The following is a 115,343-nucleotide window of genomic DNA, read 5'->3' as shown; positions in this document are numbered from 1 at the left end:
TGTTCTCGATGACCCCGGCGACGCGCTGTCCCGTCTGCGCGGCCATGGCACCGGCCCGTTCGGCGACATCGGCGGCGGCACTCTGCGGCGTCGTGACGACCAGGAGCTCGGAGGACGGCAGCAGCTGCGCAACGGAGATGGCGATGTCACCCGTCCCCGGGGGGAGGTCGAGGAACAGGGCGTCCAGGTCGCCGAAGTAGACGTCCGTGAGGAACTGCTCGAGTGCCCGGTGCAGCATGGGACCCCGCCAGGAGATGGGCTGGTTGCCCTCCACGAACATCCCGATGGAGATCACCTTCACGCCGTGGGCGACCGGCGGCAGGATGAGCTCGTCGACGCGCGTGGGCTGCTGCGTGATGCCCAGGAGGGCGGGGACGGAGAAGCCGTACACATCGGCGTCCACGATGCCCACCCGCAGTCCCTGCGCGGCCATGGCGACCGCCAGGTTCACCGTCACGCTGGATTTTCCGACACCGCCCTTGCCGCTCGCCACCGCATAGACGCGCGTGAGCGACGACGGGTCGTTGAAGGGGATGCCGCGGCGGCCGCCGGCGCCCCTCAGCTGCTCCTTCAGCGCGTCGCGCTGGGCCTGGTCCATGACGCCGAGCTCGACCTCGACGCGCTCCACGCCGTCGACGGCGGACAGGGCGGCTTCGGCGTCCTGCGTGATCGTGTCGCGCAGGGGGCAGCCGGCGATCGTCAGCAGGACCCGGATCCGCACCGTCCGTCCCGTGACGGACACGGACTCGAGCATGCCGAGTTCGGTGATGGGGCGGCGCAGTTCGGGGTCGATGACGGTGGTGAGGGCCGTCCGCACGGCCTCCTCGTCGGGCAGGGGGCTCACCGGACGGGTTTCCTCCCGGCGGGCTGGACCTTCGGCATCGCCACGGTGTTCTCCGACGGCTTCCGGGGCTTCCGTTTCTGCAGGGTCAGCTCCTGGCCGTCGGTCGTCTCGAGGAGTTCCTCGAGGATGGAGCGGAGCTCGGAGCGGACGTAGTCGCGTGTCGCCACCTCGCGCAGGGCGATGCGCAGCTCCGCGATCTCCCGCGTCAGGTACTCGGTGTCGGACAGGTTCCGCTCCGCCCGCTGGCGGTCCTCACGCATGGAGACGCGGTCGCGGTCGTCCTGGCGGTTCTGCGCGAGCAGCAGCAGGGGCGCGGCATAGGAGGCCTGCAGGGAGAGCATCAGGGTCAGTGCCGTGAACCCCAGTGCCGCGCTGTCGAAGCGCAGGTTCGCGGGAGCGACGGTGTTCCAGGTCAGCCAGACCGCGACGAAGACCGTCATGTAGAAGAGGAACTGCGGGGTACCCATGAAACGGGCGATATTCTCCGTGCCGCTGCCGAAGCGGTCCGGGTTCGGTCGCAGGCGCGGGAGGAGGCGTTTGCGCGCCTCCCGTGGCGTGTCGAGCCCACGTGAATTCGATCGGATCTTCTCAACCACGGCGGTCACCTCGTTTCGCTGCGGAGCTGTCGTCCTGTGCCCGCCAGTCGTCGGGCAGCAGGTGATCCAGCACGTCGTCGACGGTCACCGCCCCCACCAGCCTGCCGTCGGCGTTCACCACCGGCAGGGAGTTCAGGTTGTAGGTGGCGAGGATCCTCGATACCTCGCTCACGTTCGCCTGGTCGCCCACGGCCTCGAGGTCCGTGTCGATGATGTTGCCGAGCGGCTCCGGCGGCGGGTAGCGCAGCAGCTGCTGGATGTGCACCACGCCGAGGTAGCGCCCGGTCGGCGTCTCGAGCGGAGGCCGACACACGAAGATGGACGACGCGAGGGCCGGTGTCAGCTCCTCGCGCCGGACGTGCGCGAGGGCCTCGGCGACCGTCGCCTCGGGCGGGAGGATGACCGGCACGGTGGTCATGAGGGAGCCCGCCGTGTCCTCCTCGTACTCGAGCAGGCGGCGTACGTCCTCGGCGTCGTCGGGCTCCATGAGCTGGAGGAGTTCCTCCTTCTGCGCCTCGGGGAGCTCGTTGAGGAGGTCGGCCGCGTCGTCGGGGTCCATCTCCTCGAGGACGTCCGCCGCGCGCTCGCGCGTCAGGGACTGGAGGATCTGGACCTGGTCGTCGTCGGGCAGTTCCTGGAGGACGTCCGCGAGGCGGTCGTCCTGGAGTTCTCCGGCCACCTCGATGCGCCGCTTGTCGTTCATCTCGTGCAGCGCGTCGGCGAAGTCGGCGGGCTTGAGGTCGTCGTGCTGGGCGACGAACTGGGTGGCGCCCTGCGGTTCGTCCGTCGTCCCGTGGAAGGCGTCGAGCCAGCCGATGATGAGGCGCTCGCCGCCGCGCCGGAGACCGCGCAGGGGAGAGGTGGACCCGCCGCGTCGCACGAACAGCTGGGAGACGTGCCAGTCGCCTGCACGGTTGCGCTCCATCGCGATGTCCTCGACGACGGCGCTGCCACTGCCGTCGCGCAGGGTGAGGCGGCGGTCGAAGAGCTCGGCCACGACGAGCATCTCAGCGCCGCGCTGCTCGAAGCGGCGGAGGTTGACGAGACCGGTGCAGATGATCTGGGACGGGTCCATCGAGGTGATGCGGGTCATCGGCACGAAGACGCGTTTTTTGCCGGGGACCTCGACCACGAGGCCTACCACCTGCGGGGCCTTGGTCGGGCCGCGGTCGAGCACGACGGCGTCCCGCAGGCGGCCCAGGCGGTCGCCCAGCGGATCGAAGACATCGAGGCCCAGCAGTCGGGCGACGAAGACGCGGGTCGGGTTGGTAGTCACTGCTCTAGGCTATCCGGCGCGGCGCGCCGGGAGGGTATCGTCCCTGCGGAAGACGCACGACGGCGGCTGGTGGACCCATGCTTCCGGCGTCCTGCGGACGGGCATCCGGCGGCTCGGGAGTTCACCTCCGGCGTACCGCCTCCCATCGGCGGGAGCGGTACGGGAGAATGGACGCATGTCGACACCACCACTTGGAACCACTGCATCCCGCGACCAGGGCCGGGTGTTGCCCTCGGGCGAGACCATCGGCCGGTACACCGGCTACCTCGACGCGCAGAAAGCCGTGGACTACCTCGCCGACAACAAGTTCGCCGTGGAGCGCGTGGCCATCATCGGCAACGACCTGAAGACGGTGGAGCGCGTCACGGGTCGCCTCAGCTACCCGCGGGTGGCGCTCGCCAGTGCCGCGACGGGAGCCTGGTTCGGACTGTTCGTGGGACTGATCCTGAGTCTCTTCGCCGGCAGCGAGGCGGGCAGCACCATCTCCTCCTCGATCGCGCTGGGCGCCATCTTCTGGCTGCTCTTCGGCGTCATCACCTACGCGTTCCAGCGCGGCAAGCGCGACTTCACCTCCACGAGCCAGGTGATCGCGACGAGCTACGACGTCATCGTGGACCCGAGCCTTGCAGCGGATGCCCGTCGCCTGCTCCAGCAGCTCCCCATGAACGGGCAGGCGCAGCACCCCGGGGCGAATTCACAGCCGTGGGGCTCGGCCCCGGGCCGTGCTCCGCAGCAGGCGCCCGAGCGCCCGGCGTCGTGGAACGACCCCTACTCCGGACAGCAGCAGCAGCCGCAGCAGCCGCCGCAGCCGCAGCAGCCGCAGCAGCCCGGGACGGCGGAGGGTGAGACCGCCGGTCCCGGCACCGCTGGGCCCCGCAGGGGACAGTTCCCCGACCTTCCGGACGGACGGCCCCAGTACGGTGTGCGCGTCGAGGACTCTCCCGTCGGGCCGACGCCGGAGCCCGGTACACCGGCACCCGCTTCCCAGGACGCTGCGACCGACGGCCAGGGATCCGGCTCGCATGGCTCCTCAGCCGCCGGCGGACCGCGCTGACCCCAGCTGAGGATCGGACGGCACCGGCCGGACACCGGGCCGGGAACGGAAAAGGCAGGGACCCTCGGGTCCCTGCCTTTTCCATTCCGAGCCGTATCCGTTCCGGGCCGTCTCCAGCCCGGCGGCAGCCTACTCGTTGCCCCAGATGCCGGCCATCCAGTCCTCGACGTCGTCCGGAGTGCGGGGAAGGGCCGCGCTGAGGTTGACCGGGCCGTTCGCCGTCATCAGGATGTCGTCCTCGATGCGCACGCCGATCCCGCGGTACTCCTCCGGGACGGCGAGGTCCTCGGCCTTGAAGTAGAGGCCGGGTTCGATGGTGAACACCATGCCCTCCGTCAGGACGCCGTCCAGGTACAGGTCGCGCTTGGCCTGGGCGCAGTCGTGGACGTCCAGGCCGAGGTGGTGGCTCGTGCCGTGCGGCATCCAGCGGCGGTGGTGCTGGCCCTCCGGTGCCAGCGCCTCCTCGAGGGACACGGGCAGGAGGCCCCAGCGGTCCAGGTTCTCCGCCAGCACCGTGACGGCCGCGAGGTGGACCTCGCGGAACCTGCGGCCGGGTTGCGCGGCGGCGAACCCGGCGTCGGCGGCGTCGAGCACGGCCTGGTAGACCTTCCGCTGGACGTCCGAGTAGCGCCCGTTGACGGGCAGGGTCCGGGTGATGTCCGCGGTGTAGAGGCTCTCCGCCTCGACCCCGGCGTCGAGCAGGAGCAGCTCGCCGGCCCTGAGGGAGCCCGTGTTGCGGATCCAGTGCAGCGTGGTGGCGTTGTTCCCCGATGCGGCGATGGTGTCGTAGCCGAGATCGTTGCCCTCCTCGCGGGCCCGTGCGAAGAACGCGCCTTCGACCACGCGTTCGCCGCGCGGGTGGGTGATGGCACGGGGGAGGGTCCGGACGACCTCGTGGAACCCGTTGACGGTGGCCGCGACGGCGGCTTCCATCTGCTCGATCTCCCAGGCGTCCTTGATGAGCCTCAGTTCGGACAGGGCTTCGGCGAGCACCGCGTCGAGGGCGTCGGCCTTCTCGAGGTCCACGCCCGTGTTGATGCGGGAGGTGTCGACGAGCGCATCGGCGTTGAAGTCGACCTCGCGCAGCAGGCGGATGCTCACACCGCCGATCGCGGCGACACCGGCGTCCTTGGTGATGGCGACCTCGAGGTCGGCGAGGTCCGCCGTCTCGAGGGCGAGCTGTGCCCGGATCTGCGCCATCGAGAGGCGATCGCCGATCCAGAACCCGCCGTAGCGCGCGTTCGCGTAGAACTCCGCGCTGTCGCGGCCGGCCAGCTCCCGGAAGTACAGCGTGGCCGTGTGGTTGCCGCCGTCGTCGCCCGTTCCCGGATCGACGGGCTCGAGGACGAGGACGGCGTCGGGCTCGTGGTCGAGTCCGAGGCCGGTCAGGTGCGCGAAGCCGGAGTGCGGGCGGTACCGATAGTCGGTGTCGTTGGACCGGACCTTGAAGGGCCCGGCCGGAATGACGAGGCGCTCGCCGGGGAAGCGGTCGGAGATGGCACGACGACGGCGGGCGGCATGGGCGGCGACGGGCGCCGCGTCGGGGAGCTCGTCCGAGGCGGGCGCCCAGCTGCCGGCCATGAACGCCTTGAAGGCGTCGGAGTCGGGCCGCTGGGAGCGGTTGTCGTTGCGGTCTGACAGCGGCTGGCCCTCCGGCGAGTCGGTGGGATTTCGGGCTGCGGATGCGGTGTCGTCGGTGCTCACCCCGCCATCGTCTCACCGTCGCCGCGCAGCAGGAAAGTCCGTACCTCCCGCAGGGCGGGGCGCCGGTGCCGGACGGAGCGGGCGACGGCGCGTAGATTGGGTCCGGTGAGAATCGATCTGCACACGCACTCCAATGTCTCGGACGGTACCGAGGACCCCGACGTCCTGATCGCGTCCGCGGCGGCCGCAGGACTCGACGCCGTCGCACTCACCGACCACGACTCCACGGCCGGCTGGGAGCGCGCCGCCGCGGCGGCCGCGGCCCACGGCATCACCTTCGTCCCCGGCATGGAGGTCTCCTGCCGCACCGACACCGGCATCAGCGTGCACGTGCTGTCCTACCTGCACGATCCGGGGCACGCCGGCCTGCGGAAGGAGATCGCGAGATCCCGCACCGCGCGGCTCACGAGGGCCCGCCGCATGGTCGAGCTCATGTCCGCGGACTTCCCCATCACCTGGGACCTGGTCGAGGAGCATGTGACCGAGGGTGCGACCGTGGGGCGCCCGCACATCGCGGACGCGCTGATCGCGCTGGGAGTGGTGGCCACCCGTTCGGAAGCGTTCGAGCGCGTCCTGACGGCGCGCTCACCCTACTGGGTCAGCCACTACGCGCCGCACCCCGCGGAGGCGGTGTCCCTCATCCGGGAGGCGGGCGGTGTCCCCGTCTTCGCGCACCCGTCCGCGTTCAATCGCGGAGCCGTGGTGGGCGGCGCGGTCATCGACGAGATGATCGACGCCGGGCTGCTGGGCCTGGAGATCGATCACCGGGACAACCCGGAGGACGCCCGGGTGGAGCTGCGGAGGATCGCGCGCGACAACGGTCTCCTCGTCACGGGCTCCAGCGACTACCACGGCAGCGGGAAGCCGAACCTGCTCGGGGAGAACGTCACGAGCGGGCAGGCCCTCGAGGCCATCGTGTCCCTGGCGACGGGGACCCCGATCAGCTAGCCGTGCTGCCCGGGACCCGGATCCATGGGGCCAGGCGGGCGTGCATGACGTCGACGGCCTGGGGATTGCGGTCCACGCAGACGAAGCGGCGCCCGAGCTTGCCCGCGACCGCTCCGAGCGTCCCCGACCCGGCGAAGAAGTCCAGCACCCAGTCGCCCTCCCGGCTGCTCGCCGCGACGGCCCGCCGCAGCAGGCCCTCGGGCTTCTGCGTCGGATAGCCCGTCTTCTCGCGGCCGGTCGGGGACACGATGGTGTGCCACCAGACGTCGGTCGGCAGCTTGCCGAGCGCAGCCTTCTCGGCGGTCACGAGGCCGGGAGCCATGTAGGGTTCCCGGTCCACCTCGTCGCTGTTGAAGTAGTAGCCCGACGGGTTCTTCACGTACACGAGGATGTTGTCGTGCTTGGCGGGCCACTTGCGCTTGGCCCGTGCACCGTAGTCGTAGGCCCAGATGATCTCGTTGAGGAAGCAGTCGCGCCCGAACAGGGCGTCCAGCATGACCTTGGCGTAGTGCACCTCGCGGTAGTCGAGGTGCAGGTAGAGCGTGCCGTCGTCCGCGAGGAGCCGCCATGCCTCGGCGAGCCGTGGCGCGAGGAAGTCCCAGTAGTCCTCGAACGCGTCGTCGTAGCTCGCCAGCATGCCCTTGACGGTCGAGTAGGAGAGCCCCTTGAAGCCCACACGATCGCCCGTGCCTCCGGCCGCCCGGACCATGGTGGTCTGCTGGCGGCGCTGCACACGGCCGGTGTTGAAGGGCGGGTCCACGTAGATCATCGTGAACGCCGCGTCGGGGAGGGTGGCCAGGTATTCCGCGTTGTCCGCGTGCACCACGAGGTTGGCGCCGTCCGCACTCCAGCTGGGCAGTACGGACGGCGCAGGAAGCTCGGTCACCGAGGGCTAGTCCTCTGCGCCGCCGGCAGGCTTCGCGACGACCTCGCCGTTGCGTCGGCGGGTGCGGCTGCGGCGCTGGCGGTCGCCCGCCGGGGCCTCGCCGTCGCCGGCGGAGCGGCGACCCCGGCCACCCTCGACGCCATCGGCCGCAGGCGCTGCAGGGGCCTCGCTGGTGCGGCTGTCGCTGCGTCCACGGCCCCGCGAGCCGCGTGAGCCCTCGCCGGCGGCACCGTCGCGTCGCGGTCCGCGGTCACCGGAACGCCCGCGGCCGCCGTCGTTCCTGCCGGCGTCGCTCCTGGTTCCGTCGGAGTGCCCGCCGCCGCGCTTGCCGGTCTCGCCGAGGTCCTCGAGGACCTCCGCGTCGATGCCGGCGAGCTTGCGGTCCTTCCGGGGGAGGCGTCCCTTGGTGCCCTCGGGGATGTCCAGGTCCGTGTACAGGTGGGGCGACGAGGAGTAGGTCTCCACGGGCTCCGGGGTGTCGAGCCCGAGCGCCTTGTTGATCAGGCCCCAGCGGGGGACGTCGTCCCAGTCGACGAACGTGACCGCGGTACCCTTCTTGCCGGCGCGTCCCGTGCGGCCCACGCGGTGCAGGTAGGCCTTCTCGTCCTCGGGGCACTGGTAGTTGATGACGTGCGTGATGTCCTCGACGTCGATGCCGCGGGCCGCGACCTCCGTCGCCACGAGCACGTCGATCTTGTCACCGCGGAAGGCACGCAGTGCCTGCTCGCGCGCGCCCTGTCCGAGATCTCCATGGATGGCCCCGGCCGCGAAGCCGCGGTCGATGAGTTCCTCGGAGAGCTTCGCGGCGGTGCGCTTCGTCTTGCAGAAGATGATGGCGCGTCCGCGGTTCCGGGACTGCAGGATGCGGGCCACGACCTCGGCCTTGTCCAGGTTGTGGGCCCGGTAGATGACCTGGCGGATGTCCTTCTTGGTGATGCCCTCGTCCTCGGGGTCCGCGGCGCGGATGTGGGTGGGCTGCGTCATGTAGCGGCGCGCCATGGCGATGACGGGGCCGGGCATGGTCGCGGAGAACAGGAGGGTCTGGCGTACCGGCGGTGTCGCGGCGATCAGGGTCTCGACGTCGGGCAGGAAGCCGAGGTCCAGCATCTCGTCGGCCTCGTCCAGCACGACGATCTTCACGTTCTTGAGGACCAGCAGCTTCTGCCGGTACAGGTCGATCAGGCGGCCGGGCGTGCCCACCACGATCTCGACGCCCTTCTTGATGGCCTCGATCTGCGGCTCGTAGGCGCGGCCGCCGTAGATGGTGACGATGCGCGCGTTGCGCTTCCTGGCTGCCGTCGTGAGGTCGCTGGCGACCTGGACGGCGAGCTCGCGCGTCGGGACGACGACGAGGGCCTGCGGCGCGCCGGGAACCGGGAGCCGATCGTAGCCTTCGTCGTCGGGGCCGACGACACGCTGGATGGCGGGGATACCGAAGCCGAGGGTCTTGCCCGTTCCCGTCTTCGCCTGGCCGATGATGTCGTGGCCGCCGAGGGCGATCGACAGGGTCATCGCCTGGATGGGGAAGGGGTGGGTGATGCCGGCGTCCGCGAGGGACTCGACGATGTCCGGGCGGACATTGAAGTCCGCGAAGGTCTCGGCGACGGCCGCGTGCGGCTCCTCGGTGGTGACCAGGGTCTCCTCGACGTCGATGGCGTCGGAGGAGTTGTCGGCGACGAGGTGGTGCGTGTCCGCCGTGATGTCTGTGTTCGAATTGTGCACGTTCTACCGTTCATTCAGGCTCTGCGGCCGCTGAGGCTCGACGCCGGGATGGGGTGCATCCCGTGCGGAGCGTATCGGCGGGCGCAGGGCGTCCAGTGGAAGCCGATCGCGGGCTTGCAACTGCGTGCGGGCTGCGGAGGGAGACCTGCGCCTGCGGGAAGACTCGGGATCGAGTAGGTACTGCGGGTTATCGACGATAACGACCGGGCATCCATTACTACGCATTAAAGACTACCCTGCCCGCCCGTCTCCCGCGTCATTCCAGGCCCCCGTGGGGCGCGTCCGTCGGTTTGACCTCGAAGCGGAGGCGCCGGCGCACGATGTCGGCCTCCAGCAGCACCACCGTGACGCGCTCACCCGCAACGAGCTCGCCGTAGCACTTCGCCTCGAGCGGCGGTTTGGTGACCTGCACCGTCCCGGACAGGCGCGGCGCCTGCTTGCCGGGCGCGTCCTCGACCGCGGGCGGCGACCCCTGCAGGACGACGGCCGAGAACGCCTCGCCGATCCGGTTGCTCAGCAGCGCGGCCTGCACCGCATCCATGGCCCCGGAGTCCAGCCGGGATGCGATCTGGTTGGAGGACGCCATCAGCGCGTTGAGGTCCGGAAGGGCGGCCCGGACCCAGCCGGGCACCTCCTCGCCGGCGCACAGCGACGCGCAGGTGACGAGCACGAAGCGGTCCACGAGGCGGCGGAGGGGAGCGGTGGCGTGCGCGTAGGGCGCGGCGATGGCCGACTGCACGACGGCGTCCGGCACCTCGCCGTCGAACGCGGTGTAGCCGGCACCCCGGAAGAGCGAGGCCGCGGCGTGCATCAGGGCGAGCTGTCGCGGGTCGGCGACGTCGAGCGTCCGCAGGAAGGCGCCGTAGGGCATGTCCGCCGGCCATGGGTGCTCGAGCGCTTCGGACTGGCGGCGGAACTTGCCGAGCGCCCCCTCGTCGGGCTCGGGCATGGTGCGCAGGATGCCGATGCCGCCGTCGATCATCATGCGAGCCGCGGCCATCCCCGTCATCAGCGAGATCTGCGCGTTCCAGTCCTCGCACGGCAGGGCAGGCTCGGTGAGGATGCCGTAGGTCTCGCCGTCGTGCGTGATCTCCTGGCGCGGCAGGTTGAGGCTCGCTCCGCCCCGGTCGAGTTCCTGCTGAAGGCGCCGGATCCCGATCTCGCGGAGGAGGGTGAGCTGCTCGTCGGCGGTACCGGCATCGATGTCCGCCTGGACCTCCGCATAGGTGAGCTGGCGCCGGCTGCGCACCACGGCCCGGCGCACGGAGGCGGACCGGACGACGGCGTCGGCGTCCAGGTGGAAATGCCACACGAAGGCGGGGCGGTCCCGGCCGGGAAGCAGGCTCGCGGCGTCCTCGGAGATGACCTCGGGGTGGAGCGAGATGCGGCCGTCCGGCGCGTACATGGTCTGCCCCCGGAGCCGGGCCTCGCCGTCGATGGCACCGCCCGGGCGGACGAACAGCGGGACATCGGCGATGGCGTACCAGACCTCGTAGCCCGTATCGCCCCCTCCGCCGGACGCACTGCCGGCCGTACTGCCGCGCGCGAGGTGCACGGCCTGGTCCAGGTCCGTGGAGCCCGGCGGGTCGATCGTGAGGAACGGGACGTCCCGCAGGTCGGCGGACGGGAGCTGATGGGCCGCCACTGCGTCCGCAGCCTCCTGCAGGACGGCCTCCGGGAAGCCCTCGCGGATGTCGAGTTCCTCGCGCAGGGCCCGGAGCGACTCGGCGAGGCGCTGGTGGGACTCGCGGTCCCGAAGGTCCATATGCTGTGCTGGCACAGGCCTACGGTAATGCACGTCCCGGACGTCGGGCACGCTCCGCCGCGCGGGAGCCCGGACGTGCGGTCAGGGGGCGGATGTGCGGAGGGACTCGACGGCCTTCACGACCCGCCGCTGCCGGGTGTCCGCGCCCTTCGCCTGCAGGATGGGCAGCACGAGAGCCTTCTTGCGGCTGACGGACAGCGCGTCGAACGCACCCGCCAGCGCCGGATCACCGGACAGGGCGACGGCGAGGTCCTCGGGCACGTCCACGGTGCGCTCCTCGGTGTCGGGTTCGAGGCGCACCACCACCGTCTGCCCGGCCTCGATCCCGGCGGCCTCGCGGTGCTCCGCGCTGACCGGGATCATCGGCCGCCCGTTCACGGACCCGATCGTGGTGCGGTACGTATAGCTGCCGACGGTGATCCGCACGGCAGGGCGACGACCTCCGCCGAGCGCGGCCAGGACGTCCTCCGGCACTTCGAGACCGGTGGCCGTGCGGCCGGAGAGTTCGAGGACGGCGGAGAAGTCCATGGGTGCTGCCTTCCTGCTGCGGCCGGAACTGCGATCCGACCTGCGATCCGACCTGCGATCCGATCTGCGATCCGAGCGCGGAACCCCCGCCGCCCGGACCGCGAGCATAGACCGCGGACGGCGTCCCGCAACAGACCCGGACGCCGTGCTGCAGGTTGCCCCGGGCCTTCGATTGCGTACTCTTGCAGAATGAACAACGGCTCCTCCGACAGCACGGCCCTCTCCGCCACCGAGCCGTACCGCACCGCGTCCTTCGGCTCGCCGGGAGCGCCTGCGCCGACGGGCGCCGAGCCGGATGCTGCCGCACCGGGTGCTGCTGGGCCTGCTCCTGCTGAACCTGCTCCTGCTGCCGAGTCGGCCGCGGCTGACTCGGCTGCCGGCGGATCTGCTCCTGCCGGGGTTGCCGGGGACCCCCTCGCCGACCCCCGCTACGCGCGTTTCGTCGCCGATCTGCTCGGCGTCATCGCCTACGGCGAACTGTCGGGCTTCGAGCGGCTCTCGTCGGATGCGCGGTTCTCACCCAGCCTCGCGGACCGGGCCAACCTCGCGCGCCTCGCGGTGCAGGAATTCGAGCACTTCGAACTGGTGGGCCGCTTCCTCGCGCAGCTCGGCGTCGCGGTGGAGGATGCCATGGGGCCGTTCCAGGCGTCCCTCGACGCCTTCCATGAGCGCACCCGCCCGGGAGACTGGTACGAGTCGCTCATGAAGGCCTACGTCCTGGACGCCTTCTCCGGAGATTTCTACCGGGCCCTGGCTGACAGCCTGGACCCGCGCACCCGCGAGCTCATCAGTACGATCAGTTCGGGTGAGGGTGCCGCGCACCTGCAGCGGCGCCTGAAGGAAGCCCTCTCCGAGGACCCGCGGCTGGCCTCGCGGCTGGCGCTCTGGGGGCGCAGGCTCGTGGGCGAGGCGCTCACGCAGGCGCAACGGGTGGGCATCGAGCGCGAGTACCTCGCAGGCCTGCTGTTCGAGGACGAGGCGCACACCACGCAGCACACGACGGCCCTCTTCTCGCAGCTGACCCGCAACCACTCCCGCCGCATGAGCGCACTGGGGCTCACCGCTTAGAGCGGGCAGGTGCAGGGCAGGCAGGTGTAGGGCAGGCAAGAAAAAAACCCGCGGCGGCGGCATACGCCGTCCACCGCGGGTCTCCTCGGGACTAGAGCGCGCCGAAGCCGACGCGTCGGGTCTCCTCCGCACCGATCTCGACGTAGCCGAGGACGGACGTCGGGACGATGACCTGGCGGCCCTTGGCGTCCTGGAGGCGCAGCTCGGAACCGCTGCTCATCGCCTGGGACACCAGCTCGGCAATCGCATCCGCGCTCTCGGAGGACTCGAGGATGATCTCCCGGTTGACGTTCTGGATACCGATCTTGACTTCCACGGCGCATGCCTCCTGTGTAGTGAACCTGTGATTCGTACCGAAACCTACCCTAGATCTCCTTGGGGAAGCGGCTGATTCCGCGCCAAGCTAAACGGTAGATCAGCTCCGCCGCGGCATCGATGTCGAGGCTGCCGTCGGTCTCCAGCCAGTAGCGCGCACTGATCTGTGCCATGCCCGCGAGGCCGCGTCCCAGCAGCGTCGCCTCCACCATGGACAGCTGGGTGTCACCGGCGATCACCCCGGCGATCGCGTTGGCGAAGTGCGCATTGAACTCCTCGAGCCGGCGGCTGACGTCGGGTTCGTTGCTGATGTCCGATTCGAAGACGAGCCGGTGTGCCTTGCTGTCCTGCGCGATGAACTGGAAGTAGGCCCGCATGGTCGCGTGCACGCGCAGCTTGTTGTCGTCCGTCGAGCGGATCGCGTCGACGAGCAGCTGCGTGAGCTCCGCGAGATGACTGTCGAGCAGCGCGAGGTAGAGGTCGCGCTTGCCGGGGAAGTGCTGGTAGAGCACGGGCTTGCTGACCCTGGCCGCCACGGCGATGTCGTCCATGGCCGCACCGTGGTACCCGTTGCCCACGAAGACCTCCTGCGCAGCCGCCAGGAGCTGGCGCCGGCGTTCGTCTCGCGGCAGCCGGGGGGCTTTGCCTGCGGCGGTCGGTTCATCACTCACGTGGGGAAATCCTCGGTTCAAAGGTCAGGGACGTCCGCCCAGTTTACCCACCGACCCCTGGACGGCATCGGCCCTCCGCGTGCCGGACACAGCCGTCGGACGGCGGCTGCGGCGACTGCGGCGACCACTGTGGGCGGCCACCGCCGACGCCGGGCGGCCTCGTGGATGGGCCTGCGCTGGCCCGCCCGCCGTCCTGCGGAATACCCTTGGGCATGACCGCTTTCCCGTCCTCTCCGGCCCTCGCGAATGCCGGCGCCTCCGCCACGGAGAGCCCCGAGGTCCCGCCGTCGCTGTCCGGACCGGGCGGATTGCCGCCGCTCGTGGACGCGAGCGGGACCCTGACCCAGGACGAGACGCTGCGCTACTCGCGGCACCTCATCATCCCCGGCTTCGGCGTCGACGCGCAGCTGCGCCTCCGGAATGCACGCGTGCTCGTGATCGGCGCGGGCGGGCTCGGTTCGCCGGCGCTGCTCTACCTCGCTGCTGCGGGAGTGGGCACGCTCGGCATCGTGGACGACGACGTCGTCGAGCTCTCGAACCTGCAGCGCCAGGTGATCCACGGCATGCCGGACCTCGGTCGGTCGAAGGCGGAGTCCGCGCGGGACAGCATCCGGGATCTCAATCCGCTGGTCGAGGTAATCCTGCACCGGGAACGGCTCGACCGGTCGAACGCGCTGGCGCTGTTCGGCGGGTACGACCTGATCGTGGACGGCACGGACAATTTCGCCACGCGCTACCTCGTGAACGACGCCGCATCGATCCTCGGCAAGCCCTACGTGTGGGGTTCCATCCTCCGCTTCGACGGGCAGGTGAGCGTCTTCTGGCAGGACCACGGCCCCACCTACCGCGACCTCTACCCGGAAGCGCCGCCGCCCGGGTCCGTGCCGTCCTGTGCGGAGGGCGGGGTGCTCGGCGTCCTGTGCGCTCAGATCGGGTCCGTCATGGTCAACGAGGCGATCAAGCTGATCACCGGAGTGGGGACCACGCTGCTCGGCAGGGTGCTGGTGTTCAACGCCCTGGACATGAGCTGGCGGGAGCTGCGGGTGCGGCCTGATCCGACGGCCACCCGGATCACGGAGCTCATCGACTACGAGCAGTTCTGCGGCATGCCCGCCGCCGGCGCTGCGGACGCGGTTCCGGCCGACGAGCCGGTCCCGACCGTGTCGGTGGACGAGCTCGCCGAACTCCTCGCAGCACGGGCGGCAGGGGACGCCGACTTCGACCTGCTGGATGTCCGCAATCCCGAGGAGTACGCGATCGTGAGCATCGACGGCGCGGTGCTGGTCCCGAAGAACTCCATCCTCGACGGTGACGCGGCGGTCGACAGCAGCCGGACGGTCCTCGTCCACTGCAAGTCGGGTATCCGCTCCGCCGACGTCGTCCGGTTCCTCCGCGCGCAGGGCCACCCGGACGTGCGGTCCGTGGACGGCGGGATCCTCGAGTGGGTCCGCAGGATCGAACCGGAGAAACTGACCTACTAGTCCCGTCCCGGTCCCGTCGTGCAGGGAACTGCGGGGGAGTGCGGGGCGGGCGCTAGGCGCTCTCGACGGGCCGTTCGTGGTCCACGGGACAGGCGGCGCCGTCGGCGTGCGAGCCGTGCGCGTGGACGTGCTGGGCGTGGGGCGCAGCCAGGACGACGGCGTCGGACCGGGAGGCCGGCCCCGAGCCGGTTGCTGGTGAACCGGTTGCTGCCGGAGGCTGCTCGGCGGGTGCCTTCCCGGCGGGTGCGACGTCGATCCCGTAGAGGGCCTCGAGGGCTGCTGTGTAGTCGTCCTGGCGCCCCTCGGCCGCGAGCTCGCGTGCGCGGACGGTCGGCACGTGCAGGAGCTGGCGGACCATGCGCCGCAGGGCGAACTCCACTTCCTCGGCAGCGGCGGTGCATCCGTGCTGGGCCCGGACGCGTTCCATCTCGGAGTCGAGGACGGCCTGGGTGTGCCGGCGCAGCGCGACGATCGCCGCGTTCATGGCGCGGGTGTTCTGCTGCTCCTGGAAGGAACGCGCGGCCTCCCGCACCAGATCGCTGGCCTGGGTGAGCGCGTCGGCCTGTTCCTCGGGGGCGGCGGCCCGGACGGATTCGAGGGTGATGAGCTCCACGCCCTCGAGGGTGCCGACGGCGGGGTCGAAGTCGTGGCTGAGGGCGAGGTCGATGATGACGAGCGGGCGGTTGCTGCCGGCGCGGATGCGTTCGATGTCCGCGGCGTCGATGCGTGCGTCACTGCCGCTGCAGCCGATGACCACGTCGGCGCGCGCCATGGCGCCGGGCAGGTCCGCGGCGGCCACCGCTGTCCCGCCGCGGGTCGCGACGAAGGCCTCGGCGCGTCCGGAGGAGGAGAAGACGGAGATGTCCGTGCAGCCCCTCTCCCTGAGGGCGGCCATCGTGGCACCCGCGTAGGCACCGGTACCGAACACGACGACGGTCTTGGAGGACCAGTCGGCGTCCTCGGAGATGTCCCCGGCCAGTTCCAGGGCCACGGAGACGATCGAGCGGCCCCGGCTGCCGAGCGCCGTCTGGGCTCCGACGTCCTTGGCGGTCTTCGATGCGGCCTGGAAGAGTCGTACGAGGCCGCCGCTGGCAGCACCGGAGCCCTGGGCGTCGATGAGTGCGCGGCGGACCTGGCCGGCGATCTCGCGTTCGCCGATGACGGCCGAGTCGAGTCCGGCGCCGACGGCGAACAGGTGCTCGGCGACGTCCTGGCCGGTGTGGGTCTCGAAGGATGAGGACACGGACTGCTCGGGGATGCCGGAGTACTCGCTGATGGTCGAGACGATCGCGGACCGGGCGGCCTCCACGTCGTCGTCGGAGGGGGCCTCGGCGTAGATCTCGAAGCGGTTGCACGTCGCCAGGACGACGGCGCCGGAGACGGCCCTGTCGTCGGCGAGCACGGCGGAAGGGACCTGGGGTGCCCCGACGCTGAGCCGGGCGACCGTTTCCAGGTCCACGTTCGAGTGTGTCGCTACAAGTGAAAGAAGTACCACAACCCTGCAATCATACCGAGAACAGGGCCTCCGCACCGGACAGGCAATCCTTACCCGGGCTTGCAATCCGCGGATTCCTGCGGGATTCTGCCCCTCCCCGGAAGGAGTGATGTTAGCCACGCCCGCCGTCGCGCACCGACCGCCGGTTAACCATCCGCGGCGATCTTCGGCACAATCGGCGGTATGGACCTTGGAGCATCGCACCCGCTGGTCGACGGACGCACGTCCGACTCGGCACTCATCTCGGCCTACCGGGGACGGACACCGCACCGCCGCCCTGTGTGGTTCATGCGGCAGGCGGGCCGGTCCCTCCCCGAGTACCGCGCGCTCCGCGAGGGCACCAACATGCTCGAGTCGTGCCTGGATCCGGAGCTGGCGTCCGAGATCACCCTCCAGCCCGTGCGCCGGCACGACGTCGACGCGGGCATCTTCTTCTCCGACATCGTGATCCCGCTCAAGCTCGCCGGGGTCGATGTGGACATCGTCCCGGGCGTGGGCCCCGTCCTCGGCGCGCCCATCCGTTCCGCGGCCGACGTCGCCGCCCTTCCAACGCTGACGGACGAGGCGCTCGAACCCATCCGCCAGGCCGTCGCGCTCACCGTCGCCCAGCTCGGCTCCACGCCGCTGATCGGGTTCGCGGGGGCGCCGTTCACCCTGGCCGCCTACATGGTCGAGGGCAGGCCGTCCCGCGACCACCTCGGCCCCCGCACCATGATGCATGCCGACCCCGGGACCTGGCGTGCCCTCACCGACTGGGCGGCGGACGCCTCCGGCATGTTCCTCCGCGCGCAGCTGGAGGCCGGGGCCAGTGCGGCACAGCTGTTCGACTCCTGGGCCGGCTCGCTGGGACTGGCCGACTACCGCCGCCACGTGGCGCCGGCGTCGCGCCGCGCACTGGACCACGTACGAGGGTTCGGCGCACCCCTGATCCACTTCGGCACGGGCACCTCCGAACTGCTCGTGGCCATGCACGAGGTGGGGGTGGACGTGATCGGCGTCGACTACCGCCTGCCCCTCGACGAGGCCAGCCGTCGCCTCGGGGGCGGCGTGCCGCTCCAGGGCAACATCGACCCGGCGCTGCTGACCGCTCCCTGGCCCGTCCTGGAACAGCACGTCCGGGACGTCCTCGCCGCCGGCGCATCGGCTCCGGGACATGTGGTGAACCTGGGCCACGGCGTACCGCCGGACACGGATCCGGCGGTTCTCACGCGCGTCGTCGAGCTCATCCACTCGGTGGAGCCGTAGGCGTGGCCCGCGGCACCGGGAGCGAGGGCCCGCAGGCGGAGCCGCACGGGGACGCCGCGGCTTTGGAGCGGGCGGGGCGCCGCACCGCGGTGGTGGTCGGCGGAGGTATCTCGGGCCTGGTCGCCGCGCGCACGCTCCTGCAGCGGGGAGTCTCCGTCACCCTGCTCGAGCGGTCCGGCCGGTTCGGCGGCACGGTGGACGGACGCGTGCTCGGGGGCCTGCAGCTCGACAGCGGCGCCGAGTCCTTCTCGACGCGGTCCGCCACCGTCCCGGCGCTCGCGGACGAACTGGGGCTGGGCGGCCGCATCGTGTCTCCCGACGCCGGCGGTGCCTGGGTGCAGCTCCCCGGCAAGGACCTCGGGGCATCCGCGCAGCCCCTGCCCACGTCGGGCGTGCTCGGCATCCCCGCGGACCCCTCCGATCCCGCGATCATCGCCGTGATCGGCCGCGCCGGAGCCCTGCGGGCATCCCTCGACCGGGTCCTGCCGGTGGGGCCTCTCGCGACCCGCAGCAGGGTCAGCCTCGGTGAACTCGTGCGGACCCGCATGGGGGACGAGGTCCTCCACCGGCTCGTGGCGCCCGTCGCGGGCGGCGTCTTCTCCGCCGACCCCGACGACCTCGACGTCGATTCCGTGGCGCCCGGCCTGCGTGCCACCATGGCACGCCTCGGGTCGCTGGGGGCGGCAGCCGGGGCGCTCCGGACGGCGGCTCCTGCCGGTGCCGCGGTCGGCGGCCTCGTCGGAGGCATGGCCCAGCTCCGGGACGCCCTCGTGCAGGAGCTCCGCGCGAGCGGCGCCGACCTGCGCATCGGCGAGCAGGTCAGGGCGATATCCTCCTCCGGCGCGGGCTGGACCGTGACGACGGAGCACTCGACGCTGACGCGGCACATCCGGGCGGACGGCGTCCTCGTCGCCACGGAGGGCCGGGCCGCCGTCGACCTCCTCGCCCCGGTCATCCCCGCCATGGCCACCGAGCGGCCCGACCCGGTACCCGGCGTCGCGCTCGTCACCCTGATCGTCGACGTCCCGGAACTCGACGCCCGCCCCCGCGGCACCGGCGTCCTCGTGGCCCGCGGCGTCCAGGGTGTCGCCGCCAAGGCCCTGACCCACGCCACCGCCAAGTGGGCGTGGCTGCGCGACGAGGCCGGCCCCGGCTCGCACGTCCTGCGCTTGTCGTTCGGCCGGGTGGGGGACACGCCCGCCGACGTCGGACTGGCCACGCCCGACGACGTCCTCTACCGGCACGCGCTCGCCGACGCCTCGACCCTCCTCGGCGTCGCCATCCGGGACGCGGACGTACTCGACTGGGACGTCGTGCGCTGGGCCGGGGCCCTGCCCCACGCCTCCGTCGGCCACCGGGAGCGGGTCGGCCGGATCCGGGCGCTCGTCGCCGGCCGGTCGGCCTCCCTCGCCGTGACCGGCGGATGGCTCGCCGGCACCGGCCTGGTGTCCGTCATCGACGATGCCCGTGCAAGGGCAGAGGCCCTCGCCGATGCCCTCGCCCATGCCCTCGCCGACGCCCCCATCGGGACCCCCACCGACGAAGGATCCCCCGGTCAGGTGTGACGTTCCTCTCTTCTACGCTTTGTAGAACTGGAGGATTTCGGTTCGCCTCCGGGCAGGGGGCAAACTAGTGCCATGACTGAGCTCACCGGTATCAACCCCGCCCACGCTCCACAGCAGACCGGAGAGGGCGCCGAAGCCCCCGGTGAGCTGTTCTACACACTCTGGACCGTCTTCCAGCGGGGAACCGCACCGACGGACTCCGGCACCGCGCTCGACGACGTCGTCGCCTCCTTCGCCGAGGACGGCGTCGTGCTCCGCGGCTTCTACGACGTCTCGGCGATGCGTGCCGACGCCGACGTCCTGGTCTGGCTGCACGGTCCCCGCCCCGAGGACCTCCAGTCCGCGGTCCGCGCACTGCGCCGCACCGGGATGTTCGCCGGCACCACCATGGTGTGGTCGGCGATGGGCGTCCACCGCGACGCCGAGTTCTCGAAGTCCCACAGCCCGGCGTTCTCCCGGGGTGTGGCCCCCGCCGAATGGGTCTGCGTGTACCCGTTCGTCCGGTCCTACGACTGGTACATCCTGCCCACCGACGAGCGCCGCCAGATGCTCACGGACCACGGACTGAAGGGCCGCAAGTACCCCCAGGTCATCTCGAACACGGTCTCGTCCTTCGCACTCAACGACTACGAGTGGATCCTCGCACTCGAGGCTCCCGAGCTCGTGGACCTCGTGGACCTCATGCGCTACCTCCGGGAGACCGAGGCGCGCCGCCACGTCCGTGAGGAAGTCCCCTTCTACACCGGTCGTCGGATCGAGCCCAGCGAGATCGCCGAGGTGCTCCGATGACCGCACAGGCATTCGACCCCCTCGAGGGCGTGGACGAGTCCGGCAGGATGGCGCCGAAGGCCTACGACGCCATCGTGCTCGCCTCCTTCGGCGGACCCGAGGGGCAGGACGACGTCATCCCCTTCCTGCGCAACGTGACGCGCGGGCGCGGCATCCCCGACGAGCGGCTCGAGGCCGTCTCGCACCACTACCGTGCCTTCGGCGGCGTGAGCCCCATCAACGGGCAGAACCGGGCGCTCCGCGCGGCCATGGAGGCCGAACTGCGCCGCCGCGGCATCGACCTGCCGGTCTACTGGGGCAACCGCAACTGGGAGCCCTTCATCGCCGACACCCTGCAGGAGGCGTACGACGCCGGCCACCGCCGGGTGCTGGCCGTCACTACGAGTGCCTACTCCTGCTATTCGAGCTGCCGCCAGTACCGTGAGGACCTCGGCATGGCGCTCGTGAAGACCGGCCTCGAGGGCCGGCTCGAGGTGGACAAGGTCCGCCAGTACTTCGACCACCCGGGCTTCGTCGAGCCCTTCGTCGAAGGCGTGACCGAGGGCCTCGCCAAGGTCCGCGCCGGCCTCGCCGGGCAGGGCACGCCGGACGCCCCCGTCCACATCATGTTCTCCACCCACTCGATCCCGATGGGCGACGCCGAGGCCGCGGGACCGCGGAACGGCGAGGGCGGCCCCGTCCACGAGGAGGGGGCCTACGTGGCGCAGCACCTCGCGACGGCGCAGGCCGTGCTCGACCGGATCCCGGAGGCCGCAGGCGTCGAGTGGTCCCTCGTGTACCAGTCCCGGTCCGGCGCGCCGCACATCCCGTGGCTCGAGCCGGACATCAGCGACGCACTCCGCGACCGCTACGAGGACGGCACGCGCGGCGTCGTCATCGTCCCGCTCGGTTTCGTCTCCGACCACATGGAGGTGGCCTGGGACCTCGACACGGAGGCGCTGGAGACCTGCGGCGAACTCGGTATCGTCGCCGACCGCGTCCCCACCCCCGGAACCCACCGGAAGTTCGTCGAGGGCCTGATCGACCTCATCCTCGAGCGCACCATCGACCATCACATCGCCGACCGCCCGGCCGCCACGGCCCTCGGCCCCTGGTACGACGTCTGCCGGCCGAACTGCTGCGCCAACCGGCGCGGTGAGAAGCCGACGATCGCGGCCGTCGATTCGACCGTGGGGACGCCGCGTCCCAACCCGGAGATGTGATGGCTGCAGGTATCCGGGTCGGAACGCGGGGCAGTGCCCTCGCGATGACGCAGACGACGACGGTGGCGGAGAAGGTCTCCGGCCTCGCCGGCCTTCCCTACGAACTCGTGCGGGTCCGGACCGAGGGAGACGTCTCGAAGGGATCGCTCTCGCAGATCGGGGGCACCGGCGTCTTCGTCGCAGCCCTCCGCGATGCACTGCTCGAGGAGCGGTGCGACGTCGCCGTGCACTCGCTCAAGGACCTCCCCACCCTTCCGGCACCCGGGCTCACCGTGGCAGCGGTGCCCGAGCGTGAGGACGTCCGTGACGCCCTGTGCGCACGCGACGGGCTCACGCTGGCCACTCTCCCCGACGGTGCCCGCGTGGGCACCGGGTCACCGCGCCGCGCCGCGCAGCTCCGTGCCGCAAGGCCGGGGCTCGACGTCGTCGACATCCGCGGGAACGTGGACACGCGCCTGGGGCGCGTCGCCGGACTCGTCCCCGGGGCGCCGGGCGACCTCGACGCCGTCGTCCTCGCCGCAGCGGGACTGCGGCGGCTGGGACGCCTCGACGTCATCACCGAACTGATCGATACCGACGTCATGCTGCCCGCGGCCGGGCAGGGCGCCCTCGCCGTCGAATGCCGCGAGACCGAGGCGACGCCGCGGGTACGCGAAGCCCTCGCCGCCTACGACCACCTGCCGACGCGGCTGGCGGTGACCGCGGAACGCGCGGTCCTGCTGCAGCTCGAGGCCGGATGTGCGGCGCCGATCGGAGCCCTCGCGCACCTGCGGGGGAACGAACTCGCACTCGAGGCCGTGGTCTGCAGCCCGGACGGCCGCTCGATCCTCCGGAGGACCCGCTCCGCGCCCGCCACCGATGCCGTCGCCGCCGCGCAGCTGGGGCTCTACCTCGCCGAGGACCTGCTCGCCGCAGGTGCTGCCGCCATAGCACCGCTGAACAGCTAGGGAGCGCGTGGCGAAGGATCGGGACACGGTGATCGTCCTCCGGCATCCCGCGCGGGCCGTCCGCATCGCCGCCGCACTCTCCGCCGCAGGGATGGCGACCTACGCACTGCCCCTGACGGACACCGAGCTGCCCGCCGACGTGGACGCCGTGACCACCGAACTGGAGGCCCTCGGCAGGGGCAGGTACCGGTGGCTCGTGGTGACCAGCGGCAACGCCGTCCAGGCACTCGGCATGGTCGCCGCTTCCCGCGGCACGGTGCTCGCCGACCTGGTCCGCTCCGGGGGGGTGCGCGTCGCCGCCGTCGGCTCCACCACCGCGCACCTGCTCGCGGACGCCGGCATCCCGGTGCAGCTGGTGCCCCAGGACGCCTCGGCAGCCGGTCTCCTGCGCGGATTCCCGCACGGGGACGGCGCCGTGCTCGTCCCGCAGGCCGATCTCGCTCCCGACGACCTTCGCGCAGGCCTCGCCGACCGCGGGTGGTCCGTCCGCAGAGTCGAGGCGTATCGCACCGTGCCCTACCCCGCGCATCCCGGACGACGTGTCCCCGGCGTCGAGGAGCCCGGCGCGAGGCCACCGCTGATGACCTGGGCGGAGCTCGCGGCGCTCGCGGCGGCCGGTGTCCAGCCCGCCGTCGTGTTCACCGCACCGAGCGCCGTCCGGCAGTTTCATGAAAGGCTGGACGCCGGGCCGCTGGCCTTCCTTCCGGTCGCCATAGGGCGCACGACGGCCGCTGCCCTGCGGACGCAGGGCTGGGAGCCGGAAGCGACGGCAGCGGACCCGACACCGCAGGGAATCGCCCTGGCCGTCCGCGAAGCCTTCTCGCGGCACCGACCCGGGCCCGCACCCGCACCACTGAACGGAGATCAGCCATGAGTTTTCCCCAGCACCGGCCACGGAGGCTGCGTTCGACACCTGCCCTGCGGCGCATGGTGGCCGAGTACCGGGTCCACCCGTCCGAGCTCATCCTGCCGGCGTTCATCCGGGAGGGCCTCAGCGAGCCCTCACCCATCCTGTCCATGCCGGGCGTCGTGCAGCACACGACGGACTCGCTCAAGCGGGCGGCGGCGGAGGCGGTGGAGCGCGGGGTAGGCGGCATCATGCTCTTCGGCATCCCGGAACACCGGGACGCGACCGGCAGCGCCGGCATCGACCCCGACGGCGTCCTCAACAGGGCCATCGCCGACGTCCGTGCCGAGGTGGGGAACGACCTCGTCGTGATGAGCGACGTCTGCCTCGACGAGTTCACCGACCACGGCCACTGCGGGGTGCTGGCCGACGACGGTTCCGTGGACAACGACGCGACGCTGGCGCTCTACGCGCAGATGGCCGTCGAGCAGGCGAGGGCCGGCGCCCACGTCCTGGGACCGTCCGGCATGATGGACGGCCAGGTCGCCGTCATCCGGCAGGCGCTGGACGGAGCCGGACACCAGGACACCGTGGTGCTGGCCTACGCCGCGAAGTACGCCTCGGCCTTCTACGGGCCGTTCCGGGAGGCCGTGGACTCCCAGCTCACCGGCGACCGCCGGACCTACCAGATGGACGCGGCGAACCGCCGGGAAGCGATCCTCGAGGTGGAGCTGGACATCGAGGAGGGCGCCGACATGGTGATGGTCAAGCCCGCGATGAGCTACCTCGACATCCTGGCCGACGTCGCCGCCATGTCGCCCGTTCCCGTCGCGGCGTACCAGATCTCGGGGGAGTACGCGATGATCGAGGCCGCTGCCGCGAACGGGTGGATCGACCGGCGGCGTGCCATCGAGGAGTCGGTCCTCGGCATCAAGCGCGCCGGCGCACAGATGATCCTCACCTACTGGGCCTCGGAGCTTGCGCTCTGGCTCGGCGAGACCAACCACTAGAACCAGAACCGCAGCCAAGGGACCCACCATGACCACCTCTGAGAACCTGTACGAACGCGCCCGCGCCCTCATGCCCGGCGGCGTCAACTCGCCGGTGCGTGCCTTCGGCTCGGTCGGCGGGACCCCCCGCTTCCTCGTCGACGCGCACGGAGCGTACGTCACCGACGCCGACGGCCAGGAGTACGTCGACCTCGTCTGCTCGTGGGGGCCCGCCCTGCTCGGCCACTCCCATCCCGACGTGATCGCCGCGGTCCACCGCGCCGTCGACCACGGGCTCACCTTCGGTGCCTCGACCCCCGCCGAGGCGGACCTGGCCCAGCTCGTGAAGGAGCGTGTGCCCGCCGTCGAACTCCTCCGCATGGTCTCCACCGGCACCGAGGCCACCATGACCGCGGTGCGCCTGGCCCGCGGCTTCACGTCGCGCAACCTCATCGTGAAGTTCGCCGGGTGCTACCACGGGCACGTGGACAGCCTCCTGGCGTCGGCCGGGTCGGGCGTCGCGACCCTTGCCCTGCCCGGATCCGCAGGGGTCACGGAGGCCACGACGGCGGAGACGCTCGTGCTGCCGTACAACGACGTCGAGGCCGTCGAGGAGGCCTTCCGTACGCACGGCGAGCACATCGCCGCCGTCATCACGGAGGCCGCCCCCGCGAACATGGGCGTGGTGACGCCGGCGCCCGGGTTCAACGCCTTCCTGAGCCGCATCACCTCCGAGCACGGCGCACTGTTCATCGTGGACGAGGTCATGACCGGCTTCCGGACGCACGCGGGCGGGTACTGGAAGCTCACCGGCGGCGCCGACGACGCGGAGTACCCCTGGACGCCGGACCTGCTGACCTTCGGCAAGGTCATCGGCGGCGGCATCCCGGCGGCCGCGCTCGGTGGCCGCGCCGACGTCATGAACTACCTCGCACCGATCGGACCCGTGTACCAGGCGGGCACCCTGTCGGGGAACCCGCTCGCCATGGCCGCAGGCGTCGCCACCCTCACCGCAGCCACGGAGGACGTCTACCGCCACGTCGATGCACGCTCGCTGGAGGTCAGCGAGGCGTTGTCCGCGGAGCTTTCCAGGGCCGGCGTCGATCACTCCATCCAGCGGGCCGGGAACCTCTTCAGCGTCGCGTTCGGCACCGCGGAGCACGGTGTCCGGAACTACGCCGACGCGCAGGGCCAGGAGGCCTTCCGCTACGGGCCCTTCTTCCACTCCATGCTCGACTCCGGCGTCTACCTGCCGCCGTCGGTGTACGAGGCGTGGTTCCTCTCGGCAGCGCACGACGACGCCGCGATGGAGCGCGTCCACGCGGCGCTTCCTGCAGCGGCCCGGGCGGCAGCGGCAGCGGTACCGGTCGACTAGGCAGGTCGGGCAGCGGGCCCGGCGGCCGTCGCGGCGGTCGGGGCCGATTCGCCCTGCGGCACGCCGGAGGGTCCGGTGACCGGCTCGCAGCCGGACGCGTGGGCGGGTTCGATGACAGGCCAGGCACGCTCGATCACGGCGTCGGGTTCCGTCCTCCGGAGGTACTCCTCGAAGCTCGCCGCCTGACGGTCCGCCCAGACGACCAGCGACGCGTGCAGGTCCGCGGCGGGCCGCCGCAGGAACGCGTACTGCTCCGCGAGGACCCGCCCCACCTGAAGCGTCGCGAGCGCGTCGGCGGCGGAGGTGTGTGCATGCTCGAAGCGGATGCCGTAGTGCTCACAGAGCGCGGTCAGCGTCCGCTTGCCGCGCCGGTAGCGGTCCGCCTGCTTGTCCATGATGAACGGGTCGACGACGGGCGACGGCCGGGGCGTCTCCACGCCGTGACGGCGGCCCTCCTGCGCGAGCACCGTGAAGTCGTACCGCGCGTTGTAGGCGAGCACGGGTACGCCGGCCGTGAAGAGCCTCGCGAGGACCGCCGAGATGCCGCGGACCACGTCGACGGCGGGCAGCCCGTGGGATCGCGCATGCTCCGTCGTGACGCCGTGGATGGCGGCGGCACCGTCCGGGATGTCGATACCCGGATCGGCCAGCCATTCGTGGTGTTCCAGTACCCCGCCGTCGCCGTCGACGAGGATGATGGTCGCGGTGACGATGCGCGCGGTCAGCGGCTCCCGTCCGGTCGTCTCCAGGTCGAAGGCGGCGTGTGGACCCTCGTGCCAGCTCGTCATGGCATCACGGTATCGGCAGGGTCCGACCAATTGATGCTGCCCCCCGGCCCGTGCCGGCGGGCTAGGGTTGGCCCATGCATCCACGAGCCGGCGGTCAGGGGTTCCTCAGGGGCGCTGTCGACGCCGGCCCTGCGGGCGCCGCTCCTCTCGATCCGCACCCCGGCTACGCCCTGCGCCCCGTGCGTGCCGCCCGTATCGATTCCGAGGCCTATGCCGAGGCCGTCCTGGCCGTCGCGGAGCTGGTTCCCGGCGGCAGGGTCCTGACCTACGGTGACGTGGCGGAACTCCTCGAATGCGGCGGACCGCGCCAGGTGGGACGGGCCCTGTCCCGGAGCACGCGGGACGTCCCCTGGTGGCGCATCCTGCGGGCCGGCGGTCATCCTCCCCGGGGGCTGGCACTGCCCGCCCGGCACCGCTATGACGAGGAGGGGACCCCGTTGTCCCTCCCGTCGGGCCCGGCGGACCCGGAGGATTACCGGGTCGACCTGTCCAGCGCCCGGTGGTGGCCCGCGCCCGGGGACCAGGGACGGATCGCCGACCTCGGCGCGTCCCTCCGCCGCGCCGGACTGTAGCGCGCGACACCCGTTGCGTGTCCTTCGTTTGTCCGTGGGATGTGATGGGCTGGGTACATGACCAGCATTCTCCACGACGCTCCGGCGCCGCTCTCCGGCGACGTTCCGGGCGGGCCCCCCGATCCCTCGACGGGCTACCGGGCCGTCCTCGAATCGCTGGTGCACGTCCCTGGCCAGGTGCTGGTCCTCGGTGCTCCCGGGAGCGGGAAGTCCTCCCTGCTCACGGACCTCGCGGTGCGCCGGATCGGGGCGGGGACCGTCGAGCCCGAGGGGCTGCTCGTCCTCGGTCCCACGCGGGCGGCGGCGACGCGGCTGCGCGACGAACTCACCGCGAAACTCGACCGCAGCATCAGTACCGCCCCTGCCCGCACCTGGGCCTCCTATGCCTTCGACCTCATCCGGCGGGCCAAGGCCGAGGGGCGGACCCCCGGCATCCTGCGTGCACCCCGCCTGCTGTCGGGGGCGGAGCAGGATCTCATCATCAAGGAACTCCTGTCCGGACACGGTCGCAACGGTGCTCCCGGACTCGAGTGGCCCGCGAGCCTGGCCCTCGCCCTGCCGACGCGGGGCTTCCGGCAGGAGATCCGTGATCTGTTCGACCGCGTGAGCGAGTACGGTGTACCCGCCGACGACCTGGCGGCCTGGGGCGAGCGTTTCGACCGGCCGGACTGGGTGGCGGCAGCCGCCCTCTACCGCGAGTACCGCGACGTCCTCGATCTCCGCATGCCCGAGGCCTTCGACCCCGCCGGGATCCTCACGGCCGCGCGTGAGATCCTCGAGACCGACCGCGATTTCCTCGACCAGGAGCGGACACGCCTGCAGCTCATCCTCGTGGACGACTACCAGGAGGCGAACCCCGCCGTCCACGCACTGCTGGGACTGATCGGAACAGGCAAGGACGTCGTCGTCACCTCCTGCCCCGATACCGTGGCGCAGGGCTTCCGCGGTGCCCGTCCGGAACTCACGGGGCGCCTGGACACCCTGTTCCGGCGGCGCGCCCTGACGACCGTGACCCTGCCCGCATCACTGACCCTGCAGGGCCGCCTGGCCGCGGCGTGGGGCAACGTCGCCGCCCGTATCGCGACCACCGGCGTGAGCACCGCCTACCGGTCGCAGCCGGGCGGCCCCCTCGAGGACACGGAGGGGGATCCGGCGCGGGAGGAGGCAACGGTGTCCGCGCACGTGCTCGACAGCGCCTTCCACGAGCAGCGTTTCATCACGCAGCGGGTGCTCGAGGCGCATCTGTTCGGCGGGCGCAGCCTGGATGACATCGCCGTGATCGTGCGGAACGGTGCGCAGGTGTCCGCGGTCCAGCGCTTCCTGACCGCGCAGGGCATCGCCGTCAACGTGCCGGCCGCCGAGACCGCGATCCGCGAGGAACCGGCCGTCCGTCCGCTGCTGGACCTGTACGCGGTGGTCGTGGGACGAGCGGACCTGGACACCGAACTGTGCATCTCCCTGCTCACGTCGCGGATCGGCGGCGCCGGCAGCCTCGAGCTCCGCCGGCTGCGCCAGATCCTGCGCCGGCACGAACTGCAGCAGGGCGGGGGCCGCACGAGCGACGAACTGCTGACCGCCCTGTTCGCCGCGCCCGAGGAGATCGCCGCCCTGCCCTCCGAGGGGGCGCCGGTCCGGCGGCTCCACCGGATGCTCGAGGCCGGGAAGGCGGCCGTCGACGATCCCGGGGGCGACCCGGAGACCGTCCTGTGGGCGCTCTGGTCCGCGTCCGGCCTGGCGCAGCAGTGGTCCGGGGCCGCCCTGTCCGAGGGGCCCTCGTCCGCCCGTGCCGATCGCGACCTCGACGCCATGATGGCCCTGTTCCACACGGCGGAGCGCTTCGTCGAGCAGATGCCGGGGGCGGACCCTGAGCTGTTCCTCGACTACATCCTCAGCCAGGACATCCCGATGGACACCCTCACGCAGCGCACCACCCGCCAGGCGTCGGTGTCGGTGCTCACGCCCGCGAGTGCCGCGGGCCGGCACTGGCCGCTGGTGATCGTCGCGGGAGTGCAGGACGGCGTCTGGCCGAACCTGAGACTGCGCGGCGAACTCCTCGGGTCGGGGGAGCTGCGGGCATTGCTCGACTTCGGTGAATCGTTCCGCAGCACCCGTGATCCCGTGTCGCTGCTGCAGGACATCCGTTTCGACGAGCTGCGCACGTTCTCCCTCGCCGTCTCCCGAGCCACCCAGGAGCTGGTGTGCTGCGCCGTCTCCTCCCAGGACGAGCAGCCCTCCCAGTTCCTCGACGTGCTCGACCCGCTCCCGGCCGGTACCGCCGAGAGGGCGCGTACCGAGGTACTGCGCCCGGTGACGCTGCGCGCTCTGGTCGCCGAGCTGCGCAAGTTCGCCCAGGACCCCTCCGCCGCCGCTGCGCTGTCCGGCGAGGCCGTGCGCCACCTCGGACACATGGCCTCGCTGCAGCCGCCGGTGCCGGGAGCCCATCCCGCACAGTGGTGGGGGGTCCTGGGGATGAGCAGCGATGAGCCCGTCGTCCCTCAGGACCAGCCCATCCCGGTGTCCCCCTCGAAGGTCGAGTCGGTGCTCACCTCGCCCCTGAGCTGGTTCGTCTCCGCGGCAGGGGGAGAACGGACCACCGACTTCGCCCGGTCGCTCGGCACCCTCGTCCACCAGATCGCGCAGGACATGCCGGAGGCCACCGGCAACGAGTACGTCCGGGAACTGGAACGGCGCTGGCCGCAGCTGGGCATCCGGGACACCTGGGAAGGCCGGGCCGACTTCCGACGCGCTGAGGGCATGGTGCGCAAGCTGGCAGCGTACGTGCTGTGGATGCGGCAGGCCGGACGGACCCTGAAGGCCACGGAGGTCGACTTCTCCGTGGACCTCGACGTGCGCATCGACGGCGCGGAGAGGATCGCCCGGTTGCGCGGCCAGATCGACCGGCTCGAGCTCGATGCGGACGGCCGCTTCGTCGTCGTCGACCTGAAGACAGGGAAGAGCTCGCCTGTGGCAGCCGAGATCGCGCGGCACCCGCAGCTCGCCGCTTACCAGACTGCCGTCGCCTCCGGCGCGCTCCTCGACGGGGCGGAGCCGGACGGCGGCGAGGCCGCAGCGGATGCTGCGGAGGACGGCGCGCCGGCGGTGCCGGGAGGGGCGTCGCTGGTCCAGCTGGGGACCACGTCCAAGGGCATCGCCGTGCAGGAGCAGCAGCCCGTGGGCCCGGAGGACACCTGGGCGAGGACCATGATCGAGGACGCCGCATCCCTCATGGCGGCCGCGACGTTCGACACGATCCATGACCCGAGGCGCTCAGGATTCGGTGGAAGCGGCTGCCGGCTGCCCGAGATCTGTCCGCTGTGCGAAGAAGGCAAGCAGGTGACCCAGTAGTGGGCAGTGTCCACCAGACCCCGACGTACTCCGCCCGACAGCTGGCGGAACTGCTGCACACCGATCCGGATGCTCCGGTGCAGTACCCCACGGAGGACCAGGCCCGCGTCATCGAGGCGCCCCTGGAACCCCTCCTGGTCATTGCCGGAGCGGGTTCGGGCAAGACCAAGACCATGGCGGACAGGGTCGTCTGGCTCGTCGCGAACGGCCTCGTGCGCCCCGAGCAGATCCTGGGGGTCACGTTCACCCGCAAGGCCGCCGGCGAGCTCGCATCGCGCGTCCGGCAGCGGCTGGCGCAGCTCTACGCCGCGCTGGGGGAGGAGGACGCCGCGTCGGGCGTCGATGCGCTCGACCGCCTCGACCCGGCCATCTCCACGTACCACTCCTTCGCGAACGGCATCGTCCAGGACTACGGCCTGCGCATCGGGGTCGAACGCGACTCCGTGATGCTCGGCACCGCCCAGTCCTGGCAGCTGGCCTCGTCCGTCGTCGAAGCCTACGACGGCGAGTGGGAGCACTTCACCGCCGCGAAGAGCACCCTGGTGAAGGCGGTGCTCGACATGGCGGGCGAGTGCGCCGAGCACCTTGTCAGCCCGTCCACCGTGCGGGACGAACTCCGCCGCCATATCGAGTACGTCCTCGCGCAGCCCTACGTCGCGGGTTCCACCCGGGCCGCGGCCCAGAAGGTGCACGACCTGATCAACAAGCTGCGCACGCGCATCACCGTCACCGAACTCGCGGAATGCTACGCCGCCGCCAAGCTCGCGCGCCGGCAGCTCGATTTCGGTGACCTGGTGTCCCTGGCGGCGCGGATCGCCCGCGACATCCCCGAGGCGGGGGAGATGGAACGCGAGAAGTACAGGGTGGTGCTGCTCGACGAGTTCCAGGACACGTCGCACGCCCAGATGGTGCTGTTCTCCAGGCTGTTCGCCGACGGGCGGTCCGTCACCGCGGTGGGCGATCCGCACCAGTCGATCTACGGGTTTCGGGGAGCCTCGGCGGGACAGCTCGCCACGTTCCGGACGGCCTTCCCGCGGGTGGCTCCGGATGGTCGCGCGCCGTCCGACGTAGCGCACCTCTCGGTCGCCTGGCGGAACTCGACCTCGATCCTCGAGGCGGCGAACACCGTCTCGGCGCCCCTCAACGTGCCGGCGCCCTGGCTCAGGAACACGGAGGTCCAGCAGGTCCCCGGGCTGGTGGCGCGCCCGAAGGCCCCCCTCGGCGAGGTCCTGCTCGGGCGTTTCCTCACCGATGCACCCGTGGCCGGCGGTCTCCGCGAGGAAGGCGCTCCGGCAGGGCCCGCTCCCTCCCTGAGTGAAGCCGAGGCCGTGGCGCGGGAGGTGCTGCGCCAGCGCCGGCGCAGTTTCGAGACCGACGACGACGGCACGCCCCTCCGGCCGACCATGGCCGTCCTCTGCAGGGGTCGCAAGCAGTTCGACCCGATCCGGCGGGAACTGGAACGTGCGGGGGTGCCCGTGCAGGTGGTGGGTCTCGGCGGACTGCTGCGCACACCGGAGATCGTCGACCTGCTGGCGACCCTGCGGGTGCTCGGCGACCCCGACAGGTCGGACTCGATGCTGAGGCTCCTCTCGGGGGCGCGCTGGCGGCTGGGACCGGCCGACCTGATGGCGCTGGGTGACTGGTCGAGGCAGCTCGCCCGCATGCGGGAGGCCATGTTCCGGCACGGCAGCGGAGCGGAGGAGGAGTTCGACGACGACCAGAGCCGCGACGCCGTCGTGGCTCCCGACCTGGCCGAGGCGGGCAGCCTGGTCGAAGCCGTGGATTACCTGCCCCCGGTGGGCTGGGTGTCGTCCGCGGGCCGGACCCTCAGCGATACGGCGCGTCAGCGCCTCGATGTCCTCCGGCACGAGCTGCGGAACCTCCGGGGCTTCGTCGGTGACGACCTCGGCAGCATGATCGGGGAAGTGGAGCGGACCATCCTGCTGGACATCGAGGTGGCGGCGAAACCGGGCGTGGGGATCCACGAGGCACGCCGGAACCTGGATGCCTTCACGGAGGCCGTCGCGGGCTTCGTGTCCACGGCGGAGAGGGTGGATCTTCCGGCGTTCCTCGCCTGGCTCGAGGCGGCGGACCAGGAGGAGGACGGCCTGCCCGTGACGCAGCTCGAAGCGAGCCGGGACGCGGTGCAGCTCCTGACCGTCCACGCCTCGAAGGGCCTGGAATGGGACGTGGTCTTCGTGCCGGGGCTCAACGACGGCTCGTTCCCGAGCGGCAAGGATTCCCGCTGGAGCAGCGGGGATTCGTCCATCCCCTGGCCGCTGCGGGGCGATGCTCCCGAGCTGCCGCAGTGGGACTGGGAACAGCAGGACCAGAAGGAGTGGCTCGCCAGCGAGAAGGACTTCACCGGCGAAGCCCGGGCGCACGCGGAGCGGGAGGAGCGCAGGCTGGCATACGTCGCGTTCACGCGGGCCAAGCACGCGCTGGTCTGCACGTCGTCGGCGTGGGGCGGCGGGCGGTCGCGGCCGTCGGGGCCCTCGTCCTACCTGGTGGAGCTCCTTGCCCTCGCGGAGTCGGGAACCGCCGGTTACACCGCGCCGTACTGGCTTCCGGAGAGCCACGAGGGCGACGCGAACCCGGCGAACGCCAGCCCCGAGAGGGCGACCTGGCCCTTCGATCCGCTCGGCACCCGGCGGGGTCCGATGGAGCGCGCCGCACAGGCCGTCCTCGAGCAGGCCGCCGCGCCGACCCCGCAGGGCGGTGTCGAGGCTGACGACGACGGGCGCTGGGGGCGGGAGGTCCGCCTCGCGCTGGCCCGGCAGGCACGCGAACGCGAACGGATGCCGCTCACGCTGCCCTCACACATCTCCGCGTCGACGCTCGTGGAACTGCGCGAGGACCCGGACGCGGTCATGCAGCAGCTGCGGCGGCCGCTTCCGCGCAGGCCGGGATCGGCGGCGCGCAAGGGCACGGCGTTCCACGCCTGGATCGAGGAGTTCTACGGGGCCGGAGGGATGCTCGACCTCGGCGAGTACCCGGGCGGCGCCGATGCCTACGTCGACGAGACGCTCGGGCTCAACGACATGGCCGCGATCTTCGAGCAGTCCGAGTGGGCGCTGCGGGAACCGGCGGCGATCGAGGCCCCGATCGAGACGAAGATCGGCGGCATCGTGGTGCGTGGGCGGATCGACGCGGTCTTCCGGGATGCCGATGGCGGCTGGGACCTGATCGACTGGAAGACGGGCCGTCCTCCCGCCCCGGACCGGCGCGCTGCCAAGGCCGTGCAGCTGGCCGTGTACCGCCTGGCCTGGTCCCGGCTGAAGGACGTCCCCCTCGAGAAGGTGCGCGCAGCGTTCTTCTACGTGGCGGACAACCTGGTGGTGCGGCCTCACGACCTCGCCGACGCGGCGGAACTGGAGGCGATCATCACCGCCGCGGATGCCGCGGCGACGTCCTGATCAGCTGCCGAAGGACACGATGGGGAGGGCCGTGGTCGCGGTGTCGTCGGGAGAGCCCGCCCCGGGGTCGCTGCTCCTCAGCAGCGTGACCTTGGCGGAGGTGCCGAGGGTCCGCTGGCGTCCGGCGGTGAGGCGCGCGTAGGCGAGGGACGATCCCGACGGTGTCCCGTGGTCATCGCCCCCGCGGCCGGAACGGTCGGAGCGGTCATCCGGGTGGTCGTCGGCGTACGTGTCCGAATGGGCCTTAGTGTGAAGCGACGAGTGGTCCGCCGTGTGGCCGGCCGTGCGGTGCGGCGCATGGTCTGCAGCCGGATCGTAGGCCGAGCTGCCGGTCCTTCCGGGCTGGTCTCCGACGCGGCCGTCGCTGTCCTCGTGCCGGGCGATGTCGACGTCTGACCCGTCGTCGGCCGCACCCGTGAGTCCCCCGCGCGCGGGCGCATCACGGACCTCGCCACCGTCGATGGAATGGTGCCCGGAGTCGCCGTCGATGGCGGCCCCGAGTGCGGGGGAGGGGTGCCTCGACACCTCGTGGGCTCCGGACAGCTCCTCCCGCCCTGCGGGGTAGTGGTCGTCGGTTCCCAGTTCGTTGCCCCACTCGAGGCGCTCCTCGTGGGCCTGCCGTGCGCGCTCGGCGGCTTCGCGCTGTTCGTGCTCGATCGACTCGACGTCCTCCTCGAGGGTGGCGAGCATGTCCTCCGCCTCGTGGATCATCGCGGCGTCCTCGAGGGCGACCCCGCGCACGAGCCACTGCGCCAGAGCGAACTCGGCGGCAAGTGCGGCACGGCGGGACAGATGGGGGTCCACGGCGGTGGCCCGTGCCTCGGTGTATGCCGCGTAGACCGCGTCGACGAAGGCGGTGTCCTCGGCAGCGGCGAGCCACGCGAAGTCCTCGGCCGGATCACCGATGCACAGGTCGGTCCAACCGGTCACGGCGGACACCCGGCCTGCAGCGATGAGGAGGTGGTCCTCGTGCAGGTCGCCGTGCACCACCGTGGGGCTGAACCGCCACAGGGCCACGTCCTCGAGGGCGTGCTCCCACCGGCGCAGCAGGATGGAGGGGATCTTCCCGGTCGTGGCCGCCTGGTCGAGTTCGTTCAGCTTGCGCTGGCGGTACTCGTTCGCTTCGTAGCTGGGCAGGTCAGCGCGCTGCACCATGTCCTTCGGCAGCTCATGGATCGCGGCGATGACGCGCCCGAGTTCCTGAGCCATCCGGCGTCCGCCGGCGGTGAGCGCCTCCAGTGGACGCGTGGTCCCGGTGAGATGGGAGTAGACGAAGGTGCTGAGCTCGCCCTGGCGCACGCTTCCGGCCATGTGGGGGATCAGGAAGGGCAGTTCCGCTTTGACCGCGGGTGTGAAGGCACGGAGGGCCTGCAGTTCGGTCTCGAGGCGCATGCTGGCCTCGGGATGCCTGGGAGAACGGACCCTCCACTGTTTCCCTGAGTCGTCGACCAGCAGGGCGGAGTCGAAGTCGGCTGCATCGTCGGGAGCACCGGCGACGCCGGTCGGAGCCAGGCCAGGTACCGCGGCGCTGGCGATGGCAGCAAGTTCCATGGGTGTCCGTTTCACAAACTCCACCGTAGGCCGTCTGCGCCCGGGCCACACAGTTCCGGTGCGGCGAGTCGCCAGATGCACTACTCGTCTTCAGGGCCGCACTACTCCTCCACGCCCGCCCCTCGAAATGGGTTTTGGGAGAGCAAGAACGTACCGTATAACCATGACCGATCCGCTCCGGACCCTTGTGCTGCCACCCCTCGGATCGCTTCCGCTGTCACGGGCGGACTCCGACCGCGACAGCGACTCGAGGACCACCGAGGACTTCATCGACACCCTGTGGGCCTCGCCCGACACCCTGGTCCTCCCGCTCGCTCGCGGGAAGGCGCCGGTGGAGGGGAGCGCGCTCCGGCTCGTCCCGCCCAGCGCCGTCCAGCGTCCCGAGGTGGTCGTCTATCTCGGCCGCATCAACGAGGGTGCAGCGGATGCCGGACGGAGGGTCCTGCTCGCGGTCGTCGCCGAAGAGGACCCCGCTCTCGCCCCCGTCGACCAGTGGCTGGGGCTGCGGGAGATCGCCGCGTCTCTGGACGCCCGCGACACGGGGCTGTTCGTCGCAGCCGCCGCCATCGCCAACTGGCACTCCACGCACACCCACTGCCCCCGGTGCGGCACGGGAACGGTGCTGCGCGCCGCCGGGTGGGTGCGCCTGTGTCCCGAGGACGATTCCGAGCACTACCCGCGCACCGACCCGGCGATCATCGTGTCCGTGATCGACGACGACGACCGGCTGCTGCTCGGATCCGCCGTCGCTTGGCCCGAGGACCGGTTCTCGACGCTCGCCGGTTTCGTGGAGCCGGGCGAGTCGCTCGAAGCCGCGGTCATCCGCGAGGTCGGGGAGGAGTCCGGGATCGAGGTCCAGTCCCCGCAGTACCTCGGGTCCCAGCCGTGGCCCTTCCCCGCATCGCTCATGCTGGGCTTCACCGCGCGGGCGGTCACGACCGATGCCGTCCCCGACCGTGAGGAGATGCGCTCGCTGCGGTGGTTCACGCGGGAGCAGCTGTTTGCCGAGGTGCGCGACGGGAAGATCGCGGTCGCCGGTGGTGTGTCCATCGCCCGCGCCCTGATCGAGCGCTGGTACGGCGGGCCCCTCGACGAGGAGCCGTCGGAGGGTCGTCCCTAGTGTCTGGACTACTGCTCGAGGACAGCATCCTCGAGGGGCTCGACGACGAACAGCGGACGGTGGCGAGCACGCTCGCGGGACCGCTCTGCGTGCTCGCCGGAGCAGGCACGGGCAAGACCCGTGCCATCACGCACCGCATCGCCTATGGCGTCCACACCGGCGTCTACAAACCGCAGCAGGTGCTCGCCGTGACGTTCACGGCGCGTGCGGCGGCCGAGATGCGCACCCGGCTCCGCGACCTCGGAGCGGGCGGAGTGCAGGCTCGGACCTTCCACGCCGCGGCCCTCCGCCAGCTGCAGTACTTCTGGCCCCAGGCCGTCGGGGGGCCCCTGCCAGCGCTGGTCGACCACAAGGCACAACTGATCGCCGAGTCGGCGCGGCGACTGCGGCTGTCGACCGACCGCGCCGCCATCCGGGACGTCGCGGCGGAGATCGAATGGGCGAAGGTCTCCATGCTGACGCCGGATGCGTACTCGGCTGCAGCTGCGGGCCGGGCGGAACCGGCGGGGATGGACCTCACCACGGTCTCCCGGATCTTCTCGGCCTACGAGGACCTCAAGATCGACCGCAACCTCATCGACTTCGAGGACGTCCTGCTGACCACGGTCGCCATCCTCGAGGAGGATGAGAAGGTCGCGGCGACCGTCCGGGCGCAGTACCGGCATTTCGTGGTGGACGAGTACCAGGACGTCTCGCCGCTCCAGCAGCGCCTGCTCGACCTCTGGCTGGGGGAACGGCGTGAGCTGTGCGTGGTCGGTGACGCCAGCCAGACCATCTACTCGTTCACGGGAGCGACGTCCCGGCATCTGCTCGACTTCACCAAGCGCTACGAGGGGGCGCAGGTGGTGAGACTGGTCCGCGACTACCGTTCGACTCCCCAGGTGGTGCGCGCTGCCAACACCCTGCTGGCGGCGCGGAGCAGTGAGGCCGACCGGAGTGCGGTCGGGACCACGTGGTCCGCGCCGCTGGAGCTCATCGCGCAGCGCCCGTCGGGACCCGAACCGGCCTTCACCGAGTGCAGCGACGACGACGCCGAGGCCGCGGAGTGCGCGCGGCGCATCGGCGTCCTGCTCGACCAGGGTGTGAAGGCCAGCGAGATCGCGATCCTGTACCGCACCAACGGCCAGTCGGAGGCGTACGAGCAGGCCCTGGCAAGCGCAGGCATCGGCTACCAGCTGCGCGGCGGCGAGAGGTTCTTCCAGCGGCGCGAGGTCCGCGACGCCCTGCTGCAGCTCCGCGCCGCGGCACGTACCCAGGGCGACGACGACGTCCCCCAGCAGGTGCGCGACGTCCTCGCCTCGCTCGGCTACACCTCCGTCGCACCCCAGAACTCCGGCGCCGTGCGGGAGAAGTGGGAGTCGCTCGCCGCCCTCGTCGGACTGGCCGACGAACTCAACAGGGTCCGCGGGCCGGAGGCCTTCACCCTGCAGCTGTTCGTCGCCGAACTCGAAGAGCGGGCCGCGGCCCAGCACGCGCCGACGGTGCAGGGAGTCACGCTGGCATCGCTGCACTCCGCCAAGGGCCTCGAGTGGGACGCCGTCTTCCTCGTCGGGCTGAGCGAAGGCCTCATGCCCATCTCGTTCGCCGACACGCAGGAGGCCATCGACGAGGAACGCCGGCTCCTGTATGTCGGCATCACCCGTGCCCGCATCCACCTCTTCCTCTCCTGGTCGACCTCGCGCTCGCCGGGCGGACGGGCCAGCAGGAAGCCCTCACGGTTCCTCGATGCGCTGCGCCCGGCGACCGCCGGTCAGGCATCCTTCCGCCAGCCGCGGGCGAAGAGCAATCGCAAGGCGTCGTCGCCCGCCGTCTGCCGGGTGTGCAAGCGGCCCCTCCTCACCGGGTCGGAGCGGAAGATCGGCCGCTGCAACGACTGCCCTGCGAGCTACGAGGAACAGACGTTCGAAGCGCTCCGCGCCTGGCGGCTCGTCGAGGCCCGCGAGAAGGACGTGCCCGCCTTCGTCGTCTTCACCGACGCCACGCTGGTCGCCATCGCGGAGGCGAAACCGCAGACGCTGGACGAGCTCGGAGAACTGGCAGGAGTGGGATCCGCGAAGCTCGAGCGGTACGGCGAGGCCGTGCTCGAGATCATCAGTGACAACGCCTGAGGCCGCCGGACCGCGGGGCGCGGCGCGGCTGCCGGTCGAGGTTCGACGGTCGGCGCGGCGCAAGCGGACTGTGAGCGCCGACATCCGGGACGGCGTCCTCCGCGTCTCCATCCCGGGCTCCTTCTCCGCGAGCCAGGAGCGCCACTGGGTCGAGCGCATGGTGGAGCGGATGTCGGCCAAGTACTTCGACACCCCCGCGATCGACGACGACCGGCCCGTGCCTGCGCTTCTCCAGCGGGCGGAGCGGCTCGCGGAGCAGTACCTGGGCGGCAGGGGAGTGCCGGCGACCATCGGGTGGGTGACCAACCAGAATTCGCGGTGGGCATCCGCCACCCCTGCCCACCGTTCCATCCGCCTGTCCCACAAGCTCCGGGGGATGCCCGACTGGGTCGTGGACTACGTGATCCTGCACGAGATGGCTCACCTGATCGAGCCCTCGCACAACGCCCACTTCTGGGACCTGCTCACGGCCTACCCGCGGACCGAGACGGCCAAGGCCTTTTTGGACGGGGCGGCCTTCGCGGCGCAGCGCAGCCTGACGGGTGGGCAGGAAGACTTCTGACCGGACGCGACGCGCCGACCCGCGTCCGGCCTAGTCCCGGGACGGACGCGGGTCGGACGGACGCGGGTTGGACCGACGCCTGCGTCAGCGGTCGCCGGTGCCGCCCGCGGGTCCGTCCTCGGGGTCCGATCCCTCGTCGGAGACGCTCGACGGCCCGATGCCGCTGTCGGTATCCGCTGCAGGCGTTCCCCCGGTGGCCTCGCCGGAGCCCTCGCCCACAGCGGCGTCCTGGTCCTTCGGCTCGAAGCCGCCGGACAGGAGGCGCTCCAGTGCTGCATCGACGTCGGCGTCGGAGGACTCGATCAGCCGGCGCCGCTCGGAGAACCCGGCGGGGTCATCGAGGTCCTCGGCGGTGGGAAGCAGGTCAGGGTGCTGCCACAGGGCGTCGCGCCCTTCGATGCCGCGCTCCTCGGTCAGGAGCGACCAGAGCGCCGAGGCGTCGCGCAGGCGGCGCGGCCTCAGCTCCAGCCCGACGAGCGATGCGAACGCGTGCTCGGCCGGTCCGCCCGTCGCCCGGCGACGCCGGACCATCTCCCGCAGCGCGCCGGCGGAGGGGAGGTTGGCTGCTGCGGTCGCCGTGAGCTGGTCCACCCAACCCTCGACGAGGGCGAGCGTGGTCTCGAGCCGCATCAGTGCAGCGTCCTGCTCGGGGGTCCGCTCCGGCATGAACACGCCCTGCGAGAGGGCGCCCTGCAGGCTCTCCGGATTGGTCGGGTCGATGTCCCGCGCGGCTTCCTCGATCTTGCCCATGTCGATGTGGATGCCCCTCGCGTACCGCTCGATGCTGCCGAGGAGGTGACCTGTGAGCCACGGAATGTGCGTGAACAGCCGGACGTGGGCCGCCTCGCGGACGGCAAGGAAGAGCTGGACCTCCTGCTCGGGGATGTCGAGGCCCGCACCGAAGGCCGCGACGTTGGCGGGCAGCAGAGCCATCCGTCCCTCGGCGAGGGGGACGCCGATGTCCGTCGATCCGACGACGTCCTTGGAGAGCGCGCCCACGGCCTGCCCGAGCTGCATGCCGAACATCGCGCCGCCGACGTTCTGGAGCATCGAGGCGGGGCCGCCCATCATGCCCATCATCGACTTCATCTCCTCCGGAAGCTGCTCGGAGATGACGTCGGACAGGGCCTTGGCGATACTCGTGGCGACGGGCTCGGTGAGACGGCGCCACGTGGACATGGTGGCCTCGACCCATTCCGCGCGCGACCAGGCGCGTCCGAGCTGGCCCGTGCTCGGGAAGTCGGTCACCGGGTCGAGCCACAGCTCGGCGAGTTTCAGGGCCTCGTCGACGCTCCGGCGCTGCAGCGACGTGACCGAGGGGTCGTTGTCCGACGCGGCCACACGGCGCGCCTGGTCGTGGGCCATCTGCCAGTTCACCGGGCCCTCGCTGGGCGTGGAGAACATCGCCTGGACCTGCTGCATCATCATGGCCATGGCGGCCGGGTCGGAGGGCAGGCCTGCCGCCTTCGCGATCTCCTGGGGGTCGAAGCCCCCGGCCCCGCCGCCGAACATCTTCGCGATCTCCTGGGGGTCGAAGCCGCCGGCCCCGCCGCCGAACATCTTCGACAGCATCTCGGACAGGGGGTCCTGGGGCGTGTCGTCGTCGTCGTTCGAGGGGTTGGATGGGTTGGTCACTGATACCACCGGTCCTGGGAGTAGCTTGGCGGGTCCGGGCGGGAGGGCATCACCACTCCTGCCCGGCTGTGGAAGACACGCTACCGGCCGGGCCGTGCCGCTGTCCCTCGTGCCGGAGGCCGTTCGCTGAGGGCAAAGCCGTGCGGAGCCGTACGGAGCGGTGCCGGCTGATGGACGGTGTCCCGGGCAGCCGGGGTCGGTGCAGGGCTACTCTGGTTGTGCCGGTATGGTGCTGATCGCCCAGCGCACGGCAGGCGACCTCCGCGCCCTCCAGAGACCCGCGCCCTACAGAGAGAAGCACAGTGACGCAGCCTGTCCACTTCGAGACCTACACCCCCGAGGAGCCCTCCCGGCCCAGGGACCCGCGCTTCCGCGCGATGGCGGTGTCCGGGGGCCTCGCCGTCGTCCTGTGCGCAGCCGCGGTGCTCCTGCCGTCGCCCTATGTCATCGAGTCGCCCGGGCCGACGTTCAACACCATCGGCGAGATCGACGGACAGCCCCTCATCCACGTCGAGGGCAGGGAGAGCTTCCCGCCGCAGGGCGAACTGGACCTCACGACGGTGTACGTGAGCGGCGGACCGAACGGCCGGGTGAACGTCCTCGACACGTTCCGGGCCTGGGCGGATCCCGACGAGAACGTCCGACCCGAGCAGCTGGTCTATCCGGAGGGAACGACGTCGTCCGACGTGCAGGAGCAGAATGCGGTGGCGATGACGTCGTCGCAGGAATCAGCGATCGCTGCCGCGCTGTCCCACGAGGACATCGCCTACACCGAGGAGCTGTCGGTCGCCGGACTCGCCGCGGGCTCCGCGTCCGACGGGGTCCTGAAGGAAGGGGACGTCCTGCGCACGATCGACGGGGAGGAGATCGAGACCATCGAGACCCTGCGATCCGTACTGCGTGACGCCGGAGGAAAGCCGGCCACCCTGTCGATCGTCCGGGACGGGGTCGAGGACGAGGTCTCCGTGACGCCCCGGCGGTCGGAGGAAGGGAACTACCAGCTGGGCATCCTGCTGGCGTCCACCTTCGACTTCCCGTTCGACGTGACCATCCAACTCGACAATGTCGGGGGTCCGTCCGCCGGCCTGATGTTCGCGCTCGGCATCATCGACACCCTGACGGAAGGGGACCTCACCGGCGACCGCCACTTCGCGGGGACCGGGACGATCGATTCCACCGGCGCCGTCGGCCGCATCGGCGGGATCGCCCAGAAGCTCGTGGCGGCACGTGCCGGTGGCGCGGACTTCTTCCTGGCTCCCGAGGGGAACTGTGACGACGTCGTCGGTCACATCCCGGACGGACTGACCGTGGTGAAGGTGGCGACGCTCGACGAGGCCTTCGACGCCGTCGAATCACTGGGCTCAGGCGGCGACCCGGCGGGACTGCCCGCCTGCTGAACCGGCAGGACGGGCGCATCGCAGCGGGCCGGCCCCTCGGCTGACACGGTTGGATGACACGGTTGGATGACACGGTTGGATGACACGGTTGGATGACGATCCCGGCAGGTCGGCCGCCCGCGGGAACCTAATTGGTCCGCCTGAGCGTGAACAGGGCAGAATGAAAACACGAAGGGCGGACCTGCGCGCTGTCTTCTGCCCGTCCCGGGCTGGGGAGCGAAGGGGAACACCGGTCATCGTGACCCGCAGCAGCAGCTAACGATGAGGTAGATGTGACATCCGGACCAGACCGTCCGTTCGGCAGTAGGCCGAGCCCAGCAAGTGCTTCACCAGGCCGGCGCCGCAGCCCGCTGATCCCGACGATCATCGTCGTGGCGGTGATCGTCATCGCCTTCGTCTATCTGTCCCAGGTCTACGCGGACGTTCTCTGGTACCAGCAGCTCGGGTTCCTCGAGGTCTTCGTCACCGAGAACCTGTCCCGGATCGTGCTGTTCGTCGTCGCGTTCCTCATCATGGCCGGTGCCGTGTACTTCAGCCTGCGCATCGCGTTCCACAGCAGGCCCATCTACGCACCCGACAGCGCCATCCAGGACAACCTGAACCGCTACCAGGCGCAGCTCGAGCCGATCCGGCGCCTGCTGATGCTCGGTATCCCCGTGGTCCTCGGCGCCTTCGCGGGTACCGCCGCCTCCTCGCAGTGGCAGGAGGTGCTGCTCTTCCTGAACCGGGTTCCGTTCGGCAAGTCCGACCCCGAGTTCGGGATGGACTACGGGTTCTACATGTTCACGCTGCCGTTCCTCAGCTTCGTGACGGGCTTCCTCATCAGCGTGGTCATCATCAGCGCGATCGCCACCGTCCTCACCCACTACCTGTACGGCGGGATCCGGCTCGAGGAGAAGGGCCTGTTCACCACGAAGGCCGCCCGCGTGCAGATCGCCGTCGTCGCGGCCCTCTTCCTGGTCCTGCAGGGCGTCAACTACTGGCTGGACCGCTACGACACGCTGCTGAACCAGGGCACCTGGGCCGGCGCGCTCTACACCGACGTCAACGCGGTCATCCCCACCAAGGCGATCCTCGCTGTCGCCGCCGTCATCGTGGCGGTCCTGTTCGTCGCATCGGCCTTCATCGGCCGCTGGCGCCTGCCGCTGATCGGCACGGCGATGCTCATCATCACGGCCCTGCTCGCAGGCGGCGTCTACCCAGCCATCGTGCAGCGCTTCCAGGTGCGCCCGTCCGAGCTCAGTCTCGAGGGCGAGTACATCGACCGGAACATCAACCTGACCCGGGAGGCATACGGCCTCGACCAGGTCGAGGTCGAGGCGTACAACCCCGAGGCGGTCCCGCAGGCCGGCGCACTGGGCGACGACGGGGAGACCACGGCGAACATCCGCCTGCTCGACCCGAACCTCGTGTCCGACGCCTTCAGCCAGCTCCAGCAGTTCCGCCAGTACTACCAGTTCCCCGAGACGCTCAACGTTGACCGCTACGAGATCGACGGCGAAGTCCAGGACACCGTCATCGCCGTGCGGGAACTGGACACCAACGGTGTACCGGAAGGGTGGGTCAACGAGCATGCCTTCTACACCCACGGCTACGGCGTGGTCGCCGCGGCCGGTTCGACCGTGGAGCCGGACGGCCGGCCGTCCTTCCTGCAGTCCGGGATCCCCTCGACCGGTGTCCTCGGTGACGAGTCCACCTATGAGCCCCGCATCTACTTCGGTGAGGACTCTCCCGAGTACTCGGTCGTCGGAGCGCCGGAAGGACAGGCTCCCGCCGAGATCGACCGCCCGCAGAACGAGAACTCCGAGGACGAGTCCCGCACCACGTTCGACGGCGACGGCGGGCCGGATGTGGGCAACGCCTTCAACCGCCTCGTGTATGCGCTGAAGTTCCAGTCCACCGACCTCCTGCTCTCCAACCAGGTGAACAGCGCGTCGCAGATCCTCTACGACCGCGACCCCGTGGAGCGCGTCCGCAAGCTGGCTCCCTACCTGACGCTCGACGGCAACAGCTACCCGGCGATCGTCGACGGCAGGGTGAAGTGGATCATCGACGGGTACACCACCAGCGCCAACTTCCCCTACTCCACGCAGCAGGAGCTGGAGTCCGCGACGCAGGATTCGCAGACGGCCGAGGGCCTCGCGACGGCTCTTCCGGCCGAGCAGGTCAACTACATCCGCAATGCCGTGAAGGCCACGGTCGACGCCTACGACGGCTCGGTGGACCTGTACGCCTGGGACGACCAGGACCCCATCCTGAAGTCCTGGCAGAAGGTGTACCCGTCCTCTCTGAAGCCCTACAGCGAGATGTCGGCGGACCTCATGGCGCACGTGCGCTACCCCGAGGACCTCTTCAAGGTGCAGCGCGAACTCCTCGCCCGCTACCACGTCACCTCCACGGACGAGTTCTACAACAACAGCGAGGCGTGGAACGTGCCGGCCGACCCGGAGGAGAGCGCGGACGGTGCGGCGACGACCGCGACGACGGACCGCCAGCCGCCGTTCTACCTGACACTGCAGATGCCCAATCAGGACGAGGCCGCGTTCTCGCTGACCACGCCGTACATCCCCTTCGTGCCGACGGGCCAGACCCCGAGGAACGTGCTGTACGGCTTCCTCGCGGCCAACGGGGATGCCGGCACCGGCGAGGACGGCGTCAAGAGCGAGAACTACGGGCGCCTCACGCTCCTCGACAGCTCGGGCCAGGACTCCGTGGTCGGTCCCGGCCAGGCGCAGAACCTCTTCAACTCGGACACCACGGTGTCGCAGGAGCTCAACCTGCTGCGCCAGGGCGCGTCGGAGGTCATCAACGGCAACCTGCTGACCCTGCCGATCGGTGGCGGGATCGCCTACGTCCAGCCCGTATACGTGCAGTCCTCGGGCAGTTCGTCCTTCCCCGTCCTGCGGAGGGTCCTCGTGAGCTTCGGTGACAACGTCGGGTTCGCACCGACGCTCGCCGAGGCACTCGACCAGGTCTTCGGCGGAGACTCCGGAGCGACGACGGGCGACAGCGAGAATGTCGGCGAGACCCCCGAGGACCCGGCAGCGCCCCCTGCCGAGGACGGCGGCGAAGGTGCGACGCCGACGCCGACCCCCACCCCGTCCGCAGGGGGAGGCGCCGGGACGGACGATCCGGCGGCGGACCTCCGGATCGCGCTCAACGATGCCAACACGGCGATCAAGGAGGGGAACGCTGCGCTCGCGGCCGGCGACTTCGCTGCCTACGGTGAAGCGCAGGACCGCCTGCAGGACGCGCTCCAGCGGGCGCTCGACGCCGAGGAACGCGTCTCGGCGGGCACCGGGCAGTAGCCCCGGAGGGGCGGGCAGCCGCCCGATTTGCCTTCACGCCCCGCGGCCGGTAACGTTGGTTACACGCCGCGGGGTGGAGCAGTTCGGTAGCTCGCTGGGCTCATAACCCAGAGGTCACAGGTTCAAATCCTGTCCCCGCAACGAAGAAAAGTCCGGCCCACCACTGGTGGGCCGGACTTTTTGCTGTGTCCACGTTTTCTGTGCCCTGCGCCGGCGCTTCCTCCGGCGCAGGGCACCGGAGGAAGCGCCGGGCTTCAGCTCTCCGACAGGGCCTTGTACGCGCTCAGAGCGCGCTCCCGGCTCTCCTTGAGGTCGACGACGGGTTCCGGGTAACCGGGTGCCGCGCCCTTCCATGGTTCGTGGACGTTGTCCGCGTCCGCCAGTTCGGGTACGAACCGCACGAGGTACTTCCCTTGGGGGTCGAATTTCTTGCTCTGCAGCACCGGGTTGAAGATGCGGAAATAGGGGCTGGCATCGGCACCGGAGCCGGCGACCCACTGCCAGCTCGCGGCGTTCGACGCGGCGTCCGCATCCACCAGGCAGTCCCAGAACCACTTCTCCCCGACGCGCCAATCGATCATGAGGTTCTTGATGAGGAAGGACGCCGTCGCCATGCGGACGCGGTTGTGCATCCAGCCGATCTCCCACATCTGGCGCATCCCCGCGTCGATCAGCGGGTATCCGGTCTGTCCACGCTGCCACGCGTCGAGCTCGGACCTCGTCGAGCTCTCCCATGCGAAGGCGTTGAACTCGGGACGGTAGTTCACGGTCGGCAGCTCGGGGTGGAAGTACAGCAGCTGCCAGCTGAACTCCCGCCAGCCGAGCTCGGAGCCGAAGACGCGGATGTCCTCGGCCGTCGAAGGGTCCTTGGAGTCCTGGGCGGCATGCCAGACCTCGAACGGGCTGATCTCCCCGAACCGCAGGTGGGGCGAGAGCATGCTGGTGCCCTGGACCGCGGGCAGGTTGCGGTTGTCCTTGTAGCCGCGGGCCCCCTCGAGGAAGTCGTCCAGCCGCGCGTGTGCCCCCGCCTCGCCGGGTGTCCACGTGTCGCGGAGTCCCTGCGCCCAGTCGGGGGACGGGAGGAGCCCCAGGGCGTCGAGGTCGTCGGAAGGCAACTGCGGCCCGCGCAGGGACTCCGGGGCCGGGAGGGGCTTCCGGGGGGTCCGCGAGGCCAGGCAGGCCCGCCAGAACGGTGTGAAGACCTTGTAGGCCCCTCCCGTCCCCGAGGTGACCTCCCACGGTTCGTACATCAGGTTGGCCTGGTAGCTCGTCGCCTCGACCCCGTGATCCGCCAGGGCGGCCTTCAGCGCGGCGTCCGTGGTGCGCTCTGCCAGCCCGTAGCGCCGGTTCCAGGCGACGGCGTGCGCCGAGGACTCGGCCACGACCCCGGGGAGCACCTCCGCTGCCGCTCCCCGGCGCAGGACGAGGGGTATGCCGAGGTCGGCGAGCGACGCCGCCAGCGCCGCGAGCGAGTGGTGCAGCCACCACTTCGAGGCGCCGCCCAACGGGCGGATGCCCTTCGTGTCCTCGTCGAGGACGTAGCAGGCGACGACGTCGTCCCCGCTGTCCGCGGCCGCGGCGAGCGCGGGGTTGTCGGAAATACGGAGATCATCGCGGAACCACACCAGTGTCACGGCCATGCCCTCAATCTACCCGGGCGCCCTCAGCCGTGATCCGCGTTGACAAGAAGGGAACCACGGCCGAAAAGCCGTGGTTCCCTTCCTCGATCCGCTGATGGAATCCGCGCGGCGGATCCGCGGGTCAGTAGGTGGTTTCGCCCGTGGTCGAGGGAGCGCCGGCCGTCGCGTCGGTGGTGGCACCCTGACCGATCGCCGACTGCGTGCCGGAGCCGGACTTGAGTGCGGCGAGGCGCGCTTCGATCTCGGTCTGCTCGCCCAGGTCCTCCAGGCTCTCGAACTGCGCGTCCAGGCTCGACGACGCGAGCTCCTGCTGTCCTCGGACCCGAGCCTCCTCGCGCCGGATCTTCTCCTCGAAGCGGCCCACCTCGCTCGTCGGGTCCATGAAGTCGATGCTCTTCACGGCGTCGTGCACCTGCTGCTGCGCCTGGGCGGTGCGCGCGCGGGCGATGAGCTGGTCACGCTTGGTGGTCAGTTCGCCGAGCTTGCCCTTCATCTGGTTGAGGCCGTCCTTGAGCTTGTCGACGATCTCGGTCTGCGACGCGATGGTCGGCTCGGCGCCCTTCGCCTCGTTCTCCGCGGCCATCTGCCGCTGGATGGCCACCTTGGCCAGGTTGTCGAACTTTTGGGCATCCGCCGTGTCGCCGGATGCACGGTACTCGTCGGCCTTGCGGGAGGCCGCAAGCGCCTTGTTGCCCCAGCTGCGGGCGTTCTCGACGTCCTCGTTGTAGTCGTCCTGCATCATGCGGAGGTTGCCGATGGTCTGCGCGACGGCGCTCTCGGCCTCGGCGATGCTGTTCGTGAAGTCGCGGACCATCTGGTCGAGCATCTTCTGCGGATCCTCCGCCTGGTCGATCAACGCGTTGATGTTGGCTCGCGTGAGCTGGGCGATCCTACCGAAAATTGACTGCTTTACCATTGATTTCCCTTTCGATTCTTCCGAATAGTGCGTCCTGCTGGTGGAACCGGCGAAGCGGCCTAGAAGTCGCCGCCGCCGCCCCCAAAGTCACCGAAGCCGCCGCCGCCGCCGTCGAACCCGCCGAAGCCGCCGCCGCCGAAGCTCCCGCCGTCGCCGCCGAATCCACCGCCCCCGCCGTCGCCGCCGTAGCTTCCGCCGAACCCGCCGCCGAAGCCTCCGCCACCGTTGAGGATGGACCCGAGCAGGATGCCGCCGAGCAGCGCCCCGCCCATGCCGTCGCCCCGGCCGCCGTACATACCGCCCATGCCCATACGGCCCCGGCCGAAGCCCTCCACGTCCTGCTCGGCCAGCTGGGCTGCCTGATCGGCCAGCACTGCCGCCTGCTGGGCGTGGGACAGTGCCGTCACGGGGTCGGAGCGCTGGAGGTCCACGGCGTAGTCGAGGTTGCGCTCGGCTTCAGCCAGCCGCGTCCGTGCTTCGCTGCCCACTCCGCCGCGCCGCGCCCGGATGTAGTCGGCTGTACCCGAGATGCCGGACTGCGCGGCGATGATCGCGTGCTGGAGGGAGTCCTGGGCTCGCCGGACGTTCTCGGCCTGGTCGCGGACGCCACCGAGGGCTGCGTCGAGCTGGGAATGGGCGGCTTCGAGCCGCTGCAGGAGCGCCACGGGGTTGCTGCGCCCGCGCTGCAGCTCCTGCCGCACGGTCGTCACCGCGGACTGCACGGCGGCGACCGGTCCCGCCAGGTCGCGGTACTGTCCCGTCCGGTCCATGGCCTGGGCCTGGGCGAGATCCTGCTCCGTCTCGGGGAGGGCATGCTCGAGCTCGCGCTCGGCCGCCGCCAGCTCCTCGGCACGCTTGTCGATCGCGTCCAGCAGGACCGTGCTCTGGTGGACCGCTTCCTCCGCGGCCCGGACTGCCACGACGGCTCGTCCCGTGTCGCCGGCGGCCATGCGCGACTGGGCTTCGGAAGCGGCGCTGTCGACGAAGGAGAGCCGTTCGCGCGCCTGCTCGATGTTGTCGGCCACCTGGGAGGTCGCGGTCTCGAGGTAGCGGCCCTGCAGAGCGCGGAGCGACTGCTCGGCCGCGGCGAACCGTCGGCCTGCCTCGCCGGCGGCGGCCTGCGCCCGTCGCAGGGCGTCCGGAGCGTTCCGCTCGAGCTCGCGCAGCGAGTCGAAGTCCGCCTTGTGTGCCTGCAGGGACGAGTTGACGTCCTCGCACCGGCGGATGATCTCGCCGAGCCATTGGCGCTGCTGCTGCTCGGTGTCGGGGATGTGGTCGTCGAGCTGCTGCTGCAGCTTGAACGACTCACTCATGTGCTGCCGTGCCGCGGCGATGTCCTGCGAGAACGTCGTGATGGCTTCCCTGCCGTACTGGGCTTCGGCGAAGCCCAGTTCCTGCTCGCTGGACTTGATGGCGTCGTCGGCGGCGACGAGCAGGCTCCCGGCGCGCTTGCGCAGGTCCTCGACGCTCACCGAGGCAAGCGGATCGACCACCTCGCCACTGGCGGAGGGTACCGGCCCGTAGCCGTACTCCTCGCGCTTCCTCTGTGCGCCGCTGCCGCCGCGGTTCTTGAGCAGCATGTACCCGCCGGCGCCGGCCACGGCGACGAGTCCGCCTACGAGGGCGAGGCCACCGAGGGCGCTGCCGCCGGTCGAACCGGTGCTTCCCGTCGGCTTCTCTCCGGTGGAACCGCCGGCGGAGCTGCCCGCGAGTGCTTCCTCGGTGCCCTGCACCGCGGCCAGTCCGGCCCCTGCGAAGTCCCTGCCCTGCTGCAGTTCGGGCCCGATGAACTGGCTGTAGATGTCCTGGCCCTGTCCGCCGATGGCCGAACCGCTCCCCACGACGTAGGAGGCGGCTCCCTGCTCGACGGCGATCGCCAGAAGTCCCTCGTTCGAGGTCTGGTCGTTGAGCTGGGCCGTCGTCGTGGCCCACTGGTTGCGATCCGTCGGGTTCTCGAAGGTATCGACGTAGGCGACCCGGACCGTGAAGCCCTCCTGCGACCGCAGCTCCTCGATGGCCGCCTCGAGCTCGCTCTCCTCGCCCGGACTGAGGACTCCCGCAGTGTCGGTGACGTAGTCCCCGGAGGGGAAGGTGATCGGCTGGTCGGCGAAGGCCGCCGCGCTCGAGACAAAAGGGACCGCCACGACGGCACCCAGGACAGCAGAGACGCGGATGCGCCTGCTCATCATTCGCATTTTCGACCCTTCAGCACGTCCCCCGGACCCTACCGGTCCCAGGACTGGGGTCGGCGGACGCCGGAGGCTCCCTGTCTTCCCGATTCTATGGTTGGGCTCCGGGAGCGTCCACCACCGCACCTATGCCCCTAGCGAAAGCGCGACGACGCTACGCTCTGCTTCCCGTCGGCATTCTCCGCACCCCCCAGCACGACGGCGGCCGGTGGATTGCCCGCCCTGCCCCGCCGCCCCAGCGGTGGGCAGGGGATACTGGGGGAGTCGCGATCCTTCTGCAGCTGGTCTGCACCGGGTCCAGTGACAGCAACTTCTCAGAAACCGCACAGCAAACGCATGCTTGAGGCTCAGCGAAGGTTGCCATGATGTGGTCAACAGCAACGAAAGGACCTCCCATGAACGAGCAGCCGGGCACTCCGGGCGCCGCAGATCGCCCCCTTCCTCCGCAGCCTTCCAACCCGCCGTCATGGGGGATGGGCTGGAACGATCAGCATGCGGCGGCCGGCCGGCCGGGTCCCGACGGGCAGCACGACGCGGGACGGGCGTCCGGGGACTCCCCGGACACGACGGTCCAGCCGGCCGCAGCTACGCCGACCGCGCAGCATCCCGCCGTCTCCGGTCCTGCGCAGGGGGGCCAGCACCAGGACTTCGCGCAGGACGCTCCCCATCCCGCCTACGCGGGGCACCAGCCCTTCTACGGCGGCCAGAGCGGCAGCTACCCGTCCGCCCCGCAGCACGGACGAGCGGGGACGAGGGAGCGCAAGCGCGTGGGGCTCGCGACCTTCGCCGCAGGAGTCCTCGCTGCCGGGCTCATCGGCGGCGGCGCGGCGACGGCCGCCTACACCGTGCTCGATGACAGCTCGCCCGTCAGTGCATCGCAGACCGCCCCCGAGTCGATCGTGGTGAACAACACCGAGGACGTCAACACCATCACGGGGGCTGCGGTGACGGCCTCGCCGAGCGTCGTCACGATCGCCGTCAGCGGCGGTAACGCCGGCGGCTCCGGATCGGGCATCATCCTCGACACGGACGGCCACATCCTCACGAACACCCACGTGGTCACCCTGGGCGGGCAGGTCTCCGACCCGACCGTCGAGGTCAAGCTCAACGACGGACGCGTCTTCCCGGCCACGGTGGTCGGAACCGATCCCCTGAGTGATCTCGCGGTGGTCAAGATCGATGCCCCCGATCTGACCGCGGCGAACCTCGGGAACTCCGACGAGCTGAACGTCGGTGACACCGCGATTGCCATCGGTGCTCCGCTCGGCCTGAGCGGAACGGTCACCGACGGCATCGTCTCCACCCTGAACAGGACCATCAGCGTGGCGTCCTCGGCCGTGCCCGAGGATTCGTCGGACAGCACCGAGTCCCCGGACGGTGAAGGCTTCAACTTCCTGCCGCCGGGCGGATCCGGGTCGCAGCAGACGCAGGCACAGGGTTCGATCTACCTCAACGTCATCCAGACCGACGCCGCGATCAACCAGGGCAACTCGGGCGGCGCGCTCGTGGACACGGACGGGAAGATCATCGGCGTGAACGTCGCCATCGCATCGGCCGGCTCCGGCGAGTCCACCGGCAACATCGGAGTGGGTTTCTCGATCCCGATCAACTATGCGGACCGCATCGCGAAGGAGATCATCGCGAACGGTGAGGCGACCCACGGGTTCCTGGGGGTCAGCGTCACGCCGGCCTCCGACGACGGGTCCCAGAGCACGTCCACCTTCTCGTCCGGCGCGCTCGTCGAGTCGGTCGAACCGGATTCACCTGCGGAGGACGCCGCGCTGCAGGTGGGCGACGTCATCACCAAGGTGGGGAACTTCACCGTCAGCGACCCGCAGTCCCTGACGGCCGCGGTGCGGATCCAGACGGTGGGACAGCAGGTACCGGTGGAGATCACGCGGGGAGGAGAGTCCCGCACCGTGGAGGTCACGCTCGCTCAGGCGCCGACCCCATAGGTTTACCCGGCGGGCCTGCCTGCAGGTGAACAGTGCACTCGAGGCGGTCCCGGATCCGGGACCGCCTCGAGTGCGTCACGCGTCGGGAGCAGGACGGCGGCGGCGGATCCGGGCGGACGCCGACGTCACCTATGGTTAGCTAGTCGATGGGAAGATCCCCAAACGAGGAAGGTCAGCAATGGACGAGGCTCCAGCTCCAGGACTGCGCATCGCGGTACTCGTGAAGCATGTTCCCGATGCTCAGTTCGACCGCCACATCAGCAGCGATGACCTGACGACGGTACGCACCGAGAGCATCCTCTCCGAACTGGACGAGTATGCGCTCGAAGCGGCCCTCCAGCTCGTCGAGGCCCAGGGGGGAGCGGCGGCCGGCCACCGGGTCACGGCCATCACGATGGGCCCCGCGGCCGCGGTCGGCGCAGTCAAGAAGTCCCTCCAGATCGGCGCCGATGACGGAGTGCACCTCACGGACGAGGCGCTGCGCGGATCCGACGCCTCGGCCACCTCCAGGGCGCTCGCCGCCCTCCTGCAGCACGCCGGACCGTTCGACCTCATCCTCACGGGCATGGCGTCCACGGACGGCGAGACCTCCCTCGTCCCTGCGCAGCTCGCCGAGCGGCTCGCCCTGCCCCAGGTCACCTTCGCGGCGTCGCTCGACCTGACGCGTGAGGACAGCGGCTGGAAGCTCGCCGCGCGCCGTGACAACGACACCTTCGCCGAAACCGTCGAAGCGCCCCTGCCGGCGCTGGTATCCGTCACGGACCAGATCAACGAGCCCCGGTACCCGAACTTCAAGGGCATCATGGCGGCCAAGAAGAAGCAGATCCAGGTCCTCTCACTCGCCGATGTGGGGCTCCAGCCCGATGAAGTGGGCTTTGCCGGTTCCTGGACGAGGATCGAGGCGGCGGCCCCGAGGCCGCCGCGCACTCAGGGGATCATCATCACCGACGAGGGCGACGCCGGTATCAGGCTCGTCGACTTCCTCGCGGGACAGAAGCTCCTCTAGTCCGTCCTTCGCCGCACCAACCGTTGCAGGAGACTCTTCGCATGACTACCGTCCTCGTATTCCTGGACCATCCCGGAGCAAGCCTCGCCAAGAGCGAGCGGGAGCTCCTCTCCCTGGGGGCTTCCCTCGGCGATGTCGTCGTCGCCCTTGCCGACGACGCGGACCCGGCGTACCTCGACGGCGTCGGGTCCTACGGTGTGCAGGAGGTCTACCGGCCCGAGGGCGCCGTGTCGGAGGTGCTCGTGGCAGGCAAGGCTGCGTTCCTTGCGGCCGCCGTGCGCGCGACCGGTGCGGACGTCGTGCTGCTGGGCAACTCCTACGAGGCGAAGGAGATCGCGGCGCGGGCAGGCATCCGGCTCGAGTCCGGCGTGATCACTGACGTCGTCGGTCTCAGCAGGAACCTGACGGCCACGAAGTCGGATTTCGCCGGCTCCTACACGGTCGACTGCCGCGTGACGACCGGCGTCCCGATCCTCACGATCAAACCCAACAGCGTGGAGGCGGCCGAAGCGGGCCTTCCGTCGTCGCCGCGCGAGGCACGGATCCCTGTCGAGCTGCCGACGGCGGCAGCACGCGTCACCGGCCGTGTCGAGAAGCCGGTCAGCGGCAGGCCTGAACTGGCCGAGGCGCGAGTCATCGTCGCCGGCGGCCGCGGCGTCGATGGGAACTTCGGGCCGCTGGAGGACCTGGCCGATGCACTCGGCGGTGCGGTCGGAGCCTCGAGGGCTGCGACCGACGCGGGCTGGATCGAGCACTCGGCACAGATCGGGCAGACGGGCAAGACCGTGTCGCCGCAGCTGTACATCTCGGCCGGGATCTCGGGGGCCATCCAGCAGAGAGCAGGGATGCAGACGTCCAGGGTGATCGTCGCGATCAACAAGGATGCCGACTCTCCCGTCTTCGAGATCGCAGATTTCGGCATCGTCGGGGACCTCTTCACGGTGCTGCCCCAGGCCACCGAGGAAATCCGGAAGCGCGGCCTGTAGGACGTGGTCGATGGAACGGGATCCGCTCCCGAACGCGTACTGGTCTTCGCCGCGCACCCCGACGACATCGACTTCGGGGCGGCTGCCACCATTGCCGGATGGACCGCCGCCGGTGCGTCCGTCAGCTACTGCATACTGACCGACGGCGACGCCGGCGGGTTCTCCGACGAGGACCGGCCGGGCATCGCGTCCCTCCGCCGCGCGGAGCAGCGTGCCGCGGCGGAGATCGTCGGCGTCAGCGACGTCACGTTCCTCGGGGAGCCGGACGGCTACCTCGAGCCGACGGACGACGTGATCCGCCAGATCGTGCGCCGGATGCGGGAGGTCCGTCCGGACATCGTGGTGTCGATGCACCCGGAACGGAGCTGGGACCGGATCCAGAAGAGCCACCCCGACCACCTCGCCTGCGGGGAGGCGGTCACGAGGGCCATCTACCCGGCCGTGGAGAACCCCTTCGCCTATCCCGAACTCGAGGCCGCCGGGCTCAGGAGTTTCCGGGTCCCCTGGCTGTGGTTCTACGGGGGACCGGCCCACCTCGAGAATCGCTACGTCGACGTGACGGGGTCGGAGGACCGGAAGATTGCGGCCATCACCGCGCACCGCAGCCAGCATCCCGACGTCGAGCGGATGCAGTCGAGGGTCCGGGCCATCCTGCAGGACAACGCCCGGCGCGGCGGACTGCCCGACGGACGCAGTGCCGAGTCCTTCCACGTTGTCGGTATCAACACCGACGAAACGATCGCGGGCTTCTAGCGGTACCGAGACGCACATCAGTACCGGTGGGGTCGGGCCGGACACCAGTCCGGCCCCCGCCCCTGCCGGGACGGGGGCCGGACTGGTGTCCGACCGGATCAGGGCGTGAGCGGGATCAGGCCCCGAGCGGGATCTGGGCGACGATCGGCAGGGTCGGTGCGGCCGAACCGCCCTCGGGCTCGACCGTGATGGCGATCGCGGTGTATCCGCTGATGTCCGTGAGTTCGGTGACCTTGGTTCCCGCGACGTCCTCTCCGGACATCGTGCCCACGGAGACCGGCGCCGTTCCATCGGCAGGGATGCGCCACATCTGGTACACGTGTCCCTCGGCCGGTGCGGGAACACCGCTCAGGGTCACGACGGCTGCGTTCTTCTCGCCGGACACAGCCAGGTCCGCGACACCGCCGGCCGCCAGGGTCAGCTGCTGCGTCCGGACGTCGGACGCCTGCAGGACCTCCTGCTCGACGGTGGTCTGCTGGAGGTTCTGGGCGATGGTGACTCCGCCCACGGCGAGGACGGCTGCCGCGGCTGCGGCGACGATCCAGCGCCCGGCACGCGAGGACAGGGAGGCCCTGGCCGAGCGGCGCTGCGCCAGCTCGTCCTGACCCGCCGCCTCCGCCGGACCGGAAGGGTCGGCTGTCCCAGGGGACTGCGGACGAAGCGGTAGGCTCTGACCCGCGTCGCTGTCCGCAATCGCCGGGAGCTGCGCGACGATACGCTCGAACAGGTCCGCCGGCGGCTCGATCTGGTCGACGGCAAAGGCCGAGGTGATCGCTTCGCGGTCGGTACGGACGCGATCGGCGAACGTGGCACTGATCGCCGGGTCCGCGTCCTCCAGGAACGCCTCGAGAACCCGGCGCTCATCGGCGCTGATAGCATCCAGCGCGAAGAGCTCGGCCCACTCGAGGACGTGGCCGCGTGCCAGGTCCGTCCCGAGGTCATCGGCGAATTGTCTCTTCATGTCCTTGTCCTGCATCTCAGCTCACCCCCAAACAGGTCTTGAGTCGGAGCAATCCGTCACGGATCCTCGATTTGATGGTCGGCACCGCGACGCCGAGTTTCTCGGCCACCTCGCGGTAGGTGAGCCCACCGTAGTAGGCCAGTCTCACCGATTCCTGCTGGGTCTCGGTGAGTGTGTCCAGGCACCGGACCACGCTCTCCGCTTCGAGGCGCTGGGTGACCGTGTCGACGACGTCGTCGTGATCGATGGTCTGCGTGGCGGCTCCGTAGCGGGCTTCCCGGTCCGTGGCGCTCTGCTCCGAGCGCACCTTGTCGACGGCGCGGCGGTGGGCGAGCGTCATGAGCCAGGCCATGGGGCTGCCCAGCGCCGGATTGAAGCGCTCGGCGGTGTTCCACACCTGGAGGTACACCTCCTGCGTGGCGTCCTCGCTCAGGTCGGGGTCGATGAGCACCCGCCGGGCCAGCCCGTAGACGCGTTTCGACGTCTGCTCGTAGAAGAGGGCGAACGCGGTACGGTCCTTCCGTGCGATCCGCAGCAGCAGATCGGTCAGGGTGGGACCGACGCCGGGATCGACGGCCATCTCGTCCGCTGGGGCCGCTGGAGGGCTGACCCGGCTTGCTCGTGGCGTTTCCATAGGGCTCCAGCATAAAGCGCCGTGAGGCCCAGACCGAACGATGGAGGGAGTGTCCTGCCGCGGGATCCGCGCTCGTCCCTGCTGCACAATCACCATCCCACCACCCCTCCCGGGTTCCGCTCGTCCGCTGACATCTATCATTCGCAGCGGGACGGCCTCCGGATGGTTCGACGCGGGCCTAGCCCTCCGGCAGGTAGGAACCGACGGCGATGAGCGAGTCCGCGTTGAGGACGAAATCCCCACCGAGGCGCTCCACGAAGGCACGCCGGACCTCCTCGAGGGCCTCGGGTGCCTCCGGCAGCAATCCGCGGTAGCCGCTGCCGAGCGCCAGCGACCACGCGTACTCCGGCTCGAGGGGCGCGGCCAGCCCCAGCTTCTCGATGGTGATCTCCGTCAGGCCCCGGGCGCCGAGCCATTCCTCGAGACGGTCGACGGAGGCAAGCCTCCTGCAGTTGTCCACGAAGACCGGCGCAGGGGAGTCGGCGGGGACATGGCCGTGCGAGGTGGTCCGGATGGTGTCGAGGAGGATCTCGCCGAACGGCTCGAGGGCGCCGTCGTCCCACGCGCTCACCGCGATCCTTCCGCCGGGGCGCAGCAGGCGGACGATGCGGTCCATCCCCGCGTCCATGTCGTCCAGGAGGAAGATGCCATAGCAGCTGATGACGGCGTCGAAGGGCGCTTCCGGCTCCCAATGCGCCGGGTCCGCGCGGTGGAAGGACACGTTGTCCAGCCCGAGTGCCTCGGTCTTCGCTTCCGCGAGGTCGAGCATCGCCGACGAGCGGTCGACGGCGTCGACGTGCCCGTCCGGTCCCACGAGCTGCGCGGCGGGGACGGTTCCCGAGCCGGTCCCGGCGAAGACATCGAGAACGCGCTCGCCCACGAGGACGTCGGCAGCGGCGACGACGGCGTTGCTCACCGGGTTCCATACGGCAGGAGCAAGGCGGTCGTAGTCCTCCGCTCCACCGTCGGGCAGGGTTGCGGCATGGCGAGCGGGCATGGGGGCTCCTAGGAGTGGATCATCGCTGGGCGCCCGCGAAGCCCTGTTGGCGCCAGGCTTCGTAGAGGACGATGGATGCTGTGTTGGCGAGGTTGAGCGAGCGGCGCGAGGGGAGCATCGGAACGCGGACCCGCGACGTGATGTGGCTGTCGTGCTTGACGTCGTACGGAAGGCCGTCGGATTCGCGGCCGAAGAGCAGGACGTCGGTCGGCTGGTAGGCGATGTCCGTGTACGAGACGTCCCCGTCCGAGGTATAGGCGAAGACCCGCTCGGGCTGCAGGGCGGTCCATGCCTCGTCGAGGCTTGCATGGACGTGCAGCACCGTGAGGTCGTGGTAGTCGAGCCCGGCCCGCTTCAGCTTGGAGTCCTCGAGGCTGAACCCCAGTGGCTCCACGAGGTGGAGTTCCGCACCCGCCACGGCAGCGAGGCGGATGGCTGCGCCGGTGTTGCCCGGTATTTCTGGAGTATGGAAGAGGATGCGGAACACCGCTCCATCCTAGCTTCCGGCCGGCCTAGCTCTCCGCGGACGCCAGCAGGCGCGCGAGCACCGGGAGCTGCACCACGTTCGGTGCGGGACCGGAGGACAGGAAGGACCGGATGGTGCGCACGGCGGTGCCTGCGTTCACGACCTGCACCACGGCGGTCGAGGACCGGTCGAATCCCGGTGGGACGTCGATCACCGGCGCGAAGGGATTGTCGGGCGCCCCATGGATCACCACCCACCCGGCGACGTTGCATTCGGGAAACAGGTCCTGCACCGCGCGGACGGTCCGGGGTAGCTGCAGGTCGACGGAGCGGCCCTGATGGCGCAACGACCGGCCGTCCCAGGCGAAATTCCCCGGTGCCGCCGTGAACGAGTCGATCACGGCCATTCTGTATCCGGCGAGCAGGACATGCCCGGCCGCCGTCCTTTCGCGGTCATCGAACTCGACGCCGTTGACCAGGCGGGCCGCGGGGTAGGTGGGCAGCAGCGCCCGGTCGAGCAGGGCCGCAGTGCGCAGCTCACCATCGATGCGCGCACGGACACCCGACGACCTGCGCGCGAACAAGCCGGGCTGCCGTGGGGATCCGTGGACCTGGCGTCCGGCGAGGATCAGGGGAACGGCCGGCGGAGCCGACGGCGAGAACGGCGGCAGGTAGTCCGGTGGGGACTTCGCGGCGTCCTCGTCCTCGACCCGCGTCCCGGCCGAAGGACGAGGGCCCGACGGCATACGGCTGTTTCCTGCCGCCGAGGCAGTGCCTGCCGATACGGGACGGGCGCGTCCGGTGTCGGCATCGTAGCGCTCCCGTCGCTGGGGATCGCTCAGTGTCTCGTAGGCGACGGCGACGTCGTGGAACTGCTCGGCACTGCCGCCGAGGTCGGGGTGCGCGGCGCGCGCTGCCCGGCGGTAGGCATCCTTGATGACCTTGATGTCGGCTTCCGGAGGCACGCCGAGGACGTCGTAGTACGACTTCCGTGGTGCCTCTGCCATCGATCCGGCCTTTCCTGGGGGTCGTCCTGGAGTTCCGACCGCGACCGCTCACTGTGGTGCTGCAGCGTCCCGATACCACCTGAGACTAAGGGCGCCGGACTGTCCGCACCAAAGCCAGGGCCTCGGTGAGCCCCTCAACGCGCACGCGGAATCCTCGAATGACGTACAGGTGATCGCGGGACCTCAGGTACAACGCCGCACGCACGCAAAGAGTTCACCCTGGGGTCGAGGGCCAGGGCGGCGGGAGTTCGCGCAGGCAAGCCCGGAGCTCGGGGGCAGGAGGAACCCGGGGCGCGGGATCAGGCTGCTCGACGGTACAGCGTCGCGCGTCGGTACAGCGTGTAGAGGGCGCTGTCCTCCGTCAGCAGGGAGGACAGCGTCAGCGCGACGGGAACCGCCGGGCTCGCGCCGACGGAGATCCGGGGACCGTCTCCGCCGGCGAGCAGGGGACTGATCGAGAGGCACAGTTCGTCGACGGCGTCCGCACGGGTGAAGCCCCCCAGGACGGACGGGCCTCCTTCACAGAGGACCTTCGTGAGTCCTCGCCGCCCGAGTTCGGCGAGGATCGCGGGAACCTGCACCGTGTCCGGTCCGCACGGAACGATGTCGGCGACAGCCGCGAGCGCCGCCCGCTTCTCCGCCGGCGCGTCCCTGCTGGTGAGGATGATCGGACGCACCGGAGCGCTGCGGAAGAAGCCCGCGCCCGGATCGAGGTCGAGGCTGCCGGAGATGACTGCGATCGCCGGGTGCGGCGCGAGTCCGCTCGCGGAGCGCCAGGCACGTGCGGCGTCATCGACGAGGTCGCCCTCGTAGCCCTCCGCGCGGACGGTCCCGGCTCCCACCAGGACCACGTCCGCGAGCCGTCGCAGGACGGTGAAGATCCGCTGGTCGCCGTCGTTCCCCAGCCCGGCGGAGAGGCCTCCGCTCGTCGCAGCGCCGTCGGCTGCCGCGATGAAGTTGAAGCGGACGTACGGCCGGCCGGTGGGGGGATCGGCGGGATAGGCGTAGATCCGATGGAGCGCGTCGTCGTCGAGGGGGTCCGACGAGGTCGGGACCAGGGCGGTGATCACGGTTCGGCCGGCGCGTTGACGTCGCCCATGTTGTGGCGGAGGTAAGCCGGTTGCCGCCAGCCGAGGACTGCCTCGGTGAGATCGATGGCCGCCCGTGACGCCGGGACGTTGTGCATCCGGACCACGCGGGCTCCGCCGAGTATGCAGATCACTGCCGCCGCGAGGGATCCCTCCACGCGTTCACGCTTGGGCCGGTCCAGGGTCTCACCGATGAAATCCTTGTTCGACACCGCTGCCACGGTGGGGAAGCCCAGTCCGGCGATCTCGGCGAACCGGCGGGTGATCTCCAGTGAGTGCAGCGTGTTCTTGTTGAGGTCGTGTCCCGGATCCAGCAGGATCCGGTCTTCCGGGATCCCCAGCCGGATCGCGTCGTCCACCTTGCGGAGGAGGAACTCCACGATCTCGCGGACCACGTCGTCGTAGGAGGGCCTCGGATACACCGTGCGCGGTTCCGCCAGGCTGTGGGTGATGATCAGGTGCGCGCCGGCGTCGGCCACCACGGCCGCCATGTCCGGATCCCGCAGCCCGGTGGTGTCGTTGACCACGTTGGCCCCTGCCGCGAGCGCCTGCCGGGCCACGTCGGGCCGGAAGGTGTCGGCGGAGATGATGACGTCCGACGCCGCCCGCACGGCGCTGATGACGGGGACGATCCGCTCGGCCTCCTCGGCTGCCGGGATCGGGTCGCCGGGCGAGAAGGGCGCTCCGCCGATGTCCACCCAGTCGGCGCCGTCGTCGACCGCCTTCAGGGACGCGTCCACGGCTGCCTGGAGTGCGAAGGTCGCCCCGCCGTCGTAGAAGGAGTCCGGAGTCCGGTTGATCACCGCCATGAGTGCGACTCGACGGTCGAAATCGATGGTGCGGGAACCGAACGCGTGCACTCCGTGCCGGAACACGGGAACGGAGGCGATGGGGGAAGGAGCCGTTGCTTGACTGTCCACCCTGCAGTTCTACCACCGCTCCGCCACCACGGGCCGGACGCGGCGCCCTGCCCGTGACGGGCGCCACGGGAATCGGCGGGACGGCGTGGCGCCCGTAGAATCGATACGTGCCCGTGTATGTCGATCACGCGGCGACCACGCCGATCTCGGCGCCGGCGCTCGCCGCACTCACCCGCGAACTCAGCCGGAGCGGAAATCCCTCCTCCCTCCACGGCTCGGGCCGCCGCGCCCGGCGTTCGGTGGAGGAAGCCCGGGAGACGATCGCCGCGGCCGCGGGCGCTCACGCCTCGGAGGTCATCTTCACCTCCGGCGGCACCGAAGCGGACAACCTCGCCATCAAGGGCCTCTACTGGGCGCGGCGTGCAGCGGATCCTGCCCGCACCAGGGTTCTCTGCAGCTCGGTGGAGCACCATGCCGTCCAGGACACCGTCGAGTGGCTGGAGCGGCACGAGGGTGCGGAGGTGGTGTGGCTGCCCGTGGACCCGACCGGCGTGGTCTCCCTCGACGCGCTGCGGGACGCGCTGGCCGAGGCGCCCGAGCGCACCGCGCTCGTGACCGTCATGTGGGCCAACAACGAGGTTGGGACCGTCCAGCCGATCCACGCCGTCGTGGCCGAGGCCTCCCGGTACGGCGTCCCCGTGCACAGCGACGCAGTGCAGGCCTTCGGCTCCGTCCCGTTGTCCTTCGCGGAGTCCGGGCTCGCCACCATGGCCGTCAGCGCGCACAAGATCGGCGGACCCGTGGGGGTCGGCGCCCTCCTCGTGGGCCGCGCCGTCACCCTCACACCGGTCCAGCACGGCGGGGGGCAGGAGCGGGACATCCGGTCGGGAACGCTCGACGGCGCCGGCATCGCCGCGTTCGCCGCTGCGGCCGAGGACGCCACCACCCACCTGCGCGAGGAGGGTCCCCGCCTGGCCGCGCTGAGGGACCGCCTGATCGACGGCATCCGGCGGGAGGTCCCGGACGCAGTGCTCCGCGGTGTCGGGCATCCTGCCCCGGAGGGGGCACGGCTTCCCGGCAACGTCCACTTCACCTTCCCCGGGTGCGAGGGGGATTCGCTCCTGTTCCTGCTCGACCTCGCGGGGATCGAGTCCTCCACGGGCTCCGCCTGCACGGCGGGCGTCCCGCGGCCCTCCCACGTCCTGCTGGCCATGGGACTGACGGAGGACGAGGCGCGTGGCGCCCAGCGGTTCAGCCTCGGGCATACATCCACGGTCGCCGACGTTGACGCCGTGGTGGCCGCCATCGGAGGCGCGTATGCCCGGGCCCGGAAGGCGGGCATGGCAGGACACGCATCAACCATTCGAACTGCAGGAACGGGTTTTTCATCATGAGGGTACTGGCAGCGATGAGCGGCGGCGTCGACTCCGCGGTGGCGGCGGCGCGTGCAGTGGAGGCGGGGCACGACGTCGTCGGCGTCCACCTCGCGCTCTCCCGGATGCCGGGGACGCTCCGCACGGGCAGCCGCGGCTGCTGCACCATCGAGGACTCGCGGGACGCCTGGCGCGCTTGCGACATCCTCGGCATCCCGTACTACGTCTGGGACTTCTCCGAGCGCTTCAAGGAGGACGTCGTCGATGACTTCATCGCGGAGTACGCCGCGGGGCGCACGCCCAATCCCTGCATGCGGTGCAACGAGCGCATCAAGTTCGCGGCCCTGCTCGAGAAGGCGCTCGCCCTGGGCTTCGATGCCGTGTGCACCGGGCATTACGCGAAGGTCATCGAGGATGTGGACGGGAACCCCGAGCTGCACCGCGCGGCCGACTGGGCCAAGGACCAGTCCTATGTGCTCGGCGTCCTGACCCACGAGCAGCTCCGGCACTCCATGTTCCCGCTCGCCGAGACGCCGTCGAAGGCGGAGGTCCGGGCCGAGGCCGAGCGCCGTGGACTGTCCGTCGCGAACAAGCCCGACAGCCACGACATCTGCTTCATCCCCGACGGGGACACGCGCGGCTGGCTCGAGGAGCGCATCGACCTCACGGAGGGCGACATCGTGGACGTCGACGGGCAGAGGATCGGCAGCCACCCCGGCGCCAACGCCTTCACCGTCGGCCAGCGGCGTGGACTCAAGCTGGGCACACCTGCCGCGGACGGGAAGCCGCGCTTCGTGCTCGAGATCCGCCCCAAGCAGAACGAGGTCGTCGTGGGGCCCGAGCACCTGCTCGCCATCGACGAGATGCGGGGCATCAAGGTGTCCTGGGCCGGGCTGCCCATCGACGAGGTGCACACGGGCAGGGAGTTCGACTGCATGGCGCAGGTCCGGGCGCACGGCGATCCCGTGGCCGCACGTGCCGGCGTCGAGGTGGCCGAGGACGGGACGCAGCAGCTCCTGGTGCGCCTGGTCGAGCCGATGCGCGGCGTCGCGCCCGGCCAGACTGTGGTGCTGTATCAGGGGACGCGCGTGCTGGGGCAGGCGACCATCGACTCGGCACGCTCCGTCCTCCGCCCGGAACTGGCGACGGTGCAGGGCTAGTCGCAGTTTCCGGACGCCCGCCGGGTTCTGCTTGACTGGAGTCATGACGCACCCACGCAGTGGCTTCGACCCGGCAGCCAGTTCCCTCACCGGAGGTGTGGCCCCCGAGGTGATGGCCGAGCTCCTGTCGGTGAGGAGCTCGATCGACAACATCGACGCCACCCTCGTCTACCTCCTGGCGGAACGCTTCAAGGCGACGCAGCGGGTGGGACACCTGAAGGCCGAGCACGACCTGCCCGCAGGCGACCCGCAGCGCGAAGCCGCCCAGATCGCACGTCTCCGCATGCTGGCCGAGGAGGCGCAGCTCGATCCGGCCTTCGCGGAGAAATTCCTCAACTTCATCATCTCCGAGGTGATCCGCCACCACCAGGCGATCTCCGAGAACCGCAAGCCCGCAGCAGACCCGACCCAGGCTCCTGCGGCCTCCTCCTCGGCGGCCGGACCTTCCCGTGCGGACGTCTCCGGTGCCGGCGAGCGCGGTGCCGACCAGCGCAGTGCCGGGGAGACCGGTGCCTGACGTCGCCACCACGGACGACGACCGCCGCGCCGTCGGCGCCACAGCTGCCGGCGACTGGCCGGGAAGCGACCCGCTGGAGGCGAACCGCGCCGTGCGCGGCGAGTTCGGGGGAGCGGCGAACCTCCCCTTCCTCCCGTCGCTGCCCGGGCGTGGACCGGGGAGCGACGCCGTCGGCCGGACCCTCGGCGTCCTCGTCGAGCTACCCTTCGATCTGCAGCCGCACGGGTGGCGCCTCGTCCAGCGGCCGGGCAGGGACCAGCGGCGAGCCGAGTCCGCGCTGTCCTCCGACATCAACGCGCTCGGGGACATCGCCGGCGCTGAGGAGAGTCCCGCGCTCCGCCTGAAACTGCACCTCCACGGACCTCTGTCGCTCGCTGCCGGTGTCCACCTGCACAGCGGTGAACGCGTCCTGATCGACTCCGGCGCCCGGCGCGAGCTCTACGAGTCGCTCGCGGCAGGGGCAGCGGACCTGGTGCGCCGGGTGGCTTCCGTGGCCAGGGGAGCCCAGCTGCTGCTGCAGCTCGACGAGCCCGACGCCGACGCCGTCCTGGCGGGGCGGGTTCCCACCGCGAGCGGCTACCGTACCCTCCGCGCGGTCGACCGGCGTGAGGCGACCGAAGCCTGGGACCTGGTGACGGCGTCGGCCGTGGCGGCCGGAGCCGCCGGCACCGTCCTGGTCGCGGGAAACGGCGACACCGCCCTCGATGCGGCGCGGTCCAGTGCGGCCTCCGCGCTGTCCCTGCCCCTGCACGGCATCTCCGACCGGCGCTGGGAAGCGCTCGCGGAGGACGTCGAGTCCGGCAGGCAGCTGGAGCTCGCGATCCTGCAGCCCGAGGCGAACCTTCCGCAGGTTCGTGCCCTCGTGGAGTCGGTGCTGGCCGCGTGGCGACGGGTCGGGCTGCCCGTGTCGGCGCTCGCCGCGGTGAGGCTGACAACGCTTCCCGGACTGGCCGCACTGTCACCGTCCGACGCCGTGCGGGCCCTCACCCGCCTGGCACAGGTCGCGGACGCCCTGGATCAGGTCCGCGCCGAAGGCTGATCCGGCGAGCGGGCCGGCCTGCGGATCCGTCCGGTCAGACGCGTCGCTCCCAACGCCGCGGGGTCGCCTCGGCGGGAAGGACGCCGTCGAACTCCTCGAGGACGTAGCCGAAGCGTCCGGCATAGACGAGCAGCGTCCCGAGCTGGCGGTGCACCACCCGGGTGCTGATCCGGAACTCCCCGGCGGCCCCGTCCCACCACTGCTCCACGTACGCGAGCGCGCCGAGCGCGTCGGGCAGGGGCAGCCGCAGGCCCGCGAAGACGCGCGTCCGCGAGGAGACCATGCGGATGTGCCCGTCGTCCGTGGCGGAGCACGTCAGGAGTGTCGCCATCCGCCGGTGCCTGCCGACGTAGTCCGTGAGGACGCCGTCCTGAAGGGAGGTGGTGTCCTCGAAGACCCGCCGCGCGGTGCCGAAGTCGAGCTCGCGCCGGGCCGTGAGGGCCGGGCGCCCGAACGGGTCGACGTGGGGGTAGTTGCTGATGGTGAACGGTACGTTGCTGTTGTACTCGGGGAAGAAGGCGTTCTCGAGGGCCGTGAGCCGGAACGCCGGCCGCGCGAACCAGGCGGGGCAGCCGGCGACGTCGAAGGTCCCGCGGCCGTGACCGGAGAGGCCGCTCTCCGCGGAGAGCCCGAAGTACTCGCGCAGTTCGGGCTGCAGGCGGCCGAAGTCGCTGCCCATCGCATCCTGGTAGATCGAGGCCATCGGGTCGCCTTCCGTCGCTCGGACCACCAGTCAACCACGCGGCGGGCCCCCGCAGGTCGTCACAGGCGCCCGGCGGCCTTGAGGTGGATGTAGGTATCGGCGAGCTGCGGCGGGAGGTCCGCGGGCACGGCGTCCACGACCTCGGCGCCGAGAAGGCCGATCTGGTGGGCCACGGCGGCGCGGTCCAGCAGGGCACGTTCCGCGGCCGCGGCGCGGAAGGTCGCCGCCGCCGTCGAGCGGTCGGCGCTCATCTCCTCCAGCCTCGGGTCCCGTACGGACGCGACCACGACGACGTGGCGTCGGGTGAGTCCCGGCAGCGCCGGCAGCAGGCCCTCCTCCACGGCGCCCGAGTCCAGCGACGTCAGCAGGACCACGAGGGACCGGTGGGCGGACGCCGCGCGCACCTGGGCCGGCACGCGGGACCAGTCCGCCTCGATGAGTTCGGGTTCGAGGGGTGCCATGGCGTTCACGAGGGAACCCAGGAGGTTCCCCTTGGCGGTCGAGTCGACCCGTGCACGGAGCCTGCGGTCGAAGGCCAGGAAGTGCACCTTGTCGCCGCCGCGCTCGGCGAGGACGGAGAGCAGGAGGGCGGCTTCGATGCCCGTGTCCAGCCGCGGCTCGTCGAGGATCCGCGCCGCGGAGGTACGCGATGTGTCGAGGACGACGACCACGCGCCGGTCGCGTTCCGGGCGCCACGTCCGCACCACCGTGTCGCGCCGTCGCGCGGTGGCACGCCAGTCGATGGAGCGCACGTCGTCCCCGCGGACGTAGTCCCGCAGGGAATCGAATTCGGTGCCCGCACCGCGGATCTGGACCGCGGACTGGCCGTCGAGTTCGCGCAGTCGACGGAGTTTGGACGGGAGATGCCGCTTCGAGTGGAACGGCGGGAGCACCCGGAGCACGCCCGGTGCCGGGACGGTGACCTGGCGGGCCGCGACGCCGAGCGGGCCGGTGCTCCGCAGGGCGACGGTCTCCACCCGGAGGATGCCGCGCCGCGCGGGGAGCAGGGTGACCGACATGCGCCGTGCCTCGCCCGGAGGCACGGATACGGACTGCTCGGGGTCCGCCGCTCCCGCCGATGGCTGCCACGCCTCGCGCACCGTCGCCCGCAGTCGGCGCGAGGTGTCGTTGCGCAGGACCAGGATGCTGCGGCACTGCTCACCCAGTCGGACGCTGTCGGGCAGCGTGCGCACGAGTCCGATGCGGCGCGGCGAGGCGGCGAGGGCCAGGTCGAGTCCGGTCAGGGCGGCGAGGATGCCGGCCCACAGCAGGATCGACGTCGCGCCGGGGTTCAGGACCACGGGGAGGACGCCGAGCAGCGCCAGGAGGACGAGGCGGCCGGTGATGACCAAGGGGATTCCTCTCCGATCGGGCAGGGCTGGCGGAGCGCGGGGCGGGGCCCTAGCGCGGGACGGGGACGGTGCCGAGGATGCCGCGGAGGACGTCGTCGACCTCGACGCCGTCCATCTGGGCCTCGGGCCTGAGCGCGACGCGGTGCCGGAGCGCGGGAAGGGTGAGTGCCTTCACGTCGTCGGGCGTCACGAAGGACCGGCCGGAGAGCCACGCCCACGCACGCGCGGTGTTGAGCAGAGCGGTGGCACCACGCGGGGAGACGCCGAGCTGGAACGACGGCGACGACCTCGTCGCGCGGACGAGGTCCACGATGTAGGCGAGCACCTCGGGAGCGATGGCCACCCGGGCCACTGCCGCGCGGGCGCGTTCGACGTCCCCGGCTCCTGCGACGGGCCGGACGCCGGCCGCCTCGAGGTTGCGGGGGTCGAAGCCGACGCTGTGCCGGCGGATCACCTCGATCTCGTCGTCGCGTGCGGGAAGCGGGACGGTGAGCTTGAGGAGGAAGCGGTCCAGTTGCGCCTCGGGCAGGGGATAGGTCCCCTCGTACTCCACCGGGTTCTGGGTCGCCGCGACGAGGAACGGCGCCGGCAGCCGGCGCGAGACGCCGTCGACCGATACCTGGCGCTCCTCCATGGCCTCCAGGAGGGATGCCTGCGTCTTGGGCGGAGTGCGGTTGATCTCGTCCGCCAGCAGGATGTTCGTGAAGACCGGTCCCTCCCGGAACGCGAACTCCGAGGTGCTGGAGTCGTAGATGAGCGAGCCCGTGATGTCGCCGGGCATGAGGTCCGGTGTGAACTGGACACGCTTGGTGTCGAGGTCCAGGGCAGTGGCGAGGGTCCTCACGAGCAGCGTCTTGGCGACGCCCGGGACACCCTCCAGCAGGACGTGTCCGTCCGCCAGGAGCCCGATCAGCAGTCCCGTGACGGCCGGGTCCTGACCGACTTGCCGACCTCCGCCCGCACCCGCAGGAGCGCTGCCCGGGCGGACTCGCCGTCGGACGCTGCCCGCGGGGACGTCTCCGGTACCCGTTTCTCGACGCGGGTCGCCTGGTGTGCTCCGCCTGTCGGGGCTCCCGATGCCGCCTGCGGCGTCCCGTTCTGCCGGCCTTCGGATGGGTTCATCATGGAATCTCCTTCTCGAGGTCGAGGATCTCCTGTGCCCACAGCACAAGCTCGCGATTCGTGGTCGGTGTGTAGTGGAGCAGCCGCTGTTCCAGTTCGGTCCGGGGCCGTCCGCCGTGGCGGGCGGCCGCCTCGAGGACCTCTCCCGGGGACGCCGAGCGGTCCACCCGCAGGCGTCGGGCCATGCGGGTGAGCGTCGCCGCGCGCAGGGTCGCCGCGGCATGCGCCACGGAGCGGGAGTCCTGGTAGAGGCGCGCACGGCCCTCCGCGGTCTCGGCGGCGCGGACGACGACGGGCAGCGGCTCGGTCGCCAGCGGGCCCAGCCGGCGCCCGCGCCAGACCATGGCGAGTACCGAGCAGGCGAGGAGCCACACGAGCAGGTAGTCGAGCCAGTCCGGCAGGAGGGTGAAGGGGTCGACGCCCTCGCCGCTGGAGGTCACGTCCGCTCCCGTCGGCTCGAACCACACGAGCGTCGGGGAGGAACCCAGCGCCCGCAGGGCGAGCGCGGCGTTTCCCTCGTCAGTGATGGATCCGTTGGAGAGGATGGCCGGTGCGCCCAGGACGGCCACCGAGCCGTCGGTGCCCGTGACGTACAGGCCGCCCGTCTCGCCGTCGATCGTCGTCGGGAAGCATTCGGTGCCGCCCGAGTAGGCCACGCCCGTCGCGGAGACGGTACCGGCGGCCGAGGCAGCGGCGTCGGGGCAGTCGGCGGCCAGGGCGGGCGAGTCGTCGCCGAAGTCGAAGGGCAGCGGACCGACCAGCGTGAAGTCGTCATCGAGAGCGGTCAGCTGGCGGTCCCCGGGGGCAGCGAGGACTGTGCGCTCCGCCGCTGCGGCGAGGTCCGCCACCTGCCCGGCGCTGAGATATCCGAGCGCGTCGTTGAGGAACAGCGTCGCCGGGCCGGTCCCGATTAATTCCAATGCGTCGTCGTACGAATCCGGCCGGACCACGTCGACGCCCTGCGCCGCGAGGACCTCCACCACGGCCCGCGCGCCCTCCGGCGCGGGATTGCCGGGGGACAGCGGGCGGTCGTCCTTCTCCGACCCGGGCAGGAGGTTGATCAGGAGGATCACCGCGAGGACGACGGCGCCGACCAGGAGGGGGAGGGCGCGCCGCAGCCGCGAGCGGGCGGTGGCCAGGGCACTCCCGCCGTCACCCATCACCTCGCGGCCGGTCGCCTCGCCACCGGTCACGGTGCGGGGCACGGTGCGCGGCGGCGCTGACGCGCCTCCCGCGACCGGAGGCAGCTCGGCCGACGGCTCCCCGTGCACCGCCCGGGGTGTCGCTCCGGAGGTCACTGCGGGGCCACCAGCGGAGTCGTGCCGCCGGCGCGCAGGGGCCGCTCGGAGGATAGCCGCGTGTCGAGGCCGGCGGCACGCCGGTAGTCCTCGTCCGTGGCCGTGCCGCTTCCGTACCGGGTCTCGTTGAACAGGTCGGCGAGCCAGGCGACGTCGGAGGACAGGGACGGGAACACGCCGCCGAGGTGGAGGCCCGCTTCCGTCGCCGTCCTGCCCGGCTGCTCCTCGATGACGAGGCGTTCCTCCGCCGAGCGGATGATCGCGCGCAGCAGCTCCGCGACGGCGGCGTTCCAGTCCCCGTTCCGGGCGAGCCCTGCCGCCCTGTTCCTGTGGTGGGCGCCGGAGCGCTTCCCAGTGTCGTCGAAGACGCCGGCCTCCGATGTCCTGCCGCGTGCGTTGAGGCGCGGCTTGATGAGCACGACGGCCAGGAGAATGAGGAGCGCGGCACCGATCGCGACGACGAGCGTCCCCGGCCCTGCCCCGAGGCCGCCGAGGCCGTCGAGGAGCCGCACGATGCTCCGGAGGATGTCACCGAGCATGCGTTCGACGAGATTGGGCTGCGCCTCGACGTAGGCGGCCTTCGCCAGTTCCTCCTCGAGGAGTCGGCGGGCTTCGTCGGAGTCCGGTACGAGGAACGGGAGCGTCCCGGTGGTCACGGGCAGCCCGTGCCGGGGCTTCCGGGCGCTGCCGCAGCGCACCAGGGCATCACGCAGGACCGCCGGGCCGGTGGCCGAAGGACGTGGTGCCGCCCGGGAGCACGTCCGTCCGTCCTGCCCCCGCCTGCTCGTGCTCGCGGAGCAGCACGATGTCGAACCCTTCCCGCCGCATGCGGAGGTCGACGTACAGCAGTGACGTAACGGCCGACTGGAAGGCGTACCCGATGGCCGTGAAGAGGGCGGTGATGCCCTGGGTCGCGGCCACGAGCGGCAGCGACGACATCGCGTCGGGGGTGGACGACGCCGCGGAACTGAAGCCGACGAGGAGGGACACGGCGAAGCTGAGCGGCATGGAGATGACGGACGCGATGATCGAGACGATGATGCTCGTGAGCAGCACGATCCCGAAGGTCCGCCACCAGTTCCCGCGGGTCAGCTGCCACGACCGCTTGACGGACGTCCAGGGGCCGGTGCCCTCGAGCATGAGGGCCGCCGGGGCGACGACGAGTTTCGTGCTGGCCCAGACCAGCACCACGCCCACGCCGAGCACGAGCGGCACGATGACCAGTGCGGAGTATTCCTCGAGGCCCGCGACGGCCAGTACAGCGATCCCGCCGAGGAGGAGGAAACCCACGAGCCCGACGGCGAAGGACAGGAGGCCGAACCCGAGGAGTGGGAGGAGGCGGCCGCGGGCGAGGCGCCAGGCCTGTCCGAAGGACGTCCGCTGGTTGATCACGGCCCGGGCGACCGGGATCACGAGGATGCCCTGGAGGATCAGCAGGGCCACCCCCGACACGACCCCCGCGACCGCGGCGGCGACACCGAAGCCGGCAAAGGCGCCGATGAGGTCCTCCGACGTCGGGTTCTGCGCCTCGAACACCTCGAGGGACGAGAGGATGTTGCCGAACAGGAGGACGGTGGCCAGGGCGACGACGGCCTGGAGCAGCAAGGCGCTGCCGAAGGTGGCCACCGGGTTCCTGCGGCAGGCCTGGAAGGCACCGTCGAGGATCTCGCCGAGGCCGAGCGGCCGCAACGGGATGACGCCGGGCTTCGGGGGCGCCTGGTACCCGGATGCCCGGTAGCCGGATCCTGGGAAGCCGGACGCCGGGTAGCCGGATGCCGGGTACGTCGGGGGAGGGTAGGCCGAGCCACCGGAGGGACCGGGCTGCTGCGTCCCCGGAGCGGAGTAGCCGCCCCATCCCTGGTTCGGCGCCGGGGTGCCGTACGGAGTGCCGCCGGTCGAGGGACCCTGGGGCGGCCAGGTCGACGACGCAGGCCGGCCGGGCGCGTCGGGTGTCGGACCGCCGGGTGCCGGATTCCCCGGCGTATCCGGCGTTCGGTCATTCGGCCGGCCACCGGGTTGGTCGCCGGGCGCCTGCCACGGCGCCTGCCACGGCGACGCCGGCCGGTGTGCTTCCGGCTGGTTCTCCGCTGGAACCGGAACTCCGCCGTCGCCCGGCCCGCGGTGCCCGCCCTCAGGTTCCCCGTCGTTCGGTCGATCACTCACCTGGCGCCCCCTCGGTCGTTACTCCCGCGAGGCATACAGCAGGCATCCCCCTCCAGCATCATAGTGACGGAAGCCACCATTCGGACCAGCCGAGCCCGGCGGGGTGTCGTGCCGCTCCGGACTTCCGCCGGTGGGGCTGGTAGGACTTTGTGCGCCCGATGGGACAGTATGGGGGTATGAAGGCTCGCATACTAGTCATCGATGACGACGAAGCCCTGTCCGAAATGATCGGCATCGTCCTGCGCAACGACGGATTCGACCCTGTGTTCTGCGCCGATGGTGCAGCCGCGCTCGGTGTCTTCCGCTCCACCCACCCGGATCTCGTGCTGCTGGACCTGATGCTGCCGGGGATGGACGGTATCGAGGTGTGCCGCCAGATCCGCAGCGAATCCGATCTCCCCATCGTGATGCTGACCGCGAAGTCGGATACGTCCGACGTCGTGCGCGGACTCGAATCGGGGGCCGACGACTACGTGCCCAAGCCCTTCAAGCCGGCCGAACTCGTGGCCCGTGTGCGGGCGAGACTCCGGCCTGCCGAATCGAAGGCTCCCGAGACCCTGCGGATCGGCGAGGTGAGCATCGACGTCGCCGGCCACGAGGTCACGCGGGCCGGGGAGCGTGTGTCGCTGACCCCGCTAGAATTCGACCTGCTGGTGGCCCTCGCCCGGAAGCCCTGGCAGGTGTTCACACGCGAGCTCCTCCTCGAGCAGGTGTGGGGGTACCGCCACGCCGCCGACACCCGGCTCGTCAACGTCCACGTGCAGCGGCTGCGTTCGAAGATCGAGCGCGATCCCGAGGCACCCGAGATCGTCCTGACGGTGCGTGGTGTCGGATACAAGGCCGGACAGGGCTGATCCGGAGGGCGCGGCCGGCCGCGCTCCCCAGGGTGTCCCGCTGCCTTCCCTGACGGAGGCCGATCGCGGATCCGGACCGTCGGGCCCGGCGTCGGGAGCCGGTACGGCGGCCTCGGCCGTGCCGACGATGGTGGCTGCCGTCCCGGACGCGGACCGTCCGGACGACGCGTCGACGGCATCGCATCCCGGGGCGACTCCGGTCGCACCGGCCGGTATCGATCTGGCCCGGGCCCAGGCGCTGCTGCGGTCGGTGGCGAGCCACTGGCGCAGATCGCTCCAGTTCCGCACCGTCGTCGCGACGATGCTCCTCACCTCCGTCTCCTTCGTGGCGGTCGGCGGCTTCCTGTCCAACCAGATCGCCAGCGCGCTCTACGACGAGCGCTTCGACCAGTTCAGTGCAGAGGCCACCTCGGCGCTGACCTCCACGAAGGCGGTCTTCCGGGACTCCTCGGCCACGGACCGCGATACGACGAGCCGGCTGGTGCTCGATTCGGTCAATGCCCTGGTGGGCAACGAGACGGACGCGCCGCGCCAGTCGATCCTGGTCCCGATCTCGGGGGGCGAGGGACTCTTCATCCCGACGACGGTGAGCCAGGACGGTGCGACCGCAGGCATGCTTCCGCCCGACCTCCAGGCGGCGGTCGGCAGCGGCCAGGACGTGTACTGGGCGCCCATGACCATCCCGGTCACGCAGGACGGCGAGCAGGACGCGCCGGGTATCGCCTTCGGGACGCAGGTCCAGCTGCCACCCGAGCGCAGCCCCTACGCCCTGTACGTCTACTACGACCTGTCCTCGATGCAGTCCACGCTCGACTACATCCACGGCGTCCTGTGGCTGGCGGGCCTCGTGCTGCTGCTCGTCATCGGCGCCATCACCTGGTACGTGACCCGCAGCGTGGTCCAGCCGGTCAGTCACGCGGCCTCCGTATCGGAGAAGCTGGCCTCGGGCCAGTTGCAGGAACGCATGGAGGTCAGCGGGGAGGACGAGGTGGCCCGCCTCGGGGCCTCGTTCAACCACATGGCGGGCAGCCTGCAGGACCAGATCACCCAGCTGGCGCAGCTGTCGCAGATGCAGCAGCGCTTCGTGTCGGACGTCTCGCACGAACTCCGGACCCCGCTGACCACGGTGCGGATGGCGGCGGAAGTGCTGTTCGACGCGCGCGACGAGTTCAATCCGGTGAACAAGCGATCGGCGGAGATCCTGTTCGATCAGGTGGAGCGGTTCCAGGCCCTCCTCGCGGACCTGCTCGAGATCTCCAGGTTCGATGCCGGTGCCGCCGTGCTGGAGGCGGAATCGGTGGACATCGTCCAGCTCGTCGAGCACGCCGTCGAGGGGGCGCACCCGCTCGCCGAACGGCTCGGGTCGGAGCTCCGGATCGTGTCGGACGAGACGAGCTGCATCGCGGACGCCGACGCGCGCCGCATCGACCGCATCCTCCGGAACCTGATCGTGAATGCCCTCGAGCACGGGGAGGCGAGGCCGGTGGAGATCCACATAGCGTGCAACCCGGAAGCCGTCGCCGTCGCCGTGCGCGACTACGGGATCGGGATGACCCCGCTCGAGGCGTCACGCGTCTTCGACAGGTTCTGGCGGGCCGACCCCGCGCGGGCGCGCACCACGGGAGGCAGTGGGCTGGGTCTGTCCATCGCGACGGAGGACGCCCGGCTCCACAGTGCCTGGCTCGAGGCATGGGGCATGCCCGGCGAGGGAGCCTGCTTCCGGCTCACGCTGCCGCGTCGCCAGGGCATCGCCCTGGCGTCGTCGCCCCTGGCGCTGCCACCGGTTTCGGGCTCGCAGCGGACCGGGGTCGGGCAGCACCCGCCGAAGGACGAACGGGCGGACGAACGAGCTGACGGACGAACGGATGCACGGACGGATGCACGGGCGGATGGACGGACAAACGAGCGGACGGACGCCGGCAGCGGAGCGAGGGAGAGCAGTGCGACGCAGTAGCAGCATGCCGTATGGTCTGCCGGTCGGTCGATCCGGTGGTCCCGGCCCCGCACGCCGGGTGGCGGCGTCTGTCCTTGCCGCCCTGGTCACTGTCTGTCTGCTGGTGCTCGGAGGCTGTTCGGCTATTCCCACGAAGGGACCGGTGGGCGTGATCGCGGCCACCGAGGCAGAAGCCGACGCCGTCGCCCCCGCCTTCGATCCCGGCGGCCCGGCGCCCGGCGCCACGCCCGAGCGGATCCTCCGCGACTTCATCACGGCCGGCACCGGTGCAGGCGACGGCTACAGCGTGGCACGCCAGTTCCTCACGCCGGAACTGGCGCAGTCCTGGGAGCCCGAGGAACGGATCGTCCTGTTCCGGTCCGATCCACGCGTGGAGAAGCGCGAGGCCGAGGGTGTGTACCAGATCCAGCTGGAGACGACGGGGACGATCGACGCCAGGGGAGTGCGGACCAACAGCCCCGTCCCGGCGACGGAGACCCTCGGCGTACGGATGACCCAGGTCAACGGCGAGTGGCGGATCGGAGAGATTCCGGACGGCATCATGCTCGCCCAAAGCAGTGCCCGGGACCTCCTGCTCTCCCACAGCCTCTATTTCTACAGCAGCAACTACCGGTACTGGGTCCCCGATGCCCGCTGGTTCGTCCGGAGGACAGGGGTGACGGCGAGGATCGTCGGTGCGATGCTGGCCGGTCCGGCACCGTACCTGCAGGGCTCGGTGACCAGCGCCTTCCCCGAAGGGGTGACCCTCGCCCGGGATTCCGTGCCGATCACCTCGGGCACGGCGTCGGTCGAGCTCTCCTCGGAGGTCCTGGAGAACGCCACCAGCCTCGGCCTGCAGCAGATGGACCAGCAACTCCAGGTCAACCTGCTCGGCCTCAACGACGTCACGTCCGTGGAGATGACCAGCGGCCAGCCGATCGAGCTCGGCGCCCCTTCCCCCGACCTCGTCGTTCCCGAGCTGGCTCCCGACGTCGGGGGCGAGCAGGTCGCGATCGCCGGGAACGAGCTCGTGCGGGTGCGCAACGGCGCCGTCGTGCCGATCGAGGGGCTGCCCTCGGTGGCCGGGTCCCAGCCGCGTGACCCGGCCACCTCGGTCTCCGGCAGCGCCTACGCGTTCGTGAACGCCGCCAGGACATCCCTCTTCGTCACGGCCCCGGGCAGTTCCGCCCGGGCGGTCGCCAAGGGCAGCGCCCTCACCCAGCCCTCCTTCGATCCGGACAACTGGGTGTGGACCACCCGGGCGGTCGGAGAACGCAGCGAGGTCCTTGCGATCCCACCGGGCGGAACCGAAGCGAATGCCTCGATCCTAGCGGCGGGATGGCTCGGGGACAGGAAGGTCAAGGAGCTGCGGATCTCGCGTGACGGCTCGCGCGCTCTGATGGTGACGGACCGCGACGGCGCCGGTGAGGTGCTGGTGGCGGGCATCACCCGCTCCACCGAAGGAGTGCCACAGTCGCTCACCACCCCCCTGTCGTTGCCGACCGACGGGACCATCGACACGGCCAAGTGGGCGGGCCAGAGCGCGATCGTGGCGTCCTCCACGGGTGCGAACGAGGAGGCCACTCCGGTCATCCTGCAGCTGAACGGCGAGAAGGAGACGATGGCGGCGCTCGACGGCGTTCTCGGCATCAGCGCAGGGTCCGACGCCGAGGACACGTTCTACGCGCAGGCGGGCGGCACGCTGTACCGGCGCATCGGCAACAGCTGGGTGGACGAGCAGCTTGCCGTCGTCGATCCGGCCTTCCCGGGGTAGTGCCGTCCACATAGCGGCTGTCGGACCACGGCCCGCCCCTCAGGCGTGATGGCCTTGGCCCATGCGGTCCACCGGTTTCGCGTCGCTCCTCGACCGCGTCGTCTTCGGACGGGCCTACCAGCGGACAGCGGGTGCCCTTGCCGACTTCGGCGCCCTCGTCCTGCCGTCGTCGTGCGTGCTCTGCGGCCAGTGGGACACCTCGCTCTGCCCGGCATGCCTCGGGCTTTTCCGCAGCGCCACGGCGCGGCCCTTCTCCGCCGAGACCGGGGCCGAGTCCCTTCCCGACGTTGAGCGGGTTCCGGCACGGGCCGGCGCGGAGACCACGGGCGGCAGACCGGACCGGCACGGGCCGTCCTACGGCCCGCTGCCCGTCCTCGCAGCGGGGCGGTACGGCCGGGCCGTGTCGGCGGTGCTGCTGGCCTACAAGAACCACGGCCACGTGGACCTGGCCGCTCCCGTCGCCGCTGCCATGGCCGGCGCCCTCCACCAGGGAGTCTCGGGAGCCCCGGGAGCCCCGGGAGCCCCGGGAGTCCCGGCAGGGCGGCGTGCCTCCGGGCCGGTCCTGATCGTGCCCGTTCCGGCCCGGGCGTCATCCCGGCAGCGGCGCGGGTACGACCCGCTGATGCTCCTCCTGTCCCGGCTGGACAGAGGCGGCCACCTGCCGGCGGGCACCGTCCTCGCGCCGGTCGTCCGGCAGCGTTCGGCGCTGGTCCGGCTTCCTGCCGCCCTGCTCCATGGCGGAGTGCCGGCGCTCGCGGCCCGCGCAGGGGGCGGCGGGCAGAAAGGACTCGGGCGTCGCCGCCGGCGCGCGAACGTCCTCGGTTCGATGGCCCCGGCCAGGCGCACCCGGACCCCCCTCGCCGGACGGGAGTGCATCATCGTCGACGACGTCCTCACCACGGGAGCCACCATCGGCGAGGTGCATCGCGTGCTCGTGCAGGAGGGAGCCCAGGTGCTCGGAGCCGTGGTGATCGCCGCGACGTCGTCACCCGCCGGACGCTCCACGGGCGCGGTTCCCGGCCCGACGTCCTGACCCGGCTGCGCTCTCCGGACCCGCCTCGCGCCGCCCCTAGTGCCTCACCCGGCGTCCGGCAAGCTACCGGAAGATTCGGAGCTCCGAAGGATGAATAAAGGACAGTCGTGATCTAACGTGAAGTACGGGTACGACACAGCGATGACACGTACCCGTCGGCGGCGGCTCTATTGAACGCCTCGGCCGCCGTCGTGTCAGCTAGCGATGTGGAGGGCACCATGGAGTTTGTGATCAATGGTCGAAACCTGGCGGTATCGGACCGTTTCCGTGAGTACGCGACGGAGAAGATCGACAAGATAGAGCAGCTCGGCGACAAGGTACAGCGCATCGATGCGAAGATCACCAAGGAAACCAGCGCACGCATGGCGGATACCTCGCTCACGGTCGAACTGACGGTGCTCTGCAGGGGTCCGGTGGTTCGGGCAGAAGCCACGGCGGCCGACAAGTTCGCCGCGTTCGACCTCGCCTACGGCAAACTCCTCGAGCGTCTCCGGCGGGCCCGTGACCGGCGGAAGGTCCACCACGGCCGGCACACCCCGGTGGCCGTCGGCGCCGCGACAGCCGGTCTGGAGCCGGCAGACCCGGCGCAGCCCCTCTATCTCGAGACCCCGGCCATCGAACCGACGTCGCACGAGCCGGATACCCAGCCCGAGGACCTCGACGCCTATTCCTCCCCCGATGACGTCCCTGCCGGGGACTCGCCGGTCCTGATCCGCCGCAAGGTCTTCTCGGGCACCCCGATGACCCTGGACGATGCCGTCGACAACATGGAGCTCGTCGGGCACGATTTCTACCTCTTCATCGATTCCGCCACCGGCGCCCCCTCGGTGGTCTACCGGAGGCAGGCCTGGACCTACGGCGTGATCACGCTGGACGCGAAGTGCGCGGAAGGAACCGAGGAGCCCCATGAGGAACTCCTGGCCTACCGCGCCAAGGAAGCCGCTTCCGCCTGATGCCCTGCGCGCCGGCAACCCCGGTCGCGCATCAGGAATCTGCACTTCGACAACCTACCGACCGAATACATGGAACTGCCTCCACGCCCCGCGCGGAGGCAGTTCCATGCCGGAGCCCATGCCGAACCTCACGACCGCCCAGGCCCGACGCATCCTCCTTGCCGCCCAGGGGCTGCACCGCCCGCGCGTCGAGGCGCCGTCGTCGCGCCGGGCCCTCGCCATCGCAGTCCGACGGCTGCAGGTCCTCCAGATCGATTCGGTGAACGTCCTCGCCCGGTCGCACTACCTGCCCCTGTTCTCCCGCCTCGGGTCCTACGACCCCGCACACCTCGACGCGCTGTACTCCCGGGCTCCCCGACGGCTGGTGGAGTACTGGGCCCATGAGGCGAGCCTCGTCCCGCCCGAGTTGTTCCCGCACCTGCGGGTCTGGCAGCGCCGGACCTGGATGGGAGCGGCCAGCGTGCCGGCCGCCCTGCGGCAGGACCTCGAGTCGTCCATCCTCGATCTCCTCGATCGCGGCGCGCCGCTCACCGCATCGAGCATCCAGCGACTGCTCGGTGCCGATACCGGGCGGCCCGCCGAAGGCTGGGGGTGGCGGTGGACGGCGGCCAAACGGGTGCTGGAAGACCTCTTCGCCAAAGGGACGGTGGGGTCGGCGGGCCGGACGGCCCAGTTCGAGCGGCTCTACGCACCCATCGCCGACGTACTTCCGGATCCGGGCCTCGCCGTCGAGGAGCCCGACAGGACGCAGGCACTGACCGTGCTGGCCGAGCGGGCCGCAGGAGCCCTGGGCGTCGCCCCCGCCCGCTCGGTGGCGGACTACTTCCGCACCCCGGTGCGCGAGACACGCGCCGTCCTCGACGGCCTCGTGGCTGCGGGTTCCCTGCACGCCGCCTCCGTGGACGGCGGATCCGAGCCGTGGTACCTCCACCCGGCGGCGATCCTGCCGCGCCAGGCACGGGGGAGGGCCCTTCTGAGTCCCTTCGACTCCCTCGTCTTCGAACGCGACCGGCTGCACCGGCTCTTCGGCTTCCACTACCGCATCGAGATCTACACCCCCGCCGAGCGGCGCATCCACGGCTACTACGTCCTGCCCTTCCTCCTCCGCGATCGCATCGCCGCCCGGGTGGACCTCAAGGCCGACCGGGCGGCGGGCCGCCTGATGGTGCGTGCCAGCCACGCCGAGCCGGGCGCTCCCTCCGACACGTCCGCGGAACTCGCCGAGGAACTGTGCCTTCTCGCCCGGTGGCTGGGGCTCGACGCCGTCGTCGTCGAGGACCGCGGGAACCTCGCGTCCTCGCTCTCCACGCAGGTCGGCAGGTTACTCTGAGCGGACACGCGGTTCCAGGTCGTCGCATCGTGGCGCGGGGGAACCAAAACGGGGCACCGAACGTCGCTCACGTAGACTAGACACGCCATCTTTGGGCAGCATCAGATTGGGAGCAAATACCAGTGCCATCACTTCTTGAACGAGTACTCCGCACCGGCGATAAGAAGACACTGAAGCGACTCCGCAACTACGCTGACGCGATCAATGTCCTCGAGGACGAATTCCGGGAGATGTCCGACGCAGAGCTGCGTGGCGAAACCGACCGGTTGAAGAAGCGCTACGCCGACGGCGCGACCCTCGACGACCTGCTGCCGGAAGCCTTCGCCGCCGTGCGTGAGGCGTCGAGCCGGACGCTCGGACTCCGCCACTTCGATGTCCAGCTGATGGGCGGCGCCGCCCTCCACCTGGGCAACATCGCGGAGATGAAGACCGGTGAGGGCAAGACCCTCGTGGCGACCGCGCCCGCCTACCTCAATGCCCTGACCGGCAAGGGCGTCCACGTCGTCACGGTCAACGACTACCTCGCCGAGTACCAGTCGGACCTCATGGGCCGCGTCTACCGCTTCCTCGGGCTGACGAGCGGATGCATCCTCTCCAAGCAGGATCCCGCGACCCGCCGCGAACAGTACGCCGCCGACATCACCTACGGCACGAACAACGAGTTCGGGTTCGACTACCTCCGCGACAACATGGCCTGGAGCGCCGCCGAACTCGTGCAGCGCGGTCACAACTTCGCGATCGTCGACGAGGTCGATTCGATCCTCATCGACGAGGCCCGTACGCCGCTCATCATCAGCGGCCAGGCATCCGGTGACGTCAACCGCTGGTACAACGAGTTCGCGAAAGTGGTCCAGAAGCTCTCCGTCGGAGTGGACTACGAGGTGGACGAGAAGAAGCGCACGGTCGGTGTGCTCGAGGACGGCATCGAGAAGGTCGAGGACTACCTCGGCATCTCCAACCTGTACGAGTCCGCGAACACACCGCTGATCGGCTTCCTGAACAACGCCATCAAGGCGAAGGAGCTGTTCAAGCGCGACAAGGACTACGTCGTCCTCAACGGCGAGGTCATGATCGTCGATGAGCACACCGGCCGGATCCTCGCCGGCCGGCGCTACAACGAGGGCATGCACCAGGCCATCGAGGCGAAGGAGGGCGTGGAGATCAAGGCCGAGAACCAGACTCTCGCCACCGTGACCCTGCAGAACTACTTCCGCCTCTACGACAAGCTCTCGGGCATGACCGGCACCGCCGAGACCGAGGCCGCCGAATTCATGTCCACCTACAAGCTCGGCGTGGTGCCCATCCCGACGAACAAGGAGATGGCCCGCAAGGACCTATCGGACCTCATCTACAAGAACGAGGTCGCCAAGTTCGACGCCGTCGTCAAGGACATCGTCGAGCGGCACGAGACCGGCCAGCCGGTCCTCGTCGGAACCACGAGCGTTGAGAAGAGCGAATACCTGTCGAAGCAGCTCGCGAAGGCGGGTGTCCGCCACGAGGTGCTGAACGCGAAGAACCACGCACGCGAAGCGGCGATCATCGCGCAGGCCGGTCGCAAGGGTGCGGTCACCGTCGCCACCAACATGGCCGGGCGTGGCACCGACATCATGCTCGGGGGCAACGCCGAGTTCAACGCGGTCGCAGCGCTGGAGAAGGCGGGGCTCGATCCGGCGGACGATCCCGAGGAGTACGAGGCCCGGTGGCCCGAGGCCCTCGAAGCGGCGAAGGAAGCGGTCAAGGCCGAGCAGGAGGAGGTCCGCGAACTCGGCGGTCTGTACGTGCTGGGTACGGAGCGGCACGAGTCACGCCGCATCGACAACCAGTTGCGAGGACGCTCGGGCCGCCAGGGCGACCCCGGCCGGTCCCGCTTCTACCTGTCGCTCACGGACGACCTCATGCGGCTGTTCAACTCCGGCGGAGCCGAGCGCATCATGAACAGCGCCACGATGCCGGACGACGTCGCCCTCGAGTCGAAGCTGGTCTCCAAGGCGATCGAGAACGCCCAGGGCCAGGTCGAGGGGCGCAACGCCGAGCAGCGCAAGAACGTCCTGAAGTACGACGACGTCCTGAACCGCCAGCGCGAAGCCATCTACGGCGACCGCCGCAGGATCCTCGAAGGCGGCGACCTCAAGGAGAAGGTGCAGTTCTTCCTCGAGGACGTCATCACCGCGATGGTCGACGAGGCGACGGAACAGGGCCACGGCGACGACTGGGACTACGACCTCCTGTGGACGAACCTCAGGACGCTCTACCCGATCACGCTGACCGCCGACGAGGTCATCGAGGAGGCGGGCGGCAAGTCCAAGCTGACCCGCGATTTCCTGCACGACGAGATCCTCTCCGACGCCAAGCTCGCATACCAGGCGCGTGAAGAGGCACTCGGCGAGCAGACGATGCGTGAGCTGGAACGACGCGTGGTCCTGTCCGTCATCGGCAGGAAGTGGCAGGAGCACCTCTACGAGATGGATTACCTCAAGGAAGGCATCGGCCTGCGCGCCATGGCCCAGAGGGATCCGCTGGTCGAGTACCAGCGCGAGGGCTTCATCCTCTTCCAGGCGATGATGGAGTCGATCCGCGAGGAGAGCATCGGGTACCTCTTCAACCTCGATGTCGAGGTCTCCGCCCCGGCGCAGACCGGGCTCCCGGGAGTGACGGACGGGCGGGGCGTGGTGCAGGCACCCACCATCAAGGCCGCAGGACTCGACGCCCCGGCGAAGCCGGCCACCCTCAACTTCACGGCGCCGAACGCGCAGGGCGACGCCGAGATGCACGTGGAGCGGAACAAGGTGCAGGCCGAGGCCGCGGGGGGCAAGAAGTCCCGCAAGAAGTAGTCAGCCGATCTCGAGGGCGGTGACCCGCCACGCTCCGCGCCGTTGCTCTATCCGAAGAGCGACGGCGCGGACCCGTTTCTGGTCGAAGGTGACGACGGACGCCTCGTAGACGCCGGGGCTGATCGGGCACACCCGGGCCGAGCGCACCACGACGTGCCGGTCGGCGCTCGGGCGTGGCTCTCCGTGACCCGTGCTCCGGGCCGCGTCGATGCACCGCACGAGGTTCGCGCGGAGCTGGAGCCGTTCGTAGTTCTCGGGATCGAGCCAGCGCGCCATCTGTTGCAGGGGGCGTGATCCTCCGAGCACCTCCAGGGCACCCTGCGCAACCGACCGGGCGATCCCCGAGATGCGCTGTGACAGGTCCGGGTCGGCTTCCCACGGAGAAGTCCCTGCCCCGGTCCTGTCCGGCAGGGTCCCGGTCGGCGCGGGAGAGGCCGACGGCTCCGCCGGTGCTGGAAAACCGTGTGCTGCTGACGGTCCGGCCGGGGGCCTCAGCTGGATGATCGTGGCTGGGCCGGCCGCAGCAGGCCGGTCGGGGGACGGCGGGGCCGGGCGGGATGCCCCGCCGGCCTCGGCGAGCAGGGCGGCTGGGCGGGAACGGGTTGCGGCAGTCACGGGATGTCCTCTCCTTGCTGGTGCGGCAGGCGACGTCCTGCCTGGGTCCTCCTAGGGGCAGGGTGCACGGGAAGCATCGGTGTGCTTGCCGTGCTCGATGCGGCGATGCGCGACCTGCTGCGCGACGTGGTGCTCAACAGAGTTCCTCGCGGCTGCGCCCGACGGCGCCGGTTCAGGGCGAGGGCGCCTGCAGGACCTGACCCGGCAGGAGGAGTGAGGGATCGTCGCCGATGACGGACCGGTTCGCGTCGAACCAGGCGGGCCAGGTTTCCGCTATGTCGGCTGCAGTAGCAAGTGGCCCGAGTCGACGCGCGGCGATGGACCAGAGTGAGTCACCGGGTACCACGACGACCTCCGCCGTGGCGGTCCTCCTGGTGTCCGGGCGGACCAGAAGCCCTCCCTCGAGAGGCATCGGCGCCGGTTCCCATGCGGGCGACACGGGCGACACGGGCGACACGGGCGCCGGTTCCCATGCGGGCGACACGGGCGACACGGGCGACACGGGTGCCGGTTCCGGCGCGGGCGCCGCGGGTGCCGGTTCCGGCGCGGGCGCCGCGGGCGCTGGTTCCGGCGCGGGCGACACAGGTGCTGGTTCCGCCGTGGGCGCTGGTCCCGGCGCGGGTGCGGAGGACGCCGCGGGAATCGGCGGTGCGGGCGGTCGTTGCTCCGCGTCCAGTCCGTCCGCATGCGTCGAGGCAGCAGAAGGCGACCAATAGGGCGATCCCGCGCTCCCGGACGGATCGGCACCAGTTCCGGCGTCGGCCGTTGACCGTGCAGGGAGAATCGAGCACCCGGTGACGGCGGATCCCGGACCGGCATCGGGGCCGCCGGGTGCTGCCTGCGCCACCGCGGGCATCGCCAGGAGCTGGACTCCCAGGAGGGCAGCGGCGAGCCGCCGCATGAATGCGGGAGCGCATCGCCCGGCGAACGCCCCCGCCGCCACCAGACCCTGTCGCTCGAGGATTTCGGCGATGACCGCGACCGCCAGCGTGAGGACCCACCAGCCGACGATCACCACACCCAGCAGCGACAGACACACGCCGAGGACGTCTTCCAGCCCTTGCCCCGGCGCCTGCCCGGAACGGGACAAGACTCCTCCGGCGGCAGCCGATACGACGCCGCATGCCAGGATGATGACGGCTTGTACTGCGTCCGAGCTCCTCATAGGACACCTCCTCTTGCTTCAGTTTGATGTAGTTTGGTGCAGTTTGTCTACGCCCACTCATCCTTGGTGCATTGTGAGGCTGTTGACCGCAGCCTGAACGGGCCCTACGTTGTGGGCATGCGGTGGGATGCTCTTTTCCATGATCTGGAGTCACAGTTGCAGGCCGCGACGGACGCCCGGCAGGAGAGTGAGATCAGGGAGCGCACGCGCTCCGAGCAAGCGCGCGTGACGCTGCTGCAGCGGTTGGCCGGCCAGACGGGACGACCGGTCGGCGTGTCGACCACGGGAGGCCGCTCGCTCACGGGTGTCCTGACGAATGTCGGCTCGCAATGGATCGCCCTGGCGGTGGAGGAACGGTCGGTCATCGTGCCGCTGTCGTCGGTGCAGGTTCTTCGGAGCCTGGGGCGCAGCGTAGGCCAGCCGCTCTCGGGGATCCAGGCGAAGCTCGGACTGGGATCGGCACTGCGGGCGCTGTCCCGGGACAGAGCACAGGTAGCGCTCTGGGTGGCGTCGCCGTCATCGCGCTACGCCGGTGTCATCGACCGGGTCGGCGCCGACTTCCTGGAGCTGGGACTCGTCGCGCCCGGGGACGAGAGGCGTGCGCCGAATATCCGGGAGGTCCTCACGGTGCCCTTCGCATCCATCGACACGCTCGACTCAGTGGCACGGACGCAGTAGGCGCGATCCCGGGCGCCACGAACAGCAGCAGAATGCGGCGGGGCAGCAGGGACGGTCAGACGAGTGGATTGTCGGCTTCGGTCCTCAGCGCGGAGGCGGTCTTCTCGTACGCCTTGGCAATGTACTCCTCGAGGACCCGTGTCTCGACGCGCCACTGGCCGCGCCCGCCCACCTGGATGGCAGGCAACTCGCCGGACCGGACGAGGGCGTACGTCTGCGACGAGCTGATGTTGAGCACTTCACCGACATCGGCGAGGGTGAGAAAACGCCGCTCGGCCACGGGTCCGCCTTTCCTGGTTCTTCCGGTACGGCTCCAGTCTGCCACCGGCAGTGTCGTTTGACGGGGATATCCACACTTCGGTCCGATTTGCTGCCGGTCGGTTCCTTTTGGGCCCGTCGTCCACAAGAATTGCGGTCGGGACCGCTCATCAGGGGCGGCACAGGTCCTTTGGGGGCGACAGTGACGACCGATACGCGGATCACGGACACGCAGGGCGCGGCCCGCCTGAGGAAACCGTCCTGGAAGGACCCCCGTCTCCTCATCGGAGTGCTCCTGGTACTCGCCTCCACCGTCGGCGTCATCGCCCTCCTCGCCAGCCAGGACAGGACCACGGACGTGTACTCGGCTCGGCAGGACATCGCTGTCGGGACCGCACTGTCGCCCGAAGACCTCGTCGCCGTGCCCGTCCGCCTCGGCGCTTCGACAGGTGCCTACCTGCGGGTGTCGGAGGGGATACCCGAGAACGCGGTTCTCACGAGGCTCGTCACCGAAGGGGAACTCGTTCCCGCGGCCGCCGTCGGTACAGCCGATGACCTGGACCGGAAACCTGTCGGGCTGAGCGTCGAGGATCCGTTGCCCACCGGGACCGCTGCCGGCGACCGCGTCGATGTCTGGGTCTCCCTCCGGACCGACACGAACTCCTACGACGAGCCCCGGTTGCTCCTCGAGGCCGCCGAAGTCTCCGAACTGACGGTGGGGGAGTCGGCCCTCGGGGCGAGCGCCTCCACCCTCGTGCAGGTGCTCGTCGATGACGAGGCCATGCCCGAACTGCTCGACGCCCTGTCCAACGACGCCCGCATCGCCGTCGTCCTGAATCCGGGCGCCGGTTCGTGAACATCCCCGTCATCACGCTCGGGTCGCTGGCGAACGCCTACGTCCCGGGCCTCGAGCAGCTTCGCGGACCGGTCACCGTCGTGCGCCGGTGCGAGGAGCTCGCCGAGCTCATGGCCGCGTGCCAGACAGGTCTCGCGCGAGCGGCGATCATCGCACCCGGCGCCGTCGAACTCACCGCGTCCCTGGCCGACAGGCTGCGCTTCGCGGGGGTCGTGATCGTCGCCCTGACCGACGGCCCGAGCGCCCCCGCCATCGAGGGGGTCGAGTACGTCGCGTCCACCGCCGGTCCCGCCACGCTCGCCGACGCGGTCTCGCGGGCGGTCGAGAGGTTCGACGCGTCGGTTCGTCCCCGGGGCTCCCTCACCTATGCGGATCCGCTCGACGTCCCGGAGGCGACGCCCTCGCCCGTCGATACCGGGGACGAGTCGGCGAACGGCTCCGCGGACGGCCGCATCGTGGCCGTCTGGGGGCCGGCCGGCGGTCCGGGACGCACGACCGTGGCCATCAACATGGCAGCGGAACTCGCCGCGGCGGGAACGTCGGTCCTGCTGGTCGACGCCGACACCTACGGGGCGAGCATCGGCGCGTCGCTCGGGTTGCTCGACGAATCGGCGGGTCTCGCCCAGGCCTGCCGGATCGCGGACCAGGGCGGGTTCGGCGGCGCGGCACTCGGCCGGACCGCCGTGAGTGTGGCCATCAAGGGCGGACGCCTCCGGGTGCTGACGGGCATCACCCGCCCGGACCGCTGGCCCGAACTGCGTCCCGCCGCCCTCGGCCGGGTCCTGGAGGCCGCCCGGTCCCTCGCGGAGGTCACCATCGTCGACTGCGGCTTCTGCATCGAGGCCGACGAGGAACTGAGTTTCGACACCCTCACGCCGCGCCGCAACGGTGCAGCCCTCCGGTGCCTGGAGATGGCCGATTCCGTCGTCGCCGTGGGCGGAGCGGACGCGATCGGTGTTCCACGCCTGGTGAAGGCGCTCGCCGAACTCGCCGACATCGTCCCGACGGCCGCCCCCCGGGTGGTGTTCAACAAGGTGCGGGCCGCCGCCGTCGGACGCGTCCCGGAGACCCAGTTGCGGGAGGCGTGGGAGCGCTTCGGGCCGTCCGCCGGGATCTCCGCTTTCCTGCCCGCCGACGGCGCGGCCGCCGACCAGGCCCTCCTCGCGGGCACCGCGCTGCTCGAAACGGCGCCCGGCTCGGCGCTGCGCCACGCGATCGCGGCACTCGCCGGGGTGCCGACCGCGGAGAGGTCCCGGCGCCGGCCCGGGCGGCTCCTGCCCAACGTGAAGTTTTCGGGCAACACGGATAGGCTTCCACGGTAAGAGGTCGCAATGGCGCGGCCTTTAATTTCGTTACGGAGGCCCTTCCCATGTCGTCTGGATCCAGGACAACGGATCAGTCAAGCTCGGACACTGCGCGGGAGGGTTTCGTAGAGCACTACTTCGAGCATCTCGCGCGCGAGGATGCCGCCGGATACCTCCTGACGGACCTCCGCCAGCGTGCCTTCGCGCACCGCGACCTCGCCGAATCCCGGACACCGGGAACCGCCGCCATCGGCGTGATGGACCAGGGCAACGCGAGCGTGGTCATGATCGTCACGGATGACATGCCGTTCCTGGTCGACTCCGTCACCGCCGAGCTGGTCCGCCAGAATGCGGCGATCCAGCTCGTCGTCCACCCCACGTTCCTCGCGGTGCGGGAGGACGGAGCGTCGAAGCTTGCGGCGCTCGAGCGCGTCCCCTCGACGGCGGGAGCCTCGAGCGGCGACACGGCCGCGCTCCCCGACATGGGCGAGCTGGCCGGGCTGGCGGGTCACTCCGCGCACATCGAGTCCTGGATCTCTGTGGAGGTCGCGCGTCTTCCCGACTCCGCTGCCAAGGAGTCGGTCATCGACGGACTCCACCGCGTGCTGGGGGATGTCCGGTCGGCGGTGGAGGACTGGCCTGCCATGCGCGACCAGGTCCGTTCCGTCGAAGCGTCCCTCGGCTCGATCGCGGGCGCGGAGGACATCCCCGACCTGCGGCAGGCGCAGGAACTCCTGCAGTGGCTCGACAGCGGCAACTTCACCTTCCTCGGCTACAAGGAATACGACCTCGTGATCGACGAGGCAGGCGATGACGCCCTCCGCGTCCGGGAAGGCAGCGGCCTCGGTCTGCTCCGGCACGGGATCGGGGGCGGGCACCTCCAGCGACTCACGGGAGCAGGCAGGGCCAAGGCGCGGGAGCGCCGCGTCCTCGTCATCACGAAGGCCAACTCACGGTCGACGGTGCACCGGGCCGCGTACCTGGACTACATCGGTATCAAGAGCTTCGATGCCCAGGGGAACGTGAACGGCGAGCGCCGCTTCATCGGCCTGTTCGCGACCAGCGCCTACACGGGCTCGGTGCGGAACGTGCCGCTCGTCCGCGACAAGGTCACCGAAGTCCTGCGGCGCTGCGGATTCCCGTCCGACTCCCACTCGGGGAAGGACCTGCTGTCCATCCTCGAGACGTACCCCCGCGACGAGCTGTTCCAGATCGAGGTCCCCGACCTGGTCTCCACCGCTCTCGGGATCCTCCGGCTGCAGGAGCGCAGGCGCACCCGGCTGTTCCTGCGCCCGGACGTGTACGGGCGCTTCATGTCCGCCCTCGTCTACCTGCCCCGCGACCGCTACACCACGAGCGTGCGGTTGCGCATCGAGGAGGAACTGCGGACGGCGCTCGACGCCGACACGATCGACTACGAGGCACGGATGAGCGAATCCGCCCTCGCGCGGCTGTTCTTCCGCATCCGGCTGCAGAAGGGGGCGGAGGTCCCCGACATCGACGCCGCGCAACTCGAGCGGCGCCTCGTACGGGCCGCCCGCTCGTGGCCCGAGGGCGTCGTCGAGGTCGCCCAGGAGCGCTTCGAGCAGGACACGGCGCGTCGCCTCGCCTCCCTCTGGGCGGAATCCTTCCCGCCCAGCTACCGCGTGGACTACGAGGTCGAGGACGCGCTGGAGGACATCGCCCGGTTCGAGCAGCTCGCCGACGCGGGAGCGGGAGTGCCCCGGCTCCACGTGTACGTGCCCGAGCGCCGGGAGCCCGGCAGCGCCGAGGACGCGCGGCTCAAGCTCTACCTCACCGAGGCGAAGAGCCTGACGCAGATCCTTCCCTACTTCCACAACCTGGGCCTCGAGGTGCTCGACGAGCGGCCGTTCGGCATCACGCGGTCGGACGGGCGATCGTTCTTCCTCTACGACCTCGGCCTGAAGTACCCCGCCGAGATCTCGCCCCTCGGGACGGCGAGCCTGCTGCAGGAGGCGTTCGGCGCCGCGGTCACCGGAGACAGCGAGTCCGACGCATTCGACCGGCTCGTCCTCAGCGAGCAGCTCGGCTGGCGCCAGGTGCTGATCCTCCGCGCCTACGCCAAGTACATGCGTCAGATGGGCAACACGAACTCCTACGGCTTCGTCGCCGATACCCTGCGGCGGAACGCGGTCGTCAGCCGCGCCCTCGTGGCCCTGTTCACGGCCCGCTTCGATCCCGACCTCGAGGGCGACCGGGCGGCGGCCACCGATGCCGCACGGGCAGCACTGGACGCGGGACTCGAGGCCGTCCCGACGCTCGACGCCGATCGCGTCCTGCGCACGTTCGCGAACCTCATCGACGCGACCCTCCGCACGAACTACTTCCAGGACAAGCGCCACGTCAGTTTCAAGTTCGACACCGCCCGGATCGACGGCGCGCCGTTCCCGAGGCCCAAGTTCGAGATCTGGGTGTACTCGCCGCAGGTCGAGGGCGTGCACCTCCGCTTCGGCAAGGTCGCCCGTGGCGGCCTGCGCTGGTCCGACCGGCGCGAGGACTTCCGGACCGAGGTGCTCGGCCTCGTGAAGGCCCAGACCGTGAAGAATGCGGTCATCGTGCCGACCGGCGCGAAGGGCGGTTTCTTCGCGAAGCAGCTCCCCGACCCGACGGTCGACCGCCAGGCCTGGCTCGCGGAGGGCCAGGCGAGCTACCGCACGTTCATCCGCGGCCTGCTCGACATCACCGACAACGTCATCACGAACGGCACGACCGAGTCGGTCCTGCCGCCGGCGCGCGTCGTACGGCACGACGACGACGACACCTACCTCGTCGTCGCGGCCGACAAGGGAACCGCGTCGTTCTCCGACATCGCCAACGAGCTGTCGGCCGAGTACGACTTCTGGCTCGGTGACGCGTTCGCGTCCGGAGGATCCGTCGGCTACGACCATAAGGCGATGGGCATCACGGCGAGGGGCGCCTGGGAGTCCGTGAAGCGGCACTTCAGCGAGTTCGACGTCGACACGCAGACCGACGACTTCACCGTGGTGGGCGTCGGCGACATGAGCGGGGACGTCTTCGGCAACGGCATGCTCCTGTCCGAACACATCCGGCTGCTCGCCGCCTTCGACCACCGCCATATCTTCCTCGACCCGAACCCCGATGCCGCGACGTCCTTCGCCGAGCGCCGTCGCCTGTTCGACCTTCCCCGGTCGAGCTGGGAGGACTACGACAGCACGCTGATCAGCTCCGGCGGCGGCGTGTACCCGCGGCAGGCCAAATCCATCCCCATCTCCCCGGAGGTGGGCGAGGCCCTCGGACTCGACGCCGGAGTGACCAAGCTCAGCCCGCCGGAACTGCTCCGGGCGATCCTCCGGGCGCCCGCGGACCTGCTCTACAACGGCGGCATCGGCACCTACGTGAAGGCCACGGACGAGACGCACGGCGACGTCGGTGACCGGGCGAACGATGCCATCCGCGTCAACGGCAGCGAGCTGCGCGCCCGCGTCGTCGGTGAGGGCGGCAACCTGGGCATGACCCAGCGGGGCCGCATCGAGGCAGCGCTGTCCGGGGTCCTCCTCAACACCGACGCCATCGACAACAGCGCCGGCGTCGACTGCTCGGACCACGAGGTCAACATCAAGATCTTCGTCGACCGGATGGTGCGCGCCGGGCGCCTGCAGCCGGAGGAGCGGGCGGAGTTCCTGCACTCGATGACCGACGAGGTGGCGCACCTCGTGCTGCAGGACAACATCGACCAGAACGTCCTCCTGCTGAACGACCGCCAGAGGGTCGTCGAATGGAGCCCGAGCTATGAACGGATGATGGACTGGCTCGAGAAGAAGGCGGACCTCGACCGGAACCTCGAAGCGCTGCCGACGACGGCCGAACTCCGCAGGCGAGCCGATGCCGGGCGCGGTCTCACCTCGCCGGAACTCTCGGTGCTCGCCGCCTACGCGAAGATCGAGCTGACGAGGGTCCTCTCGGCCAGCACCCTCGCCGACGATCCCTACTTCAAGGGCACTCTCCGCCGGTACTTCCCGCGGCAGCTGGTGGAGCGGTTCGATGACCTGCTCGACACGCACCCCCTGCGCCGCGAGATCATCTCGACCGTCATCGCCAACGACGTCATCAACCTCGGCGGGATCACCTTCGCCTTCCGCGTGATCGAGGAGACCTCCGTACCCGAGCCGGTGGTGGCACGGGCTTTCGTGGCCCTGCGGGAGATCTACTCGCTGGACGAGACCGTCGATGCGCTCGCGGTCCTTCCCGCGGACTTCCCGACCGATCACTGGACCACGGTCCACCTGGACCTGCGCCGTCTGCTGGACCGGGCGGTGCGCTGGTTCGTGAACCACGCGGAGCCGGGCTCGTCGGTGACCGAGGACATCAACGCCTTCAAGCCGCTCGTGGCTCCCTTCAGGGCGCGGCTCTCGGAGTACCTGCGCGGCTGCGACCTCGAGCGGGCACGCGACGGCATGGCGACGGCGAGGGCGTGGAACCTGCCGCAGGAACTCGGCCGCCACTGGGCAGAACAGTTCGAGTCCTTCCCGCTGCTGGACATCGCGTACAGCACACGACGGGTCGACGAACCGGTGGAGAACATCGCCAAGGTGTACTACTCGGTCTACGACCGTTTCGAGGTCGACGACCTGCTCGAGCGGATCACGAAGCTGCCGAGGACCGACCGCTGGCAGGCCCTCGCCCGGGCGGCCCTGCGCGACGACCTCTACTCCACGGTCGCCGACATCTGCGTGGCGGTCATGCGGGCCACCAGCACCATGCAGGACCGCGACGCCGGCGAGCGACTGCTCGCGTGGCAGGAGCAGAACGCCGACCAGTTGCAGCGTGCAAGCAACATGTTCGCCGAAGTGAACATGCTGGAGAAGGACGACATCTCGTCCCTCTCGGTGGCTCTCCGGCTCCTGCGCTCCATCGTGCGGTAGCCCGGCAGTCCCTCCGGTCAGCGCCAGGGGATCGGGAGTGACAGACTGGACCTGCGGCACCCGTCCCGCAGGTCCGGTCCGTCGTCGGCCGCCGGACGTGGAGCCCGTCGCTGGATCGGCCCGAGCACCCGAGCAATAGAGAGATTCCATGGCTATCTTCACTGACCCCATCCGCGAGTACACAGGGTTCGAGCCCGGCGATGCCGAGTGGCTCCACCTCCTGGTGGGGGACTGGCAGATGGTGGCCGACCTGGCGTTCGCGGACCTCGCGCTCTGGTTCCCCCTCGACGGAGGAGGCTATGTGGCGCTCGCCCACGCCCGGCCGTCCACCTCGCACACCGTGTTCCACAGCGATTTCGTGGGGGAGCGCATCCGCGCGGACCTGCAGCCGCTCGTCGATCTCGCCTGGGAGTCGCAGAAGATCGAGCGCTCCGGCGAGACGAACTGGACCACGGAGATGGCGATGCGCGTCGAGGCGGTCCCGATGGTGCGCAACGGCCGGACGCTCGCCGTCGTCACGACCCACATGGACCTGTCCAGTTCGAGGATGCCGTCCCGCCTGGAGCTGACGTACCGGCAGTGCGCCTACGACCTGCTGCGGATGGGGACCCTCGGACTGTGGCCCGATTTCGCGACGCCCACGGGGTCGCGGCGCGGCGCCCCCCGCGTGGGCGACGGGCTGATCCGGCTCGACGTCGACGGCATCGTCCAGTACGCCAGTCCGAACGGCGTCTCCGCCTTCCGCCGGCTGGGCGACGTCGAGACCCTCGAGGGCCGGCCGCTCGCGGAGATCACCACGGCCCTCCTGAAGGATCGGCGGATGGTCGACGAGACCCTTCCCCTGGTCGTGACCGGACGCATGCCCTGGCGCACCGAGATCGGCTCCCGCGGCGTCAGCCTGTCGCTGCGCGCCATCCCGCTGCGGGACGAGAAGGAGCGCTTCGGAGCACTCGTGCTGTGCCGGGACGTCTCCGAGCTGCGGCGCCGGGAGATGGAGCTCGTGTCCAAGGACGCGACCATCCGTGAGATCCACCACCGGGTGAAGAACAACCTGCAGACCGTGGCGGCGCTGCTGCGGATGCAGTCCCGCAGGATGGTCAGCGAGGAGGGCAAGCTCGGCCTCGAACAGGCCATGCGGCGCGTGTCGACGATCGCCCTGGTGCACGAGACGCTGTCGCAGGGTCTTGCGCAGAGCGTGGACTTCGACGAGCTCATCTCCCGCCAGTTCCGCCTGTCCGCGGAAGTCGCGTCGCCGTCCCAGGCGGTACGCACCGAACGCAGCGGCGATTTCGGGGAACTCCCCAGCGATCTCGCGACGCCGCTGGCCCTCGTGATCAATGAACTCGTCACGAATGCGGTCGAACACGGTCTGTCCGGGCGGGCAGGAACGGTCTGGCTCAGGGCCAACCGCAGGACCGAGGCCGACGGCGAGGAGATCCTCCGCGTGACGATCGAGGACGACGGCGTGGGCCTGCCCGCCGGCGGGCACGCGGAGGGACTGGGCCTGCAGATCGTCCGGACCCTCGTCACCAGTGAGCTGGGCGGGACGATCGAATGGAGCACCCGCCCCGGCGGCGGTACCTCCGTCACTCTCGAGACGGACCTGCGCCTCAACCAGGGGAGCTGACCGCGGGCGTCCATCCCGGGAACGACGAAGGGCCGCCCGGAGGGCGGCCCTTCGTCATCCATTCAACTGCCTGGCTGCGCCGGGTGCGTCCCGGCGCCGATCATGAGGCGCGGCGCGCCCTTGCGGCCCGACGCTTGAGCGCACGGCGCTCGTCCTCGCTCAGTCCACCCCACACTCCGGCATCCTGCCCGGATTCGATGGCCCACTGCAGGCAGGTGTCCTGTACCTGACAGCGGCGGCAGACGCTCTTCGCCTCCTCGATCTGAAGAAGTGCCGGTCCGGTGTTACCGACCGGGAAGAACAGTTCCGGGTCCTTGTCCAGACAGGCTGCGCGACTACGCCAATCCATGGTGATCACATTCTCCTCTAGCCTCGCTTCTCGGATGTTTGTGAAAACATTCACGAGGGGGCTCATAGTAAAGGGGCCGACTTCGGCCCCCGGGTTTGCACTGCATTTAAGGCTGTCACGTTACCAACTCGTAAACAAGGGTTTTACCGTTCTAATTGGCTCGACGCGTGAGGGGTATGTCACAGCCGCCTCGTCCCTTACACTGCGCCGACCCTGCCGAAGCCGTCGGGTAGGGTTCGAGGGTGGCCACAGACCCAGCCCCGGATCCCTCGAACCGACCACGCGGCGTCCTCCTGATCGCCGCGGTCCTGATACTCGAGGCGGTCGCACTCGTCGTACTCGCCGCAGGTTCCGTCGTGGCGATCTTCGGAGCCGACCCCGTCTCGGTCGGACGCTCGGCCTTCCTGGTGGTCCTGCTGCTGCTGGTCGCGGCGTTCCTGGGTGCCCTTGCTCGGAAACTAGCGGCGGGCTTCCGGTGGGCGCGATCGCCGTCCCTCGTCGTCCAGCTCTTCCTGATCATCCTGGCCTTCCCCTACTTCTCATCCGGCAACCCGGTCATCGGGCTCCTGCTGCTGGTCCCCGCCGCCGCGGTCATCGTGGCCCTGTTCACAAAACCCGTCGTCGACTTCACGGCGCGGACGATCGGGAACGATAGAACGCTGTAGGTCCGGCAGGTCCGGCAGGTCCGGCAGGTCCGGCAGGTCCGTCCGGTCCGGAGGGTCCGTCCGGCCGCGCCGCATTGGCGCCCGGAGCAAGCGCCACCTGGACCTCGACGACGTGCGCCGGATCGCAGGCGAAGCCCCGTCCCGGGATCGAGGGCCCGTCGACGTCGAGCCGTACCCCGAAGAAGTCGCCGTCCCCGGGCAATCTCGGTGACAGGACGAACCCGCGGCCCGTCCCGCGGGCCACGAGCGAGAGCGGCACACGGGCCAGCAGCGCATGGTTCGGTGGAGCGGACAGCACCGCGGCGGCACCGGCGGCGACGAACCCCGAGAGTGCCTGCTGGACGTCGCCGGGCAGGTGGTCGGCGTCGTCGACCACCAGGATGCAGCGCTCCGGCGGGGTGGGACCGGCGCGGCGCGCGGTGAGGTCCCGCCAGAACGCCGCCACCCCCTCCCGCCCGGCGCCCTCCGGGGGCGCCAGGACTGTACGCCGTGGAGGAAGCGCGGCCGCGGCCGCAAGGACCCGGAGGGCGTTGGTGCGACCCGACGACGCGTGTCCGAGCACCAGGTAGACCTCGCCGGGCCGCACGCTGACGGAGTAGGGGCTCAGGTCGTCGCCGGCCACTCCCAGCAGCAGCCCGCCGCGTTCCTCCCCGTACCCCCTGCGCGCAGCGAGCCGTCCGAAGGGGACGGAGAGTGGAAGGGGGTGTACCGGAAACGGAGGCCTGGCGGGAGGGCGGGCCGGGAGCAGGATGGTCTCGGACTGCAGAACCAGTTGGCAGGCGCCGTCACCCCAGCTGCCCGTGATCCTTCCCTGCGCGAAACCCCGCCCTGCCACGGCGTCGACCGGCGGCATCTTCGGCCAGGTCATGGTCATCTCCGCATGTGCACCGAGGGGCAGGTAGACGCGGTTCGGCAGCAGGGCGAAGAACCGCGACGAGGTGAGGTCGCGGTCGCCGTCGACGAGTACCGCCACTCCGCTCTGGGCGCCGTCCCGGACGACGGCGTGCAGGTCGTCCTCCGCGCGGGCGAACCTGCCGGTGCGGAACTGACTGCTCCAACGTCCCCATCCGGTGATCACGAGGACGATGGATGGTGCGTCGTCCTGTCGGAGCACGGGCAGGGCCGACAGCCGCTCAAGCACCCGGCAGGCCCGCTTCGTCTCGGAGGGCTGCACGTGGGCGCCGACCTGGAGGCTGAGGGCATGGCCCGCCAGGGTGCCGTCCCCGTCGAGCAGGTACAGGTGTACGTGCGGGTCGGCCAGCAGGGACGCTACGGCCGACCCGAGGGCCGTGTCCGCTCCACTGCCGGGGAGTCCGACGAGCGCCAGGTGCGAATGGTCTCCGGGCCGCCACTGCAGGAGACGCTGCTCCTGGCGGTCGGGGAAGTCGGCGACGCCGAGGGCGATGGCGGGACGCGGAGAGGTCGCCGGTGACGGCGGGTCGGCAGGCAGGAACGCGGAACACCCGGCGGGGGAGAGCGTGGCGGGCAGGGCGGGCAACACGGGGGATCGGGGACCTGGCGGGCCCGGTCGGGCATGCGTCCCGGCATGCTCGAGTGCGGCAGCGGCGAGATTCCCGGCTGCCCGGTGAAGGATGCTGTGGTCCGCGGCGTCACGGCTGCCGAGCCCGGCCGCGCCGTCGCCGGTGCCGTCGACCGGGGGAGCGGGATCATCGGCCGCGGGTCGAGGACCGGTCTGATGGCTTCCGGCGCCTCCGAGATAGGCAGCAAGATCCTGCCATCCGGGTGAACCCGACGGTGCAGGCAGGACCGAGCACGACGCCACCTGGAAGGCGATCGGGGGCTCGGCTCCACGGCGCAGGAACGCCCTGCCCGGAAGATCGACGGAGATGTTCGCTGCCGCCGCGGACCCGAGCAGGTCCTGCGACTCCCCGGCCGTCTGGACCCTCAGGAGCACGGACGAGGTGACGTTGGCCCGAATGTCCGGCGTGACCGCACCCTGCGCCCGCTGGGTGGCGAGCACCAGATGGACCCCGAGCGACCTGCCGAGCGCGGCGATCTTCATGAGGTCCGGGACCGCGGTCGGGACCTCGTCGCTCAGCATCCGGAATTCGTCGATCACGACGACCAGCCGTGGCGGACACGAGGACGGGGACACCCGGCGCAGCTCCGCCAGTCCGTCGGCGCCATGCTCGGCGCACAACTGCTCGCGGCGCCGGAGCTCCGCGCGGAGCGAGATCAGGGCACGTCCGGTCGACTCGGACGACAGATCGGTCAGGCAGCCGACGCAGTGCGGCAGCGCCGCGAGGGTGCCGAGGCCTGACCCGCCCTTGTAGTCGATCAGGAGCAGCGCCAAGTGCTCGGGAGCCTGGTCGAGGGCGAGTCCGAGCACCAACGTCCTCAGGAACTCCGACTTCCCGGAACCGGTCGTGCCGGCGACCAGGAGGTGCGGACCGTCCCGGACGAGGTCGATGGATACCGGGCCGGAGCCTGATTCACCGAGATACGCCCTCGGGCGCCGGACGTCAGCCGAGGACCACCGGCCGGCAGCGGTCGTCGCCAGCTCATCAGGGCTTCCCTCGCGGGACCACAGGGAGGCGGACCGCGGTGGGACGGCGACCTTCCCCGCCGCGGCGCCGGGCGCAGCGGGCCGCACGGCGCCCGCGGCTGCTCGGGCGAGGGTGCGCGCTACCCGTTCGAACGTCCGGGCGGACACGCCATCGGGAAGGACGTCGTACTCCCGCCCGTCGATCCGGGCGCGGGCACGGCCCCCGGTGAGGGTCATGCCCGCTCCCGCCATGTCCGCTCCGGCTGCAGGGCGGCTTCCCGACGCGGTCGGGGGGCTGCTCCGCCGGCCGGTGAAACGGAGGACGAACAGGCCCTGCGCATGCGGAAGGCGGGGGAGGTCGCCGGAGAACTGGAGCACCAGGCGCACGCCTGCCTGCCCGATGAACTGGGCCAGCACGCCGGCGTCCCGGGTGAGGCGCACGTTCGGAAGGAACCGGGCGGAGTGCGGAAGGTCCGCTGCAGATCCCCAGCAGAGAACGGGTGGGGCGCCGGATTCGGGGTGGGCCAGTTGGAGCAGGACAGCGCGGGCCAGCGCCTGCACCGCCCCGGTGTCCCCGGCGATGGTGAAATCCTGCCTGCCGGTGTCCTGTGCGCGGCATGTGCAGGGCAGGACGAACGGCAGCTCGGGGAGGATCGGCGGGATGAAGGATGCCTCGTCCCTGCCGACCGAGAGGTGCGCCGGCTGGTGAGCCGCCCCGAGCCGCAGCAGGAACACGTCCGGGGCTGCTCCGGTCGGTCGTCGGGGTCCTGACCGGCAGGCCCGGAGCGCGTCGAGGGCTGTCTGCCCGGGATCGGGAACCGCCCGTGCGCGCCGTACCGCGTCCTGCTCCGCGGCACGCTGCACGGCGGCCCCGAAGGTCCGGGCGGACCGGCGATACGTCAGCAGGGGCACCAGGCCCGTGACTGCGGACAGGGCGCTGAAGGCGAGGAAGAACCACATGCCGGTGGTCAGTGCCAGGACGACACCGAGGACGAGCGGCAACAGTGCCGTCAGGACCAGGAGGCGGGACGGCTGCCGGGGCGGGTCCGCACCGACGGGCAGCGGGTCGAGGAGATCCGGGGTGGACACGGCCGTCCATCCCTCGTCGTCGATCAGTTCGATCCGGCACCGGCTCGCTCCGAGACGAAGGTGCGCCGCCACCGTGATGGGAGCACGGGTGATGCCCGCCCCGTCGACGGATGTCCCGTTCACCGAGCCCAGGTCCTCGAGGACGATCGAGTCCTCCGTCACCGTGAGGAGGGCATGGTTCCTGGACACCGCAGGGTCGGAGACCACGATGTCACTTCCACTACGGCCGATGGTGTAGCTGCCCCGCGTGAGCGGAATCACCTGGCCGGCGTCGGGGCCCGAATGGACGACGAAGACCAGAGGGGGAACGTATGCAGGAGGGCCCGCCTCGGGGCGGCTGCCGGCGACGATGACGGCGCCGTCCACCAGTGCACCGACGTGCGGGACCAGCGTGGTGAGCAGGACGCCGTCGACGGCGAACGGGCCGGGGTAGCCGGCGGCTTCGAGGCGGCCGGCGAGGGCGGCGCCCGTGGGAAGGGCGTCCGTGTCGACGACGATCTCCCGGGGAGGAAACGCCGCCGGGGGACCGCTCGCGAGGGTGACGTGCAACTCCACGGAGACCTCCTGGACGATGGCTGCATCCGAGGTTAGATGGCTGCGTCCGAGGTTAGAGGGCCTGGGGATGGCGCCGCGGGGACGCACGGGCTGTGTGGATAACAGGGACCTCGCCAGCGGCTGCATCACCGGACGGCGCCCGCCGGGACGTCCCCCTGCTTGCCGGGTTTACCCGGATGCCGCCGGTACAATCGGTCCTCGTGTCTACTTTGAAAGCCTGCAATGGCAATCCTTGAAGCGAGCCGTCCTGCCGCGCCCCGTGGCGGCGGGACGAGCGCTGATCGCAGCTTCCGGCCCGAGGTCCAGGGACTGCGTGCCCTGGCTGTCCTGATGGTGGTGTCCTACCACGTCTGGTTCGGACGGGTATCCGGAGGCGTGGATGTCTTCCTGCTGATCTCGGCTTTCCTGCTGGCTCTCTCGTTCCTCCGCAAAGTGGAGTCGGGGCGGCCCCTGGACCTGGGGCGGCACTGGCTGCACCAGTTCAAGCGCCTCCTGCCGGCCGTCGTCGTCGTGATCCTGGGGATACTCGGTGCCAGCTTTGTGCTGGTTCCGCAGTCGCGCTGGTCCGACGTCATCGAGCAGTCCTGGGCTTCCCTCTTCTACGTCCAGAACTGGGTCCTCGCCTCCAACGCCGTCGACTACTACGCCAGTGACCACAGCCAGGCCAGCCCGCTGCAGCACTTCTGGTCGCTGTCCGTCCAGGGCCAGGTGTTCATCCTCTGGCCGCTCCTGTTCCTCACGAGCGCGGTGGTGGCGCGGCGCTTCCGGTTGAAGTTCCGGGGCGTCGTGTTCCTCGTCTTCGGCGTGCTCTTCGTGGGGTCGCTGGCGTTCTCGGTCTGGGAGACGTACACCAACCAGGCCTTCGCATATTTCGATACGCGGGCGCGTCTGTGGGAGTTCGCCTTCGGGACGCTGCTGGCACTGGCCCTGCCGTTTCTCCGGCTGCCGCGCTTCGTGCGGGTCGTCGCGGGATGGGTAGGCGTCGCGGCGATGCTCAGCGGCGGCTTCGTCCTCGACGTACAGGGCCAGTTCCCGGGCTACGTCGCGCTGTGGCCGGTGGGCGCGGCCGCACTGGTGATCGCCGCCGGGCAGACGGACAGCGCCGTTGGAGTGGACCGCCTCCTGTCGTCCAGACCGCTGGTCAAGGTGGGAGACCTGTCCTACGCCCTCTACCTGTGGCACTGGCCCGTCCTGGTGCTGGCCCTGATCTGGCAGGACAGGGCGGCGCCGGGTCTGCTGGGCGGTTTCCTGGTGATCGGCGTGTCCCTGGTCCTGGCATACCTGACGATGCGGTTCGTCGAGCGTCCGCTGCGCGCATTGGCATGGGCCGACCAGCGTCGTCGCCGTGCCGTCATCGTCCTCGCCGTCAGTGTGGCGCTCGTCGCAGCCCCGCTGACCCTTTGGCAGCACGTGATCACGCAGCAGGCACGGAACATCGCGGCGCACGCCGACACGAACAATCCAGGCGCGCTGGTGCTCGATCCGCTCCTCGGTCTGTCCGCCCCCCAGGGTGTCCCGCTCATCCCTGCGACCACTGAGCTGGACAAGGAGTACTTCCAGCTCGATCGCCTCTGCGAGGGCGACGACGAACCCGACAATGAACTGCTGCGGAGCAGCTGCAACGTCATCATGCCGCCGTCCAAGCCCGTGCTGGACATCATCGTGGTGGGCGACTCGCACTCGCAGCAGTGGTCGGTACCGTTGGCGGCGATGGCTGCGGAGCGGGGGTGGAAGCTGACCTTCGTCCTCCTCGGCGGGTGCAAGTACGGAGCGGGTCCGGAGGGCCGGACGGCCGAGTGCGAGCGATGGAACACGGCCGTCACGGACTACGTACTGGACCAGTCGCCCGACCTCGTCTACACGGTCGGGACTGTAGCCCGGGCGGACGACCCACAGGACATCCTCCCGGCAGGATTCGGGCCGACCGCGAAGATGCTCGATGACAACGGCATCCGCGTGGTGGCCGTCCGAGACAACCCGCGGTTCGCGACCGATCGGGTCCTCTGCGTCGAATCCCGGGGAGTGGACAGTCCGGACTGCAACCCGGCCCGCGCCGCCACCCTCACTGACCGGCCCCCGGTCGGCGAACTGCTCGCGCAGGCACCGAACGTGGCCTTCCTCGATTTCACCGACTACCTGTGCAGGGCCGAGGACTGTCCGGCCGTCGTGGGCAACGTCCTCGTCTACATCGACGAGAACCACGTGAGCGCCACGTACCTCCGATCCCTGGTGCCGATCTTCATCCAGCGGTTCGACGCGGTCGTGCAGCTGTAGGGCGGTCTCCGCCCGCGCGCACGTCGCATCCCCCCGCTGGCAGGCCCAGGGCCGCCGTCGGGTAGCCTTAAGCGGGCATGTCCGTTGTCCACACCAATTCAGGAGCATTTGTGAACGTTGACCTCGTTGTCGTTGGATCGGGCTTTTTCGGCCTGACCATAGCTGAACGGGCTGCCACCCAGCTCGGCCTCAAAGTGGCCGTGCTCGACCGGCGTCACCATATCGGTGGCAACGCCTACAGTGAGAACGAAGCCCGTACCGGCATCGAGGTGCACCGATACGGCGCCCACCTGTTTCATACGTCGAACGAGCGCGTGTGGGATTACGTCCACAACTTCACCGAGTTCACGAACTACGTGCACAAGGTCTACACCCGCCACAAGGGCGAGGTATACCCTATGCCGATCAACCTGGGCACGATCAACCAGTTCTTCCGGTCGGCGCTAGGACCCGCCGAGGCGCGCGCACTGATTCAGGAGCAGGCCGGGGAACTGGCGGGGACCGACCCGCAGAACCTGAACGACAAGGGCATCCAGCTCATCGGCCGGCCCCTCTACGAGGCGTTCATCAAGTACTACACGGGCAAGCAGTGGCAGACCGATCCCAAGGACCTGCCGGCGGAGATCATCTCCCGCCTCCCGGTGCGCTACAACTACGACAACCGGTACTTCAACGACAAGTACGAGGGCCTGCCTGTCAACGGCTACACAGCCTGGATCGAGCGGATGGCGGACCATCCCAACATCGACGTCCGCCTCAACACGGACTTCTTCGACGAGGGCCACGAGTACTCGCGCTCGACGACCCTCGGTCAGATCCCGGTCATCTACACCGGACCCGTCGACCGATACTTCGACTTCGCCGAAGGCGACCTGTCCTGGCGCACCATCGACCTCGAGGAGGAAGTACTCCCGATCGAGGACTTCCAGGGCTGCTCAGTAATGAACTACCCCGACGAGGATGCCGTCTTCACGCGCATTCACGAATTCCGCCACTTCCACCCAGAAAGGGACTACACGAAGGAGGCGACGGTCATCATGCGCGAGTACTCCCGTTTCGCGGAGAAGGGCGACGAGCCGTACTACCCCATCAATACGTCCGACGACCGGGCCAAGCTCCTCGCATATCGCGACCTCGCGAAGGGTGAGAAGTCGGTTCTGTTCGGTGGTCGACTCGGGACGTACAAGTACCTCGACATGCACATGGCCATCGGATCCGCGCTGAGCATGTTCGACAACAAGGTCACGCCGCACTTCACCAGAGGACAGAAATTCGAGAGTGGCGGAGTCGACGCGTGACCATCGGAGCGACTCAGGACAGCGGTAGCAGGACAGGGTCCGACGGCACCGCTTTCCAGGTGGTTCACAAGGTAGTACTCCCCGTCGAGGGGGATACCGATGTTCTGCCCCTGTACGTGGACTTCAGCCCCGCACGACGCGTCGTCGACCCGTCGCGTCGGGCCATCCGGCAAGGGGCGCCGAAGGCGTCGTCGACGTCCCCCGTCCTGAGCCACCAGCGGTCGGACTTCATCGTCGGACGGACGAGCTTGAAGCTGCCGGCCCACCAGCGGGTCTCTCTCGGGACCTACTTCAATGCCTTCCCGGCCAGCTACTGGCGTCGTCATACCCCGGTGCGCTCGGTCCGGCTCCGCGTCGAGGTGGGAGTCGAAACCGGCTCGGAGGCATCCGTCATCGTGTACCGATCGAGCCCGCGGGGCACCTCGAATAGGGTCGACAGCGCAACGACGACGGGGAGTGGCGAGCTGGTCTTCGATCTGCCGCTGACCGCGTTCGTCGACGGTGGCTGGTATTGGTTCGACCTCGTCTCGCACGACAAGGAGGTCCTGCTGACCCGGGCCGATTGGTCCGTGCCGGCCGCGTCAGCACGCAGCCAAGGGTCGCTCTCGATCGCCGTGACCACGTTCAACCGCCCCGAATACGCAGTACGGCACATGACGACGCTGGCGGATGATGCGGATCTGCTCGCTGTCCTGGATCGCCTGATCATCGTTGACCAGGGGGACGACCTCGTCGTCAACCAGAACGGCTACGCGGCGGCGGCGGCGAGGCTCGGAGACCGTTTCCGCCTGGTCGAGCAAGCGAATCTGGGAGGGTCGGGAGGTTTCGCGCGGGGTATGGAGGAAGCTCTGCGAGCCGATGACAGCGCCTACGTGCTTCTGCTCGACGACGATGTGAGCATTGAGACCGAGGGCATCCTCCGTGCGCTAAATTTCGCGAACTTCACCACCGATCCCACCATCGTCGGTGGCCACATGTTCAATCTCTACGAGCGTGCCGTGCTCCATACCTACGGTGAACAGGTGGACCGCCGTCGGTTCTTCTGGGGACCTGCGGCGAAGAGTCTCGAGGGTCACGACTTCTCCGAGCGCAACCTCAGGATGACGCCGTGGATGCATCGACGGGTGGACGTCGACTACAACGGTTGGTGGATGTGCCTCATCCCGTTGCAGATAGTGCGGGAGATCGGGCTCGCGCTGCCCGTCTTCATCAAATGGGACGACGCGGAGTACGGGGTGCGCGCACAGAACGCGGGGTTCTCCACAGTGACCCTTCCCGGAGCCGCCGTGTGGCACATGCCCTGGACGGAGAAGGACGACACGATCGACTGGCAGGCGTATTACCACCAGCGCAACCGATGGGTCGCGGCGCTCAGCCATTCCCCCTTCGATCGCGGAGGTCGGATGCCTTTCGAGAGCCTCGCGCTCGATGTGCGGCACCTCCTGTCCATGCAGTATTCCGCTGTCGCGGTCCGCGTCAAAGCCCTCGATGATGTCCTGGACGGGCCGCAGCATCTCCACGTTACGTTGGGGGAGCGCCTGCAGTGGGTCAGGACGACCCGTCGCGATTTCACGGATGCCCGTGTGTTGCCGAACATCTCGGACTTTCCGGAGGTCCGGGAACGGAACAGCCACCAGAACATCCAGGAGCCCGCGACGGTTCTTGAGTCACTCGTACGTGCAGCCTTCGCCATAGCCTCCCAACTGCGCCGGGTACCTGCCGATGCGGTGGATCGTCCGACGGTCGAGGTGCCCGCGATGGACGCGCGGTGGTGGCGACTCACGCGGTTCGACTCCGCCCTCGTCACCGCTTCGGACGGAACGGGGGCCTCCTGGTACAGGCGTGACCGGAAGCTGTTCTTCTCCCTTCTCGGCAAGACGGTCTCCCGGCACTGGACGCTGGTGAGGAACTGGTCCCAACTGCGGGGACAGTACAGGAAGGCGCTGCCCGAGTTCACCAGCCGACAGACATGGAACGAGACGTTTCGGCGGTTCTCGAAGGAGATCGAGGGAGACACGGCAGATTGAGCAACGGCTTGCAAGGATTCGCAGCGGGTCCGTCGGGCGCCATGCAGACACCCGGTGCTGGTGGGGGGCTCGGCGCAGTCGTCAGGAACCGTTTCCTGCTCCGTCTGCTGGTCCGGAAGGAGATTCACGTCCGCTACCGGGGGTCGGTGCTCGGGCTCCTCTGGTCGTACCTTAAACCCCTCCTGCAATTCTCCGTCTACTACGTCGCACTGGGTATTTTCCTCAACCTGCAGGGGACCACGGAAAATTACGCCGTGTACCTCTTCTCGGGGATCGTGCTCATCAACTTCTTTACGGAGGCGTTCGGCAACGCGACCCGGTCGATCGTCGAGAACCGGGACCTCATCAAGAAGATCTACCTCCCTCGCGAGTTGTTCCCGACGTCGGCCGTGTGGGTGTCGGCCGTCCATTTCTTTCCGCAGGTGCTCGTCCTCGGAGGCGCGTGCCTGGCCGTCGGTTGGCGGCCTGGCGTCCTTCAGTTGTTCCTGGTGCTCGTCGGCTTCCTCATCGTCGCCTGTCTCGCCACCGGACTCGGGTTGTTGTTCGGAGCCATGAACGTCTACTTCCGTGATGCCGAGAATCTCGTCGACATGATCCTCATGGTCGTCACCTGGGCTTCCCCGGTCCTCTACAGCTGGAATCTGGTCCGCGACGCTCTGGGACCATGGTTCTTCCTCTACCAGGTGAACCCCATGACCGTGGCGGTCGAACTGTTTCATTTCGGGTTCTGGATCCCCACCCTGGATACTGCGACGGCCGGCGCGGCGCTGATGCCCGACCTCCTCGCCGTCTGGGTACCCGTAGCCGCGTTCGTGTCGGTGATGATCCTCCTTGTCGGCCAATTCGTCTTCCGTCGTCTGTCGAGCAACTTCGCGCAGGAGCTATGAGGATGCCTACTGATGCGATCGTTGCTACCGGACTGCAGAAGCGGTTCGTCCTGCGGCACACCCGTTCGCTGAAGGAGGCCTTCGTCTGGTTCGTCCGCGGTCGGCACGGGGATCTGATACAGAAGTTCAATGCGCTCGACGACGTCAGTTTCACGGTGCAGAGCGGCGAGACGGTCGCGCTGCTGGGGCTCAACGGGTCGGGCAAGTCGACCCTTCTCAAACTGATCTCCGGTGTGCTGCAGCCGGATTCCGGGAGCATTCGCACGAGAGGCCACCTTGCAGGGCTCATCGAGGTGGGCGCGGGCTTCCACCACGATCTGAGCGGGCGTGAGAACGTGTACCTCAACGGTGCCATCCTCGGTATGTCGCAACGGGACATCGAGGAACGGTTCGATTCCATCGTCGAGTTCGCCGAGATCGGCGAGTTCATCGACACCGAGGTCAAGTTCTACTCGTCCGGCATGTACCTCCGGCTCGCGTTCTCGATAGCCGTCCATACCGATCCGGACATCTTCCTGGTCGACGAGATCCTCGCCGTCGGGGACGAACCCTTCCAGAGGAAGTGCCTGGCGAAGATCCGGGAGCTGTCGGCAGCTGGGAAGACCCTGATCGTCGTGAGCCACGACCTCGAACTGGTGTCGAGTGTCTGTGAACGCGGAATCCTTCTTGAGAACGGCCGGCTCGTGAAGGACGGCGAGGTGTCCTCCGTCGTTGCTGAGCTGCGACACCGCGCGAGGGACCGCTAGGGCGTACCTCCCCATCGGGCGACATGCGTCATCGGGCAGTTCGGGAAATGCCGGGAATGCCAAGATTCACGAGAGGAAGAATTTTGAGAGACAAGAGTGCCCCTGGGGCATTTCCGGCGACGACCCGCCGAACCGTCATTCTAGGCATGCTGGGGTTGCCCTTCATCGCGAGTGCATGCACCGGAGGCCGCGAGGAACCAGCGAGTGACGCGGGTGCCTTCCCGGTCGAGATCTCCCACCATTTCGGGGTGACCACCGTCGACGAGCAGCCTCTGCGCATCGCGACCTTCGGTGTCGCCGCTGCAGATGTATGCATCGCCCTCGGCATCGCACCGGTCGGCATGCCGGGTTCGAATGCCACGCCCTGGTACAACCTGCGGCGGACGGCCGAGGAAACCCTGATGCCGGTCCTTTATCCCGACGAACTCGACCGTGCCCTCACGGCGATCGAAGACCTCGAACCCGACCTGATCCTCACCCTCGGAGCCGATATCACCAGAGCCCAGTACGATCAGCTCTCCGAGATCGCCCCAGTCGTCCACGGCAGTACTGCAGGGAAGCCCGCCTGGCGCGAGACGGTCGAGGTGGTCGCGCGGGCCCTGGGACGTGTCAGCGACGGGGCCGAGCTCGTCCGCGACACGGAGGAGAAGGTACCGGCGGCGGTGTCCGATTACCCTGACCTGCCGAGAACCTCCTTCCTCGTCGTGGAGGCCTTTCCGGTCGCAGGTGCCGATCTCGCCGTCTACGGTGCTGCATCCGCCCCTGTGAACCTGCTCGACGAATTCGGGTTGACTCCCGCCTCGCTACCAGCCGATATCGAGGACGCCGGCGAGGTGGACGACGACGTCTTCGGTCGGGTCGGTCAGCTCCGCTGGCCCCGCGCCCGCGCAGAGAAATTGCGGGCAGAGATCCTGATCCTTGTCGCGGAGCGACAGCGGTCCCAGGAGATCGCCGACGAGTTGACCCGCGAGCTCGATCCGGCCATTCAGGTAGTCATTGCCCCGAAGGACGAAATGGGTGCCGCGATGATCATGGTGTCACCCCTCAGTATCGAGTGGCTGGCGCGCAACTTCATTCCGGTTGTTGCAGAGGCAGCGTTCAACGCTCGGCGGTAGGTCGATCCCGCAGGCTCTCCGACGGCGCCTGTCCCCGCGGCATGGATCGCGCCTCGTCCTGCGCCGCGTTGTGCGGGCGCCGTGTTCGCAGGGCTCAGGTCCCTCCGCACACGTCCACGTGATAGAGGCGGGCGTCGCCTTCGTCTGCTACGAGTGAGATTCCGGGAGCGCTCGTATCTGCCAGGGCTCGCAGGCCGATGTACGGTTCGTCGCCGGGGACGATCTCCCTGTCGCCGAAGTCGAGGGCCCAGAACGCCCGTTCATCCGTGATGGCCTTGCAGACGGAGGGGTTGTACCCTGCCTCATCCCAGTGGTCGAGGAGCAGCTGTTCGGTGTCCGTGCGATCACCGAAGATGTGGGGTGCGATGGTCCGTCGATCGGCGAGGGCATAGACGAGCGATGCACCGGTCCGCGGGTTACCGACGATCACGTCCCCGGCCGGGACGAGGTCGGGTACGCGCTCCAGGAGCGCGAGTTCATCCGTGTTCAGCAGTGGAGATTCCTCCTCGAGCGCGAAGACCTCCTCCATGCGGATCTGGACCCCGGCCAGAGTTCCTCCCTGTGTCCCGACCCCGAGCAGGAGGACGAGGGCAGCCGCGGTGACCGGGCTGCTGGTGATCCGGGAGAACGCCTCGCGTGCCCGTCGGGCCGCCGGCAAGCGCCCCTCCGGACCGATGCCGCCGCCCGCGTGCGACAACTGCTGGCCGAGCAGCCGCAGCCGACCGGTCAACCATTCGGCACCGAGGACGATCAGGGGAAGGGTGACGACGGGGAGGAGGGCCGCGAGGCGAAAGCTGTCGTTGTACCAGACCCCGGTCAGGAAGGTGCGGAACCATCCCAGGTTCCAGCTCGAGACGACCATATACAGTACGCCGCCGATCACGAACATCATGAGGACCCACCACAGGTCCCTGTACTGCCGCGCCGCGACATAGATTCCGGCGACGGTCAGGATCAGCAGCACCCAGGCCGTGGTGGCACCCATCGGCGCGCTCCCGAGTATCTCACCGATGGCTCGGGCGTTGGTCTGGAAGGGGGTCCACGGGGCGAAGGCCAGCGAAGGCCGGACCTTCAACCAGGCGACGAGCGTGAAGCCCGCGTAGAGGAGGAAGAAGATGCCCCAGGCGAAGGGGCGTGCGTGCTCATCCTCCGCGTGGCGTGACCTGAACTCGTTCACAGCCCTTCCCGCGACCACGGGACCGGCGAACGCCAGCAGCGCGATCATCGTGCTGGGATGAGCGAGGGCGAGCCCGGGCACCACGGCGGCGGCGAGGAGCCCTGCCGGGATGGAGAGCGGGCGACGGCGCTCCGGGGTCATTCCTAGGGCTTCGACGACCAGGCCCAGGGCGGCCGGAAGCAAGGCGATGGCGGCGTGGTTCGGATAGAGAACCCCGAACGCGACCATCAGGTAGGGGAAACCGCTCATACCCGCGCACAGGACGCCGGCAGCGAGCAGGGGGATGGCCCGATGGCCGATGACCCTGCTGATCAGGAACATGCAGGAGAGTGGCCACACCACTGCACCCAGCAGGATGGTGCCTACGTTGACGGCGACCGGGACCGATGTCCCTGTCATCATGACGACGAGGGCCATGAGGTCGTGCATGGCGGCCGGGTAGAAGGCCTGAGATCCCTCCGTCAGATTCCCCAGGCTCAGAGCGGACCCGTTCTGCGTCTGAGCGATGTGCTTGATCGCGTTGAGGTGGTAGACATTGTCGAAGGTCTGCGAGAAGTTCTCGGGAGAGCCGAAGCCCGTGATGTAACGGGAGCCAATGATGATCCCGGGGAAGGCGACGGCGACGGGCACCAGTAGCCTCGTGATCCAGACGGGAAGTCCACCGCCATCCAGGGGACGGTTGTCGATGAGCGCCACGCCGCCGGTACGCCGGACGAAACGGACGCCGGCGGACTCGTTCCTCAGGAGCAGTCGGCGCACGAGCAGGACCACCGCGGCAAGACACAGTGAGAAGGCGATGTAGGTCGCCGGGTTGAACGGCACCCCGAGGTACGGAAGCACCACTGCTAAACAGGAACCGATCGACATCGAGATCGGGGCTGCGAGGGCGACGAGGCCGATCCTCCTGACGCCGGCGGCGGCGAGGACGATAAGCCCCGGCCCGAAGAACACAAGTACCGCGCTAGCAAAAGCAGGGGCTGTAGCCCACCAGCTCATATGGTCATTCTCCTCGTCGTAATCCTCAGGGCACCGCTCCGCGGGCACAGTGCTGGCCCTACGAGAAAATGGATACCCTCCGTGAACCTCCCGGAGCTAGGACGTCCGGGGGCCTGCTTGAGGTGTGCCAAACCTCGGTCGGCGGCTCTCAAGGGCTCAGCACCGAGGGCACGACGCCTCTTGCTATGATTGCACACCATGGGTAAGAGACCGCCTTCCGGCATCCTGATCGTCATGCCTGCCTGGAATGAAGCAGAGGCGATTGGCGACACCATCAGGGACATCAAGCGGGTCGAACCCGACATGGACATTCTCGTGGTCGACGATGGGTCACGGGACGACACGGCGAGGATCGCAGAACAAGCTGGCGCCGTCGTCCTCAGGCTGCCGTTCAACCTCGGAGTCGGCGGTGCGATGCGAACCGGTTTCAAGTACGCGCTGCGCCATGGTTACTCGGGCGTGATCCAGGTCGATTCCGACGGGCAGCACATGCCGGAGGACATCTCGAAGGTCCTGCAGGGTCTCCAGAGTGCCGATATCTCGATCGGGGCGAGGTTCGCGGGTAAGGGCGAGTACCAGGCGAAGGGACCACGCCGGTGGGCGATGTCCCTGCTGGCCATGGTCATCTCCCGGGTCGCCGGCACCAAGCTGACCGACGTCACCTCAGGATTCCGAGCTGTGAACCAGCGGGGCCTGCACCAGTACATCGAGCATTTTCCGGCGGAGTACCTCGGGGACACCATCGACTCGCTCGTCGTCGCGCTGAAGTCAGGCTGTACTGTGACTCAAGTGCCCGTGGAGATGAGAGTTCGTCAAGCCGGCACCCCGAGCCAGAGTCCGTGGAAAGCGGCAATCTACCTGGCGCGGTCAGGCTTGGTCCTGTGCTTCGCCCTCGCCCGGAGGAGAACTCCGCGTGACCAACACGCTCCCTCGACAGGGGACATAGCAGGAGAAGGACCCGTACCAGCATGAGCGTGGCTTTCTCACTGTTCTCCTCGATCCTCATCGTCGCAGTCGTCCTGGTGATGCTGCGCAACGGGAAACTCCGCGAGAAGTACGCGATCCTCTGGCTCGTCATCGGCAGCCTGACGATCGTCCTGGCGCTGTTCCCCAGCCTTCTGGAATTCGCCGCGGATGCGGTCGGTGTGATCGTGCCCTCCAACCTGCTCTTCGCATTGTCCATCCTCCTTCTCGTGGGAGTGTGCCTGCACGTCTCCCGCGAGCTGACGATCCTTGAGGACGAGACCCGCATCCTCGCGGAAGAGGTCTCGATCCTCCGAGCGGCGGTCGAGCGGTTGGGCGGCTCGGCAGGCACCCATATTTCTCGCGGGACCGACAACCCGATGAACTTAGACCAGCAGAGGAAAGATTGATGACTATAGACGTGATGTTCCCCTACTACGGGGATGTGGCGATGATGAAGGCGGCCGTGCAGTCCGTCCTCGATCAGGAGCACCGGGACTTCGTGCTGACCATCGTGGACGATGGCTTCCCCGATGATTCCCTGCCGGCGTACTTCAAGCAGCTGACAGACTCCGACGACCGCGTGCGGTACTTTCGAAACGAGGTCAACCTCGGTGCGAACGCGAACTACCGGAAGTGCCTGTCCCTCATCCAGCACGAGTACGTCGTGATCATGGGCGCCGACGACCTCATGCTGCCCAACTATCTCTCCGTGATCCACCAGGGCTTCTTGCGGCAGCCGGTGGACATCATCCAGCCCGGCGTCGAGGTTATCGACGAAAACGGGACTGTCTACCAGCCGGTAGGCGACCGCGTGAAGACCTACCTCCGCCGCCGCCTCGTCGGGGAGAGCGCAAGCGCCGTCGTCGAAGGGGAACCGCTCGCAGCGAGTCTTCTCACGGGAGACTGGCTCTACTTCCCGTCCCTCGCCTGGCGATCCGAGGCCATCACACGCCACAGCTTCCGGGAACAGTACGACGTCGTCCAGGACCTCGCTCTCGCGACCGACATCATCATGTCGGGCGGGAAGATGCTCGTCCTGGCCGAGACCTGCTTCCAGTACAGGCGCCATCGCGAGTCCGATTCCTCCGTCCGCGCCCTCGACGGCCGACGGTTCGCCGAGGAACGAGCGTTCTTCGACGAGTGCGTACAGGATTTCCGACGACTCGGCTGGGAACGGGCCGCGACGGCCGCCGGCCGCCATGCGTCGTCACGACTCCACGCCCTCACCCTCCTTCCCCAGGTGGCTCGGCGACGGATGTGGGCCGGGATGCGCAGGCTGACCGCTCACGCTCTCACCAAATAGCGATGTCGAGCGGGTCCGCACCACAGCAGCCTGTGAAGGCGCGCCCGACCGTCTCTGGCATGTGGTACCTCCTCGGCTCGCTGCTCCAAGGGCTGGGGCTCCTGCTGATCCAGCCCTTCGCCATTCGAATCCTCGACGACCGGCAGTGGGGACTCGTCTCCACGTCCGTCGTGACGATTCAGGTCCTGGTGGTCCTCATCTCCGCGGGCCTTCCGCTGGCGATCACGAACGTCTGGTTCGCGCCGGAGCGGGGACAGGACCGCTCCCGGGCGATGTACGGGTTCATGGTCATCGCGTCCGCGACCCTGGCCGCCGTCGCCGTCGCCGTCCTCTGCCTCCTCACCATCGGTGCCTCAGGTGGGAGCGGCGTGGCTCTGAGCACGGTACTCTCGGTGGTCAGTGTCGGCGTGCTCGGCTCGGTGCTGGGCGCCCAGGCCATCCTCAGGGCACAGAACAAGCCCGGGCGTTTCGTGCTGCTGAGTATCGGTTCCTCCGTCCTGGCGAATCTCCTGGGTCTCGCAGGCCTGATCCTGATCGCGCCCACCGCGGGGGTCTACATGGGCGCCTACACCCTGGCAGTCGTTGCCACCGGTGCTGTGGCACTCGTCCTCGCTAGGCCGCGCCTTCCGTGGAGAGTCGCCGGATCGAGCCGAGAGTCGGTCCACATCGCCGTGCCGCTGCTGCCCCACACGGGAGCACTCATGCTGCTCACCCAGGGATCCGTGCTGATCCTGGCCTTTGCCGCCACGATCGAGGACGCGGGTCGGTTCGGAGCTGTCCTGATCTTCGCGCTCGGCCCGATCACGATCCTGAACGCGCTGAACAACGCCTGGTCCACGCGGATGATGTCGGCGGGGGGCGGGGGACTGGTTCCAGTAACCCGACGTGTTTCCATCGAGGCGGTGGCCTGGTCGGTGGCGGTCGGACTCCTCGCTTCATCCGGCGCAGCCGTGGGATCGTCGATCCTCTCGACCGAGCCGGACATCGTGTGGCCGATCGCCGTCACCCTCCCGCTGGTTTCCACCGGGTACGCGCTGTTCCTCGTGACCTCGAACCTCCTGTACATCGCCAACGGGACGAGGCGCCTCGCCTTCGTGACGCCCACGATCCTGGTGGTCGTCGCACTGCTCGCCCTGTGGCCCGCATCGCAGTCCGCGGTCGCGGTGGTGGCGATGGTGCAGGTGCTGGGGTTCGTGTGCCTGGGGCTGCTGACGTATGCGGTCGTCTTCAGGACGAGACCGGGCCGGAGCGTGCCCCTCCCGCTCTTCCTCGGAGGAATGGCGCTTCAGGTCGTCGTAGTGCTTTTGCTCGGGCTGGTCCCGCTCAGCTTCACCGCCGGCATCATCGAAGTGGCGGTCGTCGGCGCAATCCTGGCGGGTCTGTTGTTGATCCTCCGGTCCCGGCGGAACCTGAACCCCGCGCCGTCGAATTCCTGACGCCGCCGGGTCACCCGACGGTTCAGGACGCTGCGGCTTTGAACCGCTTCGCGAATTCCGGGATCAGTGAGCGGACGTAGCTCCGGGCCACGTGATCCTTGTCGAAGTAGACGTGCAGGCCCCCGATGGCGGCGTAGCACCTGTCGTCCGGACAGAATCGATCGGAAAGATCGAGGACGCGGATGTTCGGCTGCTCGAGCATGGAGGCTGCCTCTGCGGCCGGGTCGGCGGGCAGGGCCCGCTCCTTGTCGTTGGCGCAGTCGAGCGGGAAGTCTTCATTGCGGGCGAGGCATTCCGGTGTAGACCGCTCGAGCGTCAGGGGCGTGTCCCTGATCACGTAGACCGCGGTATCCTGCGCGGCCCAGGGGCCTATGCGATCCGAGAACGCGTCCCGATACTGTTCACCCTGCGAGCGGCCGGTTCCATCGTCGATCTCCTCCCCGACCGAGAAGGAGGAGAGGAACACGAGATCGGGCGACGCTGCGAGGACGCGCTCCGATACGGCAGCGCTCCACTCCAGGCACCTGCGCTGCACCTTGCTCTCGGTGGTCTCGGCTCCCATGAAGGCGGAGCGCTTCACGTCGACGTACGGGCATCCGCCGAGAAGGCTGATGGTGACCGTCCAGTTGTTCTCGCGGGCGAGGGGCAGGATCGCCGCCTTCCACTGCTCGGCGTGGGAATCACCGATCAGCCAGACGGTCGTCCGGTCCTCCCCGTCTTCCGAGAAGTCGCACAGCGTCAGGAGCTTCTCGTCGCCGACGACGATGGGATCGGGGTGGGGGCCGCACGCCTCGTCATCGAACCAGGGCGCTTCTCCTGCGCCGACATTGGTTACCTCCGGTGGTCCGAAAGGATTTTGGCACACGGTGGAGGAAAGGCTCTTCGCGCCGAAGCATCCACCCCCGGACAGGGCATCGAGCCGCTCTGCCTCCGCCGCCTGGGCGAAGGTCGCGGCGACGATCGACGCCGCGCAGAGCACCGTGACCGTCATGGACGCCGCGAACGTCATGCCGAGGATCCTCCGGGGCGACGCGTCGGGCAGGAGGCGTGACCTGCCCGGGTCCTCGACGTACTTCTTCGTCAGGCCGGCGAGAACCAGGGACAGCAGGAGCGCCCCGAGGAGGTCGAGGCTGCCGGGCGGACGGTCGATGATGAAGGGCAGCAGGATGATGACCGGCCAGTGCCAGAGATAGAGGGAGTAGGAGATGTTCCCGAGCGTCTGGACCGCAGCGACACCCAGCAGGGTGTTGGGCGACCAGAGCGGGGACTGGGGGCCCGACGCGATGACGAGTGCCGTTCCCACCACGGGAACGGCCGCGAGATAACCGGGGAAATAGGTCGATGCGTCGAACATCAGCGCGGACGCGAGGATGAGGCCGAGCCCTGCCCACTGGGCCATGCCCGCGAGCCGGATGCGCCCCGGGTATCGCGGGTTCTCGAACCAGCTTCCGGCTGCGGCTGCGATGAGGCCGCCGACGGCAAACTCCCACACCCGGGTGGGCGTCGCGAAATAGGCTTCGCTCCTGCTGGTGTAGGTGAGGAAGACCGCGAACGCGAGCGAGGCGGTGCCTACGACAGCGAGGGCGGTCAGCAGGACGGTCCGCGGGGAACGGAACCGGCGCGCCAGCAGGAATACGCCGAGGAGGAGCAGCGGCCAGATCAGGTAGAACTGTTCCTCGACGGACAGCGACCAGTAGTGCTGGACCGTCGACGCCTGGTTGTTCTGGGCCGAGTAGTCCACGGATTGGGCTGCGAGGGACCAGTTCTCCACGTAGAGGGTGGCGGCGACGGTCTCCCGTGCGACGGCGAGCAGCCTGTCCGCCGGCAGGTAGACCGCCGAGAGCAGGAGGGACAGCAGCGCCACGATCAGGGCGGCGGGCAGGAGTCGCTTCGCCCGCCGGGCGTAGAAGTGGCCGAGCCTGATCCGGTTCGACCGGCCCAGCTCGCCGAGCAGGTGCTTCGTGATGAGGAAGCCCGAGATGACGAAGAAGACATCGACACCGACATAACCGCCGGCGACCAGGCCGGGCCAGAGGTGGTTGGCGACGACGAGGCCCACCGCCAGCGCGCGGAGTGCCTGGATATCGCGGCGCTGCGGGCTGCCGGGCGTCGCACGTCTCGGCGGCCCCGCTACAGCAACCTGGTCGATCAAACATTCTCCTAGTATTCGAGATCATCGTCCACGGGCTCCGGGGACGAGTGCGATCTCATGATATCCGTCTTCTCTTCCTGGGCCGCCGCCCGCCCGGTGTGGTGGGGTCAGGTTCGTTTGACGCCTGTGGTGGGGGTCCAGGTGAGTGTTCCGTGTTGGAAGGTCTGGGTGCATTTGGTGCTGGTGGGGCAGGTCTGGTTGCTGGTGGGGTAGCCGAAGGTTCCGTGTTCGGCACCGTTCTGCCGGTAGGTGGTGCGGATGGGGCCGTTCGCGGTGATCCTGGCTCCGGTCGTGGAGCTCCAGAGGATCTCGCCCTTTTGGAAGGACTGGTAGCAGCCGCCGTCGCGCAGGCCGCAGATCTCGTTGCCCACGGGATATCCGAGGACACT

87 protein-coding genes, 1 tRNA gene and 2 pseudogenes (1 of these 90 running past the window's edge) are annotated in these 115,343 nt (G+C 69.8%); 52 read left to right on the top strand and 38 right to left on the bottom strand.

Translation table 11 applies throughout. The features are described 5' to 3' along the window. The 3 genes in view from ACX80J_RS00450 to ACX80J_RS00440 are tightly spaced (each overlapping or abutting the next) and all read right to left on the bottom strand, a layout consistent with a single transcriptional unit that may run on beyond the window. A protein-coding gene (locus ACX80J_RS00450) for an Mrp/NBP35 family ATP-binding protein (RefSeq protein WP_459346449.1) crosses the window boundary here: on the bottom strand, positions 1 to 844 show its 5' portion. Its footprint begins 284 nt before the window's first position; 844 of the gene's 1,128 nt are visible here — the first part of the coding sequence; it begins with the start codon at positions 842 to 844; its stop codon lies off the left edge, out of view. After that, the gene (locus ACX80J_RS00445) at positions 841 to 1,440 is read right to left on the bottom strand and encodes a DUF1003 domain-containing protein (protein WP_459343664.1); all 600 of its coding nucleotides are present in this window, start codon (positions 1,438 to 1,440) and stop codon (positions 841 to 843) included. Before ACX80J_RS00445 ends, ACX80J_RS00450 begins: the two co-directional genes overlap by 4 nt. Next, the gene (locus ACX80J_RS00440) at positions 1,433 to 2,716 is read right to left on the bottom strand and encodes a magnesium transporter (RefSeq protein ID WP_459343663.1); all 1,284 of its coding nucleotides are present in this window, start codon (positions 2,714 to 2,716) and stop codon (positions 1,433 to 1,435) included. Before ACX80J_RS00440 ends, ACX80J_RS00445 begins: the two co-directional genes overlap by 8 nt. 175 nt (positions 2,717 to 2,891) lie before the next feature. Here ACX80J_RS00440 and ACX80J_RS00435 point away from each other — a divergent pair, with 175 nt between their 5' ends. Continuing rightward, a complete protein-coding gene (locus ACX80J_RS00435) occupies positions 2,892 to 3,770 on the top strand; it encodes a general stress protein (RefSeq protein ID WP_459346448.1) in 879 nt (292 codons plus the stop codon). A 129-nt stretch (positions 3,771 to 3,899) separates the two neighbouring features. Here the strand turns inward: ACX80J_RS00435 and ACX80J_RS00430 are convergent, their stop codons facing one another. Next, positions 3,900 to 5,474, bottom strand: coding sequence for an aminopeptidase P family protein (locus tag ACX80J_RS00430; RefSeq protein ID WP_459343661.1), 1,575 nt, complete (start codon positions 5,472 to 5,474; stop codon positions 3,900 to 3,902). Positions 5,475 to 5,579: 105 nt separating this feature from the next. On the opposite strand from ACX80J_RS00430, the gene ACX80J_RS00425 reads away from it, so the two are divergent. Further along, positions 5,580 to 6,422, top strand: a complete 843-nt coding sequence (locus tag ACX80J_RS00425; protein ID WP_459343660.1) for a PHP domain-containing protein — start codon at positions 5,580 to 5,582, stop codon at positions 6,420 to 6,422. Here ACX80J_RS00425 and ACX80J_RS00420 read toward each other — a convergent pair. The 4 genes from ACX80J_RS00420 to ACX80J_RS00405 all read right to left on the bottom strand — a co-directional run bounded on the left by ACX80J_RS00420 (position 6,415) and on the right by ACX80J_RS00405 (position 11,323). Next, the gene (locus tag ACX80J_RS00420) at positions 6,415 to 7,308 is read right to left on the bottom strand and encodes a DNA-methyltransferase (protein WP_459343659.1); all 894 of its coding nucleotides are present in this window, start codon (positions 7,306 to 7,308) and stop codon (positions 6,415 to 6,417) included. The genes ACX80J_RS00425 and ACX80J_RS00420 overlap by 8 nt on opposite strands. 6 nt (positions 7,309 to 7,314) lie before the next feature. Then, a complete protein-coding gene (locus ACX80J_RS00415; RefSeq protein WP_459346930.1) occupies positions 7,315 to 9,009 on the bottom strand; it encodes a DEAD/DEAH box helicase in 1,695 nt (564 codons plus the stop codon). A gap of 277 nt (positions 9,010 to 9,286) precedes the next feature. Then, positions 9,287 to 10,810: an RNB domain-containing ribonuclease gene (locus ACX80J_RS00410; RefSeq protein WP_459346447.1), complete on the bottom strand. Its 1,524-nt coding sequence runs from the start codon at positions 10,808 to 10,810 to the stop codon at positions 9,287 to 9,289. A gap of 66 nt (positions 10,811 to 10,876) precedes the next feature. After that, positions 10,877 to 11,323 (bottom strand): YdeI/OmpD-associated family protein, encoded by a 447-nt coding sequence (locus tag ACX80J_RS00405; protein WP_459343657.1) that lies wholly within the window; start codon positions 11,321 to 11,323, stop codon positions 10,877 to 10,879. A 189-nt stretch (positions 11,324 to 11,512) separates the two neighbouring features. On the opposite strand from ACX80J_RS00405, the gene ACX80J_RS00400 reads away from it, so the two are divergent. Next, a complete protein-coding gene (locus ACX80J_RS00400; RefSeq protein ID WP_459346446.1) occupies positions 11,513 to 12,391 on the top strand; it encodes a ferritin-like fold-containing protein in 879 nt (292 codons plus the stop codon). A 91-nt stretch (positions 12,392 to 12,482) separates the two neighbouring features. Here ACX80J_RS00400 and ACX80J_RS00395 read toward each other — a convergent pair whose 3' ends face one another. Continuing rightward, complete coding sequence (locus tag ACX80J_RS00395) at positions 12,483 to 12,707, bottom strand: DUF3107 domain-containing protein (RefSeq protein ID WP_459346445.1); 225 nt, start codon at positions 12,705 to 12,707, stop codon at positions 12,483 to 12,485. Positions 12,708 to 12,756: 49 nt separating this feature from the next. Beyond that, positions 12,757 to 13,377 carry a TetR/AcrR family transcriptional regulator gene (locus ACX80J_RS00390; protein WP_459343654.1) on the bottom strand — a complete coding sequence of 207 codons (621 nt, stop codon included), beginning with the start codon at positions 13,375 to 13,377 and terminating at the stop codon, positions 12,757 to 12,759. 212 nt (positions 13,378 to 13,589) lie between these two features. Between ACX80J_RS00390 and moeB the strand changes: the two genes are divergently transcribed. After that, the gene (moeB, locus tag ACX80J_RS00385; RefSeq protein WP_459346444.1) at positions 13,590 to 14,858 is read left to right on the top strand and encodes a molybdopterin-synthase adenylyltransferase MoeB; all 1,269 of its coding nucleotides are present in this window, start codon (positions 13,590 to 13,592) and stop codon (positions 14,856 to 14,858) included. Positions 14,859 to 14,910: 52 nt separating this feature from the next. Here the strand turns inward: moeB and ACX80J_RS00380 are convergent, their stop codons facing one another. Next, on the bottom strand, positions 14,911 to 16,353 hold the full coding sequence (locus ACX80J_RS00380) for a glutamyl-tRNA reductase (RefSeq protein WP_459346443.1): 1,443 nt from the start codon (positions 16,351 to 16,353) through the stop codon (positions 14,911 to 14,913). 183 nt (positions 16,354 to 16,536) lie between these two features. Between ACX80J_RS00380 and hemE the strand changes: the two genes are divergently transcribed. The 8 genes from hemE (at position 16,537) to hemL (ending at position 25,312) form a co-directional block, all read left to right on the top strand. After that, the gene (gene hemE, locus ACX80J_RS00375; protein ID WP_459343651.1) at positions 16,537 to 17,598 is read left to right on the top strand and encodes a uroporphyrinogen decarboxylase; all 1,062 of its coding nucleotides are present in this window, start codon (positions 16,537 to 16,539) and stop codon (positions 17,596 to 17,598) included. 2 nt (positions 17,599 to 17,600) lie between these two features. Beyond that, positions 17,601 to 19,163, top strand: coding sequence for a protoporphyrinogen oxidase (gene hemG, locus ACX80J_RS00370; protein WP_459346442.1), 1,563 nt, complete (start codon positions 17,601 to 17,603; stop codon positions 19,161 to 19,163). A 72-nt stretch (positions 19,164 to 19,235) separates the two neighbouring features. After that, a complete protein-coding gene (gene hemQ / locus ACX80J_RS00365; protein ID WP_459343649.1) occupies positions 19,236 to 19,952 on the top strand; it encodes a hydrogen peroxide-dependent heme synthase in 717 nt (238 codons plus the stop codon). Continuing rightward, entirely contained in the window at positions 19,949 to 21,154 is a 1,206-nt protein-coding gene (locus ACX80J_RS00360) for a ferrochelatase (RefSeq protein WP_459343648.1), read from the top strand. The genes hemQ and ACX80J_RS00360 overlap by 4 nt, the downstream gene beginning before the upstream one ends. After that, a complete protein-coding gene (gene hemC, locus ACX80J_RS00355) occupies positions 21,154 to 22,101 on the top strand; it encodes a hydroxymethylbilane synthase (RefSeq protein ID WP_459346441.1) in 948 nt (315 codons plus the stop codon). Before ACX80J_RS00360 ends, hemC begins: the two co-directional genes overlap by 1 nt. Before the next feature lie 7 nt (positions 22,102 to 22,108). Beyond that, positions 22,109 to 22,975 carry a uroporphyrinogen-III synthase gene (locus ACX80J_RS00350; protein WP_459346440.1) on the top strand — a complete coding sequence of 289 codons (867 nt, stop codon included), beginning with the start codon at positions 22,109 to 22,111 and terminating at the stop codon, positions 22,973 to 22,975. Continuing rightward, complete coding sequence (hemB, locus tag ACX80J_RS00345) at positions 22,972 to 23,958, top strand: porphobilinogen synthase (RefSeq protein WP_459343645.1); 987 nt, start codon at positions 22,972 to 22,974, stop codon at positions 23,956 to 23,958. The genes ACX80J_RS00350 and hemB overlap by 4 nt, the downstream gene beginning before the upstream one ends. Before the next feature lie 28 nt (positions 23,959 to 23,986). Beyond that, positions 23,987 to 25,312 (top strand): glutamate-1-semialdehyde 2,1-aminomutase, encoded by a 1,326-nt coding sequence (gene hemL, locus ACX80J_RS00340; RefSeq protein ID WP_459346439.1) that lies wholly within the window; start codon positions 23,987 to 23,989, stop codon positions 25,310 to 25,312. Here the strand turns inward: hemL and ACX80J_RS00335 are convergent. Further along, positions 25,309 to 26,100 carry an exonuclease domain-containing protein gene (locus tag ACX80J_RS00335; protein ID WP_459346438.1) on the bottom strand — a complete coding sequence of 264 codons (792 nt, stop codon included), beginning with the start codon at positions 26,098 to 26,100 and terminating at the stop codon, positions 25,309 to 25,311. The genes hemL and ACX80J_RS00335 overlap by 4 nt on opposite strands. A 74-nt stretch (positions 26,101 to 26,174) precedes the next feature. Here ACX80J_RS00335 and ACX80J_RS00330 point away from each other — a divergent pair, with 74 nt between their 5' ends. Genes ACX80J_RS00330 through ACX80J_RS00320 form a run of 3 tightly spaced genes read left to right on the top strand, consistent with a single transcriptional unit; the run spans position 26,175 to position 33,433 of the window. After that, positions 26,175 to 26,672 carry an MGMT family protein gene (locus ACX80J_RS00330; RefSeq protein WP_459346437.1) on the top strand — a complete coding sequence of 166 codons (498 nt, stop codon included), beginning with the start codon at positions 26,175 to 26,177 and terminating at the stop codon, positions 26,670 to 26,672. A gap of 57 nt (positions 26,673 to 26,729) precedes the next feature. Continuing rightward, positions 26,730 to 30,017: an ATP-dependent helicase gene (locus ACX80J_RS00325; protein ID WP_459346436.1), complete on the top strand. Its 3,288-nt coding sequence runs from the start codon at positions 26,730 to 26,732 to the stop codon at positions 30,015 to 30,017. Then, on the top strand, positions 30,017 to 33,433 hold the full coding sequence (locus ACX80J_RS00320) for an ATP-dependent helicase (RefSeq protein ID WP_459346435.1): 3,417 nt from the start codon (positions 30,017 to 30,019) through the stop codon (positions 33,431 to 33,433). The genes ACX80J_RS00325 and ACX80J_RS00320 overlap by 1 nt, the downstream gene beginning before the upstream one ends. Here the strand turns inward: ACX80J_RS00320 and ACX80J_RS00315 are convergent, their stop codons facing one another. Continuing rightward, on the bottom strand, positions 33,434 to 34,984 hold the full coding sequence (locus tag ACX80J_RS00315) for a phosphotransferase (protein WP_459346434.1): 1,551 nt from the start codon (positions 34,982 to 34,984) through the stop codon (positions 33,434 to 33,436). It lies immediately after the preceding gene. Positions 34,985 to 35,147: 163 nt separating this feature from the next. Between ACX80J_RS00315 and nudC the strand changes: the two genes are divergently transcribed. Genes nudC through ACX80J_RS00300 form a run of 3 tightly spaced genes read left to right on the top strand, consistent with a single transcriptional unit; the run spans position 35,148 to position 38,774 of the window. Next, the gene (gene nudC / locus ACX80J_RS00310; protein WP_459346433.1) at positions 35,148 to 36,104 is read left to right on the top strand and encodes an NAD(+) diphosphatase; all 957 of its coding nucleotides are present in this window, start codon (positions 35,148 to 35,150) and stop codon (positions 36,102 to 36,104) included. Beyond that, complete coding sequence (locus ACX80J_RS00305) at positions 36,104 to 38,212, top strand: ATP-dependent DNA helicase UvrD2 (RefSeq protein ID WP_459346432.1); 2,109 nt, start codon at positions 36,104 to 36,106, stop codon at positions 38,210 to 38,212. Before nudC ends, ACX80J_RS00305 begins: the two co-directional genes overlap by 1 nt. Further along, the gene (locus ACX80J_RS00300) at positions 38,199 to 38,774 is read left to right on the top strand and encodes a M48 metallopeptidase family protein (RefSeq protein ID WP_459346431.1); all 576 of its coding nucleotides are present in this window, start codon (positions 38,199 to 38,201) and stop codon (positions 38,772 to 38,774) included. The genes ACX80J_RS00305 and ACX80J_RS00300 overlap by 14 nt, the downstream gene beginning before the upstream one ends. An 84-nt stretch (positions 38,775 to 38,858) precedes the next feature. Here the strand turns inward: ACX80J_RS00300 and ACX80J_RS00295 are convergent, their stop codons facing one another. Continuing rightward, on the bottom strand, positions 38,859 to 40,346 hold the full coding sequence (locus ACX80J_RS00295) for a zinc-dependent metalloprotease (RefSeq protein WP_459346929.1): 1,488 nt from the start codon (positions 40,344 to 40,346) through the stop codon (positions 38,859 to 38,861). 365 nt (positions 40,347 to 40,711) lie between these two features. Between ACX80J_RS00295 and ACX80J_RS00290 the strand changes: the two genes are divergently transcribed. The 3 genes from ACX80J_RS00290 (at position 40,712) to ACX80J_RS00280 (ending at position 45,255) form a co-directional block, all read left to right on the top strand. Next, positions 40,712 to 41,806, top strand: coding sequence for a YlbL family protein (locus ACX80J_RS00290; protein WP_459346430.1), 1,095 nt, complete (start codon positions 40,712 to 40,714; stop codon positions 41,804 to 41,806). A 350-nt stretch (positions 41,807 to 42,156) separates the two neighbouring features. Then, complete coding sequence (locus tag ACX80J_RS00285; RefSeq protein WP_459346928.1) at positions 42,157 to 45,114, top strand: UPF0182 family membrane protein; 2,958 nt, start codon at positions 42,157 to 42,159, stop codon at positions 45,112 to 45,114. 67 nt (positions 45,115 to 45,181) lie between these two features. After that, positions 45,182 to 45,255, top strand: a tRNA-Met gene (locus tag ACX80J_RS00280). Between the two features lie 113 nt (positions 45,256 to 45,368). Here the strand turns inward: ACX80J_RS00280 and ACX80J_RS00275 are convergent. The 3 genes from ACX80J_RS00275 to ACX80J_RS00265 all read right to left on the bottom strand — a co-directional run bounded on the left by ACX80J_RS00275 (position 45,369) and on the right by ACX80J_RS00265 (position 49,856). Beyond that, a complete protein-coding gene (locus tag ACX80J_RS00275; RefSeq protein WP_459346429.1) occupies positions 45,369 to 46,754 on the bottom strand; it encodes a cryptochrome/photolyase family protein in 1,386 nt (461 codons plus the stop codon). 121 nt (positions 46,755 to 46,875) lie between these two features. Further along, positions 46,876 to 47,670 (bottom strand): PspA/IM30 family protein, encoded by a 795-nt coding sequence (locus ACX80J_RS00270; RefSeq protein WP_459343632.1) that lies wholly within the window; start codon positions 47,668 to 47,670, stop codon positions 46,876 to 46,878. Between the two features lie 59 nt (positions 47,671 to 47,729). Further along, a complete protein-coding gene (locus ACX80J_RS00265) occupies positions 47,730 to 49,856 on the bottom strand; it encodes a TPM domain-containing protein (protein ID WP_459346428.1) in 2,127 nt (708 codons plus the stop codon). A 398-nt stretch (positions 49,857 to 50,254) separates the two neighbouring features. On the opposite strand from ACX80J_RS00265, the gene ACX80J_RS00260 reads away from it, so the two are divergent. From ACX80J_RS00260 to ACX80J_RS00245, 4 genes are all read left to right on the top strand, one after another. Continuing rightward, the gene (locus ACX80J_RS00260) at positions 50,255 to 51,814 is read left to right on the top strand and encodes a S1C family serine protease (protein WP_459346427.1); all 1,560 of its coding nucleotides are present in this window, start codon (positions 50,255 to 50,257) and stop codon (positions 51,812 to 51,814) included. Positions 51,815 to 51,992: 178 nt separating this feature from the next. Beyond that, the gene (locus ACX80J_RS00255) at positions 51,993 to 52,820 is read left to right on the top strand and encodes an electron transfer flavoprotein subunit beta/FixA family protein (RefSeq protein ID WP_459343629.1); all 828 of its coding nucleotides are present in this window, start codon (positions 51,993 to 51,995) and stop codon (positions 52,818 to 52,820) included. Positions 52,821 to 52,861: 41 nt separating this feature from the next. Then, positions 52,862 to 53,806 (top strand): electron transfer flavoprotein subunit alpha/FixB family protein, encoded by a 945-nt coding sequence (locus ACX80J_RS00250; RefSeq protein WP_459346426.1) that lies wholly within the window; start codon positions 52,862 to 52,864, stop codon positions 53,804 to 53,806. A gap of 3 nt (positions 53,807 to 53,809) precedes the next feature. After that, positions 53,810 to 54,559 carry a PIG-L deacetylase family protein gene (locus tag ACX80J_RS00245; protein WP_459343627.1) on the top strand — a complete coding sequence of 250 codons (750 nt, stop codon included), beginning with the start codon at positions 53,810 to 53,812 and terminating at the stop codon, positions 54,557 to 54,559. A gap of 115 nt (positions 54,560 to 54,674) precedes the next feature. Here the strand turns inward: ACX80J_RS00245 and ACX80J_RS00240 are convergent, their stop codons facing one another. The 7 genes from ACX80J_RS00240 to folP form a co-directional block, all read right to left on the bottom strand. Next, positions 54,675 to 55,520 (bottom strand): anti-sigma factor, encoded by an 846-nt coding sequence (locus ACX80J_RS00240; protein WP_459346425.1) that lies wholly within the window; start codon positions 55,518 to 55,520, stop codon positions 54,675 to 54,677. 16 nt (positions 55,521 to 55,536) lie between these two features. Next, entirely contained in the window at positions 55,537 to 56,154 is a 618-nt protein-coding gene (gene sigK / locus ACX80J_RS00235; RefSeq protein WP_459346424.1) for an ECF RNA polymerase sigma factor SigK, read from the bottom strand. Between the two features lie 178 nt (positions 56,155 to 56,332). After that, on the bottom strand, positions 56,333 to 57,151 hold the full coding sequence (locus tag ACX80J_RS00230; protein WP_459346423.1) for a class I SAM-dependent methyltransferase: 819 nt from the start codon (positions 57,149 to 57,151) through the stop codon (positions 56,333 to 56,335). 19 nt (positions 57,152 to 57,170) lie between these two features. Next, on the bottom strand, positions 57,171 to 57,638 hold the full coding sequence (locus tag ACX80J_RS00225) for a tRNA (cytidine(34)-2'-O)-methyltransferase (RefSeq protein ID WP_459343623.1): 468 nt from the start codon (positions 57,636 to 57,638) through the stop codon (positions 57,171 to 57,173). A 25-nt stretch (positions 57,639 to 57,663) separates the two neighbouring features. Further along, a complete protein-coding gene (locus tag ACX80J_RS00220; RefSeq protein ID WP_459346422.1) occupies positions 57,664 to 58,623 on the bottom strand; it encodes a J domain-containing protein in 960 nt (319 codons plus the stop codon). A 299-nt stretch (positions 58,624 to 58,922) separates the two neighbouring features. Next, positions 58,923 to 59,693, bottom strand: coding sequence for a pyrimidine reductase family protein (locus ACX80J_RS00215; protein WP_459346421.1), 771 nt, complete (start codon positions 59,691 to 59,693; stop codon positions 58,923 to 58,925). Further along, positions 59,690 to 60,631, bottom strand: coding sequence for a dihydropteroate synthase (gene folP, locus ACX80J_RS00210; RefSeq protein ID WP_459346420.1), 942 nt, complete (start codon positions 60,629 to 60,631; stop codon positions 59,690 to 59,692). Before folP ends, ACX80J_RS00215 begins: the two co-directional genes overlap by 4 nt. A 107-nt stretch (positions 60,632 to 60,738) precedes the next feature. On the opposite strand from folP, the gene ACX80J_RS00205 reads away from it, so the two are divergent. The 4 genes and pseudogenes from ACX80J_RS00205 (at position 60,739) to ACX80J_RS00190 (ending at position 64,660) form a co-directional block, all read left to right on the top strand. Beyond that, a complete protein-coding gene (locus ACX80J_RS00205) occupies positions 60,739 to 61,965 on the top strand; it encodes a cysteine desulfurase family protein (RefSeq protein ID WP_459346419.1) in 1,227 nt (408 codons plus the stop codon). Next, positions 61,962 to 63,104 carry a tRNA 2-thiouridine(34) synthase MnmA gene (gene mnmA, locus ACX80J_RS00200; RefSeq protein WP_459346418.1) on the top strand — a complete coding sequence of 381 codons (1,143 nt, stop codon included), beginning with the start codon at positions 61,962 to 61,964 and terminating at the stop codon, positions 63,102 to 63,104. The genes ACX80J_RS00205 and mnmA overlap by 4 nt, the downstream gene beginning before the upstream one ends. Positions 63,105 to 63,147: 43 nt before the next feature. Then, a pseudogene (locus tag ACX80J_RS00195) lies at positions 63,148 to 63,510 on the top strand (chorismate mutase); the annotation flags it as partial. 103 nt (positions 63,511 to 63,613) lie between these two features. Then, complete coding sequence (locus ACX80J_RS00190) at positions 63,614 to 64,660, top strand: uroporphyrinogen decarboxylase/cobalamine-independent methonine synthase family protein (protein ID WP_459346417.1); 1,047 nt, start codon at positions 63,614 to 63,616, stop codon at positions 64,658 to 64,660. Positions 64,661 to 64,694: 34 nt separating this feature from the next. Here ACX80J_RS00190 and ACX80J_RS00185 read toward each other — a convergent pair whose 3' ends face one another. From ACX80J_RS00185 to ACX80J_RS00160, 6 genes and pseudogenes are all read right to left on the bottom strand, one after another. Continuing rightward, positions 64,695 to 65,363: a DUF4166 domain-containing protein gene (locus ACX80J_RS00185; protein WP_459346416.1), complete on the bottom strand. Its 669-nt coding sequence runs from the start codon at positions 65,361 to 65,363 to the stop codon at positions 64,695 to 64,697. A gap of 59 nt (positions 65,364 to 65,422) precedes the next feature. Then, positions 65,423 to 66,715 (bottom strand): DUF58 domain-containing protein, encoded by a 1,293-nt coding sequence (locus tag ACX80J_RS00180; RefSeq protein WP_459346415.1) that lies wholly within the window; start codon positions 66,713 to 66,715, stop codon positions 65,423 to 65,425. Between the two features lie 49 nt (positions 66,716 to 66,764). After that, positions 66,765 to 67,840, bottom strand: a pseudogene (locus ACX80J_RS00175) (AAA family ATPase). Continuing rightward, a complete protein-coding gene (locus ACX80J_RS00170; protein ID WP_459346414.1) occupies positions 67,837 to 69,135 on the bottom strand; it encodes a DUF4350 domain-containing protein in 1,299 nt (432 codons plus the stop codon). The pseudogene ACX80J_RS00175 and the gene ACX80J_RS00170 overlap by 4 nt, the downstream one beginning before the upstream one ends. Continuing rightward, the gene (locus ACX80J_RS00165; RefSeq protein WP_459346413.1) at positions 69,132 to 69,791 is read right to left on the bottom strand and encodes a DUF4129 domain-containing protein; all 660 of its coding nucleotides are present in this window, start codon (positions 69,789 to 69,791) and stop codon (positions 69,132 to 69,134) included. The genes ACX80J_RS00170 and ACX80J_RS00165 overlap by 4 nt, the downstream gene beginning before the upstream one ends. Positions 69,792 to 69,840: 49 nt before the next feature. Next, a complete protein-coding gene (locus ACX80J_RS00160; RefSeq protein WP_459346412.1) occupies positions 69,841 to 71,298 on the bottom strand; it encodes a DUF7847 domain-containing protein in 1,458 nt (485 codons plus the stop codon). Positions 71,299 to 71,474: 176 nt separating this feature from the next. Between ACX80J_RS00160 and mtrA the strand changes: the two genes are divergently transcribed. From mtrA to secA, 7 genes are all read left to right on the top strand, one after another. Continuing rightward, complete coding sequence (gene mtrA / locus ACX80J_RS00155) at positions 71,475 to 72,152, top strand: MtrAB system response regulator MtrA (protein WP_087076444.1); 678 nt, start codon at positions 71,475 to 71,477, stop codon at positions 72,150 to 72,152. Beyond that, complete coding sequence (gene mtrB, locus ACX80J_RS00150) at positions 72,121 to 74,106, top strand: MtrAB system histidine kinase MtrB (protein WP_459346411.1); 1,986 nt, start codon at positions 72,121 to 72,123, stop codon at positions 74,104 to 74,106. The genes mtrA and mtrB overlap by 32 nt, the downstream gene beginning before the upstream one ends. A gap of 148 nt (positions 74,107 to 74,254) precedes the next feature. Beyond that, positions 74,255 to 75,859: an LpqB family beta-propeller domain-containing protein gene (locus tag ACX80J_RS00145; protein ID WP_459346410.1), complete on the top strand. Its 1,605-nt coding sequence runs from the start codon at positions 74,255 to 74,257 to the stop codon at positions 75,857 to 75,859. A 61-nt stretch (positions 75,860 to 75,920) separates the two neighbouring features. Continuing rightward, positions 75,921 to 76,892 (top strand): ComF family protein, encoded by a 972-nt coding sequence (locus ACX80J_RS00140; protein WP_459346409.1) that lies wholly within the window; start codon positions 75,921 to 75,923, stop codon positions 76,890 to 76,892. A gap of 218 nt (positions 76,893 to 77,110) precedes the next feature. Then, on the top strand, positions 77,111 to 77,845 hold the full coding sequence (gene hpf, locus ACX80J_RS00135) for a ribosome hibernation-promoting factor, HPF/YfiA family (RefSeq protein WP_459343607.1): 735 nt from the start codon (positions 77,111 to 77,113) through the stop codon (positions 77,843 to 77,845). Between the two features lie 118 nt (positions 77,846 to 77,963). After that, complete coding sequence (locus ACX80J_RS00130) at positions 77,964 to 79,175, top strand: winged helix-turn-helix domain-containing protein (RefSeq protein ID WP_459346408.1); 1,212 nt, start codon at positions 77,964 to 77,966, stop codon at positions 79,173 to 79,175. 122 nt (positions 79,176 to 79,297) lie between these two features. Continuing rightward, a complete protein-coding gene (gene secA, locus ACX80J_RS00125) occupies positions 79,298 to 82,006 on the top strand; it encodes a preprotein translocase subunit SecA (protein WP_459346407.1) in 2,709 nt (902 codons plus the stop codon). Here the strand turns inward: secA and ACX80J_RS00120 are convergent, their stop codons facing one another. Both ACX80J_RS00120 and ACX80J_RS00115 read right to left on the bottom strand, forming a co-directional pair. Next, complete coding sequence (locus ACX80J_RS00120) at positions 82,007 to 82,621, bottom strand: Rv3235 family protein (RefSeq protein ID WP_459346406.1); 615 nt, start codon at positions 82,619 to 82,621, stop codon at positions 82,007 to 82,009. It lies immediately after the preceding gene. Between the two features lie 172 nt (positions 82,622 to 82,793). After that, a complete protein-coding gene (locus tag ACX80J_RS00115; RefSeq protein ID WP_459346405.1) occupies positions 82,794 to 83,786 on the bottom strand; it encodes a LysM peptidoglycan-binding domain-containing protein in 993 nt (330 codons plus the stop codon). Positions 83,787 to 83,903: 117 nt separating this feature from the next. On the opposite strand from ACX80J_RS00115, the gene ACX80J_RS00110 reads away from it, so the two are divergent. Then, positions 83,904 to 84,464: a hypothetical protein gene (locus ACX80J_RS00110; RefSeq protein WP_459346404.1), complete on the top strand. Its 561-nt coding sequence runs from the start codon at positions 83,904 to 83,906 to the stop codon at positions 84,462 to 84,464. Positions 84,465 to 84,519: 55 nt separating this feature from the next. Here ACX80J_RS00110 and ACX80J_RS00105 read toward each other — a convergent pair whose 3' ends face one another. Beyond that, positions 84,520 to 84,744 (bottom strand): helix-turn-helix domain-containing protein, encoded by a 225-nt coding sequence (locus ACX80J_RS00105; protein WP_459343601.1) that lies wholly within the window; start codon positions 84,742 to 84,744, stop codon positions 84,520 to 84,522. Between the two features lie 180 nt (positions 84,745 to 84,924). On the opposite strand from ACX80J_RS00105, the gene ACX80J_RS00100 reads away from it, so the two are divergent. The 4 genes from ACX80J_RS00100 (at position 84,925) to ACX80J_RS00085 (ending at position 93,413) form a co-directional block, all read left to right on the top strand. After that, entirely contained in the window at positions 84,925 to 85,578 is a 654-nt protein-coding gene (locus ACX80J_RS00100; protein ID WP_459343600.1) for a CpaB family protein, read from the top strand. Beyond that, entirely contained in the window at positions 85,575 to 86,900 is a 1,326-nt protein-coding gene (locus ACX80J_RS00095) for an AAA family ATPase (protein ID WP_459346403.1), read from the top strand. Before ACX80J_RS00100 ends, ACX80J_RS00095 begins: the two co-directional genes overlap by 4 nt. Positions 86,901 to 86,947: 47 nt before the next feature. Further along, on the top strand, positions 86,948 to 91,786 hold the full coding sequence (locus tag ACX80J_RS00090) for an NAD-glutamate dehydrogenase (protein ID WP_459346402.1): 4,839 nt from the start codon (positions 86,948 to 86,950) through the stop codon (positions 91,784 to 91,786). A 148-nt stretch (positions 91,787 to 91,934) separates the two neighbouring features. Further along, positions 91,935 to 93,413 (top strand): sensor histidine kinase, encoded by a 1,479-nt coding sequence (locus tag ACX80J_RS00085; RefSeq protein ID WP_459346401.1) that lies wholly within the window; start codon positions 91,935 to 91,937, stop codon positions 93,411 to 93,413. A 100-nt stretch (positions 93,414 to 93,513) separates the two neighbouring features. Here the strand turns inward: ACX80J_RS00085 and ACX80J_RS00080 are convergent, their stop codons facing one another. Further along, positions 93,514 to 93,762: a WhiB family transcriptional regulator gene (locus tag ACX80J_RS00080; RefSeq protein ID WP_055769355.1), complete on the bottom strand. Its 249-nt coding sequence runs from the start codon at positions 93,760 to 93,762 to the stop codon at positions 93,514 to 93,516. 242 nt (positions 93,763 to 94,004) lie between these two features. Here ACX80J_RS00080 and ACX80J_RS00075 point away from each other — a divergent pair, with 242 nt between their 5' ends. Further along, entirely contained in the window at positions 94,005 to 94,427 is a 423-nt protein-coding gene (locus ACX80J_RS00075) for a hypothetical protein (protein ID WP_459346400.1), read from the top strand. On the opposite strand, the gene ACX80J_RS00070 is transcribed toward ACX80J_RS00075, so the two are convergent. Then, a complete protein-coding gene (locus ACX80J_RS00070; RefSeq protein WP_459346399.1) occupies positions 94,390 to 98,577 on the bottom strand; it encodes an FtsK/SpoIIIE domain-containing protein in 4,188 nt (1,395 codons plus the stop codon). The two genes, ACX80J_RS00075 and ACX80J_RS00070, sit on opposite strands and share 38 nt — an antisense overlap. 222 nt (positions 98,578 to 98,799) lie before the next feature. On the opposite strand from ACX80J_RS00070, the gene ACX80J_RS00065 reads away from it, so the two are divergent. From ACX80J_RS00065 to ACX80J_RS00040, 6 genes are all read left to right on the top strand, one after another. Next, entirely contained in the window at positions 98,800 to 100,851 is a 2,052-nt protein-coding gene (locus ACX80J_RS00065; RefSeq protein ID WP_459346398.1) for an acyltransferase family protein, read from the top strand. Positions 100,852 to 100,961: 110 nt separating this feature from the next. Continuing rightward, a complete protein-coding gene (glf, locus tag ACX80J_RS00060; protein ID WP_459346397.1) occupies positions 100,962 to 102,149 on the top strand; it encodes a UDP-galactopyranose mutase in 1,188 nt (395 codons plus the stop codon). 59 nt (positions 102,150 to 102,208) lie between these two features. Beyond that, a complete protein-coding gene (locus ACX80J_RS00055) occupies positions 102,209 to 104,176 on the top strand; it encodes a glycosyltransferase (RefSeq protein ID WP_459346396.1) in 1,968 nt (655 codons plus the stop codon). Positions 104,177 to 104,217: 41 nt separating this feature from the next. After that, the gene (locus ACX80J_RS00050; protein ID WP_459346927.1) at positions 104,218 to 105,063 is read left to right on the top strand and encodes an ABC transporter permease; all 846 of its coding nucleotides are present in this window, start codon (positions 104,218 to 104,220) and stop codon (positions 105,061 to 105,063) included. 2 nt (positions 105,064 to 105,065) lie between these two features. Then, positions 105,066 to 105,809, top strand: a complete 744-nt coding sequence (locus ACX80J_RS00045; protein ID WP_459346395.1) for an ABC transporter ATP-binding protein — start codon at positions 105,066 to 105,068, stop codon at positions 105,807 to 105,809. 146 nt (positions 105,810 to 105,955) lie between these two features. Continuing rightward, the gene (locus ACX80J_RS00040) at positions 105,956 to 106,924 is read left to right on the top strand and encodes an ABC transporter substrate-binding protein (protein ID WP_459346394.1); all 969 of its coding nucleotides are present in this window, start codon (positions 105,956 to 105,958) and stop codon (positions 106,922 to 106,924) included. Between the two features lie 94 nt (positions 106,925 to 107,018). On the opposite strand, the gene ACX80J_RS00035 is transcribed toward ACX80J_RS00040, so the two are convergent. Continuing rightward, positions 107,019 to 109,052, bottom strand: coding sequence for a DUF6541 family protein (locus ACX80J_RS00035; protein WP_459346393.1), 2,034 nt, complete (start codon positions 109,050 to 109,052; stop codon positions 107,019 to 107,021). A gap of 243 nt (positions 109,053 to 109,295) precedes the next feature. Here ACX80J_RS00035 and ACX80J_RS00030 point away from each other — a divergent pair, with 243 nt between their 5' ends. Genes ACX80J_RS00030 through ACX80J_RS00015 form a run of 4 tightly spaced genes read left to right on the top strand, consistent with a single transcriptional unit; the run spans position 109,296 to position 112,802 of the window. Continuing rightward, on the top strand, positions 109,296 to 110,069 hold the full coding sequence (locus ACX80J_RS00030; RefSeq protein ID WP_459346392.1) for a glycosyltransferase family 2 protein: 774 nt from the start codon (positions 109,296 to 109,298) through the stop codon (positions 110,067 to 110,069). Continuing rightward, complete coding sequence (locus tag ACX80J_RS00025) at positions 110,066 to 110,470, top strand: DUF2304 domain-containing protein (RefSeq protein ID WP_459346391.1); 405 nt, start codon at positions 110,066 to 110,068, stop codon at positions 110,468 to 110,470. Before ACX80J_RS00030 ends, ACX80J_RS00025 begins: the two co-directional genes overlap by 4 nt. After that, entirely contained in the window at positions 110,470 to 111,366 is an 897-nt protein-coding gene (locus ACX80J_RS00020; protein ID WP_459346390.1) for a glycosyltransferase family 2 protein, read from the top strand. The genes ACX80J_RS00025 and ACX80J_RS00020 overlap by 1 nt, the downstream gene beginning before the upstream one ends. 59 nt (positions 111,367 to 111,425) lie before the next feature. Then, positions 111,426 to 112,802: a polysaccharide biosynthesis protein gene (locus tag ACX80J_RS00015; protein WP_459346389.1), complete on the top strand. Its 1,377-nt coding sequence runs from the start codon at positions 111,426 to 111,428 to the stop codon at positions 112,800 to 112,802. Between the two features lie 22 nt (positions 112,803 to 112,824). On the opposite strand, the gene ACX80J_RS00010 is transcribed toward ACX80J_RS00015, so the two are convergent. Together ACX80J_RS00010 and ACX80J_RS00005 are read right to left on the bottom strand one after the other, a co-directional pair. Further along, on the bottom strand, positions 112,825 to 114,954 hold the full coding sequence (locus ACX80J_RS00010; protein ID WP_459346388.1) for an acyltransferase family protein: 2,130 nt from the start codon (positions 114,952 to 114,954) through the stop codon (positions 112,825 to 112,827). A gap of 107 nt (positions 114,955 to 115,061) precedes the next feature. Continuing rightward, positions 115,062 to 115,343 (bottom strand): LGFP repeat-containing protein (locus tag ACX80J_RS00005; RefSeq protein ID WP_459346387.1); only part of this gene is annotated, 282 nt, incomplete at its 5' end.

Source organism: Arthrobacter rhamnosi (assembly GCF_054510975.1).
The sequence above is the reverse complement of the archived record's forward strand: the minus strand, read 5'-3'. Positions and strand labels throughout refer to the sequence as shown.

Excerpts from the sequence above, each read along its gene's own strand:
- ACX80J_RS00435 (WP_459346448.1), top strand. The coding sequence starts at position 2,892 with ATGTCGACACCACCACTTGGAACCACTGCATCCCGCGACCAGGGCCGG.
- ACX80J_RS00405 (WP_459343657.1), bottom strand. The coding sequence starts at position 11,323 with ATGGACTTCTCCGCCGTCCTCGAACTCTCCGGCCGCACGGCCACCGGT.
- ACX80J_RS00400 (WP_459346446.1), top strand. The coding sequence starts at position 11,513 with ATGAACAACGGCTCCTCCGACAGCACGGCCCTCTCCGCCACCGAGCCG.
- moeB (WP_459346444.1), top strand. The coding sequence starts at position 13,590 with ATGACCGCTTTCCCGTCCTCTCCGGCCCTCGCGAATGCCGGCGCCTCC.
- hemE (WP_459343651.1), top strand. The coding sequence starts at position 16,537 with ATGGACCTTGGAGCATCGCACCCGCTGGTCGACGGACGCACGTCCGAC.
- hemQ (WP_459343649.1), top strand. The coding sequence starts at position 19,236 with ATGACTGAGCTCACCGGTATCAACCCCGCCCACGCTCCACAGCAGACC.
- ACX80J_RS00360 (WP_459343648.1), top strand. The coding sequence starts at position 19,949 with ATGACCGCACAGGCATTCGACCCCCTCGAGGGCGTGGACGAGTCCGGC.
- hemC (WP_459346441.1), top strand. The coding sequence starts at position 21,154 with ATGGCTGCAGGTATCCGGGTCGGAACGCGGGGCAGTGCCCTCGCGATG.
- hemB (WP_459343645.1), top strand. The coding sequence starts at position 22,972 with ATGAGTTTTCCCCAGCACCGGCCACGGAGGCTGCGTTCGACACCTGCC.
- hemL (WP_459346439.1), top strand. The coding sequence starts at position 23,987 with ATGACCACCTCTGAGAACCTGTACGAACGCGCCCGCGCCCTCATGCCC.
- ACX80J_RS00335 (WP_459346438.1), bottom strand. The coding sequence starts at position 26,100 with ATGACGAGCTGGCACGAGGGTCCACACGCCGCCTTCGACCTGGAGACG.
- ACX80J_RS00330 (WP_459346437.1), top strand. The coding sequence starts at position 26,175 with ATGCATCCACGAGCCGGCGGTCAGGGGTTCCTCAGGGGCGCTGTCGAC.
- ACX80J_RS00325 (WP_459346436.1), top strand. The coding sequence starts at position 26,730 with ATGACCAGCATTCTCCACGACGCTCCGGCGCCGCTCTCCGGCGACGTT.
- ACX80J_RS00315 (WP_459346434.1), bottom strand. The coding sequence starts at position 34,984 with ATGGAACTTGCTGCCATCGCCAGCGCCGCGGTACCTGGCCTGGCTCCG.
- nudC (WP_459346433.1), top strand. The coding sequence starts at position 35,148 with ATGACCGATCCGCTCCGGACCCTTGTGCTGCCACCCCTCGGATCGCTT.
- ACX80J_RS00295 (WP_459346929.1), bottom strand. The coding sequence starts at position 40,346 with ATGCTGTCGAAGATGTTCGGCGGCGGGGCCGGCGGCTTCGACCCCCAG.
- ACX80J_RS00275 (WP_459346429.1), bottom strand. The coding sequence starts at position 46,754 with ATGGCCGTGACACTGGTGTGGTTCCGCGATGATCTCCGTATTTCCGAC.
- ACX80J_RS00270 (WP_459343632.1), bottom strand. The coding sequence starts at position 47,670 with ATGGTAAAGCAGTCAATTTTCGGTAGGATCGCCCAGCTCACGCGAGCC.
- ACX80J_RS00265 (WP_459346428.1), bottom strand. The coding sequence starts at position 49,856 with ATGAGCAGGCGCATCCGCGTCTCTGCTGTCCTGGGTGCCGTCGTGGCG.
- ACX80J_RS00260 (WP_459346427.1), top strand. The coding sequence starts at position 50,255 with ATGAACGAGCAGCCGGGCACTCCGGGCGCCGCAGATCGCCCCCTTCCT.
- ACX80J_RS00255 (WP_459343629.1), top strand. The coding sequence starts at position 51,993 with ATGGACGAGGCTCCAGCTCCAGGACTGCGCATCGCGGTACTCGTGAAG.
- ACX80J_RS00250 (WP_459346426.1), top strand. The coding sequence starts at position 52,862 with ATGACTACCGTCCTCGTATTCCTGGACCATCCCGGAGCAAGCCTCGCC.
- ACX80J_RS00240 (WP_459346425.1), bottom strand. The coding sequence starts at position 55,520 with ATGAAGAGACAATTCGCCGATGACCTCGGGACGGACCTGGCACGCGGC.
- sigK (WP_459346424.1), bottom strand. The coding sequence starts at position 56,154 with ATGGAAACGCCACGAGCAAGCCGGGTCAGCCCTCCAGCGGCCCCAGCG.
- ACX80J_RS00230 (WP_459346423.1), bottom strand. The coding sequence starts at position 57,151 with ATGCCCGCTCGCCATGCCGCAACCCTGCCCGACGGTGGAGCGGAGGAC.
- ACX80J_RS00220 (WP_459346422.1), bottom strand. The coding sequence starts at position 58,623 with ATGGCAGAGGCACCACGGAAGTCGTACTACGACGTCCTCGGCGTGCCT.
- mnmA (WP_459346418.1), top strand. The coding sequence starts at position 61,962 with ATGAGGGTACTGGCAGCGATGAGCGGCGGCGTCGACTCCGCGGTGGCG.
- ACX80J_RS00185 (WP_459346416.1), bottom strand. The coding sequence starts at position 65,363 with ATGGCCTCGATCTACCAGGATGCGATGGGCAGCGACTTCGGCCGCCTG.
- mtrA (WP_087076444.1), top strand. The coding sequence starts at position 71,475 with ATGAAGGCTCGCATACTAGTCATCGATGACGACGAAGCCCTGTCCGAA.
- ACX80J_RS00140 (WP_459346409.1), top strand. The coding sequence starts at position 75,921 with ATGCGGTCCACCGGTTTCGCGTCGCTCCTCGACCGCGTCGTCTTCGGA.
- hpf (WP_459343607.1), top strand. The coding sequence starts at position 77,111 with ATGGAGTTTGTGATCAATGGTCGAAACCTGGCGGTATCGGACCGTTTC.
- ACX80J_RS00130 (WP_459346408.1), top strand. The coding sequence starts at position 77,964 with ATGCCGAACCTCACGACCGCCCAGGCCCGACGCATCCTCCTTGCCGCC.
- ACX80J_RS00115 (WP_459346405.1), bottom strand. The coding sequence starts at position 83,786 with ATGAGGAGCTCGGACGCAGTACAAGCCGTCATCATCCTGGCATGCGGC.
- ACX80J_RS00110 (WP_459346404.1), top strand. The coding sequence starts at position 83,904 with ATGCGGTGGGATGCTCTTTTCCATGATCTGGAGTCACAGTTGCAGGCC.
- ACX80J_RS00090 (WP_459346402.1), top strand. The coding sequence starts at position 86,948 with ATGTCGTCTGGATCCAGGACAACGGATCAGTCAAGCTCGGACACTGCG.
- ACX80J_RS00085 (WP_459346401.1), top strand. The coding sequence starts at position 91,935 with ATGGCTATCTTCACTGACCCCATCCGCGAGTACACAGGGTTCGAGCCC.
- ACX80J_RS00080 (WP_055769355.1), bottom strand. The coding sequence starts at position 93,762 with ATGGATTGGCGTAGTCGCGCAGCCTGTCTGGACAAGGACCCGGAACTG.
- ACX80J_RS00065 (WP_459346398.1), top strand. The coding sequence starts at position 98,800 with ATGGCAATCCTTGAAGCGAGCCGTCCTGCCGCGCCCCGTGGCGGCGGG.
- ACX80J_RS00050 (WP_459346927.1), top strand. The coding sequence starts at position 104,218 with ATGCAGACACCCGGTGCTGGTGGGGGGCTCGGCGCAGTCGTCAGGAAC.
- ACX80J_RS00045 (WP_459346395.1), top strand. The coding sequence starts at position 105,066 with ATGCCTACTGATGCGATCGTTGCTACCGGACTGCAGAAGCGGTTCGTC.
- ACX80J_RS00040 (WP_459346394.1), top strand. The coding sequence starts at position 105,956 with ATGCTGGGGTTGCCCTTCATCGCGAGTGCATGCACCGGAGGCCGCGAG.
- ACX80J_RS00030 (WP_459346392.1), top strand. The coding sequence starts at position 109,296 with ATGGGTAAGAGACCGCCTTCCGGCATCCTGATCGTCATGCCTGCCTGG.
- ACX80J_RS00025 (WP_459346391.1), top strand. The coding sequence starts at position 110,066 with ATGAGCGTGGCTTTCTCACTGTTCTCCTCGATCCTCATCGTCGCAGTC.
- ACX80J_RS00020 (WP_459346390.1), top strand. The coding sequence starts at position 110,470 with ATGACTATAGACGTGATGTTCCCCTACTACGGGGATGTGGCGATGATG.
- ACX80J_RS00015 (WP_459346389.1), top strand. The coding sequence starts at position 111,426 with ATGTGGTACCTCCTCGGCTCGCTGCTCCAAGGGCTGGGGCTCCTGCTG.